Annotated in this window: 98 protein-coding genes, 5 tRNA genes and 1 riboswitch (1 of these 104 only partly in view); of the genes, 49 read left to right on the top strand and 54 right to left on the bottom strand. The window is 72.7% G+C overall.

Going from position 1 to position 100,720, the window contains the following annotated elements; genetic code table 11:
- Nucleotides 1–222: 222 nt before the first annotated feature.
- Both orn and ACZ5FU_RS15745 read left to right on the top strand, forming a co-directional pair.
- Nucleotides 223–825 carry an oligoribonuclease gene (gene orn, locus ACZ5FU_RS15750; protein WP_451529077.1) on the top strand — a complete coding sequence of 201 codons (603 nt, stop codon included), beginning with the start codon at nt 223–225 and terminating at the stop codon, nt 823–825.
- Between the two features lie 105 nt (nt 826–930).
- A tRNA-His gene (locus tag ACZ5FU_RS15745) sits at nt 931–1,003 on the top strand.
- 285 nt (nt 1,004–1,288) lie between these two features.
- On the opposite strand, the gene ACZ5FU_RS15740 is transcribed toward ACZ5FU_RS15745, so the two are convergent.
- Nucleotides 1,289–2,344 carry a LacI family DNA-binding transcriptional regulator gene (locus ACZ5FU_RS15740; RefSeq protein WP_451529076.1) on the bottom strand — a complete coding sequence of 352 codons (1,056 nt, stop codon included), beginning with the start codon at nt 2,342–2,344 and terminating at the stop codon, nt 1,289–1,291.
- Nucleotides 2,345–2,682: 338 nt separating this feature from the next.
- Between ACZ5FU_RS15740 and ACZ5FU_RS15735 the strand changes: the two genes are divergently transcribed.
- The 4 genes from ACZ5FU_RS15735 to ACZ5FU_RS15720 all read left to right on the top strand — a co-directional run bounded on the left by ACZ5FU_RS15735 (nt 2,683) and on the right by ACZ5FU_RS15720 (nt 8,104).
- The gene (locus ACZ5FU_RS15735) at nt 2,683–4,008 is read left to right on the top strand and encodes an ABC transporter substrate-binding protein (RefSeq protein ID WP_451529075.1); all 1,326 of its coding nucleotides are present in this window, start codon (nt 2,683–2,685) and stop codon (nt 4,006–4,008) included.
- Nucleotides 4,009–4,013: 5 nt separating this feature from the next.
- Entirely contained in the window at nt 4,014–5,021 is a 1,008-nt protein-coding gene (locus ACZ5FU_RS15730; protein ID WP_451529084.1) for a carbohydrate ABC transporter permease, read from the top strand.
- 10 nt (nt 5,022–5,031) lie between these two features.
- A complete protein-coding gene (locus ACZ5FU_RS15725; protein WP_451529074.1) occupies nt 5,032–5,952 on the top strand; it encodes a carbohydrate ABC transporter permease in 921 nt (306 codons plus the stop codon).
- Between the two features lie 706 nt (nt 5,953–6,658).
- Nucleotides 6,659–8,104, top strand: coding sequence for a GH1 family beta-glucosidase (locus ACZ5FU_RS15720; protein ID WP_451776015.1), 1,446 nt, complete (start codon nt 6,659–6,661; stop codon nt 8,102–8,104).
- A 101-nt stretch (nt 8,105–8,205) separates the two neighbouring features.
- On the opposite strand, the gene ACZ5FU_RS15715 is transcribed toward ACZ5FU_RS15720, so the two are convergent.
- The 3 genes from ACZ5FU_RS15715 to ACZ5FU_RS15705 form a co-directional block, all read right to left on the bottom strand.
- Nucleotides 8,206–9,687, bottom strand: a complete 1,482-nt coding sequence (locus tag ACZ5FU_RS15715) for a glycoside hydrolase family 18 protein (protein ID WP_469045452.1) — start codon at nt 9,685–9,687, stop codon at nt 8,206–8,208.
- A gap of 110 nt (nt 9,688–9,797) precedes the next feature.
- Complete coding sequence (locus ACZ5FU_RS15710; protein WP_451776020.1) at nt 9,798–11,198, bottom strand: HAMP domain-containing sensor histidine kinase; 1,401 nt, start codon at nt 11,196–11,198, stop codon at nt 9,798–9,800.
- Complete coding sequence (locus tag ACZ5FU_RS15705) at nt 11,195–11,908, bottom strand: response regulator transcription factor (RefSeq protein WP_451529070.1); 714 nt, start codon at nt 11,906–11,908, stop codon at nt 11,195–11,197. The genes ACZ5FU_RS15710 and ACZ5FU_RS15705 overlap by 4 nt, the downstream gene beginning before the upstream one ends.
- A 152-nt stretch (nt 11,909–12,060) precedes the next feature.
- Here ACZ5FU_RS15705 and ACZ5FU_RS15700 point away from each other — a divergent pair, with 152 nt between their 5' ends.
- Nucleotides 12,061–12,606: a hypothetical protein gene (locus ACZ5FU_RS15700; RefSeq protein ID WP_468643874.1), complete on the top strand. Its 546-nt coding sequence runs from the start codon at nt 12,061–12,063 to the stop codon at nt 12,604–12,606.
- Between the two features lie 34 nt (nt 12,607–12,640).
- Here ACZ5FU_RS15700 and ACZ5FU_RS15695 read toward each other — a convergent pair whose 3' ends face one another.
- The gene (locus ACZ5FU_RS15695) at nt 12,641–13,510 is read right to left on the bottom strand and encodes a spermidine synthase (protein WP_468835361.1); all 870 of its coding nucleotides are present in this window, start codon (nt 13,508–13,510) and stop codon (nt 12,641–12,643) included.
- A gap of 170 nt (nt 13,511–13,680) precedes the next feature.
- The gene (locus ACZ5FU_RS15690) at nt 13,681–14,067 is read right to left on the bottom strand and encodes a hypothetical protein (RefSeq protein WP_468835364.1); all 387 of its coding nucleotides are present in this window, start codon (nt 14,065–14,067) and stop codon (nt 13,681–13,683) included.
- A gap of 266 nt (nt 14,068–14,333) precedes the next feature.
- On the opposite strand from ACZ5FU_RS15690, the gene ACZ5FU_RS15685 reads away from it, so the two are divergent.
- Nucleotides 14,334–15,749, top strand: coding sequence for a hypothetical protein (locus tag ACZ5FU_RS15685; protein WP_451529066.1), 1,416 nt, complete (start codon nt 14,334–14,336; stop codon nt 15,747–15,749).
- A 121-nt stretch (nt 15,750–15,870) separates the two neighbouring features.
- Here ACZ5FU_RS15685 and ACZ5FU_RS15680 read toward each other — a convergent pair whose 3' ends face one another.
- Complete coding sequence (locus ACZ5FU_RS15680; RefSeq protein ID WP_469045451.1) at nt 15,871–16,467, bottom strand: histidine phosphatase family protein; 597 nt, start codon at nt 16,465–16,467, stop codon at nt 15,871–15,873.
- A gap of 190 nt (nt 16,468–16,657) precedes the next feature.
- On the opposite strand from ACZ5FU_RS15680, the gene ACZ5FU_RS15675 reads away from it, so the two are divergent.
- From ACZ5FU_RS15675 to ACZ5FU_RS15645, 7 genes are all read left to right on the top strand, one after another.
- Nucleotides 16,658–17,611, top strand: a complete 954-nt coding sequence (locus ACZ5FU_RS15675) for a phosphatase PAP2 family protein (RefSeq protein WP_451776022.1) — start codon at nt 16,658–16,660, stop codon at nt 17,609–17,611.
- Nucleotides 17,562–18,683: a hypothetical protein gene (locus tag ACZ5FU_RS15670; protein ID WP_451776024.1), complete on the top strand. Its 1,122-nt coding sequence runs from the start codon at nt 17,562–17,564 to the stop codon at nt 18,681–18,683. Before ACZ5FU_RS15675 ends, ACZ5FU_RS15670 begins: the two co-directional genes overlap by 50 nt.
- On the top strand, nt 18,674–20,362 hold the full coding sequence (locus ACZ5FU_RS15665; protein WP_469045450.1) for a hypothetical protein: 1,689 nt from the start codon (nt 18,674–18,676) through the stop codon (nt 20,360–20,362). Before ACZ5FU_RS15670 ends, ACZ5FU_RS15665 begins: the two co-directional genes overlap by 10 nt.
- Complete coding sequence (locus ACZ5FU_RS15660) at nt 20,359–21,699, top strand: AAA domain-containing protein (protein WP_451529061.1); 1,341 nt, start codon at nt 20,359–20,361, stop codon at nt 21,697–21,699. Before ACZ5FU_RS15665 ends, ACZ5FU_RS15660 begins: the two co-directional genes overlap by 4 nt.
- 249 nt (nt 21,700–21,948) lie before the next feature.
- Entirely contained in the window at nt 21,949–22,317 is a 369-nt protein-coding gene (locus ACZ5FU_RS15655; RefSeq protein WP_451529060.1) for a hypothetical protein, read from the top strand.
- 151 nt (nt 22,318–22,468) lie between these two features.
- Nucleotides 22,469–23,095: a bifunctional DNA primase/polymerase gene (locus ACZ5FU_RS15650; RefSeq protein ID WP_451529059.1), complete on the top strand. Its 627-nt coding sequence runs from the start codon at nt 22,469–22,471 to the stop codon at nt 23,093–23,095.
- Nucleotides 23,086–23,159, top strand: a tRNA-Lys gene (locus tag ACZ5FU_RS15645). The genes ACZ5FU_RS15650 and ACZ5FU_RS15645 overlap by 10 nt, the downstream gene beginning before the upstream one ends.
- A 140-nt stretch (nt 23,160–23,299) precedes the next feature.
- On the opposite strand, the gene ACZ5FU_RS15640 is transcribed toward ACZ5FU_RS15645, so the two are convergent.
- Nucleotides 23,300–24,556 carry a M6 family metalloprotease domain-containing protein gene (locus ACZ5FU_RS15640; RefSeq protein ID WP_451529058.1) on the bottom strand — a complete coding sequence of 419 codons (1,257 nt, stop codon included), beginning with the start codon at nt 24,554–24,556 and terminating at the stop codon, nt 23,300–23,302.
- A gap of 313 nt (nt 24,557–24,869) precedes the next feature.
- Between ACZ5FU_RS15640 and ACZ5FU_RS15635 the strand changes: the two genes are divergently transcribed.
- Complete coding sequence (locus ACZ5FU_RS15635) at nt 24,870–26,717, top strand: putative bifunctional diguanylate cyclase/phosphodiesterase (RefSeq protein ID WP_469045449.1); 1,848 nt, start codon at nt 24,870–24,872, stop codon at nt 26,715–26,717.
- On the opposite strand, the gene ACZ5FU_RS15630 is transcribed toward ACZ5FU_RS15635, so the two are convergent.
- Together ACZ5FU_RS15630 and ACZ5FU_RS15625 are read right to left on the bottom strand one after the other, a co-directional pair.
- Nucleotides 26,696–27,784, bottom strand: a complete 1,089-nt coding sequence (locus tag ACZ5FU_RS15630) for an LLM class flavin-dependent oxidoreductase (protein ID WP_451529056.1) — start codon at nt 27,782–27,784, stop codon at nt 26,696–26,698. The two genes, ACZ5FU_RS15635 and ACZ5FU_RS15630, sit on opposite strands and share 22 nt — an antisense overlap.
- A 683-nt stretch (nt 27,785–28,467) precedes the next feature.
- Complete coding sequence (locus tag ACZ5FU_RS15625; RefSeq protein ID WP_451529055.1) at nt 28,468–29,199, bottom strand: maleate cis-trans isomerase family protein; 732 nt, start codon at nt 29,197–29,199, stop codon at nt 28,468–28,470.
- Between the two features lie 516 nt (nt 29,200–29,715).
- On the opposite strand from ACZ5FU_RS15625, the gene ehuB reads away from it, so the two are divergent.
- The 6 genes from ehuB to ACZ5FU_RS15595 all read left to right on the top strand — a co-directional run bounded on the left by ehuB (nt 29,716) and on the right by ACZ5FU_RS15595 (nt 34,113).
- Nucleotides 29,716–30,642, top strand: a complete 927-nt coding sequence (gene ehuB, locus ACZ5FU_RS15620; protein ID WP_451529054.1) for an ectoine/hydroxyectoine ABC transporter substrate-binding protein EhuB — start codon at nt 29,716–29,718, stop codon at nt 30,640–30,642.
- A complete protein-coding gene (gene ehuC, locus ACZ5FU_RS15615) occupies nt 30,642–31,373 on the top strand; it encodes an ectoine/hydroxyectoine ABC transporter permease subunit EhuC (protein ID WP_469045448.1) in 732 nt (243 codons plus the stop codon). Before ehuB ends, ehuC begins: the two co-directional genes overlap by 1 nt.
- Nucleotides 31,370–32,017 carry an ectoine/hydroxyectoine ABC transporter permease subunit EhuD gene (ehuD, locus tag ACZ5FU_RS15610; RefSeq protein ID WP_451529052.1) on the top strand — a complete coding sequence of 216 codons (648 nt, stop codon included), beginning with the start codon at nt 31,370–31,372 and terminating at the stop codon, nt 32,015–32,017. Before ehuC ends, ehuD begins: the two co-directional genes overlap by 4 nt.
- Before the next feature lie 130 nt (nt 32,018–32,147).
- Nucleotides 32,148–32,918 (top strand): ectoine/hydroxyectoine ABC transporter ATP-binding protein EhuA, encoded by a 771-nt coding sequence (ehuA, locus tag ACZ5FU_RS15605; protein WP_451529083.1) that lies wholly within the window; start codon nt 32,148–32,150, stop codon nt 32,916–32,918.
- A gap of 180 nt (nt 32,919–33,098) precedes the next feature.
- Nucleotides 33,099–33,857: an IclR family transcriptional regulator gene (locus tag ACZ5FU_RS15600; RefSeq protein ID WP_469045447.1), complete on the top strand. Its 759-nt coding sequence runs from the start codon at nt 33,099–33,101 to the stop codon at nt 33,855–33,857.
- A gap of 182 nt (nt 33,858–34,039) precedes the next feature.
- Nucleotides 34,040–34,113 (top strand) — tRNA-Lys (locus ACZ5FU_RS15595).
- Nucleotides 34,114–34,204: 91 nt separating this feature from the next.
- Here ACZ5FU_RS15595 and ACZ5FU_RS15590 read toward each other — a convergent pair.
- Both ACZ5FU_RS15590 and ACZ5FU_RS15585 read right to left on the bottom strand, forming a co-directional pair.
- Nucleotides 34,205–34,810, bottom strand: coding sequence for a lytic polysaccharide monooxygenase auxiliary activity family 9 protein (locus tag ACZ5FU_RS15590; RefSeq protein WP_469045446.1), 606 nt, complete (start codon nt 34,808–34,810; stop codon nt 34,205–34,207).
- A 120-nt stretch (nt 34,811–34,930) separates the two neighbouring features.
- Nucleotides 34,931–36,046: an SPFH domain-containing protein gene (locus tag ACZ5FU_RS15585; protein ID WP_468835382.1), complete on the bottom strand. Its 1,116-nt coding sequence runs from the start codon at nt 36,044–36,046 to the stop codon at nt 34,931–34,933.
- Between the two features lie 567 nt (nt 36,047–36,613).
- Between ACZ5FU_RS15585 and ACZ5FU_RS15580 the strand changes: the two genes are divergently transcribed.
- Nucleotides 36,614–36,687 (top strand) — tRNA-Lys (locus tag ACZ5FU_RS15580).
- Between the two features lie 92 nt (nt 36,688–36,779).
- Here the strand turns inward: ACZ5FU_RS15580 and ACZ5FU_RS15575 are convergent.
- The 5 genes from ACZ5FU_RS15575 to ACZ5FU_RS15555 form a co-directional block, all read right to left on the bottom strand.
- Complete coding sequence (locus tag ACZ5FU_RS15575) at nt 36,780–37,445, bottom strand: class F sortase (protein WP_468835385.1); 666 nt, start codon at nt 37,443–37,445, stop codon at nt 36,780–36,782.
- Entirely contained in the window at nt 37,442–38,014 is a 573-nt protein-coding gene (locus ACZ5FU_RS15570) for a hypothetical protein (protein ID WP_469045445.1), read from the bottom strand. The genes ACZ5FU_RS15575 and ACZ5FU_RS15570 overlap by 4 nt, the downstream gene beginning before the upstream one ends.
- Nucleotides 38,015–38,116: 102 nt before the next feature.
- A complete protein-coding gene (locus ACZ5FU_RS15565; protein WP_451529046.1) occupies nt 38,117–38,896 on the bottom strand; it encodes an HAD-IIA family hydrolase in 780 nt (259 codons plus the stop codon).
- 250 nt (nt 38,897–39,146) lie between these two features.
- Nucleotides 39,147–40,106 carry a hypothetical protein gene (locus ACZ5FU_RS15560; protein WP_468835388.1) on the bottom strand — a complete coding sequence of 320 codons (960 nt, stop codon included), beginning with the start codon at nt 40,104–40,106 and terminating at the stop codon, nt 39,147–39,149.
- Nucleotides 40,107–40,317: 211 nt separating this feature from the next.
- The gene (locus ACZ5FU_RS15555) at nt 40,318–41,460 is read right to left on the bottom strand and encodes an ROK family transcriptional regulator (protein WP_469045444.1); all 1,143 of its coding nucleotides are present in this window, start codon (nt 41,458–41,460) and stop codon (nt 40,318–40,320) included.
- 287 nt (nt 41,461–41,747) lie between these two features.
- Here ACZ5FU_RS15555 and ACZ5FU_RS15550 point away from each other — a divergent pair, with 287 nt between their 5' ends.
- Both ACZ5FU_RS15550 and ACZ5FU_RS15545 read left to right on the top strand, forming a co-directional pair.
- Entirely contained in the window at nt 41,748–42,815 is a 1,068-nt protein-coding gene (locus ACZ5FU_RS15550; protein ID WP_469045443.1) for a Gfo/Idh/MocA family protein, read from the top strand.
- A gap of 8 nt (nt 42,816–42,823) precedes the next feature.
- On the top strand, nt 42,824–43,324 hold the full coding sequence (locus tag ACZ5FU_RS15545; protein WP_451529081.1) for a heme-degrading domain-containing protein: 501 nt from the start codon (nt 42,824–42,826) through the stop codon (nt 43,322–43,324).
- Nucleotides 43,325–43,385: 61 nt separating this feature from the next.
- Here ACZ5FU_RS15545 and ACZ5FU_RS15540 read toward each other — a convergent pair whose 3' ends face one another.
- The 3 genes from ACZ5FU_RS15540 to ACZ5FU_RS15530 form a co-directional block, all read right to left on the bottom strand.
- On the bottom strand, nt 43,386–44,243 hold the full coding sequence (locus tag ACZ5FU_RS15540; RefSeq protein WP_451776048.1) for a fumarylacetoacetate hydrolase family protein: 858 nt from the start codon (nt 44,241–44,243) through the stop codon (nt 43,386–43,388).
- Between the two features lie 217 nt (nt 44,244–44,460).
- The gene (locus ACZ5FU_RS15535) at nt 44,461–45,213 is read right to left on the bottom strand and encodes a YidC/Oxa1 family membrane protein insertase (protein WP_451529042.1); all 753 of its coding nucleotides are present in this window, start codon (nt 45,211–45,213) and stop codon (nt 44,461–44,463) included.
- 131 nt (nt 45,214–45,344) lie between these two features.
- Nucleotides 45,345–45,659: a DUF6412 domain-containing protein gene (locus tag ACZ5FU_RS15530; protein ID WP_451529080.1), complete on the bottom strand. Its 315-nt coding sequence runs from the start codon at nt 45,657–45,659 to the stop codon at nt 45,345–45,347.
- Nucleotides 45,660–46,003: 344 nt separating this feature from the next.
- Here ACZ5FU_RS15530 and ACZ5FU_RS15525 point away from each other — a divergent pair, with 344 nt between their 5' ends.
- From ACZ5FU_RS15525 to ACZ5FU_RS15515, 3 genes are all read left to right on the top strand, one after another.
- Entirely contained in the window at nt 46,004–47,476 is a 1,473-nt protein-coding gene (locus ACZ5FU_RS15525) for a glycoside hydrolase (RefSeq protein WP_451776054.1), read from the top strand.
- 115 nt (nt 47,477–47,591) lie between these two features.
- Entirely contained in the window at nt 47,592–48,614 is a 1,023-nt protein-coding gene (locus tag ACZ5FU_RS15520; protein ID WP_469045442.1) for an SEC-C domain-containing protein, read from the top strand.
- Nucleotides 48,615–48,828: 214 nt separating this feature from the next.
- Nucleotides 48,829–50,163, top strand: coding sequence for a DNA cytosine methyltransferase (locus tag ACZ5FU_RS15515; RefSeq protein ID WP_451529039.1), 1,335 nt, complete (start codon nt 48,829–48,831; stop codon nt 50,161–50,163).
- Here ACZ5FU_RS15515 and ACZ5FU_RS15510 read toward each other — a convergent pair.
- Genes ACZ5FU_RS15510 through ACZ5FU_RS15495 form a run of 4 tightly spaced genes read right to left on the bottom strand, consistent with a single transcriptional unit; the run spans nt 50,089 to nt 54,558 of the window.
- Nucleotides 50,089–50,556, bottom strand: a complete 468-nt coding sequence (locus ACZ5FU_RS15510) for a very short patch repair endonuclease (protein ID WP_451529038.1) — start codon at nt 50,554–50,556, stop codon at nt 50,089–50,091. The genes ACZ5FU_RS15515 and ACZ5FU_RS15510 overlap by 75 nt on opposite strands.
- A 44-nt stretch (nt 50,557–50,600) precedes the next feature.
- Nucleotides 50,601–52,418, bottom strand: a complete 1,818-nt coding sequence (locus ACZ5FU_RS15505) for a DEAD/DEAH box helicase (RefSeq protein WP_451529037.1) — start codon at nt 52,416–52,418, stop codon at nt 50,601–50,603.
- The gene (locus ACZ5FU_RS15500; protein ID WP_451529036.1) at nt 52,415–53,836 is read right to left on the bottom strand and encodes a ParB N-terminal domain-containing protein; all 1,422 of its coding nucleotides are present in this window, start codon (nt 53,834–53,836) and stop codon (nt 52,415–52,417) included. The genes ACZ5FU_RS15505 and ACZ5FU_RS15500 overlap by 4 nt, the downstream gene beginning before the upstream one ends.
- Before the next feature lie 11 nt (nt 53,837–53,847).
- The gene (locus ACZ5FU_RS15495) at nt 53,848–54,558 is read right to left on the bottom strand and encodes a hypothetical protein (RefSeq protein WP_451529035.1); all 711 of its coding nucleotides are present in this window, start codon (nt 54,556–54,558) and stop codon (nt 53,848–53,850) included.
- A gap of 308 nt (nt 54,559–54,866) precedes the next feature.
- On the opposite strand from ACZ5FU_RS15495, the gene ACZ5FU_RS15490 reads away from it, so the two are divergent.
- Complete coding sequence (locus tag ACZ5FU_RS15490; RefSeq protein WP_451529034.1) at nt 54,867–55,877, top strand: hypothetical protein; 1,011 nt, start codon at nt 54,867–54,869, stop codon at nt 55,875–55,877.
- Nucleotides 55,878–56,039: 162 nt separating this feature from the next.
- Here the strand turns inward: ACZ5FU_RS15490 and ACZ5FU_RS15485 are convergent, their stop codons facing one another.
- The gene (locus ACZ5FU_RS15485; protein WP_469045441.1) at nt 56,040–56,702 is read right to left on the bottom strand and encodes an ATP-binding protein; all 663 of its coding nucleotides are present in this window, start codon (nt 56,700–56,702) and stop codon (nt 56,040–56,042) included.
- Between the two features lie 219 nt (nt 56,703–56,921).
- Between ACZ5FU_RS15485 and ACZ5FU_RS15480 the strand changes: the two genes are divergently transcribed.
- From ACZ5FU_RS15480 to ACZ5FU_RS15450, 7 genes are all read left to right on the top strand, one after another.
- The gene (locus ACZ5FU_RS15480) at nt 56,922–57,770 is read left to right on the top strand and encodes a helix-turn-helix domain-containing protein (RefSeq protein ID WP_451529032.1); all 849 of its coding nucleotides are present in this window, start codon (nt 56,922–56,924) and stop codon (nt 57,768–57,770) included.
- Entirely contained in the window at nt 57,767–57,979 is a 213-nt protein-coding gene (locus tag ACZ5FU_RS15475; RefSeq protein WP_451529031.1) for a DUF397 domain-containing protein, read from the top strand. The genes ACZ5FU_RS15480 and ACZ5FU_RS15475 overlap by 4 nt, the downstream gene beginning before the upstream one ends.
- 179 nt (nt 57,980–58,158) lie before the next feature.
- On the top strand, nt 58,159–58,899 hold the full coding sequence (locus tag ACZ5FU_RS15470) for a DUF6879 family protein (RefSeq protein WP_469045440.1): 741 nt from the start codon (nt 58,159–58,161) through the stop codon (nt 58,897–58,899).
- Entirely contained in the window at nt 58,896–59,744 is an 849-nt protein-coding gene (locus ACZ5FU_RS15465) for a helix-turn-helix domain-containing protein (RefSeq protein ID WP_469045439.1), read from the top strand. Before ACZ5FU_RS15470 ends, ACZ5FU_RS15465 begins: the two co-directional genes overlap by 4 nt.
- An 87-nt stretch (nt 59,745–59,831) precedes the next feature.
- The gene (locus ACZ5FU_RS15460) at nt 59,832–60,278 is read left to right on the top strand and encodes a hypothetical protein (RefSeq protein ID WP_469045438.1); all 447 of its coding nucleotides are present in this window, start codon (nt 59,832–59,834) and stop codon (nt 60,276–60,278) included.
- A gap of 248 nt (nt 60,279–60,526) precedes the next feature.
- Nucleotides 60,527–60,967, top strand: coding sequence for a glycine-rich domain-containing protein (locus ACZ5FU_RS15455; RefSeq protein WP_468835414.1), 441 nt, complete (start codon nt 60,527–60,529; stop codon nt 60,965–60,967).
- 83 nt (nt 60,968–61,050) lie between these two features.
- A complete protein-coding gene (locus ACZ5FU_RS15450) occupies nt 61,051–61,437 on the top strand; it encodes a hypothetical protein (protein WP_468835417.1) in 387 nt (128 codons plus the stop codon).
- An 85-nt stretch (nt 61,438–61,522) separates the two neighbouring features.
- Here the strand turns inward: ACZ5FU_RS15450 and ACZ5FU_RS15445 are convergent, their stop codons facing one another.
- Entirely contained in the window at nt 61,523–62,059 is a 537-nt protein-coding gene (locus ACZ5FU_RS15445; protein ID WP_469045437.1) for a DUF2267 domain-containing protein, read from the bottom strand.
- A 121-nt stretch (nt 62,060–62,180) separates the two neighbouring features.
- Nucleotides 62,181–62,624, bottom strand: coding sequence for an Hsp20/alpha crystallin family protein (locus ACZ5FU_RS15440; protein WP_451529024.1), 444 nt, complete (start codon nt 62,622–62,624; stop codon nt 62,181–62,183).
- Nucleotides 62,625–62,786: 162 nt separating this feature from the next.
- On the opposite strand from ACZ5FU_RS15440, the gene ACZ5FU_RS15435 reads away from it, so the two are divergent.
- Nucleotides 62,787–63,089 (top strand): hypothetical protein, encoded by a 303-nt coding sequence (locus ACZ5FU_RS15435; RefSeq protein ID WP_451529023.1) that lies wholly within the window; start codon nt 62,787–62,789, stop codon nt 63,087–63,089.
- A 65-nt stretch (nt 63,090–63,154) separates the two neighbouring features.
- On the opposite strand, the gene ACZ5FU_RS15430 is transcribed toward ACZ5FU_RS15435, so the two are convergent.
- A complete protein-coding gene (locus ACZ5FU_RS15430; RefSeq protein ID WP_469045436.1) occupies nt 63,155–64,141 on the bottom strand; it encodes a GlxA family transcriptional regulator in 987 nt (328 codons plus the stop codon).
- 242 nt (nt 64,142–64,383) lie between these two features.
- Between ACZ5FU_RS15430 and ACZ5FU_RS15425 the strand changes: the two genes are divergently transcribed.
- Nucleotides 64,384–64,881 carry a hypothetical protein gene (locus ACZ5FU_RS15425; protein ID WP_468835425.1) on the top strand — a complete coding sequence of 166 codons (498 nt, stop codon included), beginning with the start codon at nt 64,384–64,386 and terminating at the stop codon, nt 64,879–64,881.
- A 189-nt stretch (nt 64,882–65,070) separates the two neighbouring features.
- Here ACZ5FU_RS15425 and ACZ5FU_RS15420 read toward each other — a convergent pair whose 3' ends face one another.
- Together ACZ5FU_RS15420 and ACZ5FU_RS15415 are read right to left on the bottom strand one after the other, a co-directional pair.
- Entirely contained in the window at nt 65,071–66,633 is a 1,563-nt protein-coding gene (locus ACZ5FU_RS15420; RefSeq protein WP_468643798.1) for an MFS transporter, read from the bottom strand.
- Between the two features lie 157 nt (nt 66,634–66,790).
- On the bottom strand, nt 66,791–68,101 hold the full coding sequence (locus tag ACZ5FU_RS15415) for a DUF445 domain-containing protein (RefSeq protein WP_451529019.1): 1,311 nt from the start codon (nt 68,099–68,101) through the stop codon (nt 66,791–66,793).
- Between the two features lie 177 nt (nt 68,102–68,278).
- On the opposite strand from ACZ5FU_RS15415, the gene ACZ5FU_RS15410 reads away from it, so the two are divergent.
- The gene (locus ACZ5FU_RS15410; RefSeq protein ID WP_469045435.1) at nt 68,279–69,658 is read left to right on the top strand and encodes an SGNH/GDSL hydrolase family protein; all 1,380 of its coding nucleotides are present in this window, start codon (nt 68,279–68,281) and stop codon (nt 69,656–69,658) included.
- 180 nt (nt 69,659–69,838) lie between these two features.
- On the opposite strand, the gene ACZ5FU_RS15405 is transcribed toward ACZ5FU_RS15410, so the two are convergent.
- The 4 genes from ACZ5FU_RS15405 to ACZ5FU_RS15390 form a co-directional block, all read right to left on the bottom strand.
- Nucleotides 69,839–70,519, bottom strand: a complete 681-nt coding sequence (locus ACZ5FU_RS15405; RefSeq protein WP_451776121.1) for a DUF1707 SHOCT-like domain-containing protein — start codon at nt 70,517–70,519, stop codon at nt 69,839–69,841.
- A 10-nt stretch (nt 70,520–70,529) separates the two neighbouring features.
- On the bottom strand, nt 70,530–71,519 hold the full coding sequence (locus tag ACZ5FU_RS15400) for an ABC transporter ATP-binding protein (RefSeq protein WP_451529016.1): 990 nt from the start codon (nt 71,517–71,519) through the stop codon (nt 70,530–70,532).
- 8 nt (nt 71,520–71,527) lie between these two features.
- On the bottom strand, nt 71,528–72,385 hold the full coding sequence (locus tag ACZ5FU_RS15395; protein ID WP_469045511.1) for an ABC transporter permease: 858 nt from the start codon (nt 72,383–72,385) through the stop codon (nt 71,528–71,530).
- A 100-nt stretch (nt 72,386–72,485) separates the two neighbouring features.
- Nucleotides 72,486–73,286 (bottom strand): ABC transporter permease, encoded by an 801-nt coding sequence (locus ACZ5FU_RS15390; protein WP_451529015.1) that lies wholly within the window; start codon nt 73,284–73,286, stop codon nt 72,486–72,488.
- An 828-nt stretch (nt 73,287–74,114) separates the two neighbouring features.
- Between ACZ5FU_RS15390 and ACZ5FU_RS15385 the strand changes: the two genes are divergently transcribed.
- On the top strand, nt 74,115–76,817 hold the full coding sequence (locus ACZ5FU_RS15385; RefSeq protein ID WP_469045434.1) for a transglycosylase domain-containing protein: 2,703 nt from the start codon (nt 74,115–74,117) through the stop codon (nt 76,815–76,817).
- A 530-nt stretch (nt 76,818–77,347) separates the two neighbouring features.
- Here ACZ5FU_RS15385 and ACZ5FU_RS15380 read toward each other — a convergent pair.
- The 4 genes from ACZ5FU_RS15380 to ACZ5FU_RS15365 form a co-directional block, all read right to left on the bottom strand.
- The gene (locus ACZ5FU_RS15380) at nt 77,348–78,235 is read right to left on the bottom strand and encodes a prohibitin family protein (RefSeq protein ID WP_451776126.1); all 888 of its coding nucleotides are present in this window, start codon (nt 78,233–78,235) and stop codon (nt 77,348–77,350) included.
- A 140-nt stretch (nt 78,236–78,375) separates the two neighbouring features.
- On the bottom strand, nt 78,376–78,696 hold the full coding sequence (locus ACZ5FU_RS15375) for a DMT family transporter (protein ID WP_392241527.1): 321 nt from the start codon (nt 78,694–78,696) through the stop codon (nt 78,376–78,378).
- 36 nt (nt 78,697–78,732) lie between these two features.
- A riboswitch (guanidine-III (ykkC-III) riboswitch) is annotated at nt 78,733–78,804 on the bottom strand.
- A 114-nt stretch (nt 78,805–78,918) separates the two neighbouring features.
- The gene (locus ACZ5FU_RS15370; RefSeq protein ID WP_236052880.1) at nt 78,919–79,221 is read right to left on the bottom strand and encodes a GroES family chaperonin; all 303 of its coding nucleotides are present in this window, start codon (nt 79,219–79,221) and stop codon (nt 78,919–78,921) included.
- A 98-nt stretch (nt 79,222–79,319) separates the two neighbouring features.
- Complete coding sequence (locus ACZ5FU_RS15365; protein ID WP_451529012.1) at nt 79,320–79,649, bottom strand: DUF3618 domain-containing protein; 330 nt, start codon at nt 79,647–79,649, stop codon at nt 79,320–79,322.
- Between the two features lie 101 nt (nt 79,650–79,750).
- Here ACZ5FU_RS15365 and bcp point away from each other — a divergent pair, with 101 nt between their 5' ends.
- The 3 genes from bcp (at nt 79,751) to ACZ5FU_RS15350 (ending at nt 81,503) form a co-directional block, all read left to right on the top strand.
- Entirely contained in the window at nt 79,751–80,218 is a 468-nt protein-coding gene (bcp, locus tag ACZ5FU_RS15360; protein ID WP_451529011.1) for a thioredoxin-dependent thiol peroxidase, read from the top strand.
- 144 nt (nt 80,219–80,362) lie between these two features.
- Nucleotides 80,363–81,385 carry an HNH endonuclease signature motif containing protein gene (locus tag ACZ5FU_RS15355; protein WP_469045433.1) on the top strand — a complete coding sequence of 341 codons (1,023 nt, stop codon included), beginning with the start codon at nt 80,363–80,365 and terminating at the stop codon, nt 81,383–81,385.
- Between the two features lie 33 nt (nt 81,386–81,418).
- Nucleotides 81,419–81,503: transfer RNA gene (locus ACZ5FU_RS15350), tRNA-Leu, on the top strand.
- Between the two features lie 58 nt (nt 81,504–81,561).
- Here ACZ5FU_RS15350 and rdgB read toward each other — a convergent pair.
- The 4 genes from rdgB to ACZ5FU_RS15330 form a co-directional block, all read right to left on the bottom strand.
- Nucleotides 81,562–82,164: an RdgB/HAM1 family non-canonical purine NTP pyrophosphatase gene (gene rdgB, locus ACZ5FU_RS15345; protein ID WP_451529009.1), complete on the bottom strand. Its 603-nt coding sequence runs from the start codon at nt 82,162–82,164 to the stop codon at nt 81,562–81,564.
- 249 nt (nt 82,165–82,413) lie between these two features.
- Nucleotides 82,414–82,824 (bottom strand): hypothetical protein, encoded by a 411-nt coding sequence (locus ACZ5FU_RS15340; protein WP_451529008.1) that lies wholly within the window; start codon nt 82,822–82,824, stop codon nt 82,414–82,416.
- Between the two features lie 212 nt (nt 82,825–83,036).
- Nucleotides 83,037–83,774 carry a ribonuclease PH gene (rph, locus tag ACZ5FU_RS15335; RefSeq protein ID WP_451529007.1) on the bottom strand — a complete coding sequence of 246 codons (738 nt, stop codon included), beginning with the start codon at nt 83,772–83,774 and terminating at the stop codon, nt 83,037–83,039.
- A gap of 126 nt (nt 83,775–83,900) precedes the next feature.
- Nucleotides 83,901–84,134, bottom strand: a complete 234-nt coding sequence (locus tag ACZ5FU_RS15330) for a PTS sugar transporter subunit IIB (RefSeq protein ID WP_451529006.1) — start codon at nt 84,132–84,134, stop codon at nt 83,901–83,903.
- 205 nt (nt 84,135–84,339) lie between these two features.
- Between ACZ5FU_RS15330 and ACZ5FU_RS15325 the strand changes: the two genes are divergently transcribed.
- Together ACZ5FU_RS15325 and ACZ5FU_RS15320 are read left to right on the top strand one after the other, a co-directional pair.
- Nucleotides 84,340–85,641: a PTS transporter subunit EIIC gene (locus tag ACZ5FU_RS15325; protein ID WP_451529005.1), complete on the top strand. Its 1,302-nt coding sequence runs from the start codon at nt 84,340–84,342 to the stop codon at nt 85,639–85,641.
- Between the two features lie 302 nt (nt 85,642–85,943).
- A complete protein-coding gene (locus ACZ5FU_RS15320) occupies nt 85,944–87,197 on the top strand; it encodes a PTS transporter subunit EIIC (protein ID WP_451529004.1) in 1,254 nt (417 codons plus the stop codon).
- Between the two features lie 146 nt (nt 87,198–87,343).
- Here the strand turns inward: ACZ5FU_RS15320 and ACZ5FU_RS15315 are convergent, their stop codons facing one another.
- A complete protein-coding gene (locus ACZ5FU_RS15315; protein WP_451776135.1) occupies nt 87,344–88,096 on the bottom strand; it encodes an MBL fold metallo-hydrolase in 753 nt (250 codons plus the stop codon).
- A gap of 247 nt (nt 88,097–88,343) precedes the next feature.
- Here ACZ5FU_RS15315 and ACZ5FU_RS15310 point away from each other — a divergent pair, with 247 nt between their 5' ends.
- Nucleotides 88,344–88,805 carry a type II toxin-antitoxin system PemK/MazF family toxin gene (locus tag ACZ5FU_RS15310; protein ID WP_451529002.1) on the top strand — a complete coding sequence of 154 codons (462 nt, stop codon included), beginning with the start codon at nt 88,344–88,346 and terminating at the stop codon, nt 88,803–88,805.
- A 46-nt stretch (nt 88,806–88,851) separates the two neighbouring features.
- On the opposite strand, the gene ACZ5FU_RS15305 is transcribed toward ACZ5FU_RS15310, so the two are convergent.
- From ACZ5FU_RS15305 to clpS, 7 genes are all read right to left on the bottom strand, one after another.
- Nucleotides 88,852–89,802, bottom strand: a complete 951-nt coding sequence (locus ACZ5FU_RS15305) for a PLP-dependent cysteine synthase family protein (RefSeq protein WP_451529001.1) — start codon at nt 89,800–89,802, stop codon at nt 88,852–88,854.
- Between the two features lie 10 nt (nt 89,803–89,812).
- Nucleotides 89,813–90,091, bottom strand: coding sequence for a MoaD/ThiS family protein (locus tag ACZ5FU_RS15300; RefSeq protein WP_451529000.1), 279 nt, complete (start codon nt 90,089–90,091; stop codon nt 89,813–89,815).
- 91 nt (nt 90,092–90,182) lie between these two features.
- The gene (locus ACZ5FU_RS15295; protein ID WP_309504872.1) at nt 90,183–90,278 is read right to left on the bottom strand and encodes a putative leader peptide; all 96 of its coding nucleotides are present in this window, start codon (nt 90,276–90,278) and stop codon (nt 90,183–90,185) included.
- 79 nt (nt 90,279–90,357) lie between these two features.
- Nucleotides 90,358–90,780, bottom strand: coding sequence for a M67 family metallopeptidase (locus tag ACZ5FU_RS15290; protein WP_451528999.1), 423 nt, complete (start codon nt 90,778–90,780; stop codon nt 90,358–90,360).
- Nucleotides 90,781–90,910: 130 nt separating this feature from the next.
- Nucleotides 90,911–92,344: an amino acid permease gene (locus tag ACZ5FU_RS15285; protein WP_451528998.1), complete on the bottom strand. Its 1,434-nt coding sequence runs from the start codon at nt 92,342–92,344 to the stop codon at nt 90,911–90,913.
- A gap of 526 nt (nt 92,345–92,870) precedes the next feature.
- Nucleotides 92,871–93,473: a DUF2017 domain-containing protein gene (locus ACZ5FU_RS15280; RefSeq protein WP_451528997.1), complete on the bottom strand. Its 603-nt coding sequence runs from the start codon at nt 93,471–93,473 to the stop codon at nt 92,871–92,873.
- Between the two features lie 11 nt (nt 93,474–93,484).
- Entirely contained in the window at nt 93,485–93,802 is a 318-nt protein-coding gene (gene clpS, locus ACZ5FU_RS15275) for an ATP-dependent Clp protease adapter ClpS (protein ID WP_451528996.1), read from the bottom strand.
- Nucleotides 93,803–93,940: 138 nt separating this feature from the next.
- On the opposite strand from clpS, the gene ACZ5FU_RS15270 reads away from it, so the two are divergent.
- Nucleotides 93,941–95,287, top strand: a complete 1,347-nt coding sequence (locus tag ACZ5FU_RS15270; RefSeq protein WP_469045432.1) for a nicotinate phosphoribosyltransferase — start codon at nt 93,941–93,943, stop codon at nt 95,285–95,287.
- A gap of 137 nt (nt 95,288–95,424) precedes the next feature.
- Entirely contained in the window at nt 95,425–96,012 is a 588-nt protein-coding gene (locus ACZ5FU_RS15265) for a nicotinamidase (protein ID WP_451528994.1), read from the top strand.
- Between the two features lie 89 nt (nt 96,013–96,101).
- On the opposite strand, the gene ACZ5FU_RS15260 is transcribed toward ACZ5FU_RS15265, so the two are convergent.
- On the bottom strand, nt 96,102–96,446 hold the full coding sequence (locus tag ACZ5FU_RS15260) for a hypothetical protein (protein ID WP_451528993.1): 345 nt from the start codon (nt 96,444–96,446) through the stop codon (nt 96,102–96,104).
- 144 nt (nt 96,447–96,590) lie between these two features.
- Nucleotides 96,591–98,936: an immune inhibitor A domain-containing protein gene (locus ACZ5FU_RS15255; RefSeq protein WP_469045431.1), complete on the bottom strand. Its 2,346-nt coding sequence runs from the start codon at nt 98,934–98,936 to the stop codon at nt 96,591–96,593.
- 352 nt (nt 98,937–99,288) lie between these two features.
- On the opposite strand from ACZ5FU_RS15255, the gene ACZ5FU_RS15250 reads away from it, so the two are divergent.
- Nucleotides 99,289–99,561, top strand: a complete 273-nt coding sequence (locus tag ACZ5FU_RS15250) for a hypothetical protein (protein WP_468835448.1) — start codon at nt 99,289–99,291, stop codon at nt 99,559–99,561.
- Nucleotides 99,562–99,625: 64 nt separating this feature from the next.
- Here the strand turns inward: ACZ5FU_RS15250 and ACZ5FU_RS15245 are convergent, their stop codons facing one another.
- Nucleotides 99,626–100,312, bottom strand: coding sequence for an RDD family protein (locus ACZ5FU_RS15245; RefSeq protein ID WP_469045430.1), 687 nt, complete (start codon nt 100,310–100,312; stop codon nt 99,626–99,628).
- Nucleotides 100,313–100,597: 285 nt separating this feature from the next.
- Nucleotides 100,598–100,720, bottom strand: partial view of an RDD family protein gene (locus ACZ5FU_RS15240; RefSeq protein ID WP_469045429.1) — the 3' portion only. 1,431 nt of this gene lie beyond the right edge of the window; only the last 123 of its 1,554 coding nucleotides appear in the window; its start codon lies beyond the right edge, outside the window; it ends in the stop codon at nt 100,598–100,600.

Here is a 100,720-nt window from a genome sequence, read left to right as displayed (position 1 = left end):
GCCCCCCCCCCCCCGCCGGGGGGGGGGGGGGGGGGCGGGGCGGGGCGGGGTGTGGGGGGGGGGGGGGGGGGGGGGGGGTGGCCCCCCCCCCCCCACCGCCCCTTCCCCTTCCGCGCCGCCCCGTGCCCCCGCCGACGGCCCGGACGGCCCCGCCCCCGGGCGCCGGAAGGCCGGGACGACGCGGGGCATCGGATCGGGGTACGTCACCCTTAGGGTGGACGCATGAACGATCGCATGGTGTGGATCGACTGCGAGATGACCGGCCTCTCGCTGTCGGACGACGCGCTCATCGAGGTTGCCGCCCTCGTCACCGACTCCGAGCTGAACATCCTCGGCGACGGCGTGGACATCGTCGTACGGCCGCCGGACGCGGCCCTGGAGACGATGCCGGAGGTGGTGCGCCAGATGCACACCACGTCCGGGCTGCTTGACGAGCTGGCGGGGGGCACGACCCTGGCCGACGCCGAGGAGCGGGTCCTCGCCTACATCCGCGAGCACGTGAAGGAGCCCGGCAAGGCCCCGCTGTGCGGGAACTCCGTCGGCACCGACCGCGGCTTCCTGGTGCGGGACATGCCGACGCTGGAGAGCTACCTGCACTACCGGATCGTCGACGTCTCCTCCGTCAAGGAACTGGCCCGGCGCTGGTACCCGCGGGCGTACTTCAACAGCCCGGAGAAGAACGGCAACCACCGCGCCCTCGCCGACATCCGCGAGTCCATCGCGGAGCTGCGCTACTACCGCGAGGCCGTGTTCGTGCCGCAGCCCGGACCGGACTCCGACACCGCGAAGGCGATCGCCGCCAAGCACGTCCTGCCCGCCGGATAGAACACGTCCCGCCCGCCGGACAGAAGCCGTGCGCGAGCACCCCTTCGGACCCTGTACACTTTTTCTCGGCCGGTAGGGAGACCACAAAGTCGAACGCCGGGCATGGTGGGTGTAGCTCAGTTGGTAGAGCACCTGGTTGTGGTCCAGGTGGCCGCGGGTTCAAGTCCCGTCACTCACCCTGATCCGTCAGCCGGTGACCTTCTCGGAAGGTCACCGGCTGACGTGTTTCCCAGGACTTCCCAGGACTCCCGAGAAATCCCCCCCGGAGCCCCGCGCGCCCGCCACGAGCGGCTCGTCACGGAGGCGCCCCGGGCGACGGGGACGCCGTGGCAGGGGCGGGCACAGGCCGGGTCGGAGGCAGGACCGGCGGCAGGGGCCGGGCGTCCGCCCGTCCGCTCCACCCGCACCCCGCACCACACCGTCGCACCCCGCACCGCCGCACGCCGGGCGAGGCCGGCGTGCGCTACGCCGACGCGCGCACCATCAGTTCCGCGGCCAGGACCACCTGGCGCCGCTCCAGGCCCCGCGACACCGCCGGGCGGTCGTCCGCGATCTCCGTGAGGAGCAGGCCGAGCATGCGGCGCCCCATCTCCTCGATGGGCTGGCGCACGCTGGTCAGCGGCGGGTCCATGTGGCGGGCGATCGCCGAGTCGTCGTAGCCGATCAGGGCCACGTCGTCGGGGATGCGGCGGCCCGCCTCGCGCAGGGCCTGGCGGGCGCCGGCCGCCATCACGTCGGAGCCGGCGAACACCGCGTCGAGGGCCGGAGTGCGGGTCAGCAGCTCGCGCATCGCCCGCTGGCCGCCCTCCTCGGTGAAGTCACCCTGCACGATGAGGAGTTCGTCCACCTCGTGCCCCGCGTCGAGCAGGGCGTCGCGGTAGCCGTCGACACGCCGCTGGGCGCCGTACACGTCGAGGCGGCCGGTGATGTGGCCGATGCGGCGGCAGCCGCGGGCCAGCAGGTGCTCGACGGCGGAGCGGGCGCCGCCGTAGTTGTCGGAGTCCACGGACGGCAGCGTCTCGGCGGCGGAGCGGGGACCGCTGATCACGGCCGGGATCTCCAGCTGGGCGATGAGGTCGGGCAGCGGGTCGTCGGCGTGCACGGAGACCAGGAGGACGCCGTCCACACGGTGGGCGGCCAGGTACTGGGCGAGGCGCTGCCGCTCCCGGTCGCTGCCCGCGAAGATCAGCAGCAGCTGCATCTCGGTGTCGGCCAGCTCCGCGCCCACCCCGCGCAGGATGTCCGAGAAGTACGGCTCGGCGAAGAAGCGGGTCTCCGGCTCGGGCACCACGAGGGCGATCGCGTTCGTGCGGTTGGCGGCGAGGGCGCGGGCCGCGGTGTTGGGGACGTAGCCCAGCTCGGCGACCGCGGCCTCGACGGCGGCACGGGTGGCGTCGCTGACCCGGGGCGAACCGTTGATCACGCGGGAGACCGTGCCGCGGCCCACGCCGGCGCGCGCCGCCACCTCCTCGAGGGTCGGCCGGCCACCGCTCCGTCCCCGCGTACCGTGGCTTGCCATGGGCTCCGCCTTCCCGCTGTCATCATCCCACTGGCCTGGAATCTAACAGTCCCGGCCGTCCGCCCCACCGCCCCCGGGGGTCGTCGCCCCCGGCCGAAAAGCGCCGCCCCGGCGAGTTAGCTAACAGCCGGATAACTGAACGCATCTCCACGCGCCCCCGCCCTTGACACCCTCGCCCGAACCGACGACTCTTCAACACATCACCTGTGGGAGCGCTCCCACGGTACCTGACACATACACAACCCGCACGTTCCCCGCCCGAGCCGCAGCGAGAAACTAACGGGCCCAACAATGCAGTTGGCCGGGGGGTCGGCACGTCAGGGCAACAGGAGGACGTAATGCGAGCACGTACCCGAAGCTCCCGTCGGGTGGTAGTCCTGGCGACCGTCGCCACCATGGGCGCCGGGCTGCTGGCCGGCTGTGCCGACGACGGCGACAAGGCCTCCGACGACTCGTCGTCGGGCGGCGGCAAGGGCAAGACCACGATCACCCTGGGACTCTTCGGCACGATGGGCTTCAAGGAAGCCGGTCTGTACGCCGAGTACGAGAAGCTCAACCCGAACATCAAGATCGCCGAGAACGTGATCGAGCGCAACGAGAACTACTACCCCGCGCTCGTCAACCACCTCACCACCAACAGCGGTCTCCAGGACGTGCAGGCGATCGAGGTCGCCAACATCGCCGAGGTCACCGCCACCCAGAGCGCGAAGCTCCAGGACATGTCCAAGGTTTCGGGCGTGAACAAGAGCAACTGGCTGGGCTGGAAGTGGGCGCAGGCCACCACCAAGGACAGCAAGACCATCGCTCTGGGCACGGACGTCGGTCCGATGGCCCTCTGCTACCGCACGGACCTCTTCAAGCAGGCCGGTCTGCCGACCGACCCGGCGGAGGTCGGCAAGCTGTGGGCGGGTGACTGGAACAAGTTCGTCTCCGTCGGCGAGCAGTACAAGAAGAAGGCGCCGGCGGGCACCTTCTTCATGGATTCCCCCGGCGGCCTGCTCAACGCCGTCCTCAGCAGCCAGGAGGAGAAGTTCTACGACTCCTCCGGCGAGGTCATCTACAAGAAGAACAAGGCCGTCAAGGACGCCTTCGACCTGACCGCGAAGGCCGCCGAGCAGGGCCTGGTGCAGGCGCAGACGCAGTTCCAGCCGGCGTGGGACACCACGATCTCGAACAGCAAGTTCGCGACGATCGCCTGCCCGCCGTGGATGCTCGGCACCCTCAAGGGCAAGTCGAAGCCGGAGTCCTTCGGCAAGTGGGCCGTCGCGGTCGCTCCGAAGTCCGGCAACTGGGGCGGCTCCTTCCTGTCCGTGCCCTCCAGCGGCAAGAACGTGAAGGAGGCCGAGAAGCTGGTCGCCTGGCTGACCGCGCCCGAGCAGCAGGCGAAGCTGTTCAAGGTGCAGGGCTCCTTCCCCAGCACCCCGAGCGCGTACACCATGCCCGAGGTGACCGGCGCCAAGAACGAGATGACCGGTGACCTCAACATCGGCACCATCTTCGCCGAGGCCGCGAAGGCCGCCCCGGTCCAGGTGATCGGCCCGAAGGACCAGATCATCCAGCAGGGTCTGAGCGACAACGGCGTCATCCTCGTGACGAAGGGCAAGTCGCCTGAGGAGGCCTGGGAGACGGCGACGAAGACCATCGACAACAACCTGGACAAGTGACCCGAATGGCCACCCACGACACCGCCGCGCCCCCCCTCAAGGAGGGGGGCGCGGCCCCGGGCCGACCGCCCGCCGGCCCCGACGGGGCGGAGCAGCGGCACCGGGCCCGGCTCTCCCGCCGCTGGCAGCGGGACATGCGCTGGAGCCCCTACGCGTTCGTCTCGCCGTTCTTCCTGCTGTTCCTGGCGTTCGGTCTGTTCCCGCTGATCTACACCGGCTGGGCCTCGCTGCACCAGGTGGAGATGACGGCGCCCACCGACATGGAGTGGGTGGGGCTGCGCAACTACACCCGGATCTTCGACGACGAGTTCTTCTGGAACGCGGCGAAGAACACGCTCACCATCGGCGTCATCTCGACGGTGCCGCAGCTGCTGATGGCGATGGGGCTCGCCCACATCCTCAACTACAAGCTGCGCGGCTCGACGTTCTTCCGGGTCACGATGCTCGCCCCGTACGCGACCTCCATTGCGGCCGCCTCCCTCGTCTTCGTGCTGCTGTTCGGGCGCGACTACGGCATGATCAACTGGGTGCTGGACATGGTCGGGGTCGGCCCGATCGACTGGCAGAGCGACAAGTGGCCCTCGCAGTTCGCGGTGTCCACGATCGTCATCTGGCGCTGGACCGGCTACAACGCGCTGATCTACCTGGCGGCGATGCAGGCGATCCCGCAGGACCTGTACGAGTCGGCGGCGTTGGACGGCGCGAGCCGCTGGAAGCAGTTCCTCCACGTGACCCTGCCGTCGCTGCGCCCGACGATCCTGTTCACGGTCGTCGTCTCGACGATCGGCGCCACCCAGGTGTTCGGCGAGCCGCTGCTGTTCGACGCCAACAAGGGGGCGTCGGGCGGTTCCGAGCACCAGTTCCAGACCCTGGGCCTGTACCTGTACGAGCAGGGCTGGGTCAACCAGCACCTGGGCCGTGCCTCCGCGATCGCCTGGACCATGTTCCTGATCCTGATCGTGGTCGGCATCGTCAACTACGTCATCTCGCGCCGGCTGCGCGCCAGTAGTTAGGAGTACGGCCGTGACGACGACGACTTCCACGACACCGCCCCTCTCTCCGCCGGACACGGCCGTGAAGAAGCCCGGCCGGGTACGGCGGCCCAAATCGGCGCGGGCCGGCGGGCAGATGCACGCGGGGCCGATCGCGTACGTGATCCTGGCCCTGTTCACCGTCGGCTCGCTGTTCCCGCTGGTGTGGACGGCGATCGCCGCCTCCCGCGACAACAACCGGCTGGCGCAGACACCGCCGCCGTTCTGGTTCGGGTCGAACCTCTTCGACAACCTGGACATCGCCTGGAACGACGCCAACCTCGGCACCGCGTTCGTCAACACGACGATCGTGGCGGGGACCTCGGCCCTGACGATCGTGTTCCTGTCCACGATCGCCGGGTTCGCCTTCGCCAAGCTGAAGTTCAAGGGCCGCGGCGCGATGATGCTGATCGTGGTCGGCACGATGATGGTGCCGCCGCAGCTCAGCGTGATCCCGCTGTACATGATGGTCGCCAAGTTGGAGTGGACCGACCAGCTCCAGGCGGTGATCCTGCCGTCGCTGGTCAGCGCCTTCGGTGTGTTCTTCATGCGGCAGTACCTGCTCCAGGCGCTGCCCGACGAGATCATCGAGGCGGCCCGGATGGACGGCGCGAGCAGCTGGCGCGTGGTGTGGCACGTGGTGTTCCCCGCGGCGCGCCCCGCGATGGCGGTGCTCGGCATGCTGATGTTCGTCCAGACCTGGAACGACTTCCTGTGGCCGTTCCTGGTGCTGAGCCAGACCGGCAACCCGACCGTGCAGGTCGCGGTCGCGGGCCTCGGCCGCGGGTACACGCCCGACCAGTCCCTGATCATGGCGGGTGCCCTGCTGGGCACGCTGCCGCTGCTGCTGGTCTTCGCGATCTTCGGCAAGCAGATCGTGGGCGGCATCATGCAGGGCGCGGTGAAGGGCTGATGCGGGGATGCTCCGCGGCGGGGCGGGGGCTGGGACCCCGGCCGGTCCGGCGGCCGCGCGGGACCGGCGGCACCGTCGCCCCTCGCGACCGCGCGGGGCTGACCGCCGTGCCGGCCCGGCGTCCGCGCGGGGCCGGGACGGCCGCCGGACCGGCTCGCGCGCGGGTCCGGCACCGCCGCGGGACCGACGTCCTCACCGGACGGACGCCCCCGCCGGACCGGTGTCGTGCCGGAGCGGCGTCCGCGCGGCACCGGCACCCCGCCGGTCCGGCACCCGCCCGGGCCTGACACCCTGGCGATCACGGCGTCCGCCGAGGGCGGGACCTCCCGCGGTCCCGCGTCCGTACGGTGCCGGCGCCCTCGCGGGTCCCAGGTCCGCGCGGGACGCACCACCCTCGCGGGTCCGGAATCCGCACGGGTCCGACCCCCCGCAGGTCCCGCGTCCGCGCAGGACCGGCACCCCCGCCGGCCCGTGCCGGTGCGGGTCCGACACCCCGTCGGCCCGGCATCCGCGCGGGACCGGCACCCCGTCGGCAGGCGTCCGCGCAGAGCCGACACCCGGCAGGGCCGACGTCCGCGCGGGGCCGACACCCCGCCGATGCCGCGTCCGACGGAACCGGGTCACCGCCGCCCCGGTCCTCCGCACCTCTTCCCCCCATCCTTCGTCGGTCTCGACGACCTCGACGACCACCCATGGGAGCGCTTCCATGTCTGAGTCCGCACAGTCGGTACAGTCGGTCAACCCGGTGACCTTTCCTCCGGCCTTCCTCTGGGGCGCGGCGACGTCCGCGTACCAGATCGAGGGGGCGGTGCGGGAGGACGGCCGCACGCCCTCCATCTGGGACACCTTCAGCCACACGCCCGGCAAGACCGCCGGGGGCGACACCGGCGACATCGCCGTCGACCACTACCACCGCTACCGCGACGACGTCGCGTTGATGGCCGACCTGGGCCTGAACTCGTACCGCTTCTCCATCTCGTGGTCGCGGGTCCAGCCGACCGGCCGCGGGCCGGCGGTCCAGGTGGGCCTGGACTTCTACCGCCGGCTGGTGGACGAGCTGCTGGCGAAGGGCATCAAGCCGGCCGTCACGCTCTACCACTGGGACCTCCCGCAGGAGCTGGAGGACGCGGGCGGCTGGCCGGAGCGGGACACCGCGTACCGGTTCGCCGAGTACGCGCAGATCGTCGGGGAGGCGCTCGGCGACCGGGTGGAGCAGTGGATCACGCTCAACGAGCCGTGGTGCAGCGCCTTCCTCGGGTACGCCTCCGGAGTGCACGCCCCGGGCCGCACCGACCCGGCGGCGTCCCTGAGGGCCGCGCACCACCTCAACCTGGCGCACGGCCTGGGCACCAAGGCCCTGCGGTCGGTGATGCCGACCCGCAACTCGGTGGCGATCAGCCTCAACTCCTCGGTCGTCAGGCCGCTCTCGCAGACCCCGGGGGACCTGGCGGCGGTCCGCCGGATCGACGACCTGGCCAACGGCGTCTTCCACGGCCCGATCCTGCGCGGCGCGTACCCCGAGACGCTCCTCGCCGCGACCTCGTCGCTCACCGACTGGTCGTACGTCCTCGACGGCGACCTGCGCACCATCAACCAGCCGCTGGACGCGCTGGGCCTGAACTACTACACGCCCACCCTCGTCTCCGCGGCGGACGCCGACCCGACGGCCCCGCGGGCGGACGGCCACGGCAGCAGCGACCACTCCCCCTGGCCGGCCGCGGACGACGTCGCCTTCCACCAGACGCCGGGCGACCGCACCGAGATGGGCTGGACGATCGACCCGACGGGTCTGCACGACCTGATCATGCGGTACACGAAGGAGGCCCCGGGCCTGCCGCTGTACATCACGGAGAACGGCGCGGCCTACGACGACAAGCCCGACTCCGACGGCCGCGTCCACGACCCGGAGCGCGTCGCCTACCTGCACGGCCACCTGCGGGCCGTGCGCCGCGCCATCGCCGAGGGCGCGGACGTCCGCGGCTACTACCTGTGGTCGCTGCTGGACAACTTCGAGTGGGCGTACGGCTACGAGAAGCGGTTCGGCGCGGTCTACGTGGACTACGCGACCCTCGCCCGCACCCCGAAGTCGAGCGCCCTGTGGTACGGCCGGGCGGCCCGCACCGGAACCCTGCCGGCGCTCGAGACGGCCTGACCGAAGACCCCCGGGGTGGGGATCCCGGGAGAACGGGGGAACGGGGGAAGGGGCGCGGCACACCGTGGGGGTGTGCCGCGCCCCGCTGTCTTCCCGCCGCCTCAGCGGCCGGCGGTGAACGCCTTCGTGAAGGCGTTCGGGGTCTGGGTGACCGAGCTGCACGTGGGGTCCGCGGTGTTCTTCGGGGACGGGCACTGCCTGTCGCGGGTCGCGGACCACATGGAGAGCCGGCCGAGGCCCTTGGCCTCGGCGAAGGCGGCGAGCTGGGCGGCGTCCTCGACGGTGAAGACCTCGGAGGCGACGTCGTTCACGCCGATCATCGGGGTGACCGCGACCGTCTTCCAGGCGGCGGCGTCGCCCAGGCCCAGCACACTCCTGAGCTGGGCCTGGGTGGCGGTGGCCGCCTGCTCGGCGTAGGTGCCCATGTCGCCGCTGTAGGCGGGGCCGTAGTCCATCGCCATGATGTTGACGGTGGTGATCCGCACGCCGTTGGCCTTGGCGTCGGCCAGCAGGTTCACGCCGTCCTGGGTGAGGCCCTCGGGCATGACGGGGAGGGTGAAGGAGACGTCCAGGCCGGGGTGCTGCCGCTGGAGCGCGGCGACGGCCCGGGCGCGGCGGGTGTTGGCGGCCGTGTTCGGCAGCGCGCCGCCCTCGATGTCGAAGTCGACCTTGGTGAGCCGGTAGGCGTCCACGACCTTGCCGTAGGCGGCGGCCAGCGCGTCCGCCGAGGCGCAGGTGGTGCTGAGTTCGGCGCCGGACGCGCCGCCGAAGGAGACCCGGACGTCGCCGCCGCGGGCGCGCAGGGCGCCGATCTGCGAGGCCACGCCGTCGCTCGCCAGGTCCGTGACGCCGCCCCACTCGGGCGTGCAGCCGCCGCCGTCGGTGACGAAGGCGAGGTGGTAGTCCTCGACGCCGGTGGCCGTGGCGGCGGCGAGGAGGTCGAAGGCGGGGTGGAGGGAGGTGTCGACGTAGGGGGCGAAGGCGGCGGAGACCGCGGTCCCGGAGCCGGGGGTCCCGGACGGGGAGGGGGAGGCGGTGGCCGTCTGCCCGGGGGTGGCCGTGCCGGCCGGAGTGGTGGCGGGGGCGGGGGCGACCGTGCCGGTCGGGGAGGCCGTCGGGGTGCCGGTCGGGCGGCCGCTCGGCTCGGGGGTGGCACCGGCGTCCGCCGAGCAGGTGGCGCCGTCGATGAGACAGCCGACGGGATCGGCGGTGCCGTTGACGACGAAGCCGACGGTGACGGACTCGCCGGCGGCCAGACCGTCCTCGTCCCACGCGGCCGGCTTCACCGTGACGTGCTGTCCGGACACGCTCGACCCGGCGTTCCACAGCGAGCTGATCCGCGACCCGGCCGGCAGGTCGAACTCCAGCGTCCAGTCGGTCTTCGTGCCGCCGCTGTCGTTGGTGACGACGTACTGCGCGGTGTACCCCGTCGACCAGTCACTGGTCCTCGTGTAGGCGGCCCCGGTCCCGGCCGCCTGGGCGGTGCCGGTGAGGAACACGGCGCCACCGCCCACGGCGGCCGCGGCGACCACGCCCCCGATCAGCTTGTTCCTGGTCCTGACGGTGCGCCGGTGCGTGCTCATCGCGTGCCCTGCCTTCACTGCTCACGGGGGTGGGGTGCGGCAGCACGCTAGCGCTCGCCGACCGGGCGAAGCGCCTGATCGGGGCGGGGACCGAGGATCTTAGGGCGCGCTTAAGGAAGGGATCGGGAGCGGTTAAAGGTGACGGTCCGTCTGCCCTGCCGGCGTCGTCGCACCGTGCCCCGGTGCCCCCTGCGCTCCGGTTCCCGCCCGTCGAGCTGGATCCAGATCCGCACCTCGGTGCCGCCCAGCACGGACGAGCCGATGCGCACGTCCCCGCCGGTCGACTCCGCGAGCCGGCGCACGATGTCCAGCCCGAGCCCGGTCGACCCGGCGGTGCCGGAACCCCGGCCGCGGGCCATCGCCGCCTCCGGGTCGGGTATGCCGGGGCCCGCGTCCGAGACCAGGACGATCACCGCGTCCTCGCCGTCGTGCAGGTCGACCGCGAAGGCCGTGCCCTCGGGGGTGTGCCGGAAGACGTTGCCGAGCAGGGCGTCGAGGGCGGCGACCAGGTCGGCGCGGGCCACCGGCGCGCGCACCGGCCGGTCGGCGCCGGCCACCCGCACCTTGCGGCCCTCGTCCTCGGCGAGCGCCGACCAGAACGCCATCCGCTCCCGGACGACCTCGGCGACGTCGCTCCCGGCGCCCGGTCCGGCGGCCGCGGTCTGCGGCTTGGCCTCGCGGGCGGTGCGGATGATGGTGTCGACCTCCCCCTCCAACTGGGCGACCGCGGCGCGGGTCTGCTCGGCGGCCGGGGAGTCACCGAGGGAGGCCGCGTTGAGCCGCAGCACGGTCAGCGGGGTGCGCAGCCGGTGGGAGAGGTCGGCGGCCAGCTCCCTCTCGTTCGCGAGGAGTTGGACGACCTGGTCGGCCATGGAGTTGAACGCGACGGCCGCGAGCCGCAGTTCGTTCGGCCCCTCCTCCGGCACGCGTGCGCCCAGTCTGCCCTCCCCCAGTTCGTGCGCGCCCTCCACCAGCCGCCGGGCGGGCCGCACCATGCGCACGCCCAGCCGGTCGGCGACGGCCACCGAGCCGACGACCAGGGCGGCGCCGACCGCGGCGAGCACCGCCCAGGCCGTCCCGACCCCGTTGCTGACCTCGGACTCGGGGACGTAGACCTCGACGACGGCCGTGCCGAAGCTCAGCGCGACGGGCTGCAGGAGCGCGGAGCCGCCGGGCACCCCGGTGGTGGAGACGCGGCCCAGCTCGCGCACGGCCGCGATGTCGGCGGCGGTGGCGCGCCGCCGGCCGAGGTCGAGGGCCTGCCGGCCGTCGCCGGCGGGGAGGTGCACGGCCATGCCGTCGTCGGAGCCCGCGGCGGCGACGACCCGCTCCAACTGGTCGCGGTCGGTGGTGATGGACAGCGCGGGGACCACGACGGCGGCCTCCCGCTCGGCGTTGGAGAAGGCGCGGTCACGGGCCATCTCCTCGACCACCAGCCCGAGCGGCACGGCGAAGGCGACCACGACCATCGTGGTGACCGCCAGGCAGACCTTGACGAGGGCCCACCTCATCGCGGCTCCCCGGTGGGTGCCGCGGCGGGCGGCTCCAGCTTCACGCCGACGCCCCGCAGGGTGTGCAGGTAGCGCGGGCGGGCCGCCGTCTCGCCCAGTTTGCGGCGCAGCCAGGACAGGTGGACGTCGATGGTCTGGTCGTCGCCGTAGGACTGCTGCCAGACCTCGGCGAGCAGTTCGCGGCGCGGGACGACGACGCCGGGGCGGCCGGCGAGGAAGGCGAGCAGGTCGAACTCGCGGCGGGTGAGGTCGAGGCGGGCACCGTCCAGTTCGGCCTGGCGGCGCAGCGGGTCGACGGTCAGTCCGCCCACGCGCAGCACGCTGGACGGCGGCGCCTCACCGGCGCCGGCGCGGGAGCGGCGCAGGACGGCCGCCATGCGCGCGGAGAGGTGCTCCACCGAGAACGGCTTCGTCAGGTAGTCGTCCGCGCCCGCGTTGAGCAGCCGGACGATCTCCGTCTCGTCGTCGCGGGCGGTGGCGATGATGACGGGCACGTCCGTGATGCCGCGCAGCATCTTCAGGGCCTCGGAGCCGTCCAGGTCCGGCAGTCCGAGGTCCAGCACGACCACGTCGAAGCGGAAATGGGCGACTTCGCGCAGCGCCTCCAGTGCCGTGCCGACACTGCGCACGGTGTGCGCGGCATCGGTGAGGTGCCGGATGAGCGCCGAGCGGACGAACTGGTCGTCCTCGACCACGAGCACACTTGCCATGCGCCGCAACCTACGCCATGCGGCCGGATCCCCTCCGGGCCTGTGGACAACTCCGTCCCTGTGGACGGCCGGTGGGGACCCGGAGTCCCGCGGGGTGCGCGGTGGGGGATCCGCGCGACACGGCCGTGGCGGGTGGGGCAGGATGGCCCGCGATGCGCAGAGGACTCGTACATGTACTGGCCTGGACGCTCGCCACGGGCGCGGCGGTCACGCTGTCGTGGTGGGGCGTCCACACGGTCCTGGCGGGCACCGCGTACGACCCGCCGCGCGCCCTGCCGCTGACGGCCGCCGACGTGCCCGCCGGGGAGCCGGAGCCGCCGGCGATCTCGGCCACCGACCGCCCCGCGCCGGCGTCGTCCCCGGCGTCCGCGCCCGCCACGCCGTCCCCGTCGTCCGCCCCGCCGTCCGCGTCCCGGACCCCCGCGAGCCCGGCGGCCCCGTCCCGCACCCGGCCGGCCGCCTCCCCCGGCCCCTCCGGCCGGGTCGAGGGCTACGACACCGACGGCGGGCGGGTCCTGTTCGACCTGGGGCCCGCCTCCGCCTCGCTCGTCTCGGCCACACCGGGCGCGGGCTGGTCGATGCAGGTGTGGAAGACGGAGTCCTGGATCCGGGTGGAGTTCACCTCGGGCGCGGACCGCGTGTCGGTCTTCTGCACCTGGCACGACGGACCACCGCGCGTGGAGATCGGCACCTACTGAACGCACGTCCGCCCGGCGGGCGTTCCGCGGCCGCTCAGCGGAAGACGGACGGCGGCGGGGCCGGTGACGCCACCGCCGAGGCGTCGACGACGGGTACGGCCCCGCCGGTGAAGTCGGTGAGGTCCCTGCCGTGCTCGACGCGGGCGGGGTGCGGGTCGGAGGCGGCCCTGCGGGTCAGTTCGGCGGTCGGCAGCGGCAGGTCGGAGGCGACCAGGACTGCGTTGCCGAACCGCTTGCCGCGCAGCACGGCGGGGTCGGCGACCAGGGCGAGTTCCGGGAAGCGGGCGGCGGCGGTGGCGATCTGGGCGCGCAGGTGCGCGAGCGGGGGGCCGTCGGCCAGGTTGGCGACGTAGGAGCCACCGGGGCTCAGGGCCCTGCGCACCTCGTCGAGGAACTCGGTCGAGGTCAGGTGCGCGGGGGTGCGGGCACCGCTGAACACGTCGGCGACGACGAGGTCGGCCCATCCGTCCGGCACCTTGCCGAGCCCCTCGCGCGCGTCGGCGGACCGCACCCGGATCCGGGCGGCGGGGTCCAGGGGCAGCTCCCGGCGGACCAGCCGGACGAGGGCCGCGTCCCGTTCGACGACCTGCTGGGTGGAGCGGGGGCGGGTGGCCGCGACGTACCGGGCGAGGGTGAAGGCGCCGCCGCCGAGGTGGAGGACGTGCAGCGGCCTGCCGGGCGGGGCGGCGAGGTCGATGACGTGGCCGATCCGCCGCTGGTACTCGAAGGAGAGGTGTCCGGGGTCGTCGAGGTCCACGTGCGACTGGGGCGCCCCGTCGATGAGCAGCGTCCAGGCCCGTGCCCGGTCGCGGTCCGGGCGGAGCTGGGCGAGCCCGCCGTCGACGGTCTCGGTGACGGTCTCGTCGCTGTCGCGTGCGCGCCGGGAGTTCCTGGACCTTGCCATGCGGGCATTTTCGCAGGGCCGGGGCGTGCCGTGCTCCCCCGGCCGTCCACCGCCGGGCGGGACGCGCCGCTCGCCGGCGGCCGCCCGGGGCGTGGCCGGCCCTTCGCGTCGGATCGGCGCGCGGTGCCCGCCCGGAAGGGCCGGACACGTCCCGCGGGGGGCCGGGCCGGCTACCGGCAGCTGTCCGCCGCCTCGATGAGCCGCGCCGCCTCCCCCAACGCCCGCTGGAGGACGGCCGGGTCGGTCGCGAGGTCGGCCTCGCCGGGCGGGAGCAGCCAGTGCGAGCCCTCGGCGGGGAGCCCGGGTGCCGGTCCCGGCCCCCGTCCGCCGGTCTCCGTGCAGGTGCTGCCCGGGACGTCCCAGGCGGCGGCGGTGCCCGGCGGCACCAGGAAGGCGAGGGTGCCGTGCCCGTCGTCGTGGAGCACGGGCCCCATCGCGTCGCCGGCTCCGCGGCGCAGGATGTCGGCCGCCTCCAGCCCCTGCCGGGCCGGCACCGTCACGAGGTCGCACGTCGTCCCCGACGACACGACGGGATCGTTCCTCCGACTGGTCTCCACGGTCGGCCTCCCTCGGCGGTCACTGTGCGCGTCCGTCGGGTCCAACGCGGCGGATCGTCGGCGGCTACGCGGAAATGCGCCGCAAAGGATGGCAGTTCATGGCGGATCGCGGATGAGATATCCGGTTTTGTGGTCAAACCCTGTGTGTCGAACCGATCACAGAAGGTACGTTCAAGCCCGCCGGAAACAGGGTGCTCACACCGACGGATCGGTCGACCCGCGCTGCCTCCGGCATGGTTCGACGGTTCGTACGAGAGGACCCGGCCATGGCGTCGTCACCGGTGACCCCAGCTCGGCCCGACCGGCCGGCACGGCCCAACCCCACCTTCCGGCGGTTGCGCGGACAGCGCTCGCCGGCCGAGTTCGCCGCGTTGGTGCGGCGGGCCGCGCGCGAGATCGGGGAGCGGGTGAGCTGCGACGCGCGCTATGTCGGCCGCGTCGAGGCGGGTGAGATCCGCTGCCCCAACTACGCGTACGAGCGGGTGTTCCTGCACATGTTCCCCGGCCGCACGCTCACCGATCTGGGGTTCGCGCCCCGGTCGTCCGTCCGCGGGCGGGGGGCGCGTCCCCGCGAGGACGTGCCGGGCACCGGTGAGACGCGCGGGGCGCACGAACCGTATGACACGCAGGACCCGTACGACACGCACCACGACCACGAGGAGAGCGACGTGCTGCGTCGCGCATTCATGACCGGCGGGGGCGCCACGGTGGCCGCCGTCTCGATGGGCCCCCTGGGGCTCGCTCCGGACGCGTCGGCGGCCGAACGCCCCGTGCGGCGCCCCGGGACGAGGGAGGCGGCCGCCCTGGAGGAGGCGGTCCGCCGGATCCGGCTGCTGGACGACCGGCACGGCGCCGACGGGCTCTACCGGCGCGCGGCGACACCGCTGCGCACCGCCTACGCGCTGCTGGACGCGGGAGCGGTACGGCAGGCGACCGCCGAACGGCTCCACTCGGGCGCGGGCGAACTGGCCATCTCGGTGGGCTGGCTGGCGCACGACTCGGGCCGGTTCGACGACGCCCGCTCGCACTACGCGGAGGCCCTCGCGACCGCCCGGACCACCGGCGACGAGGCCCTGGAGGCGCACGCCTTCTGCAACACGGCGTTCCTCGCGCGCGACGTGGGCCGCCCGCGCGAGGCCGTCCGGGCGGCGCAGGCCGCGCAGCGCGTCGCCCGCCCGCTGGGCTCCGCGCGGCTGATGTCGCTGCTCGCGCTGCGCGAGGCGGGGGGCTGGGCCGGACTGGCCGACCGCGCCGGCTGCGAGCAGGCACTGGCGCGCGCCCACGCCCTGTACGCGCGCGGCTCCTCGGACGCCGACCCCGAGTGGATGAGCTTCTACGGCGAGGCCGAACTGGAGGGTCTGGAGGCGCAGTGCTGGTCCACGCTCGGGGCGTGGCCGCGGGCGGCCCGGCACGCGCGGCGGGCGGCCCAGCTCCAGGACCCCCACTTCACCCGGAACATCGCGCTGTACACCGCCGAGCTGGCGGACGACCTCGCGCGCGGGGGGCGGCCCGACGAGGCGGCGACGGCCGGGATGCGGGTGCTGGACCTGCTGGACGAGGTGCAGTCGTCGCGGATCCGGACGATGCTCGCGGGGACGGCACGGGTGCTGCTGCCCCACCGGCGGGCCGCGGGGGTGTCGGAGTTCCTGGAGCGCCACGCCACGGCCCCGCGCAAGGCGTGACCGCCGCGGACCCCTGTGCCGCGGACCCCTGCGTCACGGACCCCCGTGCCACGGCGGTCCCGTGCCGTTGCCGCCCCCTGCCCGCGCCGTCCCGCGCCGTCGCCGCTCCGGGGCGGCCGGGTCAGCCCGCCAGGTGCCCCAGGTCGTTCCAGCTCTCGATGGCCGGTTCGCCGTAGGCCCAGCCGAGTACGGACAGCGACGTCGGGTTGAGGCGTACGCGGGCCGCGAAGTCCAGCGGGAGACCGAGCCACCGGGCGCCTATCGAACGCAGGATGTGCCCGTGGGCGAAGACCAGCACGTCCCGGTCGGCGGACCGCGCCCACGCGACGACCTCGTCCGCGCGCGCGGTGACCTCCGCCAGGGTCTCGCCCTCCGGCACGCCGTCGCGCCAGATGAGCCAGCCCGGCCGGACCGCCTGGATCTCGGCGGGGGTCATGCCCTCGTAGGCGCCGTAGTGGACCTCCATGAGCGTGTCCCACGCCGTGGCGCGCTCGCCGAAGCCGGCGAGTTCGCACGTCTCTCGCGCGCGCACCAGGGGGCTGGTGCGGACCTCGACGTCGGGAAGACCGTCGAACGGCGCCCGGTGCAGCCGCTCGCCGAGCAGCTTGGCGCCGCGCCGGCCCTCCTCCAGCAGGGGCACGTCGGTCCTGCCGGTGTGCTTGCCGGACAGCGACCACTCGGTCTGTCCGTGCCGGGCCAGCAGGATGCGCGGTGCCATGGAGAACCCTTCCGGGGAAAAGCGGGGGCGGGACCCTTCCATCATCGCGCACCCTGAGCAGGGGCAACCCGGTGGGCGATCTCAGCGTCTTCGAGGGCCGGGGGCGTCCTACGGGGGGCGCCCGCCCAGGCCGTAAAGTGGCACCTCCGTGCCACGGGCACCGCAGCGACACGAAGGGGGAGGCGATCGGATGCCGCAGACCGAGACACCAGGCACCGAGGCGGCCTCGCCGGCCAGGCTGCGGTGGTGGACGGAACTGCCCCTGATCGTGCTGGTGTACGCCTGCTACTCCGCGGGCCGGCTGCTCGCGCGGGGCGACGTCAGCAGCGCCGTCGACCACGGACTGGCGATCCTGCGGATCGAGAAGGTCCTGCACATCAACGCCGAGCACCCGCTGAACCGGCTGTTCCGGAACGAGGCGTGGATCGGCGTGCCGGCCGACTTCTGGTACGCGTCGCTGCACTACCTGGTCACCCCGGTGGTCCTGGTGTGGCTGTTCCGCTCGCGCACCGTGCACTACCGGGCCGCCCGCACCTGGCTGATGACGTCGACGTTCATCGGCCTGATCGGCTTCACCCTGCTGCCCACCTGCCCGCCGCGCCTGCTCTCCGCGGACCACGGCTTCGTGGACACGATGGCCCTGTACAGCTCGTACGGCTGGTGGGGCGGCGAGGCGAGCGCCCCGCGCGGCCTGGGCGGCATGACCAACCAGTACGCGGCCATGCCGAGCCTGCACGTCGGTTGGGCGCTGTGGTGCGGGGTGATGCTGTGGCGGCACGGCGGCACCCGCGCGGCGCGGATCGCGGGCGTGGTCTATCCGCTGGTGACGACGATCGTGGTCATGGGCACCGCGAACCACTACTTCCTCGACGCGGCCGCGGGCGCGGCCGTGATGGGCGCGGGACTGCTGCTGGCGCCCCTGGTGATGCGCCGGGCGGACCGGGCCGCGGGCTGGGCGGCGGAGCGGTTCCCGTTCCTCCCGGTGGCAACTCGGGGCACCGGCGCCCCGATTGTCAGTGGCGGATGCCAGACTTCCGCGGGTGAGCGAATTCCACGGCAGCGCGAGTCACGGTTCGGGCCCGGAGCCGAACCGGGTGCCACTCCCTCGGACGCGGGGGACGGCGCTCCGGCAGCGGCTCGCTGACCTGCGCGGACCCGACGTACCCGCCAAGGCGCTGGACGCCCGCGCCTTGGCGGCGCTCGCCGCCAACCCGGGATGCAGCCGACGCGCGATCCTCGACGGCGCCGGGGTGGACAAGGCGGCGCTGGCCGACGCGCTCGGCTCGCCCTCGGCGTTCGGCCAGTCCCAGTTCGCCCTCACGCGCGGCAACGCCTTCGAGGCGAAGGTGAAGGCCGACGGCGGCGCCGACCTGCTGCGCCTGGTGCACGAGAAGCTGGACCCGCGCGCGGAGCCGCCCACCGGGGCGAGCGTCCCCGACCTGTCGGCGATCGGCCCCGAGGGCCGTACGGCGCGGACGGCGCTGGCGCTGCGCGAGGCCGGCGCGGCGTCCGGCACCTGGACCCTCCTGGACCACCCGATGCTCGCGCTCGACGTCGCGGGTTCCCCGGCGTTCCTGGAGCCGGACGCGGTCGTGGTGCACCCCGACGGCGGCTGGACGGTCGTGGAGATCAAGTCGTTCCCCCTGCTGGACGGCGCCGCGGACCCCGCGAAGGTCGGCGCGGCCGCCCGGCAGGCCGCGGTGTACGTGCTGGCGCTGGAGGCGCTCGCCGCCCGCCTCGACCCCGCGCCGCGGGTGCGCCACCGCGTCCTGCTGGTCTGCCCCAAGGACTTCTCCAACCTGCCCACCGCCTCCGCCGTGGACATCCGCAAGCAGCGCGCGGTCACCCACCGCCAGCTGGCCCGGCTGACCCGCATCGAGGAGATCGCCGGCGCGCTCCCCGAGGACACCTGCTTCTCGCCCGAGCTGCCGCCCGACCGGCTCACGGCGGCCGTCGAGGCCGTCCCGGCGGCGTACGCGCCCGAGTGCCTGGCCGCCTGCGAACTGGCGTTCCACTGCCGCGGCCGCTCCCGCGCGGCCGGCGAGGTCACCGCGCTGGGGCGCCCCGTCCGCGCCGAGCTGGGGGCCATGACGACCGTCGAGGACGTGCTGGCCGCGGCCCGCGGGGAGGCCGGCGATCCCGACGACCCGGCCGTGGCGGCCCTGCGCCGCGCCGCCCTGCTGCGCGACGAGGCCCTGGGGGCGACGTGTCGCTGATCGCCGTCCTGGCCCGCCTGGAGGCCGTCGCCACCGGCCGCGCCCGGCCCGCCGCCACCGTCCGCCACCGGCACCTGTCGAAGCGGCCGCTGGTGTTCGTGCCGCTGACCACCGCCGGTGAGGCGGGCGCCCCGCTCGGCGCCCTCGTCGGCACCGACCGGGACGCGCCCCGGCTGCTGGTCGTCCCGCAGCCGCGCGACCGCGACCTGCGGTTCGCGTTCCTCGCCGAGCTGGCCGACGTCGTCCTGCCGTACATCGACTCGTACGCCGACGCCGTCGAGGCCGCCGAGCGCAACGAGACCGACCCCGGGACCGGGAAACGCGTCAAGGTCGAGGTCGAGCTGTGCTCCGACGCGCCCCAGCTGATCGTCCCGAGCCGCGCGGGCGTGGAGTACGTCCGCCTCCTGGGCCGCTCCACCCGCTTCAGGCGCACGGCGGAGCAGGACCCGCAGACGCCGTATCCCGCGCCGCCGCGCGTGCCGCTGCTCGGGCGGTGGCTGACGCACTTCGGGGAGCGGTCCCGGGTGCCCGGCTCCTCGCTGCTGCTGGCGCTCACGGAGGTGCTGGGCCGGCACTGGGCGACCGGCCAGTCCGGTCTGGAGGACCAGCACCTGGGGTCGCTGCTCGCCTGGATCGACCCGCCCGGGGACGAGACCGGCGCCGGGGCGGCGCTGCGGGCCGAGCTGGCCCGTGACGCCGGGGGCCAGCTGCTGTGCCCGCCGGCCGGGCCGGCGACCGACCCGGCGTTCGACAACAAGCTGCTCGCCCCCGCCATCGAGCGCTACGACCGCGCGCGGACCGCCCTGGCCGCCGCCGAGGACGGCCTGCAGGCCGACGACCGGCTGGGCGAGCTGACCGCCGCCGAGCGGGCGGTGCGGGACCTCGTGCTGAGCCGGACCCTGCCCACCTGGGAGAAGGTGTGGCAGGGCATCGACCTGCTGCGGGAGCTGCCCGAGGGGGCGCACGTCGAGGAGCGGTGGACCCGCGACCGCTGGTCGTTCACCGGCCACCGCGACCGGGTCGTGGCGGGCGAGCCGCCGCAGCCGCGCCGCGACGACGCGGTCACCGCCGCGGGCAAGCTGGCCGTGCGCGAGCGGGAACAGGCCCGGCTGGAGGCGCAGGAGGCCCTCGACGACCCGCTGGTGATGGCGGGGCGGCGGCTGGCCGGGGAGGCGTTCGCGGGCGAGGTCGTCGACGTGGTGATGGCCTACGGCGAGGGCAGGCGGCCCAGCCCGCGCCCGCTGGTCACCGTCCGCACGGACGACCGGCCGCATCTCGGGGAGCGGGTCAAGGTGTACCGGTCGCTGGGCGGGAAGCCGCAGGCGGCGGAGTTCGTGCGGCGGGCCGCCCCGGACGGTGCGGACGGCCCCGGTGCGGAGGGTGCGGCCGGCCCGGACGGCCCCGGTGCGGCCGGCCCGGACGGCCCCGGTGCGGCCGGTGCGCAGGACGAGGGCCTGCTGGTGCTGCGGATCGTCGACAGGATGGGCCGCGGCAAGGAGCCGGAGGAAGGGTCCGTGCCCGAGAAGGGCGACCGGGTGTGCTTCACCCTGTTCGAGCACGAGCAGCGCGGCGGCGCCAAGCTGCCCGACCCGGAGGACACGCCGTGGACGCACGGGGGCCCGCCCGGGGAACCGGTGCCCGAAGCCGCCGACACCGTCACCGAGGAGGACGTCCTGTGACCACCGAGGCCGTCCACGACCCCGGTACCGCCGCCACCCGCGCCACCGACGCGATCCTGCGCGACACGCTGCACGGCACCGCGCGCGGGGTCGTCGTGGACTCCCCGCCCGGTGCCGGCAAGTCCACGCTCGTCGTCCGCGCGGCGCTGGAACTGGCGGACGCGGGAAGACCGCTGATGGTCGTCGCGCAGACCAACGCGCAGGTCGACGACCTGGTGCTGCGGCTCGCCGAGAAGGACTCCGCGCTGCCGGTGGGCCGCCTGCACAGCAGCGACGCCGACGCCTACGACAAGGCGCTGGACGACCTGCCGAACGTGCGGAAGTCGGCGAAGGCCGGTGACCTGGCCGGGCTTCCGGTCGTCATCTCCACGGCCGCCAAGTGGGCGCACGTGAAGACCGACGAGCCGTGGCCGCACGCGATCGTGGACGAGGCCTACCAGATGCGCTCGGACGGGCTGCTGGCCGTGGCCGGGCTGTTCGAGCGGGCGCTGTTCGTGGGCGACCCGGGGCAGCTGGACCCGTTCTCGATCGTGGGCGGCGAGCAGTGGGCCGGCCTGTCGTACGACCCGTCGGCCTCGGCGGTGTCGACGCTGCTGGCGCACAACCCCGGTCTGCCGCAGCACCGGCTGCCGGTGTCCTGGCGGCTGCCGGCGTCGGCGGCGCCGCTGGTCTCGGACGCCTTCTACCCGTTCACGCCGTTCCGCAGCGGCACCGGCCCCGGCGACCGGAGGCTGTCCTTCGGCGTCCCCTCCGACGGCTCGGGGCCCGACCGGGTGATCGACGAGGCGGCGGAGTCCGGCTGGGGGCTGCTGGAGCTGCCCGCCCGGCACACGCCCCGCACCGACCCGGAGGCGGTGCGGGCGGTCGCCGCGGTGGTCAGGCGCCTCCTGGACCGGGGTGGCGCGGCCGTCTCCGAGCGCTCCCCCGCACCCACCCCCCTCACCGCCGACCGGATCGCCGTCGGCACCGCCCACCGCGACCAGGCGGCGGCGGTCCGCGCGGCCCTGGCCGAGCTGGGCGTCGGCGACGTCACCGTCGACACCGCGAACCGGCTCCAGGGCCGCGAGTACGACGTCACGGTCGTCCTGCACCCCCTGTCCGGCCGCCCCGACGCCACCGCCTTCCACCTGGAGACGGGCCGCCTGTGCGTCCTGGCCTCCCGCCACCGCCACGCCTGCGTCGTCGTCTGCCGCGCGGGGGTCACCGACCTCCTGGACGCCTACCCGTCGACGGAACCGGTCCAGCTGGGAACCACGGTGAAGTTCCCGGACGGCTGGGAGGCGAACCACGCGGTACTGGCCCACCTCGCCGAACACCGGATCCCCTGGACACCATGACCGACCCGCCCCGGCCCGCCTCGGCCCCCGCCCCCGCTGCCGCCTCCGGACGGGGTCCGGCACGCCGCCGGAGGCGGTCCGGGGAGACAGCCGGCGCCGGGTGGCTTGGAAGTGCCGTCGGCTGGGGAACATCGCCGGGGGCGGATCGCTTGAGAAGGCCGGGACCCCGGCCCCTTGCGCCGCCGGGGGACAATGGAGGGTGGTCCGCTCACCAGTGGCGCCATCCCGACCGTACGAGAAGGAGAAGACATGGCGGAGCCCACGCCGGGTCGGAACGAACCGCGGCTACGCCCCGCGCCCCTGCTCTTCGAGCCCGCCGAGGCGGCCGGTGATCCGGAACACTTCTTCGACCTGGAGTCGATGGACGACCCCGGCGCGCTGCTGACGCGTGCCACGGAACTGACGCAGGCCTTCCGCGCGGCGGCCGACCGGGCGATGGAGTTCCAGGCCGTGGCCGCGGCCCAGCTCGCCGATCCGCGCCGCTTCGACCGGCTGACGGCGGCGGACATCGCCGACCGCGCCGAGTGGACCGAGGACTACGCGAAGAAGATGGTCGAGTTCGGGCGGGACCTGCTGAGCGGGGACGCCGAGGGGCGCGGGCACGCCGACCCCGTGTGACACCGCGCGCGGCGCCCCGCGTCCACGCCGGTCACCCCGCGTCAGGCCGGTCCCGCGCCGGGCGGGCAAGATACCCCCTCTCCTCCCCTCCCGTCCCGACTTCCCGCAACCCTGCGGAGCCACCCGCTCACCCCGGGTAGACCTTGTCGGCATGAGCAGCGCACCGAACGCCGGCGCACGGAACGTCCCGGACACCGACCGCCACGACACCCGCGGGATCACCGCGGACGGCGTCGCCTGGCTGGCGTCCGCGGCCCCCTTCTCCCGCAGCACCCTGGCCCTGTGGAGGGAGCGCCCGTACGCCCCGGTCGTACTGCCCTGCGGTTCCGCCTTCGACGTCGTCAGCGCCCCCGCGATGTTCGGGCGGCTGATGCTGGACCGGCTGTGGGACGAGGGGCCGGGCTCCGGGCCGGTGGCCGCGTTCCGCGGGCGGATGCTGCTGTTCGCCGCACCCGGCACCGCCCAGCGCCTCCCCTCGCTCCTGGAGTGGGAGGAGTGGGACGCCGACGGCCGCCGGGACGGGCGCACGGGGACGGTGCCACCGCTGCTGTGCCACGGCAACGGGGACGCGGTCACCGTGCCGGCCCCGCTCGCCCCGCGGGAGAGCGGGGCCGCCGCCCGGTGGGTCACCGCCCCGGACGCCCGGCACCCCTGGCTGCCGGGCCCGGAGATCCTGCTCTGGGCGGCCGTGCGGGCCGCCCGCGCCGCCGTGCGGATATCGATTTCTCACGCCTCGGATCCGGATGCTAATGTCTACGACGTCAGCAGGCGCCGCTAGCTCAGTTGGTTAGAGCAGCTGACTCTTAATCAGCGGGTCCGGGGTTCGAGTCCCTGGCGGCGCACAGACAGCAAGGCCCCTCGCGCGAGCGGGGGGCCTTTTGCGTGCCCGCTCTTCCGCCCGGCCGGCCTTTCCGCCGGGGCGTGTCGGACAGGCCCCTCCGACCCATCACGCCGCACCACGTCACGCCGCACCGGACAGGTCCTACGCCGTGATCCGGACCGTCCACGACCCCGCCGCGGTGCGCTCCTCCACGTCCACCCGTACGCCCTCCCCCGGCACGGTGAAGCTCTCGCCGGCGCCGACCGGGGCGTCGGCGAGGGGCGGGTAGACCGAGTCGCCCCAGCAGGCGTCGGTGGCGGGGTGGGCGTCGACCACCTCGACCGGGCCGCGGCCGGACGCCGCGCCGCTCTGGACGCGGTAGACGAGCACGCCCGAGCTGCAGGACGCGCGGTCGTTGCCGATGCGGCCGCGGGCCTCGAAGGCGAGCGCGCTGTCGGCCCCGGTGCGCACGACCGCGAGCTTGGTGCCGTCGCCGAGCCCGAAGGCCGGCGAGCCGGCGGCCCGGCTCACCGGCAGGTCCGGCCCGGCGCCCACCGGCTCCAGCGTCAGGCGGGTCGGCGTCCCGCGGGGCACGCACGTCACCTGGTGCGGTTCCAGCCAGCCAAGCTTCCACTTGTGCCAGGCGAACAGGTCCGGGGCGAGACCGAACTGGCTGCCCATCAGGTCCCAGTCGCCGACGTGCGTGTCCCAGTCGCCCTTGCCGTCCGCGGGGCGGCGGTACAGGTCCGGCAGGTCGAACACGTGCCCGGTCTCGTGGGCGAGGACGAGCCGGTCCGGCGGATGCTGCTCGAAGACCGTGACGATCCGCCGGATGGCGGTGCCGTCGGCGCGCAGCGGGGTGTCCATGTTGACGACCTTGGTGGCGTCGGAGTCCACGCCGGGGGCGTCCGGGTCGGCGACGAGGTAGACGACGTCGTAGCGGGAGAAGTCGACCTGTCCGTCGGCGGCGGCGAGGGCGTCGCGCAGGTAGGCGCCACGGTGCGCGGCGCTCCAGTCCCGCCGTATGGCGTACGCGGTGGACGGCTTCGGCATCCGGATCCAGCGCTCCAGGGGGTGCGCGCGCAGGGCGAACCTGCCGTAGGAGGCCTGCCGGAAGTAGTCGCTGGTGGCCGGGAAGTGGTCGGCGGCGAGTTCGGCCGGGGGGACCGTCGGCGCCCGGTCCGGGAACGACAGGAAGATCATCACCGCGTCGAGGGCGCGGGAGGGCCGCGGATAGGCGGCGTTCCAGGTGTCCAGACCCTCGGAGTGGTGGGCGCCCGTGCGCCTGAGCGCGCAGGGGGTGGCGGAGAAGGGTTCCGCGGCGGGGGCGCTGATGAGGCAGGTCGCGGCGAGTGCCGCGAGGGTGGTGAACATGGCCGCGGTGCTGCGCAGTCGGGGGCGCGGGAGCTGTCGCGGCACGGGGACCTCCGGGAGCGGTTCACGGGACACCGCCCCCAGCCTGTGGGAATTGCACGCATTGCGCCCTGTTTGTCTGCGCCGGACGAGTGAGGACGCGGAAACGGGGCATCATGCCGACGTCCCCGGAACACTCACGGAACGTCACAAGTGGTCGCCCGCCCGCAGAACCGGTCCACCGGGGGCAGAAACGATCTGTCAGAAACGTCGGTCGTTCCGGGACACTGGGCAATGGCTGCGGACGTCCGGGGGCAGCCTCTATGATCGGCAGACTTTCCTGCGCGGACAGCGATCGAGTGCACTGCGGGAGCGAGCGGTGAGCGGAACGTCCGAAGGGCCGACGCCCGCGGCAGACCTCGACCGGTCAGCCGTCACGGTGAGTGATATCAAGGCATCTACTCGTAGGGGTGCCGCCGGGGACATCGACGGCGGGCCGCCGGCCTACCGTTCCGTCTTCGCGGCCGCGCCCTTCGCCATGGCGGTCGTGGACCGCGACGGCCTGGTCGCCGACGCCAACGAGGCGTTCGGCGCGCTGCTGGGCGCCGGGTCCGCGGGGCTGGTCGGGCGGTCCGCCGCCGACCTGCTGGACCTGGCCTCCGACGCGCTCACCCGGCACGCCTACCGGGAGGTGCTCCGCGGCCGCCGGGCGGAGCTGTGCTGCACACGGCGGCTGAAGCGGCCCGACGGGTGCTCGTTGTGGGCCCAGGTCACGGTGGCACCCCTGGACGGCGGTGCCGGCGGCGTCCTGCTGTCGGTCACCGACGTCAGCGGTCACCGGGAGCTGCAGGCCCGGCTGCGCCACCTCCAGATGCACGATCCGGTGACCCTGCTGCCCAACCGCACCCTGTTCTTCGAGCGGGTGGCGGGAGCGCTGGAGACGGAGTCGTACGAGCGGAGCGGAACCGGCCGGATCGGGCTGTGCTACCTCGACCTGGACGGGTTCAAGGCCGTCAACGACACGCTCGGCCACCGGGTCGGCGACCGGCTGCTGGCCGCCGTCGCGGAGCGGCTGACCACGTGCGCGCGGGAGGCAGGGCGGACCCGGCCGGGCGTGCCGCTGGTGGCGCGGCTCGGCGGGGACGAGTTCGCCCTGCTGGTGGAGGACTCCACGGGCACCGAACAGCTCGCGGATCTCGCCGAGTCCGTACTGAAGGCGCTCCAGGCGCCGTTCGACCTCTCGGGGCAGCGGCTGAACGTCTCCGCCTCGATCGGGGTCGTCGAGCGGCACGCGGCCGGCACCACCGCCACCGGGCTGATGCAGGCGGCCGACACGACCCTGCACTGGGCGAAGGTGGACGGCAAGGACCGCTGGACGCTGTTCGACCCGGAGCGCAACGCGCACCTGATGACCCGTCAGGCACTGGCCTCCACCCTGCGGCCGGCCATCGAGCGGGGCGAGTTCCGGCTCGACTACCAGCCGCTGGTGGGGATGTCGGACGGCCGGCTGCGGGGGGTGGAGGCGCTGGTGCGCTGGGACCACCCCCGGTTCGGCCTGCTGCCGCCGAATCGGTTCGTCTCGCTGGCCGAGGAGGACGGCTCCATCGTGCCGCTGGGACGCTGGGTGCTGGCCACCGCCTGCCGGCAGGCGCGGTCCTGGCAGTTGGCCCGTCCGGACGGTCCGCCGCTGTTCGTGAGCGTCAACGTGGCGGTCCGTCAGGTGTGGGACTCCGACCTGGTGGCCGACGTGGCGGAGATCCTCGCCGAGACCGAACTGGACCCCTCGCTGCTCCAGTTGGAACTGACGGAGTCCGCGGTGATGGGTTCGGCCGGGCGTCCGCTGCAGGCCCTCCAGGCGCTCAGCGACATGGGCGTGAACATCGCCATCGACGACTTCGGCACCGGCTACTCCAACCTGGCGTACCTGAGCCGGCTCCCGGTGTCGGTGCTCAAGCTGGACGGGTCGTTCGTGCGCGGCTTCCAGTACGAGGGCACGGGCGCGCCGCCGAATCCGGCGGACGAGGTCGTCGTCGAGGCGATGATCGCCCTCGCGCACCGGCTCGGGCTGACCGTGACCGCGGAGTGCGTGGAGACGTCCGCGCAGGCCGGCCGGCTGCGCCGGATCGGCTGCGACACCGGGCAGGGGTGGCTCTACTCCCGCCCGGTGCCGCCGGACCGCATCTCCGAGCTGATGGCCGGCGCGTCCTACGCGGTCGGCAACCCGTAGGCGTCCGCGACGAGTTCGTAGGAGCGCAGGCGCAGGTCGCCCCGGTGGGCGTGGCTGGTGAGCATCAGCTCGTCGGCACCGGTGCGCTTGTGCAGGCCGTCGAGGCCGGAGCGGACCTCGTCGGCCGTGCCGTGGATGATGTTCGCCGTCCAGGAGTCGACGAACTCCCGCTCCAGCGGGGTGAACTCATGGGCCTCGGCCTCCTGCGGGGAGGGCGACAGGCCGGGTCGGCCGCCGCGCAGCCGGACCATGTTCAGGCCGGTGGCCAGCACCTGGCGGCGCGCCTCGCGCTCGTCGTCGGCGGCGAGCACCGAGACGCCGATGAGGGCGTACGGCTCGTCGAGGACCGCCGACGGCCGGAAGGACTCCCGGTAGAGGTCCAGGGCCGGGACGGTGTTCTGCGCGGAGAAGTGGTGCGCGAAGGCGAACGGCAGGCCGAGCAGGCCGGCCAGCCGGGCGCTGAACCCGGAGGAGCCGAGCAGCCACACCGGCGGGCGGTGCCGGGACTGGACGCCGCCGGGAGAGGTGGCCTGGACGGGGCCGGGGACGGCGTGGATACGCCGGTAGGGGTGCCCGTCGGGGAAGTCGTCGTCGAGGAACCGGGTCAGCTCGGCGAGCTGCTCGGGGAAGTCGTCGGCGCCCTCGTGCAGCCGGTCGGTGCGGCGCAGGGCGGCGGCGGTGGCGCCGTCGGTGCCGGGGGCGCGGCCGAGACCGAGGTCGACGCGCCCGGGGGCGAGCGCCTCCAGGGTGCCGAACTGCTCGGCGATCACCAGCGGGGCATGGTTGGGCAGCATGACGCCGCCCGAGCCGAGCCGGATGCGGTCGGTGTGGGCGGCGAGGTGGGCCAGGATCACCGCGGGCGAGGAGGAGGCGACGCCCGGCATCGAGTGGTGCTCGGCGACCCAGTACCGGTGGAAGCCGCGGGCCTCGGCGAGCCGGGCGAGGTCGACGGAGGTGCGCAGGGCGTCGGTGGCGGTGTACCCGGAACCGACGGTGACCAGGTCCAGTACGGAGAGGGGGGCGGGAGCACCGCCGTGCACCGCGCCGCGGATCCCGTCGGCCGACACGTCACCGGCCGACACGTCACCGGCCCCCGCCTCGCCGGCCGCCGCTCCACCGGCCCTGTTCTCGCCTGCCGCCGTCTCGTCTGCCGCCACGGGGGTTCCTCCTGCATCTCGGCGTGCACTGTCCGTCGGACGCTAACAGGAGGCTGTCCCCGCTTATTCCCTGCCGGTGGCGAGGGGCGTACGGGGGGGCGCCTGGCCCAGCGGACGGCCGGAGGCCGGGGGCCGGGGGTCGGGAGCCGAAGGCCAGGGGCGTACCGGGGGGGTGCCTGGCCCGGCGGACGACCGGGGGCCGAAGGCCAGGGGTCGGGAGCCGGAGGCCAGGGGCCAGGAACCGAAGACCGGGGCATCACACCCCGGCAAGCACCCGGCGGACGACCGGTGCCCCCGGAGCGCCGCGCCCTCGGCAGTCACCCCGCAGACTGCCGAAGGCCCGGAGCAGCGCCCTCCGGCGAACACCCGGCGGACACCCGGCGCGCCCGGAGCATCGTCCCGGCGGGCATCCGCGAACGACCGGAGACCCGAGGCGTCACACCCCGACAGCCACCAGGCGGACGGCCGGCGCATCTGGAGCAGCGCACCCCCGCAGCCGCCCCGTGCACCCGGCAGCGGGCGGAAGCGCCGGGTCCGGCGCGCGGCCGGTGGGTCACGGGCGCTGGTGGGTCACGGGCACCGTGCTCCGCCGCTCACGCCTGCACGATCGGCTCCCGGGTGAACAGCGTGCCCAGGCCGGGCGCGTTCACCCGGCGGTCGGTCAGGCGCAGGGCCTCCCAGACGGTCACCTGGTTGGCGGTGAGGACCGGCTTGCCGAGGTCCTTCTCCAGGGCGGCGAGGTGGGCGACGGTGTGCAGGCCGGTGTCGGGGAGGAGGACCGCGTCCGCGTCGGGGGTGTCGGCCTCGCGGGCCAGGGCGAGCACCTGCGCCTCCCCCCACGTGCCGACCTCGGCGGCGATGCCGAGGCCGGAGCCGCGCAGTGCCGTCACCTCGACGCCGCCGGCCCGCAGGAATCCGGCGAAGAGCCCGGCGACCTCGTCGGGGTAGGTCGCCCCGATCGCGACCCGCGCGGCGCCGATCTCCTTCGCCGCGTGGACGAAGCCGAAGGACGTGGAGGAGGCGGGCATCCCGGCGGCACGGGCCAGGGCGCGCACCTGCTCGTGGGCGCCCTCCCAGCCGTGCACGAAGCCACCGCTGGTGGAGGCCCACACGACCGCCTCCGCGCCGGACAACCGCAGCTGCTCGACGCCGGCCGCCAGCCGCTCGGGCGCCCCCAGCTGCCGCAGGGCGTCAACGCGGTGGGCGTCCTCACCGAGGTCCGTGTGGGCCAGGTCCAGCCGGATGTCACTGCCCAGGAGCTGCTCGATGCGCGGGTAGTCGTCCTCGGCGGAGTGGCCCGGGTAGAGGAATCCGAGTGCGGTCATGTCCAGCCTTCCTGCTGTTCTTCCGGCGGGGCGGGGGCCGGTCGCGCCCCGCTCGTCCAGCAGAGCCTGGTACGGCCCCACGGCTCGGGTACCCCATCGGCGCAACGCCGCCCACTTCGTCACCTGGTTGGCCGAGACGGTGCGGGGCGCCGCCCCGGCCAGGGCAGGACGGCGCAACGGGCCGTGCCGGAGCCCGCGTTGACGATGGCGGGTCCGGACGGAGCGCGCCCGGCCGAGGCTGCGCACCGGCACCGGCACCGACACCCCCCTCCGCTCCCTCGCCCCTCCGCCCCCGGACCACCGTCCCGCACCGCCGTGTCCCGGCTCACCTCCCCCGGCTCACCTCCCCCGACCGCACCCCCGCCCCGCCCTCCGCCCTCCGCCCTCCGCCCTCCGCCCTCCGTGCCGTACGCCCGCTCCCCGGCGGTCCCCCGTCCGCCGGGAGGGTCCCGGCGCCGGTGCCGGGGCCGAAAGTGATCCGCATGACCCGCATCAGGTCGGGGTAGCCGCGCGCCCATGGCTCGACCACAAGCACATCGATCAGGAACCCCCGGCAGATCCCGCCCAGGGATCGGCCGCCGCTCGCTGCTCGTCGGAGCGTTGTCGCTGGGCTCGGCGGCGGGTATCGGGGCGGCCGGCTGCAGCCGCGTCCCGGGTGACGGGAAAGTCCTGGGGGGTGGTCTTCTGGACACCCTGCGCGAGCGGGGATCCGTGAAGATCGGCATCGCCAGCGAGCCGCCCTTCGGGTACATCGGGGACGACGGACGGGCCACCGGGCAGGCGCCGGCGATCGCGGAGGTGGTCTTCGAGCGGCTCGGGATCGACGAGGTCGAGCCGGTGCCGGTGGACTTCGGCGCCCTCATACCCGGGCTGAAGGCGCGGCAGTTCGACGTGGTGTCCGCCGGCATGTACATCAATCCGGTCCGGTGCGAGCAGGTCCTGTTCGCCGACCCGGACTACCTGATGCTGGACTCCTTCATCGTCAGGAAGGGCAATCCGCACGGCATCAGGACGTACGCGGACGTCAAGAAGAAGGGGCTCACGCTGGCCTCCGGCAAGGCCTACGCCCAGATCGACTACGCCAGGGCCGCCGGCATCCGCGACGTCCTCGTGCTCCCGGACCAGGTGGCCGGCCTGGACGCGGTGGCCCAGGGCCGGGTGGACGCCTTCGCGGGCACCCGCATCACGGTCACGTCGGCGGTGGCGGGCTCCGCACGCGTGTCGGCGACCGAGCCGTTCCAGCCCGTGGTGGACGGCAGGCCCGCCTACGGCGCGGGCGGGTTCGCCTTCCGGATGTCCGAGAAGAACCTCCGTGACGCCTTCAACGAGGAACTGCTGAAGCTCAAGGAGAACGACTACGAGGAGCTGCTGAAGATCGTCGGCCCCTTCGGTTTCGGCATGGACGACATGACGGACCTCACGGCGAAGGAGTTGTGCGGCTGATGATGAGTACGCAGTTCCTCACCACCTGGTTCCTGCCGGGCGTCTGGGTCACCGTCCAGGTCACGGTGTACGCGGCGGCCCTCGGCGCGGCCGTCGCGTTCGGGGTCGGCCTGGCCCGCGGTTCGCGGTACTGGATCGTCCGCTTCCTCGCCGGGACCTACTTCGAGGTCTTCCGGGGCATGTCGGCGCTGGTACTGATGTTCTGGATGTTCTTCGCCCTGCCCCTCTTCGGCTGGCAGCTGGTGCCCATGTGGGCCGGTGTCAGCGCGCTCGGCCTGACCTACGGCGCCTACGGCTCGGAGGTCGTCCGCGGCGCTCTGGCCGCCGTCCCCCCGGCGCAGAAGGAGGCGGGCGTCGCGCTCAACTTCACCCACTGGCAGCGGCTGCGCCTGATCGAGCTGCCCCAGGCGTGGCCCGCGATGGTGCCGCCGTTCAACAACCTGCTGATCGAGCTGCTGAAGGGGACCGCCCTGGTCTCGGTCATCACGGTGGCCGACATGACGTTCGCCGGCAACCTGCTCCGGCTCGGCACCAACGAGACCACCCCGGTCTACACCCTGCTGCTGGTCCTCTACTTCGTCCTCGCCTTCGTCCTCACCCGCGGCATGCGGCTGCTGGAACGCAGGGCGAAGGCCGGCGTCGGCCGGCTGCCGGAGAAGCCGGCCAGGAAGTCCGGCGCCCGGGGCGCGAGCCCCTTGGCCGGCTCGCAGGCCGTGGGAGGCAAGGGATGAACTGGGACTGGAACGTCGTGGAAGACTTCATGCCGCGGTTCTGGGACGGCGTGCTCGTCACCCTGCAGGCCCTGGCCGCCGGCACCCTGATCGCGTTCGCGCTGGGTCTGGTGTGGGCGCTGGCCCAGCGGTCCGGGCGGGCGTGGGTGCGCTGGCCGGTCGTCGCCGTCACCGAGTTCGTCCGCAACACCCCGCTGCTGGTGCAGCTGTTCTTCCTGTTCTACGTGGTGCCGAACTTCGGCCCGTCGATGTCGCCGCTCACCACCGGCATCGTCGGCCTCGGCCTGCACTACTCCACCTACACCGCCGAGGTCTACCGCGCGGGCATCGACGGTGTCCCCGCCGGCCAGTGGGAGGCGGCCACCGCGCTGAGCCTGTCCAGGGCCCGCACCTGGCGGGCGGTGATCCTTCCGCAGGCCCTCCGCCGCGTCGTCCCGCCGCTGGGCAACTACGTCGTCGCCATGCTCAAGGACTCGCCGATGATCGCCACCATCGGCGCCCTCGACATGCTCGGCGAGGCCCAGTCCTTCAGCAACGAGACCTTCACCACCGAGGCGCTCACCGTCGTGGGCGTGGCCTTCATCGCCATCGCCTACCCCGCCTCCCTCCTGATCCGAGCCCTGGAGCGACGCCTTGTCCGCTGAGAGCAATGCCGCCGAGACCCGTGCCACCGAGGCTCGTACGGCCGAGACCCGCGCCACCGAGACCCGTGCGGCCGGGACCCGCGCCACGCGGCACACCGGCACCACCGCCACCACCGCCACCAATCCGCCCGTGGACGGCAGCGAGCTGATCCGCTTCGACCAGGTCACCAAGCGCTTCGGCGACCACACCGTCCTCGACCGGCTCGACTTCTCCGTCGACTCCGGCAAGCACGTCACGCTGATCGGCCCGTCGGGATCCGGCAAGACGACGATCCTGCGGCTGCTGATGACCCTGGCCACGCCCGACGAGGGGACGATCAGGGTGGGCGGCCGGTACCTGACCCACGAGGAGCGGGGCGGCAGGCTCGTCCGGGCCGGCGAGAAACACGTCCGCGAGGTCCGCAAGGACATCGGGATGGTCTTCCAGCAGTTCAACCTGTTCCCGAACATGAAGGTGCTGCGCAACGTCACCGAGGCCCCGGTCACCGTCCTCGGCCTGTCCCGGGACGAGGCCGAGCAGCGGGCCCGCGAGCTGCTCGACATGGTGGGTCTGGGCGAGCACGTCGACAAGTACCCGACCCAGCTGTCCGGCGGCCAGCAGCAGCGGGTGGCGATCGCGCGGGCGCTGGCGATGCGGCCGCGGATCCTGCTCCTGGACGAGGTCACCTCCGCGCTGGACCCGGAGCTGGTGGCCGGCGTCCTGGACGTGCTGCGGGACATCGCCCGCACCACCGACATCACGATGCTCTGCGTCACCCACGAGATGAGCTTCGCCCGGGACATCTCGGACCAGGTCCTGATGTTCGACTCGGGCCGGGTCATCGAGTCGGGCCCGCCGGAGAAGATCTTCAGCGAGCCGGAGCAGGAGCGGACGCGGGAGTTCCTCAGCGCCGTGCTGTGAGACCGGCGCGGCGCCCGCGCCGCGCCTCCGGCATGTTCCGGCGGAACGATCCCGCTGCTGAGAGGGCCGTGATCCGCTCGGCAATCCGCTCGACGCACCTTCCCGCGGACCCGTCGCCGGATATCGTGGAACAGGTTCACCGACCGGATTACGGCCCAGACAGCAAGCGCAGGGGGAACCGTGGCGCTGAGACACGAGCCGACCGCGCCGTACGACTCGACCCAGGACGCCCTGCGCGTCCTGGAGACGGTGGCCCGGCACACCACAGGCGTCACCGACGCCGAACTGACCCGCGAGACCGGCCTCGGCACGGAGCGACTGACCCCGCTCCTGCGGATGCTGCGCCGCGAGGGATACGTCGAGCAGGTCGCCGACGGGGCGTACGTCACCGGCGCCGCCCTGACCCGCCTGGCGTCCGCGCACCACCACGAGGAGGCCCTGAGGGACCAGCTCCAGCAGACCCTGGACCGGCTGCGCGACCGCGTCGGCGCCGCCGTCTACATGAGCCGCTACGTCGACGGGGAGGTCACCGTCACCCAGTACGCCGACGGCCCGGCCACGCCCGCCGTCAACGAGTGGGTCGACTTCCGTTCCTGCGCCCACGCCACCGCGCTCGGCAAGAGCCTTCTCGGCCAGCTCGACCACGACGGCCGGCGCGACCACCTGTCCCGGCACCGGATGGCGCGTCTCACCTCGCGCACCATCACCAGCGACAGGCTGCTGCTCTCCCGTCTGGCGTCGCAGCCGCCCACGGTCCCGGTGCTCGACCTCCAGGAGTACGCCGTGGGCACGGTCTGCGCGGCCGTCCCGATCACGGCCGGCTCCACCGCGGGCTGCCTGGCCCTGTCCCTGCCCGTCGAACACGCCCACCGCCTGCGCGAGGCCGCCGACACCCTGAACCGGAACGCCACCGGCGTGCTGCTCTCGCTGTCGCTCTAGGAGTGCCGTCCCTCCCGGGCGCGCTCCGAAAGCCCCGCCCGCCCGTCCGGCTCCTTCGCCCCGGGGGGCCGTCCCGGACGGACGGCTCCCCGGCGGCCGGCGGCGCCTGGTCCGGAGCACCCCCGAGGACCGGGTAGTATTTTCTTCGTCGCCGGCCGCGGAAAGCGGAAGGCGGGAGTCATGCGCCGCTAGCTCAGTTGGTTAGAGCAGCTGACTCTTAATCAGCGGGTCCGGGGTTCGAGTCCCTGGCGGCGCACCGAAGAAGGGCCCCTCGTGGAGACACGGGGGGCCCTTCGGCGTGTGCGGCCGTCGCCCGGTGGCGGCCGCCGCTCCTGCGGCCCCGGGAATCAGAAGGTGACGTCGGAACAGGCGTAGAACGCGTTGGCCGTGTCGGCGACCGTCCAGACGGCGACGACGACGTGGTGCCCGCTCAGCCCGGACGGCAGGGTGCCGCTGTGGGAGAGGGTCTGCGGCGGGCGCCGGCCGCCGTAGGGCACCGTGAGGAACGGCGTCAGGTTGAGGTCGGAGCGGGCGAGGTTGTGGTTCTGGTTCCAGCCCGGCCTGGTGACGTAGTACCTGAAGTCGGTCGTGGCGTGCATGGCGGTGAACTGCCAGCGGAACGTGTAGGACTGGCCGCCGCTCACCCGGGTGGTCGGCCAGGCCCCGCCCGACGGGGTCCTCGGGCTGTCGAGCTGGGCGAACGGGGTGTTGTTCGCCGAACAGATCCGGCCGTCGGCCGGTCCGGCGGCCGGGAAGCCCTTGGGGCCCTCGACGCTCTGCGGCTCCCACTGGATGTTGCCGCAGTCGGCGACGGTGCCGTTCTGGCAGAGCTTCTGCCTGCTGACGGGGAGGTCGGTGTAGCCGTGGCCGCTCGCGCCTCCGGTGGTGAGCACGAGGGCTCCCGCCGTGGTGAGGCCGAGCGCGGCGGCGTACCACTTGGTCTTTTTGCGCATGCTGCCGCTCCTGGAGAACGTGGGGAGGTTCCGTGAGGCGTGCAGGTCTAGACCAAGTTCGAGATTATTGCCGATCGTTGGACATGTCCATACCAATAGGAGGACGTGTTCGACGGGTCGTCAGGACGACCGCTCCCCCCGCCCCGAGCAGAACGCCACCGTCAGGTCCTTCACCAGCGCCTTGCGCTCGTGGTCGTCGAGTTCCACCAGCCCGCGCACGGCCAGCCGGGTCACCGTGTCCTCCACCGAGTCCACCACCGAGCCCAGCACCGACGCCCGCTGCCGGGCGTCCAGCGCGGCGATCCGGCGCCGGTCCATGGCGGCCGCCACCTCGGGGGCGTACTCGACGCGCAGCGGCCGCACCGAGTACACCTCCAGGCCGACGGCGTCCGCGTCCCGCGCGACCCGCCGGGTCAGCGCCTCCCCGCACGCCTCGACCGCCCCCCGCCCGGCGCCCGGCGTCCCCACCGGGACGCGGGCGAGCGCCGCCTCGACGCACTCGCGCAGATACGTCTCGTGGTCCTCCACGCCGAGGGTGGCCCGCGCGGTGTCCCGCACCCGCCACACCACGAGCGCCTCCACCCGCAGCGCGACCCCGTCGCCGTCGGCCGCGGGCATCGCCTCGCTGCGCCAGTGCCGCAGCCGTACGTCGACCCGGCGGCGCAGCAGCAGCGGGTTCACCCACAGCAGGCCGGTGCGCCGGACCGTCCCGCGGTAGCGGCCGAACAGGTCGAGCACCCAGGCCCGCCCGGTCCTGCCGCGCGCCAGCCCGCCGAAGCCGAACAGGCCGAGGGCGCCCGCCCCCGCGTACGCCGCCCACTGCGCGGGGCCGAGTCCGGCACCGGCCGACGCGGGCAGCGCGAGGGCCTGCGCCACCGCCGGCGGCAGCACCCCCGCCCACCACGAGGCGGCCACGCAGCCCGCCGCCCCGCACACCCCGGCGGCCACGCCGACCGCGCCGGGCAGCACGCGGCCGGGCCGCTCGACGAGCTCCGGGTCGGCCTGCGCGACCGGCCGCGCCCGTGCCGGGGTCCGGCCGCGGAACCTCGGCTGCTCCCCGGTGCCCGCCCGGCTGCCCACGACGACGGGCCCGAGCGGCACCGGCACCGGCATCGGCCCGGGGTCGTCACGGAACAGCAGGTGGACGGGGATCTCGGTGGTCGCCTCGTTCTGGATCAACCGGGCGGGCCGGGCCGGCCCCTCCGGTCCGGGCGTGCGAGAAGTGGTCGTGCTCATGCGTGCCTCCAGCCTCCGCGCCAGATACGCCGTGACAGTGGACGGGGACGACCGGGGACGACCGGGGCCGCCGCGCGCCCGCCCGGACGTCCGGGCCCACCGGGCGGCCGGCCCACGGGAACGGCCGCCGCCGGTTCTCCGGCCCCGGCCGGCCGTCGGCCGCCCCGCCGCACCGGCCCCGGGTGCGCCGACCCCGGGCGCACGGGCCCCGGATGCACCGGCCCCGAAGGCACCGGGCCCGAGGCCACGGGCCCCCGGCCGGCCGGCCCCGGGTGCGCCGGAAGGCCTCGGCGGCCCGCCTCAGGCCGACGCGTCCGGGGCGTTCCCGTCGCTCGCGGGACCGCACTCCCCGGACACCGGAGCGGCCATGCGATCCCCTCGCCCTGCAGCTGGAAACGTCCGCGACCGTGCACGTCCGTCAGTCTTCACCAACCTCCCTGCGGGCGCGCCCGCTGACGGGCCGAACGACGTACGCGGGCCCCTTCCGGGAGTACGGGGCAGGTCCGGGGGCCCGTCCGGGCGTCAGGAGCACCCCCGGAGGTCATGTAGAGTTAACGTCGTCAGCAGGCGCCGCTAGCTCAGTTGGTTAGAGCAGCTGACTCTTAATCAGCGGGTCCGGGGTTCGAGTCCCTGGCGGCGCACCGACCGGAAAGCCCCTCGCGCGAGCGGGGGGCTTTCCGCTGTCCCGGGCAGGTACGGGCGGCCGCCCGGCCGACGGTCCGGACGGACGGCCTCAGGGCGCGGTGCCGGTCAGGTACGCCGACACGATCACGTTGGCCGTGTAGCTGCGGCTCGCCCGGTCGAAGGTGCCGCCGCAGGTGATCAGCCGCAGCTCGGCGCGGCCCGGCTCGCGGGCGCCGTAGGCGCGGTGGGCGTCGAAGGCGTCGCGCCGGACCACCGTGACGTCGTCGACGGTGAACTCGGCGACCTCACCGTCGGCGCGGACCACCCGGACCGTCTCGCCGGCCGTGAGCGTGCCCAGCCGGTGGAAGACGGCGGGGCGGGTCTCGGTGTCGACGTGACCGACCATCAGCGCGGCACCGGCGGCACCGGGCCGCACCCCGGCCGCGTACCAGCCGACGACGCCCGCCTGCTCGTAGGGCGGTGCGGCGATCGCGCCCCGGGCGTCCAGGCCGCGGGCCACGACCGGGGCCTGCACGCCCAGGGCCGGGATGTCCACGCGCTGCGGCACCGCGGGGGCCAGGGGCCGGGCGGCGGGCGGCAGCCCGGGGGCGGCGGGCCGGCCCACCGCGGCCATGTCACCCGAGGCGCCGGCGGCGGCCCCGGGCCGCACGTCGGTCGCCTCGCTGCCCCACAGCCACAGGCCGGACAACAGCAGCGTCCACACCAGGCCGGCGAGGAGCCGCCCGGAGCCGCGTTCCCGTCCGGGCACGGTCATTCCTTCCCGCGGCGCCGCCGGACCCCGCGCAGCACCACGGCGACGGCGGCGGCGCCGGCCAGCAGCAGACCGGTGACCGCGTGGGCGAGGCCGGGGCCCGCCACGCGGGAGTCGTCGCCGGCGGCGGTCGGGGGCGCCGCGCCCCCGCCGCCCGCCAGGACCGGCGCGACCGGGGACGCGGGGGCGGTGGGCCGGGCGGTGGCCGCCACGACCTCGACCGCGCCCTCGATCTCGGCGTCGGCGTCGGCGTCGGCGTCGGCGCAGACGATCGTCACGTGGTGGGAACCGGGGGTGAGCGAGGTGCGGATCCGGGTCTCACCGGACAGTGAGCCGCCCGAGCCGACCAGGGGCGCGTCGGAGACGAACGCCCCGGACCACGCGGTGGCCCTCCCGCCCGGGCAGCCGGTGACGTCGAGGGCGACCTCGTCGCCGGGGGCCGGGGCCGACGGGGTCACCGAGACGCGGCCCGCGGGGTCGGCGGCGTACGCCGTGGGGGCGAGGACGAGGACCGCCGCGAGCGAGGCGGCGGTCGCGACGGCCGCGCGGAGTGTGACTTTCACCGAACCCATCGTGAACCTCCCGGTACCCGGAGGCTCCCCCGTGCGCCGGTGCCCCGCATCTCCAGCGGGGCACCGCTGCTCCGTCCGGGCGCCCGTGCCCGGCGGCGGGTCTCAGATCCGGTCGACGAGGTCCGCGATCGAGTCGACCACCTTCGAGGGGCGGTACGGGAAGCCCTCCACGTCCTCGGGCCGGGTCAGGCCGGTGAGCACCAGGAACGTCTGCATCCCGGCCTCCATGCCGGCCAGCACGTCGGTGTCCATGCGGTCGCCGATCATCGCGCTGGTCTCGGAGTGGGCGCCGATCGCGTTCAGCCCCGTGCGCATCATCAGCGGGTTGGGCTTGCCCGCGAAGTAGGGCCGCTTGCCGGTCGCCTTGGTGATGAGCGCGGCCACCGCGCCGGTCGCGGGCAGCGGGCCCTCGGTGGAGGGGCCGGTCTCGTCCGGGTTGGTGCAGATGAAGCGGGCGCCGTCGTTGATCAGCCGCACCGCCTTCGTCATGGCCTCGAAGGAGTAGGTGCGGGTCTCGCCGAGGACGACGTAGTCCGGCTCGTGGTCGGTGAGGATGTAGCCGATGTCGTGCAGCGCCGTGGTCAGACCGGCCTCGCCGATGACGTACGCCGAACCGTCGGGCCGCTGGTCGTCCAGGAACTGGGCGGTGGCCAGGGCCGAGGTCCAGATGTTCTCGATCGGCACCTCCAGGCCCATGCGGCGCAGCCGGGCGTGCAGGTCGCGCGGGGTGTAGATCGAGTTGTTCGTCAGCACGAGGAAGGGCCGGCCCGACTCGCGCAGCTTCTTCAGGAAGGAGTCTGCGCCGGGGATCGGGACGCCCTCGTGGATGAGCACCCCGTCCATGTCGGTGAGCCACGACTCGATGGGCTTGCGGTCTGCCATGTGGTGCGTCTCCTGGCGTGCGTGCGGACGGTGCGGGCGCGCCGGAACCACGGCGTACCGACGCCCCCAGCGTAGCCACGACCGCGTGATCGGGACCCGGCCGATCACCAGGTGAACGGGGCCGCGCCCCGGCGGGGCCCCACCGGTACCCCGGGATCCCTTCGGCAGTCCCCGCGGCGGACCCTCGGCGGACCCTCGGCGGCCCGCCGACAGCCCGCCGACAGCCCCTCGGCGGTCCCTCAGCGGTCCCTCAGCGGCGCTTGCGGAGCAGGACGAGGGTGGCGCCCGCGGCGAGGAGACCGGTGGTGACGGTGAGGACGCCGGCCGGGGAGGAGAGCCCGGTGAGGGCCAGTTCCTGCGCCTCCTCGGCCAGGGAGGGCGGGGCGGAGGGGGACGGTGAGGGGGCCAGGGAGGGGAAGGGGGACGTGTCGGACGAGGGCGAGGTGTCGGGGGCGACGGTCGTGGCGGACTGCCGGGGGGCGGGGGTGGAGGACCGCCGGGGGGCGGGCTCGGTCGCGGAGTCGCCCCCGCCCTCCTTCTCGACGGCGAAGCGGTAGTCGTTCGACTGTCCGACCCACTCGCCGTCGTCGCCCCGGCGCTGGACGACCGCCGCGTTGGCCGTGACGTGGTTGGGCACGGCGTCCGGGCCGAACGACAGGCGCAGCTTCACGGTGAGGGTCCGCCCCGGGGGGACGGTGAAACCGGGGAAGGGAGCGGACCGCTCCGCGGGCTCGGGGGGCCGGACGGGGTCCGCGGGACCGTCCGGCTCGGTGGGACCGCCCGGCTCGGTGGGATCCGGCGCGTCGTCCGGATCCCGCGCGTCGTCGGGGGCGTCCGCGAGTGCTCCGACGAGTTCGTCCTCGTCGGTCGCCTCGAAGCGGACGGGGTGCGGACGGCCTCCGGCGTAGAACTCCAGGCGGGGCTGGGACGGCTTCAGGGCGTGCGCGGAGTCGACGAGGACGACGACCGGGTGCACGCCGGCGCAGGCGTGGCGGGTGGTGTTGGTGAGGTCGATGTACCAGGTGCCGTGGCCGCCCCCGGCACGGTAGGCGCCGGGCCCGCCGTGCAGCCGGGTGGTGAGCGGGAACTCCCTCGCGTCCGCCCCCGCACAACCGGGTCCGGCTTCCGCGGCGGCGGGCCCCGGCGACAGCACGGCGGACAGGACGGCGGCTGCGGCGAGGCAGAGGGAAACGGGTGTGCACAGTCGCATGAACACGTGAGCCTGCCGGAGGGAGGCGACGGACGGGGGCTGCCGCACCGTACGGCCGTGCGCATGCATTCGTTCGGCGGAGGATCCGGAACTCCCCTGGCCTCCGCACGTCTCGTGCGTCCCTTACGCCTCGTGCGCCTCGTGCGTCCTGTACGCCCCGGGGTCCCGTACGCCTCGTGCGGCTCCGCGGCCCTTCGCACGTCCGTCCCCCTCACACGTCCGTCCGTCCGAACACCGGTCCCAGGAGCAGGTGGGCGGCGCCCTCCGCCACCCCGGCCGGGCCGCCGGAGCCTCGGGCGCCGCCGGTGCCGTCGGGCGCGAGCCGTACCGGTACGGCGAGCTCCGGGGAGCCCTGCCGGGCGGCGCGCGCGGCGAGGACGGCCGCGACGCCGGCCACGAAGGGGTCCGGGGCGGCGGTGACCGTGCGGCCGCCGAGGAGGACCCGGTCGATGTCGAGCAGACCGGCGAGGTTCGCGGCGGCGGTGCCCAGCACCCGGGCCGCCTCCGCCACGTCGCCCCGGCCGATGGCCGCGAGGCACAGCGCCTCGACACAGCCGCGGTCGCCGCACGGGCACGGCGGCCCGTCCAGCTGGAGGACCTGGTGGCCGAACTCCCCCGCCCCGGTGCGCGCCCCGCGGTGCACCCTGCCGTCGATGACCAGGCCGGCGCCGAGTCCCGTACCGAGGTGGAGGTAGGCGAAGGAGCCGTGTTCGCCGGCGACGGCGAGGCCGAGGGCGGCGGCGTTGGTGTCCTTGTCGACGACCACGGGAACGCCGAGCCGCCGCGCCAGCGCGTCCCGCAGGGGGAAGCCGTCCCACTCCGGGAAGCCGGTGACGCGGTGCAGGACGCCGCGGGTGTGGTCCAGCGGACCGGGCAGGGCGACGCCGACACCGAGCAGCCGCGACGCCCGGCCGGGTCCGCGCCCCGGCTCCCGCTCCCGCCCCTGCTCCGCCCGCTTGTCCCCCCGCTCCTGTCCCACCACTTCGCCGACGCCCCGTTCCACCGCCCCCAGCACCGCCTCCGCCCCGGCCCCCAGGTCGAGCGGGCCCCGGCGCTCCCCGACCACGCTCCCGTCGAGGTCGGTGAGGACGATCCGCAGTTCGTCGCGGTCGAGGTGGACGCCGACCGCGTGCGCGGCCGCCGGCACCAGCCGCAGCACGGTGCGCGGCTTGCCGCCCGTGGAGGCGCGCCGGCCGGCCTCCGCCGCGAGACCCTCCTCCCGCAGCCGGGCGGTGATCTTGCTGACGGCCTGCGGGGTGAGGCCGGTGCGCTCGGCGAGTTCGAGCCGGCTGATGCCGTCCGGTCCGGCCGTGCGGAGCAGGTCGAGCACGAGCGCGGCGTTGTGACTGCGCACGGCGAGGAGGTTCGCGCCGACGGCGCCCCCCGCCGCGCCGCCCACACCGCGCGCGCCACCGGGGCCGCTGGAGCCACCGGGGCCGCTCCGACCGCCGAGGCCGTTCGGACCGCTCGCACCACCGGCCCCGCTCTCACCACCGGGGTCGCCCGTGCCCCCCACACCGCTCACGCCACCCGTGCCGCCCGCATCGCTCCTGCCACCCGCCGTGCCGCCGTTCGTCCTGTTCACGGGCCCATTCTCCCCTGCGCTTGCACTTTGGCAACAGCGTTGCGAAAGTAGGTCGCATGACTGGTACCCCTCTCCGCGTGGGCCTGATCGGCTACGGTCTGGCCGGCTCCGTCTTCCACGCCCCGCTGATCGCCGCCACCGAGGGCCTCGTCCTCGACACGGTGGTCACCTCGAACCCCGAGCGGCAGGAGCAGGCCCGCGCCGAGTTCCCGGACGTGCGCCTCGCCGGCACCCCCGACGAGCTGTTCGCCCGCTCCGGGGACCTGGACCTGATCGTCGTCGCGTCCCCGAACAGGACGCACGTGCCGCTCGCCCGGACCGCCCTCGAGGCGGACCTCGCGGTCGTGGTCGACAAGCCGGTCGCCGGCACCGCCGCCGAGGCGCGGGAGCTGGCCGCTCTGGCCGAGAAGCGCGGGCTGTTCCTCTCCGTCTTCCAGAACCGCCGCTGGGACAACGACTTCCTCACCCTGCGCGCGCTGCTGGCCGAGGGCGCGCTGGGCGACGTGTGGCGCTTCGAGTCCCGGTTCGAGCGGTGGCGGCCGCGGCCGAAGGGCGGCTGGCGCGAGTCCGGCGACCCGGCGGAGATCGGAGGCCTGCTGTACGACCTCGGCAGCCATGTCGTCGACCAGGCCCTGGTCCTCTTCGGCCCGGTCACCCGGGTCTACGCCGAGGCGGTCGTCCGCCGCGCGGGCGCGGAGACCGACGACGACACGTTCCTCGCGCTCACCCACGCGAACGGCGTCCGCTCCCACCTCTACGCCTCCGCGACGACCGCCCAGCTCGGCCCGCGGTTCCGGGTGCTGGGCTCGAAGGCCGGCTACGTGAAGTACGGCCTGGACCCGCAGGAGGCGGCGCTGCGCGAGGGCGGGCGGCCCGGCACCGGCTGGGGCGAGGAGCCCGAGGAGCTGTGGGGACGCATCGGTTCGGGCGAGTCCCCGCAGACCGGCGGCGGAGGGGCCGTGCGGACCCTGCCCGGCGACTACCCGGCCTACTACGCCGCGGTGGCGAAGGCACTGACCGACGGCGGTCCCAACCCGGTGACCGCCGCGGAGGCGGCAACCGCCCTCGACGTCCTGGAGGCGGCCCGCCGTTCGGCACGAGACGGAGTGGCGGTGTCGCTGTGACCCACGAGATGACCCCCAGGTTCACCCCGGAGATCGTCCCCACCCTGGAGGAGCTGCAGGCGCAGGAACGGCGGCTGGTCTTCCAGCGGTTCACCTTCGACGACGCCTGGGCGCTCGGCTCGCTGCTGGTGGAGCTGGCCCGTGAGCGGCAGGCCCCGGTGGCCGTCGACATCCACCGCGCCGGACAGCAGCTCTTCCACGCGGCCCTGCCCGGCTCGGCCCCCGACAACGACGCCTGGATCGCGCGCAAGCGCCGGGTGGTGGAGCGCTACGGCGCCTCGTCCTACCTGGTGGGATCGCGCCACCGCGCGAAGGGCACGACGTTCGAGGAGTCCTCACGCCTGGACCCGGACACGTACGCGGCGCACGGCGGCTCCTTCCCGATCACCGTCGAGGGCGTCGGGGTGGTCGGCGCGGTGACGGTCTCGGGCCTGCCGCAGCTGGAGGACCACCGGTTCGTGGTCGAGGCCCTGGAACAGTTCCTGGAGAAGGACCCGGACCCGCGCTGAGACACGCCACGGGGGCGGGGGAGCCGTGCGAAGTCCGGTTCCCCCGCCCCCGGGCGGGGCGTCAGGCGTCCTCGAGTTCCTGCCGCTGCCGTCCCAGCCCGTCGATCTCCAGCTCGACCACGTCCCCCGCCCGCAGGTAGGGCTTCGGCTCGGGCCGCCCGAAGGCGACCCCGGCCGGCGTGCCCGTGTTGATGACGTCGCCGGGGTGCAGCACCATGAACCGGCTGACGTACCGCACGACCTCGCCCACGGTGAAGATCTGCTCGGCGGTCGTACCGTCCTGCTTCAGCTCGCCGTTGACCCACAGCCGCAGCCCCAGCGCCTGGGGGTCGGGCACCTCGTCGGCCGTCACGAGCCACGGGCCGAGCGGGTTGAACGTCTCGCAGTTCTTCCCCTTGTCCCACGTGCCGCCCCGGTCCATCTGGAACTCCCGCTCGGAGACGTCGTGCGCGACGGCGTACCCGGCGACGTGGGCGAGCCCTTCCTCCGCCGACTCCAGGTAGCGGGCGGTACGGCCGACGACGACCGCCAGCTCCACCTCCCAGTCGGTCCTCGTGGACCCGCGCGGCACGAGCACGGTGTCGTAGGGCCCGACGACCGTGTCCGCCGCCTTGAAGAAGACGACGGGCTCGGCGGGCGGCGCGGAACCCGTCTCGCGGGCGTGGTCGTGGTAGTTCAGCCCGATGCACACGACCTTGCCGATCCGGCCGACCGGCGGGCCGACCCGCAGCCCGGCCGGGTCCAGCGCGGGCAGCTCGCCGGACTCACCGGCGGCGCGGATCCGGCCGAGCGCGTCGGCGTCGGCGAGCAGGGCGCCGTCGACATCGTCCACGAGTCCCGACAGGTCGCGCAGGGTCCCCCCGGCGTCGAGCAGCGCGGGACGCTCCGCGCCCGCCGTACCGACTCGCAGCAGCTTCATGATCACATTCTCCCTCGCTCGCGGGCGCCCGCCGGCGGGTGCGGCCGCCGGAGGACCGGTCGATCCTCCAAGCCGCGCGTCCACTCCGCAAGACCCGGTTCACGTACTGGACCGCCGGTGCGGGGCCGCCGCCGAGGAACCGCCGGCACGGGGCCGACGGACGCCACGGGAGCGCCATCACGGTCCCGCCGTCCGCGGGCGCTTCGCCGCTGGCGCGTCACCGGTGGAGCAGCGCCCGTTCGGCCACGCTCCAGGCCGTGCTGGTGACGACGTACAGCGCGGCGGCCAGCGGTACGACGGCGACGGTGACGAGGGTGAAGAAGGACAGGAACGGCATCACCCGGGTGACCGCGCCCAGGCCGGGCACCTGCTCCCCGCCCGCCGCCGGGCCCGCCACCGGTCCCACGGCCGTCGCCGTCGTGCGCCGGGCGAGGCGGTAGCCGGCGGTGGCGACGGCCGTGACGACGGCGAACAGCACCAGGTAGACGAGTCCGGCCCCGCCGAACGGCCCGCCGGCGGCGAGGGCGTCGCTCCAGCGGTCGCCGAGGGGCGCGTCGAGGAGCCGGTGGGTGAGCAGGCCGTTGGTCTCGCCGCCGATCGTGGAGTGCGAGAAGACGTAGTAGAGGAGGAGGAAGGCGGGCGCCTGGAGGAGGCCGGGAAGGCAGCCGGAGAGCGGGGACACCCCCTCCCGGGCGTGCAGTTCCAGCACGGCCCGCTGGAGCCGCTCCGGGTCGCGGGCGTGCCTGCGGCGCAGGTCGGCGATCCGCGGCTGCAGCGCGGCCCGCGCCTTCTGGCCGCGGGCGGCGGCCCGCGACAGGGGGTGGACCAACAGCCTTACGAGCGCGGTGAACAGGACGATCGCGGCGGCGGCCGCGGAGGCGTGGAAGAGGGGTTCGAGCAGGTCGGCGAACCGCTCGACGAGGTGGACGAAGACGGAGAAGAGGAAGGAGAAGGCGGAGAAGACGGACATGGGTACGAGGCCCTCCGGGGGTCGCGTCGTGCCGGGACGTGGGAACGGCGGCATGACGGCCCGCGCGGGGACACGGTGCGGTCGGCGATGCGACCGGGACGGTGACCGCGGAGTGCGGTGACCCGGGTGCCCTACGCGACGGCCGTCGGCAGGGCGCGTCCGGGCGCCCTGGGCCGGGGCCGTCCGGAGGCGTCGGGATCACGCTGCGGCAGGAAGGCGGTACGGCGGTCGCGGTCGCGGATGGCCGTCCGCACCCGGGTGCGCGGCACGGCGGGGGCGCAGCGCGCGGCGAGGAGCGAGCAGAGCGCGAGGGCGGCCCCGGCGGCGGCGGTCGCGGCCAGGGCGACGGTCGCGGAGAGGCTGCCCGCGTCGGCCAGGGCGAGCCCGAGGACGGTGAGGACGAGGGCGACCGCGGGCCGGAACCGCGGCAGGGAGGTGTGCGGCATGGCGCGGATCACCGTGGCCCCCTCCCGTTCGCGTCGCCGTTCACGTCACCGCTCGCGTCACCGTTCACGTCGCGGTCCTTCTTCGGTTATACCCGAACGGGCCGGGGCGCGGCACGGGAGCCGGCCGCCAACCTCCCGCGAAAGCCGTCCCGTTCGCCCCGTCGAACCTTTCTCCGCCGGTTCGAGAAAGGGCTGTCGGAACCCTCGACAACACCACGCGCCGCCCCCGATGCTTCGTGACGCGCGCACGTGTCCACGTCCCCGCACGAGCCACGGGTGATGGTGTCCGGTCGGGACGACCGGCCCGCCCCCGGTCGAGCTCGGTCGAGCGAAGCGGAGAAGTCATGATCCGACGCAGAACCCTGCTGGCGGCCGGCGGCGCCCTCCTCGGCACCGGCCTGGCGGCCGGCACGGCCCGCGCCGACGCGACGATCGGCGTCGACCCGTCCACGAGCCACGGCACCTGGGAGGGCTGGGGCACCTCCCTCGCCTGGTGGGCGAACGTCTTCGGCGCCCGCGACGACTTCGCCGACGTCTTCTTCACGACCAGGTCGGTGGCGTACGGCGGCCGGACGCTTCCCGGCCTCGGCATGAACATCGCCCGCTACAACCTGGGCGCGTGCAGCTGGAACAGCGTGGGCGGCGAGTCGATGGCGGTCTCCCCCAACATCCCCGCGTTCAAGCAGATCGAGGGCTTCTGGCAGGACTGGAACAACGAGGACCCCGCGTCCTCGGCGTGGAACTGGTCGGCGGACGCCAGGCAGCGGGCGATGCTGACGAAGGCGACCGCGCGGGGCGCGACCACCGAACTCTTCGCCAACTCCCCCATGTGGTGGATGTGCCAGAACCACAACCCCTCGGGCGCGGCGGGCGGCGGCAACAACCTCCAGTCCTGGAACCACCGCCAGCACGCCTCCCACCTGGCCGCCGTCGCCCTGTACGCCAGGAACAACTGGGGGGTGAATTTCGCGACGGTCGACCCCTTCAACGAGCCGTCCTCGTCCTGGTGGACGGCGACCGGCACCCAGGAGGGCTGCCACATGGACGCCGGTGTCCAGGCGTCCGTACTGCCCCACCTGCGCGCCGAGTTGGACAAGCGCGGCCTGACCGGCACCCGCATCTCCGCCTCGGACGAGACGAGTTACGACCTGGCCCGCACGACGTGGAACTCCTTCGGCGCGTCCACGAAGGCCCTGGTGAACCGGGTCAACGTGCACGGCTACCAGGGCTCGGGCGGCCGCCGGGACCTCCTGTACACGGACGTGGTCACGACGTCCGGCAAGGCCCTGTGGAACTCCGAGACCGGCGACAACGACGGCACCGGCCTGTCCATGGCGAGCAACCTGCTCTACGACTTCCGCTGGCTGCACCCGACGGCCTGGGTGTACTGGCAGGTCATGGACCCGTCGCCGAACTGGGCGATGATCGCTTACGACGCGGCCACCCTCCAGCCCGGCGCGGTCACCACGAAGTACTACGTGATGGCCCAGTTCAGCCGCCACATCCGCCCCGGCATGACGATCCTCGACACGGGCGTGAGCCACGCGGCGGCCGCGCTGGACAGGGCCGCGCGGCGCCTGGTGATCGTCGCCGCCAACACGTCCGCGTCGGCCCAGACCCTCACCTTCGACCTCTCCCGCTTCACCACCGTGACCGGCGGCTCGGGCGGCCTGGTCCCCCGCTGGAACACGGTGACCTCGGGCGGCGGCGACCTCTACACGCCCCGCTCGGACACCCGCCTGTCCGGGAAGACGGTCAGCGTGCCGTTCGCGGCGGGCGCGGTGCAGACCCTCCAGGTGGACGGGGTCACGGTCTAGGGGAGGCCGGGGGCGCCTCCTCCCCGGCGCCCCGGGCCGCAGGCCGGCCTCCCCTTCCCCGCCCCGGCCTGCGGCTGTCTCCTCTTCGTCACCGGTCGGCAGTACGGTGTCACCCATGCGCCCCGACACGCCCGCCGAGAACGTCGACCACACCGCCGAAGCGGCACGCCTGGAGCGGACCGCCGGCCTGTACCCCGAGGACGCCGAGGCCCTGCTCCTCCAGGCCGCCGCCCACCTGGAACTGTCCGGCGACCGCCCCGCCGCGAGCACCCTCTACGACCGCCTGTTGTCGTCCCCGGCCGGCCTGGACGCCCCGCACCTGGTCCGCGCCCTGAAGGCCTCGAACCTGTGGGAGTACGGCCACGAGGCCGAGGCCCGCGCGATCATCGACGGCATCCGCGCGGCCGCCCCGCGGGACCCGGCCCCCTGGGTGATCGTCGCGGAGTCCCTGGAGGCCCACGACGAGCTGGAGGCGGCGGAGGCGACGTTCACCGAGGGCGCCCGCCTGCTGCTGACGGACGTGGCGGAGCCGCCGTACGCCACGCACCCCCTGCTCTTCGGCCGGCACCGCGTCCGCCGCATGCTGGGCGCCGCCCACGACGACTGGGACACCCTCGCCGACGCCCTGAACTCCTCCCCCGTCTCCCTGGACGAGCTCCACGACCCCAAGCGGGTCTGGTCCCTGGGCTCCGACAACCCGCTGGAGCTGGAGGCGGAGATCTCCCGCCTCCGCGCCGAGCTGGGCACGTACCGCGAGGCCCTGTCCCGCCCCTTCCCGGTGGCGGTCCTGCACTGGCCGGCGGACGAACTGACGGAACTGCTCTCGGCCTACCCCGCCCTGGCGGACGAGTACCCGTCCCACGAGACCCACCTCGCGGTGATAGAGGCCTCCCTGCGCGAGCTGTCCGCCTCCGGCACCGGCAACCTGGGCATCGTCACGGGCACGGTCCCCTCGTACGAGGCCTTCGCCGCCTCGGAGGGCACGTCCCCCGGCGACACCGACCTCCTCCCCCAGTACGCGACGATCCTGGCGGCCCGGGGCCGGGCGACGGCCTGGCCGCCTCAGCGGGGGGCTTCTTGCTGGTGCGGGTCGGGGAAGGGGTATGGGGGGTGTCACGGGCAACTGACGGCGCTCTAGCCGATCGAAGCCTCGTGTGAGCTCAGTGCGAGTAATCGGCCATACGGAGCGCACCTTGCCCTCATGTGGCAAAATCGAGCGTCAGTTCGACGACAGGTGACCAGCCTGTCGCCAGCGCTCGGATGCATCTGGCGGGAAGTGCGAGACTCTTGGTGCTGGGGAGCAGTTGCTGATCACTGTTCCCGACTTGTACTTGATCACCAGGAGGAGCTGCATGCCCCGCAGCGGCCAGAAGCGACCGCAGTTCGCCTCGCCATTGACCTCGATCGAGATCTGCGCGGGCGCCGGCGGGCAAGCCGTCGGGCTGCACAACGCTGGTTTCGACCACCGCGCGCTCGTGGAGTGGGACCCTCACGCCGCGGCCACCCTGCAGGCCAACGTGGGCGACTGGCCCGGCTGGGACCAGGAGAAGGCTGACGCCATTCGCCCGATGGACGTCAAGGACTTCCTTGATTCCGACGTTCGGAAGAATCTTGGACTAGAACCTGGAGACCTCGATCTGCTCGCCGGCGGCGTGCCGTGCCCTCCGTTCTCCTTGGCCGGGCACAGGCTCGGCCCTAACGATGAACGCGACCTTTTTCCCGCAGCGCTTGACATCATCGACGCTTTGCGCCCCAGGGCAGTGATGATTGAAAATGTGCGAGGGATTCTGGAACCTCCGGAGTTCTTCATTGAGTACCGGATCTCAATCCTCGAAAGACTTCGCAGCCTCGGTTATCTGGTCCCAGAAATTGACCCAGGTCTTTCTGCGACCGAGCAGGACATCATCATGCGTTCGGTCTGGCGGCGTCTGGATGCAAGCTACTTCGGTGTTCCGCAACTGCGGCCGCGCGCGATTCTGGTGGCCATCCACAAGAGTGCAGTAAGCTCAGGTGACCAGAAGTTCAGATGGCCCATGAAAATTAAGGGCGATCCGGTAACGGTCCAGGGAGAGCTCTACGAGAGCATGAAAGCGCGTTGCAAGGAGTTCTGGGACAAGAATCTTCACGGGCAGCCCGCAGAACCTGGAGAGAAAACGGGACAGCAGATCTTCGAGGAATGGGAAAAAGCCACCTCAGGTAAGACGGTCGCCCCCACTCTCGTAGGCGGGTCGAAGAAGCACGGCGGCGCCGACCTTGGGCCCACGCGCGCCAAGCGCGCTTGGCGCGAGCTGGGAGTCGACGGCATGGGGATCGCGAACGATCCGGAGAGTTGCGTTCCGGAGCGCGACCTCTTCCGTCCCAACGGCCCTATGCTCACCGTCGCTCAGGCCGCAATCATTCAGGGCTTCCCGGAGTACTGGAAGTTCCAGGGCCGCAAGACCGCCCGCTACCGCCAGGTCGGAAACGCGTTCCCGCCCCCGGTGGCCGAAGCCGTTGGCCGGGCTATTGCCGCCGTTCTGCGCCCCGAGCAACGCGAGGAGCTTCTTGCCGAATATGAGGTGGAACCAGCAGGGGCGCTGCCCATTGCAGACGTCTCGCGCCAGCTGGAGATTTCAGTTGCCTCCGCCCGCTCTCCCCTCGCGTCGGCGCAAGACCGTGAGGGCGATTTCGTCGGCACAGGCGTCTGATGGCTCATGCTCCCAGAAGCGGAGCACGAGCCACCCGGCTTCCTTCAGTTTCTGGTCCGTGTCCCGGTCCCGCTGCACGTTCCGAAGGACCTTTTCGGACCAGTAACCTGAATTCGTCCTCGGTGGCACATAATGCTCCGGGCACCCATGCCAGTAGCAGCCGTCTATGAAGACAGCGACTTTCGCCGGACGGAAGACCAAGTCCGCCGTCCGGCGGAGATCGGGCAGGGGCCGCGCCGCGACGCGGTAGCGTAGACCCTTTGCGTGGACCAGCCTCCGGATGAGCCACTCGGGCTTCGTGTCACGGCTGCGGATCGCCTGCATGTTGCGGCGGCGTGCTGCGGACGAAGCCCAGGAACCTTCCGGGGCTGCCCATTCGGCATCGTGGGACACACCGCAGAGGGTAATCTCACGCGGCTCGCAGCACGCGGCCAGTCCTAGTGACCTCCCATGTGACTGAGCAGTGCCTCTATGTCACTCGGCGCGAGACCAGCCGCCACCGAAGGCTCTTCCTCCAGGTCGGCGAGCTGCTGGACCGTGGGATCGTCCAGGATGCGCCCCATGAAGTCCAGCTTCCGTTCCAGTCGCTCGGCCACCACCTCGTCGATGGAGTTCCGCACCGCCAGGACGGTCACCCGGGTCTCGGTGTCGGGGGCCAGCCCGAGGCGGTGAATACGGTCGAGGCTCTGGAGGAAGCGGCCCGCCATGAAGTCGCGGTCCACATAGATAGCGTCGTGGCAGACGTGGTGGAGGCTTATCCCTTCTCCCAGGGTCGCCGGGTTCGAGATGAGCACCATGCACGCCGGGTCCTCCCGGAACCGGCGGAGCTGCTCTTCCCGGTCCGCGGTGCCGCCGTAGACAACAGCCGGGCTGTACTTCTCCAGCAGGCGTTCCAGCGTGGTGAGACTCCTGACGAACGTCGTCCAGACCAGCGTCTTGCGGCCCTGGGCTGCGTTCTCCGCGATGATCGCGATTGCTTCCTGATACTTGGGTGACAGCTCGTAGTCGGGGAGGTTCTGCATGAGGGAGTACAACGAGCTGCCCTCGGGAACGTCCAGCGGGGGCAGTTGGTATGCGAGCGGCTCGTAGCGGCTGCCCGCCTCAAGGAGCAGGGCGGGGCTCGTGGCCGCCATAAGGAGACGCAGGGCCGTTTTGCCCAGGCTGCTCAGGTCCTCGCGCGCGGCACCGCTCTTCTCACCACCGACGAGGGCCGTGTAGATCTCGTCGTGCAGGGGCGGCATGTCGACGAAGCGCAATCCCAACTGCACCGGTGGAAGACCGAGTTCCTGCTTGGTCGTACGCGTGAACAGCGGCCGGAGGACCGAGCTGGCGTGTGCCAGGTCACCACCGGCCACCGCTTGGACGACTGTCCGCTGACCGTGCCCCGGCCAGACGAAGCCCAGCAGGTTCTCCAGGTCCCGGGACCCGTTCGGGGCAGGCGTACCGGTCAGGATCAGCCGACGCGTGGCCAGCGGGCCCAACGCCATACAAGCCGCCCCGTATGTCCCCCTGGCACCGAGCTTCATCCGGTGCGCCTCATCCAAGATGATCATGGAGGGGCCCGCCTTCAGCCAGCTGGCCAGCATGGGCAGCGACCGGTCGAGACGTTCGTAGTTCACCACCAGCACCTCGGCCCACTCGTCCCGCGAGCCGTCCAGAACGTTGATCCGCAGCGGGTGGATGAGACACTCGGCGGTCTCGTAACGCCAGGACTCGTAAGCCGACTTGGGGCAGACGACCAGCAGTCGGCTCACCTTGCCGGCGGCCTTCTGCGCGGCGTACACCGCGAGGGCGACGCGGGTCTTGCCGGCTCCGGGCACACTGAAGTTCGCACCGTGCTGCAGCGAGAGGAGCTTCGCGATGTCGCGGCGCTGGAACTCGCTGAGTTCGCCTTTCCAGGTGTCGCCAAGGAGGGAGAGCACCTCGTCGGGTGCGACCTCGCCGGGCGCGTCCCGCCCAGCGAGCCGCTGCTGCACGGTGTGCGCGTCCCGGACTACACCAGAGACCAGCTCCCGCAGGTCATCCGCCCACTCCACGCCGGCCGGGTCGGACCAGGTTCCGAGGAGACCGAGGCCCGCGAGCAGCTCGTCCAGGGAGACGGAGGCGCTCAGGGGGCCGAGCTGGCCGCCGGTGCGGAACCGGGCAGCCAGTTGTACAAGTTCCTGCTGGAACGATTCGGTGGTACGCAGAACCACCCGGGTCCGGGTCTCATCGAACCCGAGGCGCAGCGACTTCTCATCGACGGGACTGGTCACCGGGGACCCTCCGTCGCGACCGCTTCCAGCAGCCATGCCACGCCGTCTCCCGGCTGCGGCAGCCCGCGGCCGGCCTGCTGCGCGAGCTTGAGGAGGCTGCTCCGCAGCTTGACCACCGCGTCATCGAACGCTTCCTCGTCCAGGCTGCGGGAGGTCCGTGCCTGCACCAGGTCGCTCACGCACTGGTCGATGCTCGCGCAGGCTTCCGTCAGCCGGGCCGGGGCGAGCTGCTTGCGCCTGCGGAGCCTGGCGCTGCGACCCGCCGCCTCGATCGCCTCGTCGAACGCGTTCTTCGTGCTGTCCCAGGTGTCCTGCGCGGCAGCCTTCTGCTCGTTCCCGAAATCCGACGCTCCGTTCCGCACCACCGCGGCGGCACGGAGGATTTCGTCGTTCATCGCCCTGGCCTCCGCGACGGCGGAGGAGGCGGCGGGCACTTCCAGGCCCAGACCGGGGATGGACACCGACTGCGGCTGCGCGGCCGTGCCGCCTATGGGCAACTGCCGCTCAAGCCCGGCCTTCAAAAAGTCCTCGTCGATATGACGGACATCCGTCTTGGAGAAGTTCAGGAGGATCGCGGCCAAGCGCAGCTCCTTCAGGACCTCAGCCTGGTCACGGTCCACCGCTTCTAGCTTCACGTACAGCCGGTGCAGCTCCCTGAGCCGCTCCGTCGCGCCCTCCCAGTCCACCAGGCGCAGGCTGTTGCCGCCGCCGGTGCGGCTGCGCTCGTTCAGTTCGCGGATCGTGCTCAGGATCCACCGCTCCTGGTGGTAGGTGCGCACCTGGATCCGGAAGTCCTTGGCGATCTGTTCCGGCGTACGGCCCAGCGCCGCCTGCTCCTCCATGGCGATCAGGCGGTTGATGAAGGAGTAGTCACGCCGGTGGTCCTTGCGGAGCTGCAAGGCCAGTTCGACGGCATTGATGTCGCCCCAGGTGAACGACGCCGGCAGCACGCCCACGCGCATCGACTGCGCGCGGAGTTCGCGAAGCGCGGCGGCTCGGGTGTTGCCGTTGACCAGCACCCCGTGCCGGGTCACGAGCCCGGGGTCGTTCTGCCCGAACTGGCCAAGGCTGTCCTTCAGGACATCGAAGTCTTTGTCCCGCACACTCGTGTTCTCGGGATCCGCCTTGAGCAGGAAGTCGAGGTAGTCCTGGCTCTCCGCACTCCAAGGGTCCTTGTCCAGCGCCGCGTCCCGCTCGGCATCGTGGCTGCGCTGAGCCCGGATCCGGTGGGTGCTGGGGTTGTAATAGAGGCTCCTCAGCGGCAGGTCGATCACTTCGACATGGGCCTGCTGCCCGTTCCAGTCGACGGTCACGGTCTCCCGCGTACCGCCGGCCGCCTTGGCCTCCTCGACCCTCTTACTGACCAGTTCGCTGAACTCGGCCGCCCTCGGCGGGGCCGGAAACTCACGCATCATCATCCCGTCCTGTCTCAGTCGTCCGTACCGTCGAGCTTGCTGGCCACGGCCTTGCGTGCGTCCTCAGGCAGGGTCCGGTACCGCCCCCACAGCCTCTCCAACGCGTTGTGGTTACGGCGGTCCGCCGCGATCCACCCGCGGATCACCCGCCGCTCCACCGGGGCCAGCGACTCGATCTCCGCCAGGATGTCCTCCATGTGCACGGTCCGGTCCACGTTGCCCCGGCCGCACCGCTGGCACTCCGTGACGAGCTGGTGCTCGACACTGCCGTCCGACTGGATGACCGGCCGGCGAGCCACGTTCAGCACGGCCTGCTCCAGTCCTCCGTCCCCGTACGTCTCGCCGCCCGTCACACCGCAGGTCCGGCAGAGGTAGCCGTCATCCTGGAACACCTTCGCCCGCTGGGCGTTGGTGATGCTGCCCTTGTGCACGGGCGTCTTCGCCTGGCCCGGGATCCAGACGTCGGCGCCCCTGGTGCGGAAGCGGTGCTCCTGCTGCTGCAGCGTCGGGTCCTCGCGGCTCGTGGCGATCTCCCAGCCGTGGTCACGCAGGTCACGCATGCGCCGGTCGATCTGCGCCACGTCCGGGAACGCGGCCCGCAGGTCGGCCTTGGTGAAGGTGCCGTTCTCCTTCACCTCCTGGATCAGCCACAGCGCGACACGCGCCTTCGTTCCGAGCTTGCTGGTCCCGTAGGTCGTGTCCCGCCAAGACGGCAGCGTGGTCATCCGTTCCCTCCCATGAATCACCTGAATCCGACCCAAAGGCGCGCACTACTGCATAACGGCACAAGAGAACTGCCGTTTTTGTACAGGTGTTCGCCTTTTGGTCGCCCCCCGCTTCAAGAGCGGCCGACCTCCAGTGAACACCACGAGTGCCGAGATTCAATCCCCTTTGAACACTTGCCTGACACAAAGCAAGCCTTGCTCATCAAAAGCAAGCACAACTCCGTCACCGCTACGGCAGAATGAGTAAGAACCTTGGCAACAAGCCTGTTAGCAGGCTGATTTGCCAGAAATGGGGAGGTCTCAGGAGCGTGCCCTACAACAGAAACAGCCGCCCTCCATACGCGTGGGCGAAGAAACCCTTCGGAAGTGACGTTTCGCCAGCAAGGCGTGAACTCGCCACCACCCTTCAGCGCCTTTGCCCTCTCCTGCTCATCGTGCCGAAGGGCGGCAACGCGTCAGCTCATCGCCCAACTCAGGGCGAGGTCGCCGACCGTCTCAAAATGTGCGAAAGCGCCCTTTCGAGGGCGCTCAGCGGAAAGGTGCTGCCCCAGCGAAGCTCGGTGGAGATCCTCTTCAAGGCAGCGAGCGCTGACGCCGCGACGCGCGGCATAGAGGTCGGCGTCACGCTGACAGACTTGCACCAGTTGCACGCGAAGGCGGCGGCCGAACAGAGCGGTAAAACCGCCTCGCAACTGAGCACGGACCTGGAGTCGGCGGCCAGCCGACTACGCGCGGTCGAGCACGAGAATGAGCAGCTCATAGGTGCATACGAGGAGCTACACACGGAACATGAGGAGCTGCGGAAGCAAACCTCGCTGAAGGCCGACAGCCTGCGTTCCCTTCAGCGGAAGTACAAGGTGCTGCGGCGGAAAGCCGCCTCACTGCGCGAACGGGTCAGCCTCCTCGAAGCCGGCTCACCCGCCGTTTCGCCTGACGCTCCGGTCGTCGCTCCGCTGCCGGTCCCCCGTCAGGCAGGGGACCGGCAGCGGACTGAACTCGATACAGCGGCCGCCCGCAACGTTGCCAGGCGAGCAGAAACTCTGTATGACGGCGGCCGGCAAGCGGATGAGGTACTGGCGCTTCTTCGGCACACAACGGACGCTTACAGCCCGGCTGAGACGGCCTTGCTGGTCGTCCTGCTGACTCAGGAAGGCCAGGACGATCTGGCCAGGGACCTTCTCCACATCTACGGACGGGACAAGCCCGACCGTGAAGTCCTGCGCACCGCACTGGAACTCCTCAGGTACGGTGCCCCAACCTCCGCTGAAGCTCTGCTGCTGGCCACCACGGAAGCGCGTCGGCCGTACCAGACTCCTTAGGGACTGCTCTCTTTCCGAGCCTTGCGTGATGTCTTCGCTGCTCAGACATGAAGTGGCGGCGCCGCGGGAGCTTCGGCTTGTCGCCGGGTGAGACGTCGCGGGGGTTGCGAATGCCGTCAATTCGCCTCGGAGACGGGCGGAGGCCCGTCAAGGATGCCGCCGTCAGACGGTCGTCTCTCGGGAGGCCCCGTGGCCGGCCGCGCCCGTTTCGGCGTCGTAGCGGGTCTGGGCCCGGTCCAGGGCGTTCTCCACGTCGCAGCCGTGGGCGCGGAGCCAGTGGAGGAGGTCCGTGACGAGCGAGATCACCGACTCCTCGGCCATGGTCCTGCCCAGTCTTCCCGTGCCGGGCAGGCAGGGCGGTCGTCCGTCCCCGCACAGCTCCAGCAGGGTCTCGGCCCGCCGCACGCCGGGGTCCTCCACGTGACCGTCCGGTGACGTCAGTCCCGTCGCCAGCTCGCACCAGGTGACCTTGCGGTCGGGGCCGAGGTCGACGCCCCACCGCGCGGCGACCGCGTCGACGAGCGCCATGCCCCGGCCGCCCTCGGCGTCGAGCCGCGTGTCGAGCAGGGTGGGCAGGGCGCGGGTGTCGGGGTCGTGGACCTCGATGCGCAGGCGCACGCCGTTCATCGAGACCGCGAGGGTCGCCGGGGTTCCGGGGCCCACGTGCGTGATGACGTTGGACACCAGCTCGCTGACGCAGAGCTGGGCCTCGTCGACGACCCCGTGCAGGCCCCAGATGCCGAGGTGCGACCGCACGACCCGGCGCAGGCCGGCCACCTCCGCGGGCTCGGCCGTGAAGGCACGGTCCCACGGCTTGCGCCTCATGCACGCTTCCTGAGCCACGAAAACCCCTCTCGCTACGACGAGACCCCCCGTAGGCGACGAAGGGTCACGAGGCGTGACGCGGAGTCATCGCCTCGCGATCAGAGTGGGGGTTGCAGATCCCTTCGTGCAATGTGCACGGCGGGATTCCCACTTCCGAGTGATTGGCAGGCACACCTCTGGGCGTGAGACTGAACACCCGCTACACGGAACGGGGTTCACATGGCCGGATCACCCACGGCACGCCGGCGCCGCCTGTCGATCGAGCTGAAGAAGCTCCGCGAGCGGAGCGCGCTCACCTGTGCCCAGGTCGGCGAAGCCCTGGACTGGAGCGGTTCCAAGGTGAACCGCATGGAGACGGGCAGCGGGCGGGTCCAGCCCTCCGACATCGACGCCCTGTGCCGCTTCTACGGCACGGGGGACGAGCTGCGGGAGTTCCTCAAGTCGCTCGCCCGGCAGGCCAGGGTGCGGGGCTGGTGGCAGGTGCACGGCTCCGGTGTTCCGGAGTGGTTCAACATCTACATCGGCCTGGAGCAGGACGCCTCCACCTTCCGGCAGTACCAGTGCGAGCTGGTGCCCGGTCTCATGCAGACCCACGCCTACGCCTCCGAGCTCCACCGGACCGGCGCGCACATGTCCGCCGAGGACATCGACCGGGCCGTACGGGTGCGCATGGAGCGCCAGGCCATGATCAGTGGCCCGGAGGCGCCCGAAGCGTGGTTCGTCGTGAACGAGGGCGCGCTCCGCAACGTCATCGGTGACCGCGCGCTCATGCGGGAGCAGATGGAACGCCTCCTGGACGCCGTCCGCCTGCCGGCCGTGACCTTGCAGGTCCTCCCCTTCGACTCGGGCACGTATCCGGCCACGGGGTCGTTCACCATGCTGGGCTTCCCGGCCCCGGAGGACCCCGACATCGTCTACCGGGACGGCATCACCGATGCGGTCTACCTGGAGGGCGAGCATCATGTCCGTGAGTACACCCGGGCGTTCGACGGCCTGCGGGCCGCGGCCCTCAGCCCGCAGCGTTCGACCCGGCTGATCGAGTCGATCTCGAAGGAGTTCGCAAGGTGAGCACTGCCCTTCCCGGCGGCGACGACCGTCCGACGTGGTTCACGTCCTCCTACAGCAACGGGGCGGGAGGCGAGTGCGTCGAGTGCGCGTCGAGCGGGCGCGGAGCGCTCGTGCGGGACTCGAAGGGGACGGGGGAAGTCGTCGTCACGGTCGGGAGCACGGCCTGGCGTTCGTTCCTGCGTGCGGTGCGGGAGGGTACGCGGGGCTGAGCGCTCGGGACGGCCGGGATCCCGACGCACTGCGGGCAAGTCCCGTGCGGCGGTCACCACTCCCGCTTGCGCGCAATCCCCTTCGTCCGCACCACGTGCGCAATCCGCCGCAATCGCCGAGCGCCACCCGGGTCGGCGAGAACATCCTGGGTGTCCGACAAGCACAGGTGGAGGACGGCATGACGCTCAGGCTCATCGGGACGACCAGCGACGACGGCGACTGCCCCACCCTGTACGACGTCGAGGGCACCGACGAGGTCCTCGTACAGGGTGAGCGTGAGACCGACCCCGGGCACCTGGCGCAGCTGCGGGACGTGAAGGAGACCGAGACCTTCGTCCGCGTCCCGCGCAGCCTGCTGACACGGTTCGCCCCGCGGAGCGGCGTTCCCGAACTCCAGCCGTTCGCATCGATCGCGGACCTGTTCCACGGCTTCAGGCACACCGCCTGGCGCCTGGAGACCCGTCGGGGATACGCCTCCGACCGCAACAGCCCCAAGTGGGACCGGTTCCTCGCGGGCGAGGACATCGCCCGTGACCCGGACAACGCCTGGCGTGAGAACGTCCGGGCCCAGACGGCTCTCGGCAAGCGGTTCGAACGCGTGCGACTCGTCGACGAACCGCCCACCCGAGGGCAGGAGTTCCTCCTCGCGAGTGCCCCCAGCAACGTCGGCGCGGGCGAGGACATCCGCATCCTGGGCCGCGACCGCGCTCGGGAACTGCGGCTGCCGGACCATGACTTCTGGCTCTTCGACTCCAGGACTCTCGTCCGCTTCGCGTTCGACGACGAGGACACGACGCTGGGCGTGTACGTCACCGAGGACCCAGCCGAGGTCCTCGCCGCCTGCCAGGCACGGGACGCCGCCTGGCACCATGCGGTGCGTATCGAAGAGTTCACCGGACAGGTACGTTCCACCGTGTGAGCACGGACTACCAGACCGCCAGAGAAGCCCTCGGCGCACGGCTGCGTGAACTGCGCGCCGAGGCCGGTCTGGACGGAAAGACCATCGCTTCCCGGCTCGGCTGCCAGCCATCGAAGGTCTCCCGGCTCCAGAACGGCAGACAGACCCCGTCCGCGGCCGACCTGACCGCATGGGCGCACGTCTGCGGGCAGCCGGGCGCAGAGGCTGAGCTTCAAGGGCTGCGGGCCGGACTGGAATCGGGACAGCGGCACCGCTCCTGGCGTCGTCAACTGGCCGGCGGGCACCGCGGCCGCCAGGAGATCGCGGTCCGGCAGACCGAGGTCACCAGGGCGATCCGCGGCCTGGAGGTGTCACGCGTTCCGGGGCTGTTCCAGACTCCTGAGTACGCCCGTGCCATTTTCGACGCCAACGCCGAGTTCCGGGGCATCGCCCCGACCACCGAGGCCGCAGTCGAGGCTCGGATGCGCCGCCAAGAGGCTTTGTACGACCCCGCGAAGACGTTCCGGTTCCTCGTGTGCGAGGCCGCCTTGTATCACCGCTCCTGCCCGGCCGATGTCATGGCCGAGCAATTGGATCGGCTGTACAACCTGGTGGGGCAGCGCCGGATCGAGCTCGGAATTCTGCCCTTCGGGACACAACTCCGCCGGACGGCACCACATGCTTTCTGGATCTACGACCGCAGACTGGTCGTCGTCGAGACGATCAGTGAGGAGTTGTGGCTCACCGGCGAGGACGACCTCCGACTGTACGAACGGGCGTGGGACTGGCTTGCGGAGTCGGCCGAGTCCGGGACGCCGGCGCGCCGCCTGATCGGCCGGGCACGAGCGTCTTTGGACCTCCCGTAGACAATCTCCGGCAAACGCCGGGTGCCGATCCGCAATCGCGCGCAATCGGCGAGCAGACGCGCAATCGCGCTGGCTAACGTCCCGGACATGACCACGAAGCCCACTGCCGCGGCAGTCACCCGAAGCGCAGAGGCCGGGGCACCTCACCGGACTCACAGCACCGACGCGCTCGGCATTCCGTCACTTGGTGAGCGTCTCCTGCGGTCGACGGCCGGTCCGCGCGACCGCGTCGCCGTGACGGCCCTCGTCGAAGAGGAGCGGATCCTCGCACGGGACGACGTCCGTGCGGCTCTCGTGACGGAGCGGAGCGGTGTCACGACCTGCCGGTGGGAGGGCATGGCCGGACGTCTGTACACCTTCGGACTGAGCGAAGGCGAACGTGCTTTTCTCGGGATCGTGTTGTCCATCGTGGGACTGAGGCACAGCTACCTCTCCACCGTGGAACGTCTCGACGAGCGCCGTTTGCAAATCGTTCTCCGGGCGATCAGGCGTCTGGCCGGTGAGAGCCGGAGCCGAAGCGCCATACCTTCCTGAGCCGCCCCGGGGGCGTCCGCCGATCGTGCGCGCAGTCGTACGAGAGGGACTTCTCGTACTGAAGGCGGTGCCGTCTTTCTGCGCGGCTGTCAGCCCGCCGCAAGCCCTTCTCCTGGCCTCGTCATATGCGCGGAAACGCAGGAGAGGTTCCCGACGGTCCTTCGACCACGAGGTGAATCCGTGCTGCCCAGAACCCACCCGCACACCGAAGCCCCATGCGGCACTACCCACACCAAGGAGGCCACCCCATGACCGTCACCGCCGTGTCCACAGGGACGCGCACCGGTCGTTCCCTCGTCGCCGACGCCGAGTTCGAGATGCTCGCCGGCTTCTGCGCCGACGAGTACGGCATGGAGCGCTGTGTCGCCGATCAGGTCGTCGACCAGGCGCTCGCCCTGGTCTTCGTCATGGGCACCAGCGGTGAGGGCGCGCGCATGGCGCCCTCGCGGCAGGTGGACCCCGGGTGGCACACGCTCGTCCTGCACACCGACTGGTACGCCGAGTGGTGCCGGCGCAGCTTCGGGCACTTCCTGCACCACCGGCCGAACTCCAAGGTCCGCACCAGCGGCCTGATGGTCGACGTGGTGGGCAGGCTGCACGCCGCGGGCTTCGCCGTCGACGAACGGCTGTGGGGTACGGCCGCCGAGTGCAACGCGCCCGCGTGCTGCGGTGACGGGCCCTGCTGCTGACGCCTCCCCCTTCACCGCGGGTCGGGACGGCCGCCGTCAGGTCGCCCCCGACCGCCCGCCTCCCCGGAAGGGGGCTCCCCCCCGTGTCCGCGACCGAGCTGACAGCAACCAGCCGCGTGACGGTCTTCCCCCTCGACGCCCTCACCGTCGCCTACACGACCCGGTCCGGCGACGAGCGCGGTCTGGGGGAGATCGGGCTCGTCGCGGTCGTCGGCAGGCACCGTGACCGTGACGGTGACGGTGAGGAACTTTGGGGTCTGGCACGGGAGGTGGGCGGCCGCGCTCAGGAGGGGGAGCAGGCTCGCTGGATCCTGACCCAGGCGAGCCGCGCCAGGGTGGTCGGGGCCGGTGCGGACCTGCCCGACGTGAGGTGGACGGCGTACATCCGTCGGCGATTCGTCCTGGACACGCTCTTCGCCAATCACGACGTCCTGGTGACCGGACGGATGATCCTGCCTGGTCGCGGGTGAGCCGGGACCGCTGTTCCCCGTCTCTGCCGCCGCCGGCGTGCTCGCCGTAAGTCGGCGGCGGCAGCCCCGGCGAGGGGCCGCGCCCTCAGGCCGTACGGGCGGTCAGTTCCGCGCGGCCGAACAGCAGGGCGCAGCCGGGCGGGAGCTGGGCGAGGACGCGGTCGGTGAGGGCGTCGCCGAGCAGGGGTGGCAGGGCGCCGAGGACCGAGCCGGCGTGCCAGCGGGCCGTGGCGGGGGTGGCGCCCTCGATGCGGGCGGCGATCGCGTCGGCGAACTCCCGCGCCGAGCGGCGGCGGGGCGCGGGGGCCGGGGAGGCGAGCAGTTCGGCCGCCCGCGCCGGGAGCGCGCGGGTCAGGGCCGCCCGCTCGTCGCCGGCGATCTGGCCGCCCAGGGCGGTCAGGACCGTGCGGGTGACGTGTTCGGCCTCGGCGGTGGTCGGGTAGTGGCCCGACTCCCGTACGGCCGCGATCAGTTCGCTCCAGCCGTCGCGGTCGGCGCGGTCGGCGCGGTCGGCGCGGTGGTCGAGAACGTCGTGGTCGGTGGTCGTCGCGCGTACGGACCGCTGCGGGGCCGGGATCACCGTCCTCGGCGGCTGTGCGGTGGTCGTCGCGGTCGTCGTCATCGTTCGGGTTCCTCCTCCGGGTGCGGGCCGGTGGGATGCGCGGGGACGCGGCGAGGGGCGGGCGCGCGCCCCGTGGCCCCGAGCGGGATCTCGGGGCCACGGGGCGTGTCGCGGGAGGACGTCAGCCGCTGATCTGCTTGCGGCCGGTGTCGCCGCCGGAGATCTGGATGCGGCGCGGCTTGGCCTGTTCGGCCACGGGGATGCGCAGGGTCAGGACGCCGGCCTCGTACGAGGCGTCGATGCGGTCCGTGTCCAGGGTGTCGCCGAGGAAGAGCTGGCGGGTGAAGGTGCCCGTCGGGCGCTCGGCGACGATCAGCTCCGCGCCCTCGGGGGCGGGGGTGCGGCGCTCGGCGCGGACGCTGAGGACGTTGCGTTCGACGTCCAGCTCGATCGACTCGGGGTCGATGCCGGGAAGGTCGAAGTGGACGAGGAAGTCGTCCCCCGAGCGGTAGGCGTCCATCGGCATGGCGGCGGGGCGGTTGCCGTTCCCCGCGGTGGCGTTGGTACCAAAGACCTGCTGCGCGAGTCGGTCGAATTCGCGGAAGGGGTCGGTACGCATGAGCATCACAGTCCACTCCTCTCGTCATAACTGTCGGTGCGATGCCCTACGACTTCTTATATAGCGCGAAGGAGGAAACTTGACAAGCCTGGACTCAACTCGGGGGTGTCGCGTGGTCGCGCACTAGCCTTCGGGCTACTTCGGGGGACTCGATGCGTGGAGGCAGTGATGGCGAAGGTTCCCAGTTCGGTGATCGCCGCGGGCGGGCTCGTCGGCGGGTACGGCGTGGCCCGGTGGACGAAGAAGCGGCCGCTCGGCGGGGCCGTGCTCGCCGTGGCGGGGGCCGCCGCGGGGCGGCAGTGGCGGCAGCGGGCGGGCGGGAAGGCCGCGGGCGCGCTGGGCGTGGCGTACGTCGCCGCGTTCGCCGGGTCGCATCCGCTGGCCAAGAAGGTGGGCGCCTGGCCGTCGGTGTTCGGGGTCGCGGGCGCCGTCGCCCTGGCCTCCTGGGCGGTCGCGGACCGCCGGGGCTGACCCCACCGGCCCCACGGTCCCGACCCCGACCTGGCCCCCGAGCCCGAGCCCGACCCCGCGGGCCCCTATCCCGCCTGCGGAACAGCCCCCGGTCCCGTGCCCGCACCCGACCGGAACGCCCGCCGGTATCCCTGCGGGCTCGTCCCCACCACCTTGCGGAAGCGTTCCCGGAAGGCGGTCGGGGAGCCGAAGCCCGTCTGGGCGGCGATGCGTTCGACGGGGTGCGCGGTCGTCTCCAGCAGGTACTGGGCCCGCCGCACCCGCGCCCGGTGCAGCCACTGCAGGGGCGTGGTGCCGGCCTGTTCGCGGAAGCGGCGGTTGAGGGTGCGGGTGCTCATGCCCGCGCGGGCCGCGATCTCGTCCAGGGTGAGGTCGCGGGCGCAGTGCTCCTCCAGCCAGCGCAGGACGGGCTCCAGGGTGGCCCCGGACGGGGCGGGCGGCAGGTCGTGGACGATGAACTGGGCCTGGCCGCCCTCGCGTTCGAGGGGCATGACCGACATGCGGGCGGCCTGCGCGGCGACGGCCGACCCGTGGTCGCCGCGGATCATGTGCAGGCACATGTCGAGGGCCGCGGCGGCGCCCGCCGAGGTCAGGAACTGGCCGTTGTCGACGTAGAGGACGTTCGCGTCGACGGTGATCTCCGGGTGGCGTTCGGCCAGGTCGCGGGCGGCGATCCAGTGGGTCGTCGCGCGCAGGCCGTCCAGCAGGCCGGTCGCGGCGAACAGGAACGCGCCGACGCAGATCGACGCGATGCGCGTGCCGTTCGCCGCCGCCGCGCGCAGCGCCTCCGCGACGCCGTCGGGCAGCGGGTCCCGCGGTTCGCGCACGCCGGGCAGGATGATCGTGTCCGCCTCCGCGAGGGCCTCCAGACCGTACGGCGCCCGCACCGTGAACGCCCCCGCGTCCACCTCGCCCGACGGGTACGGCGAGCAGACCCGCACCCGGTACGCCTCCCGGCCGTCGGGCAGCCGGGCCCAGCCGAAGGCGTCGATGGGGGCGGACAGGTCGAAGGGGATGACCCCGTCCAGGGCCAGAACGGCGACGGTGTGCATGGCGAGAGCGTAGGGGTACGACGGGATACCGCCAAGCCTCCGACCGGGGAAACGGCGGGGGCGCCCCTCCGGCTCCCGCTCGCCACCGGCCGCGGAACGGCGGGGGAACGGCCGCGGGACGACTGCGGAACCGGCCGCGGAACCGGTTGCGTGACCGGCCGCGGAACCGGCTGGCGGGAATCCGTCGGCCCGTGGCACTCCCGCCACTTCTGCCGGGCCCGCCGGACGCCTAGCGTCGGCGCGTGACCAAGTTCCTCCTCGCCGTCCACGTCATCGCCGCCATCGTCGCGATCGGTCCCGTCACCGTCGCCGCGAGCATGTTCCCGCCCGCCGCGCGCCGGGCCCTGGCCGCCCCGGACGACGTCCGCGCGGCCGGGACCGTGGGGCTGCTGCACCGGATCTGCCGGGTGTACGCCGCCGTCGGGATCGCCGTCCCCGTCTTCGGGTTCCTCACCGCGAGCGCGATGGGGGTGCTCGGCGACGCCTGGCTGATCGTGTCGATCGCGCTGACCGTGGCGGCCGCGATCGTCCTCGTGGTGCTCGTGCTGCCGGGTCAGGAGGTCCTCGTGGAGGGCGTCCCCGGTACGGACGACGGCACCGGGAGCACCGCCGGCGGCACGGGCACCGTGACCCGGCGGGCGACCGTCCGGCTCGCCATGTCCACCGGGATCTTCAACCTGCTGTGGGCGACGGTGACGGTCCTGATGATCGTCCGGCCCGGGTCGACGACGGGCGCGTAGGCCGCGCGACGGGCAGGGCGTAAGACCCGTCGGACCCGTCGGACCCCGGCCCGACAGCACCGGAGCCGGTGAGGGCGGGGGCGCCCTCACCGGCTCCGTCACGTCCCGGCGCGCGGCACCGCCGGGCCGGGACCGCCGTCGAGCGGTGATCACCGACAGGCCGGGACCGCCGTCAGACCGTGGCCGCCGTCAGGCCGTGGCCGTCGTCGGCCCCTGGGGCGGCTGCGGGCCCTTCGGGCCGTCGGACCTCCCCGCCGTGGCGGCCGCCCCGGCCCCCGCCTTCGTACGGGCCTTCGCCGCCACCGCCGTCAACGGCTTGGCGATGTCCTCCAGGGAGCGCCCCTCCGCCTTGACCGCGAGGAACGCGGCGACCAGACCCGCCGCGCACATCAGGGCGGCGCCGATCTGGAAGGCGAGGACCGTGTCGCCGACCTCGCCCGTGCCGGTGAGGTCGGCGAACAGCAGCGGACCGCTGATGCCGCCGGCGGCGGTGCCGAGGGCGTAGAAGAAGGCGATGGACATCGCGCGGGTCTCCATCGGGAAGATCTCGGAGACCGTGAGGTAGGCGCTGGAGGCACCCGCGGAGGCGAAGAACAGCACCGCGCACCAGCAGGCCGTCATGGTGGTCGCGCTCAGCGCGCCGCGGTCGAACAGCCAGGCCGTGGCGAACAGCAGCAGGCCGGAGAGCAGGTACGTCGACGAGATCATGATCCGGCGGCCGACGGTGTCGAACAGCTTGCCCAGCAGCAGCGGGCCGCAGAAGTTGCCGAGGGCGATCACGGCGAAGTAGTAGCCGGTGTGGCCGGTCGGCACGTCGAAGAACGTGGTCAGGATCGCGCCGAAGCCGAAGGTGATCGCGTTGTAGAGGAAGGCCTGCCCGATGAAGAGGGAGAAGCCGAGGATCGCGCGCCGGCGGTAGTCGGAGAAGACCGTGCGGCCGATCTCGAGGAAGGAGACGCTGCGCCGCTGGTGGATGGTCAGCTCGCCCTCGGCCGCCGGCAGCGACCCGCCCCGCTCGGCCTCGATCCGCCGCTCGATGGAGGAGACGATCTCCTCCGCCTCCCGGTCCCGGCCGTGGATCAGCAGCCAGCGCGGGCTCTCCGGGACGTGGCGCCGTACGAGGAGGATGACCAGGGCGAGGACGGAGCCCAGCGCGAACGTCAGCCGCCAGCCCACGTTCGCCGCGAACAGGTCGGTGTTCAGCGCGACGATCGACAGCAGCGAGCCGCCGACCGCGCCCAGCCAGAAGCTGCCGTTGATCATCAGGTCGACGCGGCCCCGGTACTTCGCCGGGATCAGTTCGTCGATCGCGGAGTTGATCGCCGCGTACTCGCCGCCGATGCCGAAGCCGGTGAGGAAGCGGAAGAGCAGGAACCACCAGGTGTCGAAGGAGATCGCGGTCAGCGCGGTCGCCGCGAGGTAGACCGCCAGGGTGATCATGAAGAGTTTTTTGCGCCCCCAGCGGTCCGTCAGGCGCCCCCAGAACAGCGCGCCGACGCAGGCGCCCGCCACGTACAGGGCGGCGGCGATGCCGGTGACCTGCCCGGAGGTGATGGGCAGGCCGCTGCCGGGCTCCGACAGGCGTCCGGCGATGTTGCCGACGACCGTGACCTCGAGGCCGTCGAGGATCCACACGGTGCCGAGACCGATCACGATCGTCCAGTGCCAGCGGGACCACGGGAGGCGGTCCAGGCGCGCGGGGATGTTCGTCGTGATGGTTCGGCCGGTCTCGGCCGGTGCGGTGGTGGCCATGGGCTCCCTCCTCGTCGAGCGGAACCACCACCGGGTTCCCCGCGGACCCGCCGGTACGCCCCCGCCCCCTCCCGCCACCGCGCCGCCGTGCGGGCCCGCGGGCCCGCCGGTACGCCCCCGCCCCCTCCCGCCACCGTGCGGGCCGGCGGGCCCGCCGCTACGCCCCCAGCGCCCGCGCCACCGTGTAGATCAGCAGGCCCGCCAGCGAGCCGACCACCGTGCCGTTGATGCGGATGAACTGCAGGTCGCGGCCGATGTGCGCCTCGATCTTGCGGGTGGTGTGCTCGGCGTCCCAGCCGGCCACGGTGTCGGTGATCAGCAGAGTGATCTCCTTGCGGTACGTCGACACCACGTGCACCGCCGCGCCCTCCACCCAGCCGTCGACCTTGTCCTGCACCTTCCGCTCGGTCGCCATCCGGGACCCCAGCGACAGCAGCGCGGCCCGCACCCGCAGCCGCAGCTCGCTGCGCTCGTCCTCCGCCGCGGAGACGATCATCGCGCGCACGGCCGTCCACACGGACGCGATCAGGTCCTGGACCTCGCCGCGGCCCAGCACCTCGCCCTTGAGCCGCTCCACCTTCGCGCGGGTGTCGGTGTCGGACTGCAGGTCGGCGGCGAAGTCGCGCAGGAAGCGGTCCAGGGCGCCGCGGGCCGGGTGGGAGGGCATGTCCCGCATCTCCGCGCAGAACCGCAGCAGTTCCTTGTAGACCCGCTCGCCGATCCGCTTGTCGACGAACCGGGGCGTCCAGCCGGGCGCGCCGCCCTGCACCGCGTCCATCACCGAGTCGGAGTGCAGCACCAGCCAGTCGTGCGCCCGCCCCACCACCAGGTCGACGGCCCGCCGATGACCGCCGTCCGCGACGACCTTCTCCAGCATCTTGCCCATGCCCGGCGCGATCTCCTGGGCGTCCGCCCGACGGGTGATCGCCTCCCCGACGACCGCCTGCACGTCGGAGTCCCGCAGCACGGTCAGCGCGCCCCGCAGCGCCGTCGCCAGCTCCGCCGTCACCCGGTCGGCGTGCTCGGGCTCCGCCAGCCAGGCGCCCAGCCGGTTGCCGATGCCGACCGCGCGCAGCCGCTGCCGCACGACCTCGCCGGACAGGAAGTTCTCGCCGACGAACTCGCCGAGGGAGACGCCCAGCTGGTCCTTCTTCGTGGGGATGATCGCCGTGTGCGGGATGGGCAGGCCCAGCGGACGGCGGAACAGGGCGGTGACGGCGAACCAGTCGGCGAGCGCGCCCACCATGCCCGCCTCGGCCGCCGCCGCCACGTACCCCGCCCAGGCGCCGGCGCCCCGGTGGGAGGCCCACTCGGCGAGGCCGTACACCACCGCCACGAACAGCAGCAGCCCGGCCGCGGTGAGCTTCATGCGCCGCACCCCGCGCTGCCGTTCCTCGTCGGCGGCGCTGAAGACGGTCATGGCGCGCGCCGCGGGCGCCGCCCCGTCCTGCGTTCTCCTGCGTTCCATCCGCTCCATCCGTTCCCTGTCCCCCGTGGTCCGCACCCCACCAGTGTCCCCACCCGTCCGACTCCTGGAACGAAACAGGAGTTCCCGGCGTCTGTCAGGTGGGGGAGCTCGACGGTGATCTCCTGCATGTCCCGTCGGAGCCTCGCCGCTCCCTCGTCCGAGGAGAAGAACACCCGCATGACCAGGCATGACGGCGGGGTCGCCGGGGTGCCCCGCGCCCGCCACCAGGTCCGCCACCACGCCCTCCTGTCCGCGCTCCTCGCCGTGGTCGTGGGCCTGTCGGCCGCCATATACGCCGGGGTCGACGCCGGGGACGGCGGGCGCCGCCGCGACGACGTCCTCGCCGCCTCCCGCACCGGCCCGCACCCCGCCGCGGCCGCCTCCACCGGCGTGTGGGTCGGCAGCTGGGCCGCCGCCCCGACCGGCGGCGAACCGCACACCGCGGCCGGCGGCACGGCGGGACGCACGGTGCGCAACGTCGTCCACACCGGCGTCGGGGGGACGAGTGCCCGCGTCACGCTGTCCAATCTCCACGGCACCGGCCCGCTGACCGTGAGCGCCGCCACCCTCGCCGTCGCCGCGGACGACGACGGCCCGGCCGCCGACCCCGCCACCCTGCGCCGGCTCACCTTCGGCGGACGGCCGGCGGTCACGATCCCGGCGGGCGGCCAGACCGTCAGCGACGCCGCCCCGCTCGCCGTCCCCGGCGACACCGACGTCCTGATCAGCCTGTACACGCCGGTCTCCGCGGGCCCGGTCACCTTCCACCACCGGGCCCGGCAGACGAGTCACGTCGCCGACGGCGAGCACACCGGCGACGTGAGCGGAGACCCGTACACCGGGCGGATCACCTCCTGGCGCTACGTCACCGCGCTGGACGTCCTCAGCACCGAGGCCGACGGCACCGTCGTCGCCCTCGGCGACTCCATCACCGACGGCTCCACCTCCACCCCGGGCGCCAACCGGCGCTGGCCCGACGTCCTGTCCGACCTGCTGCGCGCCTCCCCCGCCGACGGCGGACACGCCCCGCGCCTCGGCGTCGTCAACGCCGGCATCAGCGGCAACCGCGTCCTCACCGACGGGCCGGGCCGGCCCGCGGCCAACCCCAGCGCCCTGAACCGCTTCGACCGGGACGTCCTCGGCCGGCCGAACGTGCGGGTCGTCGTCATCGACCTCGGCGTCAACGACATCCTGCGCGCCCGCACCACCGCCGACCCCGACGCCGTCCTCGACGGCCTGCGCGCCCTGGTCCGGCGCGCCCACGCCCACGGCGTCAGGGCCGTCGGCACCACCCTGCTCCCCTTCCGCGGCTTCCGCGGCCACACCGACGCCCGCGAGGAGGTGCGGCAGGCGGTCAACGCGGCGATCCGGTCCGGTTCGGTCTACGACACGGTCGTGGACGTGGACCGGGCGATGCGGGACCCCTACGACCCGCGGCGGCTGCGCGCGGAGTACGACTCCGGCGACCACCTCCACCCCAGCGACCGGGGGTACCGCAAGATGGCCGGCCTGATCGGGCGGGAGCAGCTCGGGGGCGCGGGGCGGGCGGAGTCGTAGCCCGCGGCCGGCCGGGTCGGAGCCCCGGCCGGCCGTGTGCGGGGTCGGCGCCGGGGCGAGGTCGGGGCGGCGGAGATACGGCGCGGGCCGACGGAGGCGCGGCGCGGGCCGACGGAGGCGCGGCGCGGGCCGACGGAGGCGCGGCGCGGGCCGACGGAGGCGCGGCGCGGGCCGGGTGCCTCAGTGCTCCAGGTGGCGCCGGCCGTCCCGGCCCCGGCGCGGCTCCCGCTCCCCGCGGGCGCGACGGGGCTTGCGTTCGACGCCGACCCCGCCCCAGAAGGCGAACCCGGTGATCACCACCCGCGGGGCGCCCGGCGCGCCCGGCACCCCCTCCTCCCGGTGGTCGAAGCCGCCCATGATCCCGATGCCCCGCACCACGACCTCGACGCCGGGCGGCACCACGACGTTCAGCCCGCCCATGACGGCGACGCAGTTGATCACGACCTCCCCGGCCGCGAAGTCCGCCTCGCGCAGGTCGAGCTCGCCGCCGCCCCAGAAGGTGAAGGCGGTGAACCGCCGGGGCACCGTCCACCGGCCCTTGCGCTGGAAGCCGGACATGACGGCCACGGCCCACGCGGACGACCCCTCGCCGCCCGTGACCCGCCCCGCCCACTCCCCCTCGCCCCGCTCCTCGGGCTTGCGCAGCGACACGGCGGGCGGCACCGCGACGCCGGCCGCCGGCAGGTCGCGCGTGAGCGGCGTCAGCTCACCGTAGGTCCGCGCCCGGTACGTCGCGTCCAGCCGCTCCTCGAACTCCGCCATGTCGAGCCGGCCCTCGGCGAGGGCGTCCCGCAGGACCTCGGCGACGCGCTCGCGGTCGGCGTCGGAGGCACGGAGGTCCGGGACTGCGTCGTCGGTCATGCACGGCAGCCTACGAGTTCCCCGCACCCGGCACCACGGTCTCCCGGTCCGCGTACATGCGGCCGATCACCGCCTCGATGTCCGGCTCCCGCACCGACAGGTCCACCAGCGGGTACGCGGCCGCGATCCGCGCCACCAGCGGGGCCGCCGACACCGACGCCGGGAAGGCCAGCCACTGGCGCGGCCCCTCCACCCGCACGACCCGCGCCGCGGGCCCCGCGTCGATGGGCGGGAGTTCCCGCTCCAGGTCCACCACCAGGGTCCGCTCGCTCTCCCCCGCCTCGTGCAGCCCCGCGAGCGGACCGTCGTACATCATGCGCCCGTGGTCGATGACCATCACGCGGGAGCACAGCCGCTCGATGTCCTGGAGGTCGTGGGTGGTGAGCAGGACCGTCGTGCCGCGCGCGGCGTTCAGCTCGCCCAGGAACTCCCGCACCCGCGCCTTGGACACGACGTCGAGGCCGATCGTCGGCTCGTCGAGGTAGAGGACCTCGGGGTCGTGCAGCAGCGCCGCCGCGATGTCGCCGCGCATCCGCTGGCCGAGCGAGAGCTGCCGCACCGGCACCTCCAACAGGGACTCCAGGTCGAGGAGTTCGACGAGCCGGTCGAGGTTCTCCCGGTAACGGGCGTCCGGGACGCGGTACATGCGGTGCGCGAGCCGGTAGGAGTCGATCAGCGGAAGGTCCCACCACAGCGAGGTCCGCTGCCCGAACACCACCCCGATGCGGTGCGCGAGCCGGGTCCGCTCCCGGGCCGGGTCGACGCCCGCCACCCGCAGCCGGCCGCCGCTCGGGGTGAGGACGCCCGTCAGCATCTTGATCGTCGTCGACTTCCCGGCGCCGTTCGGCCCGATGTACCCGACGATCTCGCCGCGCGCCACGGTGAACGACAGCCCGTCCACCGCCCGCACCCGCCGCCGCTCGCGCCGCAGGAGACCGGTGCGCCTGCGCACGTCGAACACCTTCTCCACGCCGTCGAGTTCGATGAACGCCTCCACCACGACCTCCCCTAGCTTCCCGTGCTCCGGTACGACCTCAGTCCCGCCCGCCAGGCCAGCCCCGCCGCCGCGCAGCAGGCCGCCGCCACCAGCGGCGGGGCGCAGGCCGTCCACCGCGGCAGGTCCAGCGGGTACGGCCGCCCCAGCACGTACGCCGCCGGCACCCAGTTCACGAAGGCCAGCGGGAACACGAACGTCACCGCCCGCACCAGCTCCCGCCCGAACACCGTCGGCGGGTACTGGAGCAGCGTCTGGCCGCCGTACGTGAAGGCGCTCTGCACCTCCGCCGCGTCCTGCGCCACGAACTGGAACGCCGCCCCCGCCACCAGCACCGCGCCGAAGACCGCCGCACCGCTGACCAGCGTCACCGGCACCAGCGCCACCCTGGCCGCCGTCCAGTCGACGTCCACCGCCGTCAGCGCGTAGCCCAGCACCAGCACCCCCTGCGCGATCCGGGAGAGCCGGCGCAGCGCGAACCGGTCCGCCGCCACCTGCGCCAGCACCGGCGCCGGACGCACCAGCAGCGTGTCGAGCGTGCCGTCGCGCACCCGCGAGCCCAGCCGGCCCGCCGAGCCGATCGCCAGGTCCGCGATCCCGAACGAGGTCGCGGACAGGCCGTACAGGAGGGCCACCTCCGGCAGCGAGTAGCCGCCGAGCGCGTCGATCCGCGAGAACATCAGCAGGATCGCGACGAAATCCAGCCCCGTCACCAGCAGGCCGCTCAGCAGCGTCATCGCGAACGACAGCGGGTAGGCCGTCGTCGACCGGATCCACATCCCCGCGATCAGCCGGTACGCCCGCAGCCCCTCCCGCACCCGCCCGGCCCCGCCCACCGGCCACGCCCCGCCCACCGGCCACGCCCCGCCCACCGACCGCGCCTGTCCCGTCGGCCGCGCCTCGTCCACCGGCCGTGCCTCGTCCACCGGCCGCGCCCGCTCCGTCGGCCGCGCTCCGTCCACCGGCCGCGCCTCATCCACCCTGGACCACCACCCGCCGCGTCGCCGCCGCCTGCACCGCCCGCCCCAGCGCCAGCAGCACCACCGCCCACCCCGCCTGGAAGGCGTACGTCCCCCACGCCCCGGCCTCCCCCATCAGCAGGTCCGCCGGCCTCTGGAGCATCGCCGACCACGGCAGCGCCCGCACGATCTGTCCCAGCGGCTCCGGGAAGGCGTTCAGCGGCAGCGCCATGCCCGTGCAGAACATCCCCGTCACCACCAGCATCTGGAGCGCCCCCGTGCCGTCCAGCAGCCAGAAACCGCTCAGCGCCACCAGGAACCGGATGCCGAAGCTCACCACCATCGCCAGCAGCAGGGCCACCAGGAACCGCAGCCACACCAGGGGGTCGCCGGGCAGCGCCGTCGGGAAGAGCAGCGCCCCGAACACGAAGGGGACCACCCCCCGGCCCAGCAACTGGAACAGCGAGCGCCCCAGGTCGGCCGCCAGCCACCACATCTGCAGATCGGCCGGACGGTACAGGTCGATCACCACCGCGCCCGTGCGGATGCGTTCCGTCAACTCCGCCTCGAAGCCGCCGCCCTGCATCGCGAGCGTCGCGAACAGCGCCTGCCCCAGCCACACGTACGTCACCGCCTGCGCCTGGTCGTAGCCCCCCAACTGCGGCCGCTCGTCCCACAGCGCGAGATAGGTGTAGACGAGGATCAGGCCGAAGACCGTGTTGGTGAACACCCCCGCCGCCGTCGCCGCACGGTAGGTCGCGTACCTTCGGAAACTCCCCGCCGCCACGGCCGCGTACAAGCGCACCGGACCCACGGCACCAGCCCTCCTCACCCGCGGCGATCCCGCGCACGTCCCGCCACGGCGGCGAAGCGCAGGAGCCTAGTGGGCGGGCTCCCGCACGCGCCACGCAATTTCCGGGCGCCCCTCCGGCGTGTGCGGCGCGCGGCACGTGCGGCACAACACGCGCCGATTGCCGGGAACGGAACGCAGGGTGCGAGAGTCTTCAACAGGGGGCGCAGAACGCGTACGACACGTACGGCCACGTACGAGGCGAATCAGGAGTCCGAGCAACACATGAGCGACGAGCCGCAGCCGAAGCAGCCGACCGAGGACCGGGCGACCGGCGCACCCGAGGCGGCCGACACACCCGAGGCTGCCGGTACACCCGAGGCGACACGCGAGACCGGGGACGCACGAGAACCCCGGACGGCACGCGAGACCGGAGGCACACGAGAACCCCGGCCGGCCCGGAAGACCGAGGGCACACGCGAGACCGGGACGGCACGCGAGACCGGAGCGGCGCGCCGCGAGGCCGAGGCCACGCGCGAAGCCGAGGCGGCGCGCAAGGCGGAGGCGGTACGCAAGGCCGGAGCGGCGCGCAAGGCCCAGGCGGCGCGCACGGCAGGAGCCGCGCACGGAGCCGGAGCGGCACGGGAAACCGGAGCGGCACGGGAAGCCGGGGCAGGACGCGAAGCCGGGGCAGGACGCGAAGCCGGAAACGCACGGAAAGCCGGGGCAGGCCGCGAAACCGGGGCAGGCCGCGAAGCCGAGGCGACGCGGGAGACCAAGGCGAAGCCGGAGACCGGAGCGGCACGGGAGACCGGGGCGGCGCGCGAGGCCGAGGACGCGCGGGGGCCGGAGGTGACACGGCAGCTGCGGGCCGTACGCGGCCCCGGAGCGGCCCCCGCCTCCCGGACGGCCCGCACGCCCGGAGCGACCGGCACCCCCGGAACGGCCGGTGCCCCCGGGGCGGCCGGTGCCCCCGGGGCGGCCGGTGTCCCCGGCACGGCCCGCACCCCCGGTGCGGCCGGTGTCCCCGGGGCGGGCCGGACCGGCGACGCGGACCACCGGCCCAAGGCGGCGCACACCCCCGGGCCGGCCCGCGTCGGCCCGGCCCACGCACCCGGGGCGACCGCCTCCTCCGCGGCGGCCGGCACTCCCGAGACGCCCGGCGCCCCCGGCACGGCGAGCACGGCGAGCCCCGCCGACGGCGCCGGGCCCAAGCGCCCGAAGCGGCCCAAGCGCACCGGCTGGCGCCGCCTCTTCCCCACCTGGCGCATGGTCCTGGGCACCTTCGTCCTGTGCGCCCTCGTCCTCGTGGGCCTGTTCTTCCTCGGCTACTCCATGGTGAAGATCCCCTCGGCCAACGCCCTCGCCACCAAACAGAGCAACGTCTACCTCTACGCCGACGGCACCGAGATCGCCCGCGACGGCACCGTCAACCGCGAGAACGTCGAGCTCTCCCAGATCTCCAAGGCCGCCCAGCACGCCGTCCTGGCCGCCGAGGACCGCGACTTCTACACCGAGTCCGCCATCGACCCCAAGGCGATGCTCCGGGCCGGCTGGAACACCGCCCTCGGCAAGGGCAAGCAGTCCGGCTCCACGATCACCCAGCAGTACGTGAAGAACTACTACCTCGCCCAGGAACAGACCGTCACCCGCAAGGTGAAGGAGTTCTTCATCGCCATCAAGCTGGACCGCGAGACCTCCAAGGACGACATCCTCGAGGGCTACCTCAACACCAGCTACTTCGGCCGCAACGCCTACGGCATGCAGGCCGCCGCCAAGGCCTACTACGGCGTCGAGGCCGCGGCCCTCACCCCCGCCCAGGGCGCCTACCTCGCCGCCCTGGTCAACGCGCCCAGCGAGTACGACGTCATCGCCCACCCCGAGAACCGCAAGGCCGCCGAGGCCCGCTGGAACTACGTGCTCGACGGCATGGTCACCAAGGGCTGGCTCAGCGAGGCCGACCGCACCGGACTGACCTTCCCCAGCCCCAAGGAGACCTCCGGCGCCGACAACGGCATGTCCGGCCAGCGCGGCTACCTCGTCACCGCCATCAAGGACTACCTGCGCACCAACAAGATCGCCACCAGCGAGGAACTCGAGGCCGGCGGCTACCGCATCACCACCACCCTGGACAAGAAGAAGCAGAACGCCTTCGTCAAGGCCGTCGACGACCAGCTGATGGACAAGCTCGACCCGAAGAACCGCAAGGCCGACACCTACGTCCGCGCCGGCGGCGCCGCGGTCGACCCCAGGACCGGCAACGTCCTCGCCCTCTACGGCGGCGTCGACTACGTCAAGCAGTACACCAACAACGCAACCCGCCGGGACTTCCAGGTCGGCTCCACCTTCAAGCCCTTCGTCCTCACCTCGGCCATCGAGAACGAGTCCGAGACCCAGGACCGCCGCCGCATCACCCCGGGCACCCTCTACGACGGCACCAACAAGCGCCCCGTGCAGGGCTGGAGCGGCAGCACCTACGCCCCCGAGAACGAGGACTACGTCAACTACGGCGACATCGACGTCCGTACCGCCACCGACAAGTCCGTGAACTCCGTGTACGCGCAGATGGCCGTCGACGTCGGCCCCGAGAAGGTCAAGCAGACCGCCGTCGACCTCGGCCTGCCCGGCGACACCCCCGACCTCAACCCCTACCCGTCGATCGCCCTCGGCACGGCCACCGCCAGCGTCCTCGACATGGCCGAGGCCTACGCCACCCTCGCCAACCACGGCCGGCACGGCACGTACACCCTCATCGACAAGGTCACCCGCAACGGCGTCGACGTCCTCGACCTCCCCGAGCGCAAGACCTCCCAGGTCATCAGCCGCGAAGCCGCCGACACCACCACCTCGGTGCTGCGCGGCGTCGTCCAGAACGGCACCGCCACCGCGGCGCTCGCCGCCGGCCGCCCCGCCGCCGGCAAGACCGGCACCGCCGAGAAGGACACCGCCGCCTGGTTCGCCGGCTACACCCCCGACCTCGCCACCGTCGTCGCCGTCATGGGCCAGGACCCCGTCACCGCCGCCCACAAGCCGCTCTACGGCGCCCTGGGCCTGCCCCGCATCAACGGCGGCGGCGCACCCACCCAGATCTGGGCCCAGTTCACCAGGAACGCCCTCAAGGGCACCCCCGTCAAGGACTTCACCCTCCGGGTTCAGGAGGGCTCCGCGGAAACCGCCGCCCCCTCCTCCTCCGAGCCCTCCACGGGCGAGCCGAGCACGGGTGACGAGACGGACGGCTCCACCGGCGGCCAGAACACCCGGACCCCCGGAACGCCCCCGGGCCGCACCGGCGGCACCACGGGCGGCAGCACCGGCGGCACGACGACCGGCGGCACCCCCACCACCGGCGGCACCACCGACGGAGGCACCACCGGGAACACCTCCACCGGCGGCACGCCCGTCACGGGCGGCACCACCGGCAACAGCACCGGCGGCGGCACCGGCGGAGACGCCTCCACCGGCTCGACCACCGACGGCAGCACCTCGGACGGCACCACCGGCACCCTGGGCGGAGCCTTCCCCCAGCTCGCGAACCGCCGCCCGGTCGAGGAGTGACCACCCGGGGCCCGCCGGACACGGCAGGCCCCGGACGGATCGATCACGAGCGTTGTCGACACCTGGCGCCCGGGTCGCCCGAAGACGAAGACCTCCGGTGTGGCGGGGCCGTCCAGGACCGCACCGCACCGGAGGTCTTCGTGTCCCGCCGTCATGCCCGGCCGGCCGTCCACGGCGAACGGCTGCCGGTCGAGTGGATCCGGCGGCGAGGGCGGGCGCGTCGGCCTCCGGCCCGCCCGGGCCCGTCCGCCGTCGCGCGCGTCCCGTCCCGCCCCGACGTCCCGTCCCGCCCCGACGTCCCTCCTCGCCGGGCCCGTCCCCGCTCGGCGGCGGCTTCCCCGAGAGCCTCCATGACGTCCTTGCCGACGATCACCCCGGCAGCGTCGTGGTGCGGGGGCCCGGCCGCGGCGCAGTCGTACCCGCCGAACGACGGCGCGCGGGGTCCCGCGGGGTCCCGCCGGTTCGTGACGGGTGCGGGCGGCGTCCCACCCGGCCGCCCGCCCCTCTCCCGGCATCGCCTGCCGGCGCCCTCAGTCGCCGCTGTTGTCGACGATGACAGGCGTGCCGCCCGAGCCGGTACCGCACGGCACCGCGTACACGGGGTGGGCCTTCGCGGCGTCCTTGTACGCCTCCAGGCACTGGTTGTACAGAACCTTGTCGCTCAGCGACCTCTCGATGATCTTGTTGGCGGCGGCGGTGCCCTCCGCCTCGATCCTCTTGCGCTCCGCCTCCGCCTTGGCCGTCCGCGCCGCCTCGGTGGCCCGCTCGGTGGCCTGCTCCTGCTGGATCTTCTTGTCGATCTGCTCCTGCAGCTTCTCCGACGGCTTCACGTTGCGCAGGTTGACGGTGGTGATGTCGATCCCGCGTGGCGCCAGGCGCTTCTTGACGAGGTCGGCGATCTCCACGCCGATCTGCTCGCGGGCGGAGGCGTAACCCTCCTCGCTGGTGTGCTTCGCGAAGACGTTGCGGATGATCTCGCGGCTGTCCGGCAGCACCAGACGCTCCTCGACGGTTTCCTCGCTGCCCGCCAGCCGGTAGAGCTCGACCGCCTTGGCCGGCACCACGGCCCACTTGATCGTGACGTCCACGTACAGCACACCGCCCTGCGAGGAGCGGACCTCGACCACGTCCTTGTCATGGAGGTCGAGGTCCACCGGACGCGTGGAGAAGGTCATGACGTCGGTGAACGGTGACGTGAAGTGGATACCCGAGCCCACCGGCTCACCGACCTTGCCGAAGGTCACCGGCACGCCCACCTCGTAGGCACTCACGACGTTCACACAGGCGAAAGCGCCTGCCAGCACACCCGCCACGGCACTGAGCGCCGCTCCGATCTTCCAGCCCGAGGTGGCGCGGCCACGGCCGACGACGAAGAGCACCACAGCGGCCATGAGCAGCAGGACGGACAACACGAGCACGGGCATTCCCCTCCAGAACGTCCGCGCCCCCCGGGCGCGGCCCCGGCGCATCGTAGCGGCCGCGCAGGTCGGGGCGATGGCGTGCCGGCTGAACGCCGGGCCAACACTCCGACCGGCGTGATCCCGGCATCGCACAGGCCCTAGTGTCCCGAGGTCGCCTTCAGACCCACCACCGCGACCAGCAGCAGACACACGAAGAAGATCCGGGCGGCGGTCGCCGGCTCGCCCAGCACGGCCATGCCGAACACCGCCGCCCCCGCCGCCCCGATCCCCACCCACACGCCGTACGCGGTCCCGATCGGCAGCGAACGGGCGGCGTACGACAGCAGCAGCATGCTGGCGACGATCCCCGCACCGGTGAACAGGCTCGGCACCAGTCGCGTGAACCCGTCGGTGTACTTCATCCCGACCGACCAGCCCACCTCCAGCAGACCGGCGACGACCAGCAGGACCCAGGCCATGACAGCACCTCCGGGAAACGAACGCTCGACAACAACGGTGCGTCGTCTTTTCCTCGGTCCATCCCGGTACGGCGCGTCTCGTCGGGGTCCCTCCAGGCCAGGAAAGCACACCCCAGCATCGAGAAAAAGGGCTGGTGACCATGGTCACCAGCCCTTTTCGCCACTGGATCAGAGACGACAGGGAGGTCGGAAAGGGTGGGAGGACCGGAAGGGTCGGGGAGGTCAGAGATACAGGCCCGTCGAGTCCTCCGACCCCTCGAACCGGTCCGCGGCCACCGCGTGCAGATCCCGCTCGCGCATCAGCACGTACGCGACGCCCCGCACCTCCACCTCGGCCCGGTCCTCCGGGTCGTACAGCACCCGGTCGCCCGGCTCCACGGTCCGCACGTTCTGGCCCACCGCCACGACCTCCGCCCACGCCAGCCGACGGCCCACGGCCGCCGTCGCCGGGATCAGGATCCCGCCACCGGAACGCCGCTCGCCCTCACCGGTCTCCTGGCGCACCAGGACCCGGTCGTGCAGCATCCGGATGGGGAGCTTGTCTTCGTGGCTGCTCTGCCCGCTTCTGTCACCGCTCACGCCGACGAACCTACCTGCCTCCGCCCGGCGGCGACGCCCGCGGGTCAGCCCTTGCGGCGCCGCGTGCCGAACGCGAGCAGCCCCACGACCCCGACCACCACGAGGGCCACCGGCACCACCCGCTCCAGGCGCGGCGCGCCCTCCTCGTCCACGAACTGCGCCCGCACATCGCTCACCACCCGGTTGACCTGCACATAGGCCCTCCCGAGGGTGTGATCGACGTTGGCCGCTACCTTCGCCTTGGCATCGCCGACGATCGTCTTCGGGTGCACCCGCACCCCGATCTCGTCGAGCGTCTCGGCCAGCACGTCTCGGCGGCGCCTGATGTCCGCCTCGATCTGCGCCGGGGTTCTGGTGTCCGACGTGTCCGCCACGGTGGGGCCTCCGAAGTGAGCCGACGTTTCCTACGTGTGCTGGACAGTCTGTCAGTTCCCCGCGCGCCCGCACGGTCAGGACCCCCGGTTACGCTGGCCCGATGAGCGAGCGACTCCAGCCCGGGGACGTGGCCCCCGCCTTCACCCTCCCCGACGCCGACGGCCACGAGGTGTCCCTGTCGGACCACGAGGGCCGCAAGGTCATCGTCTACTTCTACCCGGCCGCCCTGACCCCCGGCTGCACGAAGCAGGCCTGCGACTTCACCGACAACCTCGACCTCCTGGCCGGCGCCGGGTACGACGTCATCGGCATCTCCCCCGACACCCCCGAGAAGCTCGGCAGGTTCCGCGAGAAGGAGTCCCTCAAGGTCACCCTCCTGGCCGACCCCGAGAAGAAGACCCTCGACGCCTACGGGGCGTTCGGCGAGAAGAAGAACTACGGCAAGACCTACCAGGGCGTCATCCGCTCGACGATCGTCGTCGACGAGGACGGCAAGGTCGCCCACGCCTTCTACAACGTCCGGGCCACCGGCCACGTAGCCAAGATCATCAAGGACCTGGGCGTCTGATCCCCCTCCCTCCTCCCCCCCCCCGGCGGCCCGCCCCGGAACCCCGGAACGGGCCGCTCCCCTTCTCCCCGCGTGACCACCCGACAAACGTTTCGTTACTCCGTACGAGACCACGAACAGGCGGTCGGGGACGGAAGGGGTTCGGTGGGAGCCGACACGTACACGAGGGAGCGGCTCGCGCCGGAGGTCGCCGAGGCGCGGAACTGGGCCGACCTGATGCGGCGGCTCGGTCTCGAGCCGAGTGGCGGCCGACGTCGGGTGTTGCAGGAGCACGTGGCCCGTCACGGACTCGACACCAGCCACTTCGTGAAGCGCAGCCCGTGGCGGAAGTATCCCGACGCCGCCGTCGAGGAAGCCGCCGCCTCCTCGTCCTCACTGCGCGAAGTGGCGCTGAAGCTGGGTGCGACGCCGGCCACGGGAACCCTCTCCCACATCCGGCGCCGCATCGACGCGGCGGGCATCGACATCGGTCACTTCCCCGGCATCGGCCGCGCGGAGCCGGACCTGCCCTTCACCCCGGAAGAACTCCGGGCGGCCGCCGCGAAGGCCACGAGCGTACGAGGCACGGCACGAGCGCTGGGCGTTCCCGACGACGGTCGGTCCCGGGCCGCGCTGCGGCGCATGCTGACCGCCGAGCGCATCGACGTCGGTCACTTCACCCACCGTCGCACCGTGATTCCGGAGGACGAACTGCGCAGCCTGGTGGAGACGTCCACCAGCTACGCCGACGTCATGCGCGGGCTCGGCATGGACGTCGACGACACCAACCACCGGCGCGTGCGGCGCGCGGTCTCACGCCTCGGCCTCGACACCGGTCACTTCGAGCGCCGGTCCTGGGGACGGCCCGAGCGCCCCGCACGCCCGGCGATCGCACCACGGGTGCTGGTGGTCCTGCCGGAGCAAGCCGGTCGGACGAACAGGGACCGGCTTCACCGGGCCCTGACGGAAGTCGGGGTGCCCTACGCGTGTGCGGAGTGCGGCAACACCGGTGCGTGGCGGGGTCGTCCGATCACCTTGCAGATCGACCACGTCAACGGGAACTGGGGGGACAATCGCCGCGAGAACCTGCGATACCTGTGCCCCAACTGCCATTCGCTCACGGAGACGTGGTGCCGCCGGAAAAGCAGAAACACACTCGCCGGGGGACCGGGCATCCCCGTACACTGAGGGCCGCCGGTCAACGAGGATGACCGCTTTTGAGCGGCCGTGATGGAATTTGGCAGTCATGCTGGGTTTAGGTCCCAGTGGGTTCACACCCGTGTGGGTTCGAGTCCCACCGGCCGCACAACACAGAAGGGCTGCCCGGTCGGGCAGCCCTTCTGTGTTGTGCGCGGCCCGGGCCCTCAGCCCAGCAGCTCGCGTACCACCGGTACCAGTTCCCGGAAGGCCTTGCCCCGGTGGCTGATGGCGTTCTTCTCCGCGGGGGTCAGTTCCGCGCAGGTGCGGGTCTCGCCGTCCGGCTCGAGGATCGGGTCGTAGCCGAAGCCGTTCGTGCCGGCGGGGGCGTGGCGGAGCACGCCCGTCAGGCGGCCCTCGACCACGCGTTCCGTGCCGTCGGGGAGGGCGAGGGCGGCCGCGCAGGCGAAGTAGGCGCCCCGGTGGCCGTCGGCGATGTCGGAGAGCTGGGCGAGGAGCAGGTCGAGGTTGGCCTTGTCGTCGCCGTGGGCGCCGGCCCAGCGGGCCGAGAAGATGCCGGGGGCGCCGCCCAGGACGTCGACGCAGAGGCCGGAGTCGTCGGCGATCGCGGGGTGGCCGGTGGCCCGGGCGAGGGCGTGGGCCTTGAGGAGGGCGTTCTCGGCGAAGGTGACGCCGGTCTCCCTGACGTCGGGGACGTCTGGGTAGGCGTCCGCCCCGACGAGGTCGTGGGGCAGACCTGCGTCGGCGAGGATCGACCTGAGTTCGGTGATCTTTCCGGCGTTGCGGGTGGCGAGGATCAGGCGGGTCATGTGCCCAGTATCCCGATCTGCCCGGTGTTCCGGCCGGCCGGTGTCCCGATCGCGGGATGTCCCGGCTCGCCCGGTGTGCCGCTGACCGGTGCCCCGCCGGCCGATGTTCCACCGGCTGGTGTGCCGCTGGCCGGTGTGCCGCCGGCGGGTGTCCCGGCTCGCCCGGTGTGCCGACTGCCCGGTGCCCGCCGGCCGATGTGCCGACTGCCCGGTGTCCCGGCGGCCGGTGTGCCGGTTCGCGCGTGGGTGCTACGGGGTGCAGACCTTGGTCAGTTCGCCCGCCGCGTCGGTGACGGGGCTGAGGTCGGGGGTGTCGTCGCCGTTCTCGATGGCTGTGCGGACGTTGGTGACGGCCTCGCGGAGGTCGTCGACCGCCTTGTCGACGTCGGCGTCGTCGGTCTTGTCACCTATCTTGTCGAGGTTGTCCTCGATGGAGGTGAGGGACTCCCGGGTCTGCGTGGGGTCGTCGGCGGCGCTCTCCACGGCCTGCTGGAGGTCGGTGACGCTGTCGGCGATGGAGTCGGCGGTCTGGACGCAGTCGAGTGCCTTGTTCACGGCGTCGCAGCCGGTGGTCGTGAGTCCGAGGGTCAGGGCGACGGCCGCGGTGGCGGCGGCGACGGTGAGGCGGCGGTGTCGGTGACGGCCGGCGGACTGGGACATGACTGTGTTCCTCCCCTTGTGCAGGCCCCCCGGGAGGCCCCCGTCGTGCACGGCCCCGGTGCGGGCCGTGCGTACGGCCCCGGTGCGCGGGCCGTACGGGCCGGCCGTCGTCCGGGCCGCCCCGTGCACGGCCGCGCGGGCCGTCGTACTGCGCAAGACGCGGGGACGGACGGCGGGGTTGCCCGCGCGTCCGGCCCTGTTTGGTCTGCTCTTTACTTTTGCAGGACGGTATCAAGTGCCGTGCGCTGCAGGGTGGTCAATTCCGCGCAGCCCGAAACGGCGAGGTCCAGCAGGGAGTTGAGTTCGTCGCGGGCGAAGGGCTGGGCCTCGGCGGTGCCCTGGACCTCGACGAAGCGGCCGTCGCCGGTGCAGACGACGTTCATGTCGGTCTCGGCCCGGACGTCCTCCTCGTAGCAGAGGTCGAGGAGGGGGACGCCGCCGACGATGCCGACGGAGACGGCGGAGACGGTGCCGGTGAGGGGCTGTCGGCCGGCCTTGATCAGTTTGCGTCCCTGGGCCCAGGTGACGGCGTCGGCGAGGGCGACGTAGGCGCCGGTGATGGCGGCGGTGCGGGTGCCGCCGTCGGCCTGGAGGACGTCGCAGTCGAGGACGATGGTGTTCTCGCCGAGGGCCTTGTAGTCGATGACGGCGCGCAGGGAGCGGCCGATGAGGCGGGAGATCTCGTGGGTGCGGCCGCCGATCCTGCCGCGGACGGATTCGCGGTCGCCGCGGGTGTTGGTGGCGCGGGGGAGCATGGAGTACTCCGCGGTGACCCAGCCTTCGCCGCTGCCCTTGCGCCAGCGGGGGACGCCTTCGGTGACGGAGGCGGTGCAGAAGACCTTGGTGTCGCCGAAGGAGACGAGGACGGAGCCTTCGGCGTGCTTGCTCCAGCCGCGTTCGATGGTGACGGGGCGGAGCTGTTCGGGGGTGCGGCCGTCGATGCGAGACATGGCGTCGAGCCTAGCGGCAGGTGGGGCGGGCGCTGGTGGCGCAGGCGGGGAAGGGGCTCTGTCGCGGACGGGGAAGGGGCCCCTGCCGCGGGTGCGGAAGGGGCCCCTTCGGGTGAGCGGCGGGGCTCACATCATGTCTTCGATCTCCGCGGCGACGGGGTCGGCGTCGGTGCCGATGACGACCTGGATGGCGGTGCCCATCTTGACGACGCCGTGGGCGCCGGCGGCCTTCAGGGCGGCTTCGTCGACCAGCGAGGGGTCGGAGACCTCGGTGCGGAGTCGGGTGATGCAGCCCTCGATCTCCTCGATGTTGTCGATGCCGCCGAGGCCGGCGACGATCTTCTCAGCCTTGCTGGCCATGTCCTTCTCCCTGAAGTCCCTGGAGCCGTTGGGGTGCCCGGGTTGCCTGGTCGACGTGGTGCGGTCCGGTCGGGACCGCCTGTCGCAGTAACCCACAGTTGGCCCATCTTTGCGAGCGATTGCGCCGGATGTGTCGAAGGATGACGCCACAGCCACGGAATCGTCCGTAGCTGGTCTACACCACCTGACAGGCGGTCGCCAAACCATGAGTGCCGAGAGCGCCGGTCCCGCGGCGGGTTCCGGGCGGGTCCGCTGGAACAACCTGTTCCAGGGGCTGCAGAAGATGGGGCGCAGTCTGCAGCTGCCGATCGCGGTGCTGCCGGCCGCGGGCATCCTCAACCGGCTGGGGCAGCCCGATGTGTTCGGGGCCGACGGGCTGGGCTGGACGGACGTGTCGAAGGTGATGGCGGGCGCGGGCGGTGCCCTGCTCGACGGTCAGCTGGGCCTGCCGCTGCTGTTCTGCGTCGGGGTGGCCATCGGGATGGCGAAGAAGTCCGACGGGTCGACGGCGCTGGCGGCGGTGGCGGGCTTCCTCGTCTACTACAACGTGCTGCGGCAGTTCCCGGAGAACTGCGGCGAGGGGTTGAAGGCGGTGCCGGGCATCGGCTGCCAGGGGATCGAGGACGGCACGGTGGTGGCGTTCACGTACCAGAATCCGGGGGTCTTCGGCGGCATCGTGATCGGTCTGCTGGCGGCCTATTTCTGGCAGCGCTTCCACCGTACGAGGCTGGTGGACTGGCTGGGCTTCTTCAACGGGCGCCGGCTGGTGCCGATCATCATGTCCTTCGTGGCGATCGCCTTCGCGGCGTTGTGCCTGTGGGTGTGGCCGCCGATCGGTGACGCGCTGGAGAGCTTCAGCGACTGGCTGGACGGTCTGGACGCCTGGGGTGCGGGCATCTTCGGGGTGGCGAACCGGGCGTTGCTGGTGATCGGTCTGCACCAGTTCCTGAACGTGCCCATCTGGTTCCAGTTCGGTTCGTACACCAAGCCGGACGGGACGACGGTGCACGGTGACATCAACATGTTCCTGGCGGGCGACCCGGACGCGGGGCAGTTCACCTCGGGTTTCTTCCCGATCATGATGTTCGCGTTGCCGGCGGCGGCCCTGGCGATCACGCACTGCGCGCGGCCGGGCCGTCGCAAGGAGGTCGGGGGGCTGATGCTGTCGGTGGCGCTGACGTCGTTCGTGACGGGCATCACGGAGCCGATCGAGTACTCGTTCCTGTTCGTGGCGCCGGTGCTGTACGCGATCCACGCGGTGCTGACGGGTGTGTCGATGGCGGTGACGTGGGGGCTGGGGGTGCACGACGGTTTCAGTTTCTCGGCGGGTCTGATCGACTACGTCATCAACTGGAATCTGGCGACGCGGCCGTGGGCGATCATCCCGATCGGCCTGGGCTTCGCCCTCGTCTACTACGTGATCTTCCGCTTCGCGATCACCCGGTTCGATCTGAAGACGCCGGGGCGGGAGCCGGAGGAGGAGAGGGAGGACACCACCAAGGCCTGAGAGGGGCCTCGGGGGGTGGGTGCCCGGGCCTTCGGACCGCCGGTCCGGGGGCTCTTCGCCGTGCCGGTCCGGGGTCTTTCACCGTGCCGCGCAGGGGGCTCTTCGCCGTGCCGCGCCGGGGGTCCCGGTGGGTGCGGCGGCGGTGCGACGTCGGAGTGCGGTCGGCGTGACGCCGGTGCCGCGCCGGTGCGGTGCGTAGTGCTCCGGTTGCAGTTTTGACGGGTTCCTTATATCCCCTTCATCGTGCTAGAAACAGGTCTACACCACTGAGTGGTGTAGACCACCACCGATGGAGGAAGTCTATGAGCACCGCCACCTCGCCAGCGGCGGCCCCCCCGAAGAAGTGGGGATCAGGCCTGTTCCAGGGCCTTCAGAAGGTCGGCCGCAGCCTCCAGCTGCCCATCGCCGTGCTGCCGGCGGCGGGCATCCTGCTGCGGCTCGGCCAGCCGGACGTCTTCGGCAAGGACGGCCTGGGCTGGGGCAAGGTCGCGGACGTGTTCGCCACCGCCGGTGACGCCGTCTTCGCGAACCTGCCGCTGTTGTTCTGCGTCGGTATCGCCATCGGCTTCGCCAAGAAGGCCGACGGCTCGACCGCCCTCGCCGCGCTCGTGGGCTTCCTCGTCTACAAGAACGTCCTGACCGCGTTCCCGATCACCGACGCAAAGGTGACCGAGGGCGCGGACGTGGCCGCCACCTACAACGACCCCAAGGTCTTCGGCGGCATCATCATGGGCCTGATAGCCGCGGTCACCTGGCAGCGCTTCCACCGCACCAAGCTCCCCGACTGGCTGGGCTTCTTCAACGGCCGTCGCCTGGTCCCGATCCTGATGGCCTTCATCGGCACCGCCGTGGGCGTCTTCTTCGGGCTGGTGTGGGAGCCGGTCGGCGAGGTCATCACCGACTTCGGCGAGTGGATGACCGGTCTCGGCGCGGTCGGCGCGGGCATCTTCGGCGCGATCAACCGCGCGCTGCTCCCGGTGGGCATGCACCAGTTCGTCAACACGGTGGCCTGGCAGGAGATCGGCTCCTTCAAGGACGCCTCCGGTGCCGTCTGGCACGGTGACCTGCCGCGCTTCTTCCACGGTGACCCGACCGCGGGCCAGTTCATGACCGGCTTCTTCCCGATCATGATGTTCGCGCTGCCCGCCGCCGCTCTCGCCATCACGCACACCGCGCGTCCGGAACGCCGCAAGGCGGTCGGCGGCATGATGGTCTCGCTGGCGCTGACCTCGTTCGTCACCGGCATCACCGAGCCGATCGAGTTCGCCTTCATGTTCATCGCGCCACTGCTGTACGTCATCCACGCGGTGCTGACGGCCGTGTCGATGGCCGTCACGTGGGGTCTGGGCGTCCACCACGGGTTCAGCTTCTCGGCGGGTGCGATCGACTACTTCCTCAACTGGAACCTGGCCACCAAGCCGTGGCTGATCATCCCGATCGGCCTGGTCTTCGCGGCGATCTACTACGTCGTCTTCCGCTTCGCCATCACCAGGTTCAACCTCACCACCCCCGGCCGCGAACCGGAGGAGGAGGTCGAGGACCTCACGAAGGCGTGAGCCTCGGCTGACACACGGAACACGGCGCACGACGTACGGCGCACGACGTACGGCGCACGACGTACGGCGCACGCGAAGGCCCCCGGAGCCCTGAACCGCTCCGGGGGCCTTCGTCGTGTCCGCTCCCGCGCGCGCGGAGGGGCGCGTCAGATCTCGTACGTCGCTCCCGGCACCGCCACGTCCACCGGCCCGTCGAACACCGCGCGGGCGTCGGCGAGGTTGACCTGCGGGTCGGTCCACGGCGGGATGTGGGTGAGGACGAGGCGGCGGGCGCCTGCCCGGGCCGCCGTCTGTCCCGCCTCGCGGCCGTTGAGGTGCAGGTCGGGGATGTCTTCCTTGCCGTGGGTGAACGCGGCCTCGCACAGGAACAGGTCGCTGTCGCGGGCGAGTTCGTCGAGGGCCGGGGTGACTCCGGTGTCGCCGGAGTAGGTGAGCGTCCGCCCGCCGTGCTCGACGCGGATGCCGTACGCCTCCACCGGGTGGGCCACGCGTTCCGTGTGGACCGTGAACGGGCCGATGTCGAAGGTGGAGGGCTTGACGGTGTGGAAGTCGAAGACCTCGCTCATGGAGGAGGCCGAGGGGGTGTCGGCGTAGGCCGTGGTGAGGCGGTGTTCGGTGCCCTCGGGGCCGTGGACCGGCAGGGGGGCGCAGCGTCCGCCCTCGTGGCGGTAGTAGCGGGCCACGAAGTACGCGCACATGTCGATGCAGTGGTCGGCGTGCAGGTGGCTCAGGAAGATCGCGTCGAGGTCGTAGAGACCGCAGTGGCGCTGCAGCTCGCCCAGGGCGCCGTTGCCCATGTCGAGAAGCAGCCGGAAGCCGTCGGCCTCGACGAGGTAGCTCGAGCAGGCCGATTCCGCGGACGGGAACGACCCCGAGCAGCCGACGACGGTGAGCTTCATGGAACAGAAACCTCCGGTGGCGGTGACCGGGAAGTACCGGGAAAGGTCGGAAGACGGACGGTCGTGAGAAGGGGGCGACAGAGGTCGTACGGTCCGTCGAGCGTAAGGCGCGAAACCTTCGGTCGCTCCTCCACCTGGGGCTGTTGTGGGGGAACTCACCTGCGCTGTCACCGGTTCGGCTGGACCCGGAGCGCGGGGGCGTGCGGAAGGGCGCGCACGAGGGAACGCGCCCCGGTACGGTCGTGCCATGGACACGTCCTGGTGGCTGGCTCTCGTGGCGGTGGTGCTGCTCGCACTGGTCGCCACCCTCGTCGACGGCTGGGGGCGCGGCCGGCGTCCGGCGGGGCGCAGGTCCCGGCCGCCGGGCCGGCCGGAGCGGGAGCGCGGGCGGGGCGCGGGGCGGCCGCGGCCGGCGGAGATCTGGTGGGCGAACGTGCCGTTCGAGGACGGGCCGGGCGCGAAGGACCGGCCGTGCCTGGTGCTGACGGTGCGGGGGAACCGGGTGACCGTCGCGAAGATCACCAGCAGGCGTCACGACGAGCGGGCCGGGGTGATCCCGCTGCCGCCGGGCTCGGTCGGGGACGCGCGGGGCCGGGCGAGTTTCCTGGAGACCGACGAGCTGCGCCAGGTGCCGCTGGGCGATTTCCGGCGCCGGGTGGGTGTGGTGGACCCGGCCCTGTGGGACCAGGTCCGTCACCTGACGGGATAGCGCGGATCGGGCCGGGCCGCTCACACGCCCGGAGCCGTCGGGCCGCTCACGCCCAGAGCTGCCCCTGGAGCGTCTCGATGGCCTCTTCGGTGGTGGCGGCCGTGTAGACGCCGGTGGAGAGGTACTTCCAGCCGCCGTCGGCGACGACGAACACGATGTCGGCGCTCTCGCCCGCGTTGAGGGCCTTCCTGCCGACGCCGATCGCGGCGTGCAGGGCGGCGCCCGTGGAGACGCCCGCGAAGATGCCCTCCTGCTGGAGCAGCTCGCGGGTGCGGGTGACGGCGTCGGCGGAGCCGACGGAGAAGCGGGTGGTGAGGACGGAGGCGTCGTAGAGCTCGGGGACGAAGCCCTCGTCGAGGTTGCGCAGGCCGTAGACCAGGTCGTCGTAGCGCGGCTCGGCGGCGACGATCTTGACGTCGGGCTTGTGTTCGCGCAGGTAGCGGCCGACGCCCATGAGGGTGCCGGTGGTGCCGAGCCCGGCGACGAAGTGGGTGACCGAGGGGAGGTCGGCGAGGATCTCCGGGCCGGTGGTGGCGTAGTGGGCGCCGGCGTTGTCCGGGTTGCCGTACTGGTAGAGCATCACCCAGTCGGGGTGCTCGGCGGACAGCTCCTTGGCGACGCGCACGGCGGTGTTGGAGCCGCCCGCGGCCGGGGAGGGGATGATCTCGGCGCCCCACATGCCCAGCAGGTCGCGGCGCTCCTGCGAGGTGTTCTCGGGCATCACGCACACCATGCGGTAGCCCTTGAGCTTGGCGGCCATGGCGAGGGAGATGCCGGTGTTGCCGGAGGTCGGCTCCAGGATCGTGCAGCCGGGGGTGAGCCGGCCGTCCTTCTCCGCCTGCTCGATCATGTGCAGGGCGGGGCGGTCCTTGACGGAGCCGGTGGGGTTGCGGTCCTCCAGCTTGGCCCAGATGCGGACGTCGGTGGACGGCGAGAGCCGCGGCAGGCGCACCAGAGGGGTGTTGCCCACCGCGGCGAGGGGGGAGTCGTAGCGCATCGGGATCGGCTCAGGCCATGCCGCCGGCCACGGCCGGCAGGATCGTCACGGTGTCGCCGTCGGTCAGCTTGGTGTCGATGCCGTCGACGAACCGGACGTCCTCGTCGTTCAGGTACACGTTGACGAAGCGGCGCAGCTGGCCGTTGTCCACGATGCGGGCCCGGATGCCCGTGTGCCGGGTCTCGAGGTCGGTGAACAGGTCGGCGAGGGTCTCACCGCTGCCCTCCACCGCCTTCTGGCCGTCGGTGTACTGGCGGAGGATGGTGGGGATGCGGACCTCGATGGCCATGGCTCAGGGCTCCTGTCGGAAGGTGTGGGCAGCGCGGGAACGAGCGTGCGGGGGCGCCGCGGCGCACGGCCGTACGGCGGCGGGACCGGCGTCAACAGATGGCGCTGGCGAGCCTGCACAGGTCGACGTGCAGCCGCGCCACGAGCAGTGCGCCCGGCGTCTTCTCGCTCACGTCGTGGAAAACCATGGGCTCATCGTATCGATTCCCGGTCCGGCCCTTGGAGTGTGATCCCACATGATGGATGGTTTCCGACCGGATGCCGGGATCAGTAGGCCTCGACGACCTTGACCTCCTCCTCCGTGACCTGGCCCTCCACGATCCGGAACGAGCGGAACTGGAAGGGGCCGGCGTCGTCGGTGTCGGCGGTGGAGACGAGGACGTAGTGGGCGCCGGGCTCGTTGGCGTAGGAGATGTCGGTGCGGGAGGGGTGGGCCTCGGTGGCGGTGTGGGAGTGGTAGATGATCACCGGCTCCTCGTCGCGGTCGTCCATCTCGCGGTAGAGCTTGAGCAGGTCCTGCGAGTCGAACTCGTAGAAGGTGGGCGAGCGGGCCGCGTTGAGCATGGGGATGAACCGCTCGGGGCGGCCCGAGCCCGCGGGGCCCGCGACCACGCCGCACGCCTCGTCGGGGTGGTCCTCGCGCGCGTGGGCGACGATCTGGTCGTACAGGGCCTGGGTGAGGGTCAGCATGGTCGCCAGGATAAGCAGAGGGGCCGCGCCGTACCGAAGGGCGGTACGGCGCGGCCCGTATGCCGGACGTCCTGGGCGGTGGCCGCGGGGGGCGCCACGAGTGCTCCCCGCCGCCGGACGTCCTCGGGGGTCAGCCCACCGTGTCGAGTTCCGGCCTGCGGTCCTCGGTGGTCCGGGAGCCGCGGTTCTTCAGCACGGCCCAGCCGACGCCGAGGGCGGCGGCCCAGCCGGCCATCACGTAGAGGCAGACGCGGGAGTCGGCGTCGTAGGCGATGAGGCCGGTGACGAAGAGCAGGAAGGCGATGGCGACGTAGCTGCACTTGGCGCCGCCGGGTGCCGGGAAGGGCGAGGCGGGCAGGCGGCCGGCGTCGACCGCGCGGCGGTAGAGGACGTGGCTGATCAGGATCATCAGCCAGGTCCAGATGCCGGCCGCGGTGGCGACGGAGGTGACGTAGCCGAAGGCCTTCTCGGGGACGACGTAGTTGAGGACGACGCCGATGCCCATGAAGGCGACGGAGACGGCGATGCCGAGGGCGGGCGTCCTGGTCGCGGAGAGCCTGCGGAAGGCGGCGGGGGCCTCGCCGCTGTCGGCGAGGTTGCGCAGCATGCGACCGGTGGAGTACATGCCGGAGTTGCAGGAGGACAGGGCGGCGGTGAGCACGACGAAGTTCACGATGGCGGCGCCGGCCGGGATGCCGATCTTGGCGAAGGCGGCGACGAAGGGGCTCACGCCGGGCGCGAACTCGGTCCACTTGACGACGCAGAGGATGACGGTGAGCGCGCCGACGTAGAACAGCGCGATGCGCCACGGCAGGGTGTTGATGGCCTTGGGGAGGGTCTTCTCCGGGTCCTCGGACTCGCCCGCGGTGACGCCGACCAGCTCGACGGCGAGGTAGGCGAACATGACGCCCTGGAGGGTCATGAGGGAGGAGCCGACGCCCTTGGGGAAGAAGCCGTCGAAGGCCCACAGGTTGGAGACGGCGGCGGTGTCGCCGGCCGAGCTGAAGCCGAAGGTGAGGACGCCGAGGCCGATGACGATCATGCCGATGAGCGCGGTGACCTTGACCATCGAGAACCAGAACTCCAGCTCACCGAAGAGCTTGACGGAGATCAGGTTGACCCCGAAGAGGACCACCAGGAAGACCAGGGCCGTCACCCACTGGTGGATGGACGGGAACCAGTAGTTGACGTAGATCGCGGCGGCCGTCAGCTCGGCCATGCCGGTCACCACCCACATCAGCCAGTACGTCCAGCCGGTGAAGTAGCCGAAGAACGGGCCGAGGAACTCGCGGGAGTACTCCGCGAAGGACCCGGAGACCGGGCGGTAGAGGAGCAGCTCGCCGAGCGCCCGCATGATGAAGAAGATGATCACGCCCGCGAGGGCGTACATGAGGATGAGGCTGGGGCCGGCCTTGGCGATGTTCGCCCCGGCTCCCAGGAAGAGGCCGACGCCGATGGCGCCGCCGATCGCGATCATCTGGACCTGGCGGCTGCCGAGTCCGCGCTCGTAGCCCTCCTCCGAGCCCTCGGGGGCCTTCTCCTCGTCGACCTGAGCGGAGGTCATGTGTGGTGCGCCTTTCTCCATGCCGAACCGGGCCTTCGTCGGCCGCGGATCGGGTCTCGATCCCCCCGGATTGATGGAGCGTTGTGCCTGGCCGACGTTCCGTCGGCTCGGTGGCGCACCCGGCGGGCATACGGGTGGTGCCTGCCGGGCGGTCGTGAAGATTTATCACGCCCGTCATCCTGATCGCCCGGGCGGCGTGTGGCACACGGCACAAGAAGAAGCGGCCAAACTGGACACAAAAGGGGCACAGTCGGCTGCGGCGGTGACGCGATCGTTATCCGGATTTGAGCGTCCTCTGAGCGGACGCGCAACGGTCGCACATCAGGAGACAACGGGCATTCCGCGGGGCGCGCGCCCCGCGCCGACCGGCCCCGTGCGCCCGGCTCCACGGCACGCCCCCGATCCACACCGCGGGGGATCCCGGGCGGACCCGGGCTTCGGACCGGACCCCACGGCCCGGACCCCACGGCCCGGACCCCACGGCTCGGGCCCGGAGCCCCGGGCCTCAGGCCTCAGGCCTCAGGCCTCAGGGCATGAGGGTGGTCACGAGCGTCTCCTGGAGGCCGCCCAGCCACAGGTACGCCATCACCATCGGCTTGCGCGGGTCCTCGTCCGGCAGCCGGTAGAGGAGGTCGGTGTCGTCCTCGGCGGTGATGTCCAGCCGGGAGCCGATCGCCAGCCGGAGGTCGTTGAGCGCCCCGAGCCACCGCCGGGACTCCTCGGGCGACAGTTCGAGGACCGCCACGCCGTCGGCCTCGGCGACCAGCGCGTCCAGCGAGCGCACGACCGCGAGCGCGTTCTCGCGCTTGCCGGCCCTGAGGTCGTTCTCGGTGAAGCGGCGGAACTCGGCGGAGCGGGAGCGCCGTTCCTCCTCCTCCCGGGGGCCGGGGGCGGCCTCGGGGTCGACGTAGGCGTCGGGGAAGAGGCGCTGGAGGACCGGGTCGGAGGGCGGTTCGCTCGGACCCTCGGCGAACAGCTCCGCGAGCGGGTCGGCGGAGGCGTCCTCGGCGGGGCCGGGGCCGATCAGCTCCAGGAGCTGGACGGCCAGTGACCGGATGATGGAGATCTCGACGTCGTCGAGGGCGACGGCCGCGCCGCCGCCGGGCATCGGTTCGAAGTGTCCTGGCATCGGTGAGGTGACTACTTCCGGTCCTGCTGGAGGGTGGCCCACAGTCCGTAGCCGTGCATCGCCTGCACGTCGCGTTCCATCTCCTCGCGGCTTCCGCTGGAGACGACCGCCCGGCCCTTGTGGTGGACGTCGAGCATGAGCTTGGTGGCCTTGTCCTTGGAGTAGCCGAAGTACGCCTGGAAGACGTACGTCACGTAGCTCATGAGGTTGACCGGGTCATTGTGGACGATCGTGACCCAGGGGACGTCCGGCTCCGGTACGGCGAAGACCTCCTCCGCCGACTCGGTGCGTTCGATCTCAAGGGGAGCGGGTGACGTCACAGTGCCCATGCTGCCATGAGCCCCGGAAATCGTCACACCGACGAAAAGGGAGTACGATCCCCTGCCAAGCGACGCGCTCCGGGGGTACGGCCCCCGGACCCCCGGCCTGGCCGGGGCACCCGGAGAGTCATGGACTAGGTGAGGCAAGTGGACGTAGCGGATCTCGGGCTGCCGGTGGATGTTCCCTCGACGGCGCTCTTCACGGACCAGTACGAGCTGACGATGCTGCAGGCCGCGCTGGAGGCGGGCACCGCCGGGCGGCGCAGCGTCTTCGAGGTCTTCACCCGGCGGCTGCCCGAGGGCCGGCGCTACGGCGTGGTGGCCGGCACCGGGCGCGTCCTGGACGCCGTCGAGAACTTCCGCTTCGACGCGAGCCTCCTCGGCTTCCTGCGCGAGCGGAGGATCGTCGACGAGGCCACCCTGGAATGGCTGGCCTCCTACCGCTTCTCGGGTGACGTCTGGGGCTACCCGGAGGGCGAGGTCTACTTCCCCGGCTCGCCGGTCATGCGGGTCGAGGGCTCCTTCGCCGAGTGCGTGCTGCTGGAGACCGTGATCCTGTCCATCCTCAACCACGACTCCGCGATCGCGGCCGCGGCCTCCCGGATGTCCTCGGCGGCCGGGGGACGCCCGCTGATCGAGATGGGTGCCCGCCGCACCCACGAGCTGGCCGCGGTGGCCGCCTCCCGCGCCGCGTACGTCGGCGGCTTCGCCACCACCTCCGACCTGGCGGCCGGTTTCCGCTACGGCATCCCCACGGTGGGCACCAGCGCGCACGCCTTCACCCTCCTGCACGACACCGAGCGCGACGCCTTCCGTGCCCAGGTGGAGTCGCTGGGCCGCGGCACCACCCTCCTCGTGGACACCTACGACGTCACCGAGGCCGTCCGCACGGCCGTGGAGGTCGCCGGGCCCGAGCTGGGCGCGGTGCGCATCGACTCCGGCGACCTGCTGCTCGTCGCGCACCGGGTGCGCCAGCAGCTGGACGAGCTGGGCGCGACGGACACGAAGATCGTCGTGACCTCGGACCTCGACGAGTACGCCATCGCCTCCCTGGCCGCGGCACCCGTGGACGCCTACGGCGTGGGCACCCAGCTGGTGACCGGCTCCGGGCACCCGACGGCCTCCATGGTCTACAAGCTGGTCGCCCGCGCCGAGTCCGACGACCCGCGGGCGCCGCTGGTGCCGGTGGCGAAGAAGTCGTCCGGCGGCAAGACGTCGATCGGCGGCCGCAAGTGGGCCGCGCGCCGCCCGGACGCGGACGGCGTCGCCGAGGCCGAGGTCGTCGGCACCGGCCAGGTCCCCGCCGAGCTGGCCGACCACCAGCTGCAGGTCGAGCTGGTCAAGGGCGGCGAGGTCGTCGCCCGCGAGCCCCTGGACGTGGTCCGCGACCGGCACGCGGCCGCCCGCGCCGGGCTGCCGCTGTCCGCCACACAGCTCTCGCGCGGGGAACCCGTCCTCACGACGGAGTACGTCCAGGGGCGCTCGGGTAGCTAGAAGCGCAACGTCCACGGGACGGGGCGGCCCGCGCCCCCTCCCCTACCGCCACCACCATCACCGAAGTCTCCAGGCTCGATCACTTCACCCTCCCCCGGGTCCGGAAGGGCCTGGGCCCCCATCGAAGGACACCCACCATGCGCCGCGCCTTGATCGTCGTAGACGTGCAGAACGACTTCTGCGAGGGGGGCAGCCTCGCGGTGTCCGGCGGTGCCGACGTCGCCGCCGCCATCACCGAGCTGATCGGGCAGGCCCCCGCCGGGTACCGCCACGTGGTGGCCACCCGCGACCACCACATCGCCCCCGGCGGCCACTTCGCCGACAACCCCGACTACGCGCACTCCTGGCCCGCGCACTGCGTCGCGGGCACCGAGGGCGTCGGCTTCCACCCGAACTTCGCCCCGGCGGTCGCCTCCGGCTCCGTCGACGCGGTCTTCGACAAGGGCGCCTACTCCGCCGCGTACAGCGGGTTCGAGGGCGCCGACGAGAACGGCGTCGGGCTGGGCGACTGGCTGCGCGCCCGCGGGATCGACGAGGTGGACGTGGTCGGCATCGCCACCGACCACTGCGTGCGGGCCACGGCCCTGGACGCGGCCCGGGAGGGCTTCCGCACCCAGGTCCTGCTCGACCTGACCGCCGGGGTCGCCCCGGAGACCACCGAGCGGGCGCTCGAGGAGCTGCGCGGGGCGGGCGTGGAACTGTCGGGCAAGCCGGTCGTGCGCTGATCCCGGCCGGCCCCGGGGTCCTCCGTCCGGGCCGGGGCCGGGCTTGGGAGAGGCCGGGGCCGGGGAGGCGGCGGGGCCGGGCCGCGGGCCTACGTCCCGGTGGCCGCCGGGCGGCGCAGCAGCGCGCGGATCGGGCGCCACGGCTCCGGGACGCCGATCAGCGTGGTGACAGCGTTGTCGGGGGCGGTGCGCCATATCAGGCCGTCGGGATGGTGCAGGACCGCGGTGATCTCGTCCGGGCTGGGCGGGGCGGCGTTGCCCCGCAGGTAGACGGCGCGCAGACCCAGGTTGCGGAGCCTGGTCAGGGCTCGGGCGCGGTTGCGGGCGAGGACGAGGACGCGTACGCCGGCGGTGCCGTCGGCGACGGGGCTGGGCAGGTTCAGCGCCACCACCACCGAGCCGTTCGGCAGCTTGCAGAAACCTCCTGCGGACATGCGGTCACATCCCCGTGCGTGTCGGCGCCGGAGCGGTCGTCTCCGGGACTGTCAATAAGAAGGGCACAGGAGGCACCTAAACACGATCGGCGGCAACCCGCCAGGGGTTGCCGCCGATACGCTTGTGACCTGCTAAAACGTCGACTACTTGGCCGACGGGCCGACCTTCACGGTGACCGTCGAGCCGCTCAGGGGCTCGCTGACGATCTTGATGGAGGTGTTGGTGTCAGTGACCTTGACACCCGCGGCCGGGTTCGACGCGTCGTAGTAGGACGACTTGCCGTCGTCGAAGACCGGGACGCCCGGGCGGGCCTTGATCTTCGTGGCGACGTCGGCCTTGTGCAGCGTGATCGCGTCGGTCGGGTACCAGCTGAAGGTGGAGTCGAAGGCCTGGACGCGGTTGCGCATCAGGGTGCCGTCGGACCACTTCAGCGGGGTCGGGTGCGAGTCGACCGGGAGGATCAGGCCCTCACCCGGGTGCTGGCTGGTGTTGTCGTCGCCCTGGGAGGTGTCCCACTTCCAGATCAACAGGCCGTTCTGGTACGGGTAGTGCTCCACCCAGTCCGGACGGGTCGTCGAGAAGCCGTAGTTGTACGGGCCGACCTTGAGGACCTTGTCGTACGAGACGTACTGACGGTTCTCGGCGATGTAGTACTGCGCGTAGTCGTCCGTGATGGCCGCGCCGATGCGGCTGAAGCCGTTGGCCGTCCACGCGGCGTCCGCGCTCTCGGCGTCGTCGGAGAACAGGGTGGCGCCGTCGGCGGTCACCGTGATCTCGTCGGCCGTGAAGCCCTTCTGGGCCACGCCGCCGTCGGTGGCGTAGCGGAAGCGGACGTCGATCTTCTGGCCCGCGTAGGCGTCCAGGGAGTACGTCAGCTTCTGGTGGGCGTCGACCGTGCCGGTGAGGGCGGGCTTGCCGCTGCCGTCCCGCGGGACGGACGAGCCGTCGGCGAGCTTGCCGTCGACCGGCGTCCAGTTGGAGCCGTCCGTGGACACCTCGGTGTAGAGGTAGTCGTAGTCGGTCTCGATGTCCCACCAGCCGTCCAGCGACAGCGCCGCCGTCGACTTGCCGGTCAGGTCGACCGAGCGGGTCAGGGTGTTGCGCAGGTCGTCACCGCTGCCGCTCCACCACTGCGTGGCGCCCTGGGCGGGTGCGACGACGTCGGTGGTGACCGTCTTCTTCGGCAGGGAGACGATGAGGGCCTGCGGGTTCTTGGTGTTGTACTCCGCGACGCCCAGCGTGTGCTTGGACTTGACGCCCGCCTTGGCGACCTCGTAGTCCAGCCAGCCCAGCTGGAGCTTGTCCCAGGCGTTCATGTCGCCGGGCAGGTCGCCGATGGAGTTCTTGCCCGTGCCGAGCCAGGAACCGGAGGACATCAGGGTCCAGAAGCCGGTGGAGTTCTCGCCGCCGGCCGTGTCGTACTCGTCGGGCAGGCCGAGGTCGTGGCCGTACTCGTGGGCGAAGACGCCCAGGCCGCCGTTCTCCGGCTGGATGGTGTAGTCGCCGACCCAGATGCCGGTGTCGCCGATCTGGGTGCCGCCGAGCTTGTTGGTGTCCGGGCCGGTGGAGCCGGCGTCGGTGCCGAAGGCGTACCAGCGGTGGGCCCAGATGGCGTCCTCACCCTGGGCGCCGCCGCCCGCGGACTCGTCCTCGCCGGCGTGCACGATCTGGAAGTGGTCGATGTAGCCGTCGGACTCGTTGAAGTCGCCGTCGCCGTCGAAGTCGTAGCGGTCCCACTGGTCGTACCCGGCCAGTTCCGCCTTGATCTCGGCGGCGGTGTCACCGGCGGCCTCGCGCTCGGCGACCCAGGCGTTGACGCCGTCCTGCACGGCGTACCAGGCGCCGGTGGAGGCGTCGTTGGAGCCGTAACGGGCCTCGTTGTAGGGGACCTTGACCCAGTCGGTGACCTCACCGTCGACCGAGTAGCGGCCCGAGGACTGCTTCTCGTAGTACTTCTTCAGGGACTCGGTGCCCGCGGCGGTGCCGAAGTACAGGTCCTGGAAGTGCTTCTGGTCGTAGTCCGCCTGCCAGGCGGTGCTGTTGTCCTTGGCGCGGTCCGGCTGCGCGATCTGGTTGTGCAGCGGGCCGGGGGTGCCGCCGTAGCGGCTGTCCACCTGGTCGCCGAACTCGACGAGGATCGTGAAGATCTTGTCGGTCTTCTCGCGGCCGAGTTCGACGTACTTGCTCTTGCCCTTGCGGCTGTCGAGCTGGACGACCTTGGAGCCGTCCCGGTTCTTGACCGCGGCCTCGCCGGATATGACCTGCTCGAGGGCTTCCTCGCGCTGGGCCTCCTGCGTCTTGCTGAGCGGCCCGTCGAAGTCGTGTTCGCGGGTCTCGGCCGACTGCGGGTCGTGCCGGTCCACCGCCGGGGTGCCGGACGGCGCGCCGACGGCCGCCTGCGCCACGGTGAACGTCGAGAACGTCGCCGAGGCCGCCGCGAGGGCGACGACGGTGGCGGCCGTCCTGAACGTCCAGGATCTGCTGGTCACTTGATTGCCTCCCCTGACGCGTGCCGGACACGCGGAAGGGGGATCCATGTCAAGGGATGTCCGCGCGCGGTTATACGCGTGTAGCCAAGTGCCGTCATTTGACTACTGCTTCGCCAGAAAAGACAGACCTTGACTTGAACAGGTCAACGCATTATTAGGAGCCCGCGTTCGTATTGCGGACACATGATGTTCACGGGACGGGCGCGCGGTCCCGGCCGGCCGGTGGACGTCATGACTCCGTGCGCCCCCCGTGCACCGGCACCGTGTGTCAGCTCACGCTTACCGCTCGTTCCCGTCGGGCATGCAGCGGAAGAGAGTCGAGACCGCCCCCGCTTCCGAGGACACGATTGCCATGCCTCGTCCGACCGCCGCACAGCTCACGTACGGTTCCTGCACCGTCATCCTCTCGACGCTCGCGATGCTGCTGCTGTCACAGACGAGTTCGGGCTCGCTCGTCGCGGTCATCGCCGTCACCGCGCTCGCCCTCGGCGTGCTCGTGGCCATGACGCTCCCGGCGCCGCGCCGCCAGGCCACCGTCACCGTGGTGCGCTCCGGCACGGACGAGCCCGTACCCGCCTCGGTCGCCGCGGCATCCGAGCCGGTCCGGGAGCCTTCGGCACGCTGAACGGCGCGACGGCGGGAACCCGCGCCCGCGGGGTGCGGGCCCCTCCCGCCGCGCCGACGCCCCGTCAGCCGGTGCTGACCACCACCGTCTTGGCGGCCTTGTCGTGCAGGCCCTGCTTGTAGGGCTTGTCGAAGAAGCTCCAGCCGCCGCAGATCGCCGTCCACAGACAGGCGCAGCAGAACGCGAACGGCACCCACAGCACGAGGGCGCGCACCAGCGAGGTCTGCGCGGAGGGCGTGGAGCCGTCCTCGAGGTCGGCCACGCGCAGGCCCAGCCACTTCTTGCCGAGCGTGCGGCCGGACCTGGCGGTCATGAAGGTGTCGTAGGCGACGTACAGCACGGCGGCCACGACGGACTGGGCGAGGGACTTGCCGACCTGGACGTCGCCCGCGTCGTACTCGTTGACCCCGAAGCCCCACGTCAGCAGCCACACGACCACGGCCACCAGGATCATGTCGATGATCCGCGCCAGGGTGCGTCTGCCGCTGTCGGCGAGCGGGGGCATCCCGGAGAGCGGGTCCGCCGGGTACCCGCCGTAGGGGTCACCGCCGTAGGGCCCGTCCCCGCCGTACGGCGGCTGCTGCCCGCCCCCGTGCGGCGGCTGCCCGCCCGCACCGCCGTACGGGCTGTCGTACGGCGACCCCTGCGGGCCCTGTCCCGGTCCGTGCGGCGGCGGCTGCGGGGGCTGCTTCCTGAACGGGTCGTCCTCCGGCGGCTCGCCGCCGGAGGCGGGGGGCGGTTCGGTCGTCATGGCCCGAGTCGAACGCGAACCGCCCGCCCCCGCATCCGGCGGGCGGCCGTCCGGGGGTACGGCGTCCGCGGGCCGGTCGCGGCCGGAACGCTAGGGCGTGTTGCGAAAGTGGCGTCGTCTGCCCGAAGGGCAGGACCGGCGGCGTCTGGTGCGTGCGATCGCAAGGCGGAGGGTCGCCCCGATACTGGTTGTATCGGGGTGATCCCGACAACGCGGCGAGCGCGCGTGCCAGGCGCCGCCGGGCTGGGGGCACCCCCTCTGGGGGAGGGACTTTCGCAACACGCCCTAGCCCGCCACGAACGTGTGCGCCGCCTTGTCGTGCCAGCACTGGCGCCACGGCCTGTCGAACAGACCCCACACGATGCCGACGATCCCGACGGCGAGGAGGGCGGGGACGCTGTAGACGAG

It is taken from the genome of Streptomyces sp. NPDC031554 (assembly GCF_055580685.1).
The sequence above is the reverse complement of the archived record's forward strand: the minus strand, read 5'-3'. Positions and strand labels throughout refer to the sequence as shown.

Coding starts and splice junctions, on each gene's coding strand:
- orn (WP_451529077.1), top strand. CDS start 223: ATGAACGATCGCATGGTGTGGATCGACTGCGAGATGACCGGCCTCTCG.
- ACZ5FU_RS15740 (WP_451529076.1), bottom strand. CDS start 2,344: ATGGCAAGCCACGGTACGCGGGGACGGAGCGGTGGCCGGCCGACCCTC.
- ACZ5FU_RS15735 (WP_451529075.1), top strand. CDS start 2,683: ATGCGAGCACGTACCCGAAGCTCCCGTCGGGTGGTAGTCCTGGCGACC.
- ACZ5FU_RS15730 (WP_451529084.1), top strand. CDS start 4,014: ATGGCCACCCACGACACCGCCGCGCCCCCCCTCAAGGAGGGGGGCGCG.
- ACZ5FU_RS15720 (WP_451776015.1), top strand. CDS start 6,659: ATGTCTGAGTCCGCACAGTCGGTACAGTCGGTCAACCCGGTGACCTTT.
- ACZ5FU_RS15715 (WP_469045452.1), bottom strand. CDS start 9,687: ATGAGCACGCACCGGCGCACCGTCAGGACCAGGAACAAGCTGATCGGG.
- ACZ5FU_RS15710 (WP_451776020.1), bottom strand. CDS start 11,198: ATGAGGTGGGCCCTCGTCAAGGTCTGCCTGGCGGTCACCACGATGGTC.
- ACZ5FU_RS15705 (WP_451529070.1), bottom strand. CDS start 11,908: ATGGCAAGTGTGCTCGTGGTCGAGGACGACCAGTTCGTCCGCTCGGCG.
- ACZ5FU_RS15700 (WP_468643874.1), top strand. CDS start 12,061: ATGCGCAGAGGACTCGTACATGTACTGGCCTGGACGCTCGCCACGGGC.
- ACZ5FU_RS15695 (WP_468835361.1), bottom strand. CDS start 13,510: ATGGCAAGGTCCAGGAACTCCCGGCGCGCACGCGACAGCGACGAGACC.
- ACZ5FU_RS15685 (WP_451529066.1), top strand. CDS start 14,334: ATGGCGTCGTCACCGGTGACCCCAGCTCGGCCCGACCGGCCGGCACGG.
- ACZ5FU_RS15680 (WP_469045451.1), bottom strand. CDS start 16,467: ATGGCACCGCGCATCCTGCTGGCCCGGCACGGACAGACCGAGTGGTCG.
- ACZ5FU_RS15675 (WP_451776022.1), top strand. CDS start 16,658: ATGCCGCAGACCGAGACACCAGGCACCGAGGCGGCCTCGCCGGCCAGG.
- ACZ5FU_RS15655 (WP_451529060.1), top strand. CDS start 21,949: ATGGCGGAGCCCACGCCGGGTCGGAACGAACCGCGGCTACGCCCCGCG.
- ACZ5FU_RS15650 (WP_451529059.1), top strand. CDS start 22,469: ATGAGCAGCGCACCGAACGCCGGCGCACGGAACGTCCCGGACACCGAC.
- ACZ5FU_RS15625 (WP_451529055.1), bottom strand. CDS start 29,199: ATGACCGCACTCGGATTCCTCTACCCGGGCCACTCCGCCGAGGACGAC.
- ehuB (WP_451529054.1), top strand. CDS start 29,716: ATGGCTCGACCACAAGCACATCGATCAGGAACCCCCGGCAGATCCCGC.
- ehuC (WP_469045448.1), top strand. CDS start 30,642: ATGATGAGTACGCAGTTCCTCACCACCTGGTTCCTGCCGGGCGTCTGG.
- ehuD (WP_451529052.1), top strand. CDS start 31,370: ATGAACTGGGACTGGAACGTCGTGGAAGACTTCATGCCGCGGTTCTGG.
- ACZ5FU_RS15590 (WP_469045446.1), bottom strand. CDS start 34,810: ATGCGCAAAAAGACCAAGTGGTACGCCGCCGCGCTCGGCCTCACCACG.
- ACZ5FU_RS15585 (WP_468835382.1), bottom strand. CDS start 36,046: ATGAGCACGACCACTTCTCGCACGCCCGGACCGGAGGGGCCGGCCCGG.
- ACZ5FU_RS15575 (WP_468835385.1), bottom strand. CDS start 37,445: ATGACCGTGCCCGGACGGGAACGCGGCTCCGGGCGGCTCCTCGCCGGC.
- ACZ5FU_RS15570 (WP_469045445.1), bottom strand. CDS start 38,014: ATGGGTTCGGTGAAAGTCACACTCCGCGCGGCCGTCGCGACCGCCGCC.
- ACZ5FU_RS15565 (WP_451529046.1), bottom strand. CDS start 38,896: ATGGCAGACCGCAAGCCCATCGAGTCGTGGCTCACCGACATGGACGGG.
- ACZ5FU_RS15560 (WP_468835388.1), bottom strand. CDS start 40,106: ATGCGACTGTGCACACCCGTTTCCCTCTGCCTCGCCGCAGCCGCCGTC.
- ACZ5FU_RS15550 (WP_469045443.1), top strand. CDS start 41,748: ATGACTGGTACCCCTCTCCGCGTGGGCCTGATCGGCTACGGTCTGGCC.
- ACZ5FU_RS15545 (WP_451529081.1), top strand. CDS start 42,824: ATGACCCCCAGGTTCACCCCGGAGATCGTCCCCACCCTGGAGGAGCTG.
- ACZ5FU_RS15540 (WP_451776048.1), bottom strand. CDS start 44,243: ATGAAGCTGCTGCGAGTCGGTACGGCGGGCGCGGAGCGTCCCGCGCTG.
- ACZ5FU_RS15535 (WP_451529042.1), bottom strand. CDS start 45,213: ATGTCCGTCTTCTCCGCCTTCTCCTTCCTCTTCTCCGTCTTCGTCCAC.
- ACZ5FU_RS15530 (WP_451529080.1), bottom strand. CDS start 45,659: ATGCCGCACACCTCCCTGCCGCGGTTCCGGCCCGCGGTCGCCCTCGTC.
- ACZ5FU_RS15525 (WP_451776054.1), top strand. CDS start 46,004: ATGATCCGACGCAGAACCCTGCTGGCGGCCGGCGGCGCCCTCCTCGGC.
- ACZ5FU_RS15520 (WP_469045442.1), top strand. CDS start 47,592: ATGCGCCCCGACACGCCCGCCGAGAACGTCGACCACACCGCCGAAGCG.
- ACZ5FU_RS15515 (WP_451529039.1), top strand. CDS start 48,829: ATGCCCCGCAGCGGCCAGAAGCGACCGCAGTTCGCCTCGCCATTGACC.
- ACZ5FU_RS15500 (WP_451529036.1), bottom strand. CDS start 53,836: ATGATGATGCGTGAGTTTCCGGCCCCGCCGAGGGCGGCCGAGTTCAGC.
- ACZ5FU_RS15495 (WP_451529035.1), bottom strand. CDS start 54,558: ATGACCACGCTGCCGTCTTGGCGGGACACGACCTACGGGACCAGCAAG.
- ACZ5FU_RS15485 (WP_469045441.1), bottom strand. CDS start 56,702: ATGAGGCGCAAGCCGTGGGACCGTGCCTTCACGGCCGAGCCCGCGGAG.
- ACZ5FU_RS15480 (WP_451529032.1), top strand. CDS start 56,922: ATGGCCGGATCACCCACGGCACGCCGGCGCCGCCTGTCGATCGAGCTG.
- ACZ5FU_RS15470 (WP_469045440.1), top strand. CDS start 58,159: ATGACGCTCAGGCTCATCGGGACGACCAGCGACGACGGCGACTGCCCC.
- ACZ5FU_RS15460 (WP_469045438.1), top strand. CDS start 59,832: ATGACCACGAAGCCCACTGCCGCGGCAGTCACCCGAAGCGCAGAGGCC.
- ACZ5FU_RS15455 (WP_468835414.1), top strand. CDS start 60,527: ATGACCGTCACCGCCGTGTCCACAGGGACGCGCACCGGTCGTTCCCTC.
- ACZ5FU_RS15445 (WP_469045437.1), bottom strand. CDS start 62,059: ATGACGACGACCGCGACGACCACCGCACAGCCGCCGAGGACGGTGATC.
- ACZ5FU_RS15440 (WP_451529024.1), bottom strand. CDS start 62,624: ATGCTCATGCGTACCGACCCCTTCCGCGAATTCGACCGACTCGCGCAG.
- ACZ5FU_RS15435 (WP_451529023.1), top strand. CDS start 62,787: ATGGCGAAGGTTCCCAGTTCGGTGATCGCCGCGGGCGGGCTCGTCGGC.
- ACZ5FU_RS15430 (WP_469045436.1), bottom strand. CDS start 64,141: ATGCACACCGTCGCCGTTCTGGCCCTGGACGGGGTCATCCCCTTCGAC.
- ACZ5FU_RS15420 (WP_468643798.1), bottom strand. CDS start 66,633: ATGGCCACCACCGCACCGGCCGAGACCGGCCGAACCATCACGACGAAC.
- ACZ5FU_RS15415 (WP_451529019.1), bottom strand. CDS start 68,101: ATGGAACGCAGGAGAACGCAGGACGGGGCGGCGCCCGCGGCGCGCGCC.
- ACZ5FU_RS15410 (WP_469045435.1), top strand. CDS start 68,279: ATGACCAGGCATGACGGCGGGGTCGCCGGGGTGCCCCGCGCCCGCCAC.
- ACZ5FU_RS15405 (WP_451776121.1), bottom strand. CDS start 70,519: ATGACCGACGACGCAGTCCCGGACCTCCGTGCCTCCGACGCCGACCGC.
- ACZ5FU_RS15375 (WP_392241527.1), bottom strand. CDS start 78,696: ATGGCCTGGGTCCTGCTGGTCGTCGCCGGTCTGCTGGAGGTGGGCTGG.
- ACZ5FU_RS15370 (WP_236052880.1), bottom strand. CDS start 79,221: ATGCTGCACGACCGGGTCCTGGTGCGCCAGGAGACCGGTGAGGGCGAG.
- bcp (WP_451529011.1), top strand. CDS start 79,751: ATGAGCGAGCGACTCCAGCCCGGGGACGTGGCCCCCGCCTTCACCCTC.
- rdgB (WP_451529009.1), bottom strand. CDS start 82,164: ATGACCCGCCTGATCCTCGCCACCCGCAACGCCGGAAAGATCACCGAA.
- ACZ5FU_RS15340 (WP_451529008.1), bottom strand. CDS start 82,824: ATGTCCCAGTCCGCCGGCCGTCACCGACACCGCCGCCTCACCGTCGCC.
- rph (WP_451529007.1), bottom strand. CDS start 83,774: ATGTCTCGCATCGACGGCCGCACCCCCGAACAGCTCCGCCCCGTCACC.
- ACZ5FU_RS15330 (WP_451529006.1), bottom strand. CDS start 84,134: ATGGCCAGCAAGGCTGAGAAGATCGTCGCCGGCCTCGGCGGCATCGAC.
- ACZ5FU_RS15325 (WP_451529005.1), top strand. CDS start 84,340: ATGAGTGCCGAGAGCGCCGGTCCCGCGGCGGGTTCCGGGCGGGTCCGC.
- ACZ5FU_RS15320 (WP_451529004.1), top strand. CDS start 85,944: ATGAGCACCGCCACCTCGCCAGCGGCGGCCCCCCCGAAGAAGTGGGGA.
- ACZ5FU_RS15315 (WP_451776135.1), bottom strand. CDS start 88,096: ATGAAGCTCACCGTCGTCGGCTGCTCGGGGTCGTTCCCGTCCGCGGAA.
- ACZ5FU_RS15310 (WP_451529002.1), top strand. CDS start 88,344: ATGGACACGTCCTGGTGGCTGGCTCTCGTGGCGGTGGTGCTGCTCGCA.
- ACZ5FU_RS15305 (WP_451529001.1), bottom strand. CDS start 89,802: ATGCGCTACGACTCCCCCCTCGCCGCGGTGGGCAACACCCCTCTGGTG.
- ACZ5FU_RS15300 (WP_451529000.1), bottom strand. CDS start 90,091: ATGGCCATCGAGGTCCGCATCCCCACCATCCTCCGCCAGTACACCGAC.
- ACZ5FU_RS15295 (WP_309504872.1), bottom strand. CDS start 90,278: ATGGTTTTCCACGACGTGAGCGAGAAGACGCCGGGCGCACTGCTCGTG.
- ACZ5FU_RS15290 (WP_451528999.1), bottom strand. CDS start 90,780: ATGCTGACCCTCACCCAGGCCCTGTACGACCAGATCGTCGCCCACGCG.
- ACZ5FU_RS15285 (WP_451528998.1), bottom strand. CDS start 92,344: ATGACCTCCGCTCAGGTCGACGAGGAGAAGGCCCCCGAGGGCTCGGAG.
- ACZ5FU_RS15280 (WP_451528997.1), bottom strand. CDS start 93,473: ATGCCAGGACACTTCGAACCGATGCCCGGCGGCGGCGCGGCCGTCGCC.
- clpS (WP_451528996.1), bottom strand. CDS start 93,802: ATGGGCACTGTGACGTCACCCGCTCCCCTTGAGATCGAACGCACCGAG.
- ACZ5FU_RS15265 (WP_451528994.1), top strand. CDS start 95,425: ATGCGCCGCGCCTTGATCGTCGTAGACGTGCAGAACGACTTCTGCGAG.
- ACZ5FU_RS15260 (WP_451528993.1), bottom strand. CDS start 96,446: ATGTCCGCAGGAGGTTTCTGCAAGCTGCCGAACGGCTCGGTGGTGGTG.
- ACZ5FU_RS15250 (WP_468835448.1), top strand. CDS start 99,289: ATGCCTCGTCCGACCGCCGCACAGCTCACGTACGGTTCCTGCACCGTC.
- ACZ5FU_RS15245 (WP_469045430.1), bottom strand. CDS start 100,312: ATGACGACCGAACCGCCCCCCGCCTCCGGCGGCGAGCCGCCGGAGGAC.